The sequence below is a fragment of the Flavobacterium sp. AK-301 genome (assembly GCF_058310215.1).
In genome coordinates, this window is sequence record NZ_JBZEES010000002.1 from 403,701 (window position 1) to 519,043 (window position 115,343).

Genomic DNA, 115,343 nt, shown 5'->3' on the forward strand with positions numbered 1-115,343 from the left:
TATAAAAAACGAATGTAGACTATAATCTATAAACTAACAAAGAAGAAACCTCTTTTTTTTAAATTATTTTATAGAATGTATAGAAGCAAACTATCTTATTTTTTATCAAATACATCTTAGATCCTCATTTCTAATAACTTATTAAAATTTTTGAAATAAATAATCTTTATTAATACTGAAATAAAATAGTAAAGTAATTTTAGATCGAAATCTGCTACTCAGATTCTATTATTTTTAGTATATTGATTACTTTAATTTAAATCCAATTTATGAAAAAAATTATTCTTACAGATAAGGCTCCTGCGCCTATAGGACCTTATAATCAGGCTATTTTAGTAAATGATACCTTATATACTTCCGGTCAAATCGCATTAAATCCTGCTACGGGAGAATTAGTCACAGACACTATTGAAAAAGAAACCAAACAGGTTATGGAAAATATGAAAGCGGTACTTGATGCTGCTGAAATGTCTTTTTCTGATGTTGTAAAAACAACAATATTCATTAGTGACATGAATGACTTTGCTAAAATAAACACAGCGTATGGTGCTTATTTTAATGAAAAAACCGCTCCTGCAAGAGAAACGGTTCAGGTGGCTTGTCTGCCTAAAAATGTAAATGTTGAAATATCTATGATAGCGGTAAAATAGCTTTCAGTAATAATTCTGCAGTTGCAGGGTTTGTTGCTAATGGTACGTTATGTACATCGCAAACCCGGATTAGCATATTAATATCAACTTCGTGCGCATGATTTGCCAAAGGGTCTTTAAAAAATAAAACCATTTGTGTTTTGCCTTCGGCAACTCTTGCGGCGATTTGTGCATCTCCGCCCAATGGTCCGGAAAGCATTTTCTGTACTTTAAATCCGGCATTTTCAGCTTTTAAGCCTGTTGTACCGGTAGCTATCAACTGGATATTGCTGGCTATCAGATCCTCTTTATGTTTGTTTAAAAACTGAACCATGTCAGCTTTCATTCCATCATGAGCAATTATAGCTATTTCCATATGTTTTTTAATGATTAATTTTATGATATTCAATCAGACCATCAATTGGTCGTCTTAAAACATTTCCTAAAGTTAATCCATTTTTTTTGAATATTACATCAAGTTCTTCTTTTAAATAAAAAGCGATAGAGCCTACAAAATGAACGGGTACTTCGCGGCAGTTATCGTATTGTGTAATATAATTATCTACGAAAATCTGCATATTCTCCAAAATCATTTTTTGACAAAACTCATGTTCTTTATGCTGAATCAGGAATTTTGCAAAAGTGGCTAAGTAAGCATTTGGATTTGGTTCTTTATACAGACTGTGTTTAATAACATCTGCATCCAGATCATGTACTTTTTCAAAATTATTTGCCAGATCTTTTGGCATTTTTCCGAAATAATAAGCTCTTATCAGTTGTTTGCCAAACTGGTTACCGCTACAATCATCCATTGCCATATAGCCTAAAGATTGTACTTTTTGATGTAATAATTCTCCATCAAAGAAGCTACAGTTCGATCCTGTTCCTAATATGGATACAATAGCGGGCTCATTATGTAAATTGGTTGCATATACTGCTGCATAGGTATCTTCTCTTACAAGAACCTTTGCGTTTGGAAAAAATTCTTCAAATATAGCTGCAAGAGCATTTTTCATTCTGTCTGTTCCGCATCCTGCACCATAAAAATATAAATGAGAAACATTTTTTCTGTTTTGCAGAATATCAAAACGGTCATTAAGTCTTGAGACCACTTCGTCTTTTTCTAATACTTCAGGGTTGAGACCCAACGTCTGGGATGTAAATAATTTATTACCATTTTCATCTAATGCGATCCAGTCTGCTTTTGTAGAACCGCTATCAACAAGTAAAACCATAAATTTAAAATAAACCCCGCTATTTTTCAATAACGGGGGAGTTATAAATAGATATTATATTATAAACGAGCGATATGAACAGACAGATCGATCAGTTTGCTTGAATAACCATATTCATTATCATACCAAGAGATAATTTTGAAGAAAGTAGAATTTAAACCGATTCCTGCTTTTGCATCTACAATACTTGTTCTTGGATCAGAGATGAAATCCTGAGAAACGACGTCATCTTCTGTATATCCTAAGATCCCTTTTAAAGAGGTTTCTGATTCTTTTTTAAGAACGCTCATAATTTCTGCATATGAAGTTTCTTTAGCCAATTTTACTGTCAAATCCACTGCGGATACATCAGCAGTCGGAACACGCATTGACATACCGGTTAATTTTCCGTTTAATTCCGGAATAACTTTACCCACCGCTTTTGCAGCTCCTGTACTTGCAGGAATAATGTTTAACAAAGCGGCTCTGCCTCCTCTAAAATCTTTTTTAGACGGACCATCTACCGTTAACTGAGTTGCTGTAGTAGCATGAACTGTTGTCATTAAGCCTTCAACAATACCAAAGTTATCATTGATTACTTTTACAAGAGGTGCTAAACAGTTCGTTGTACAAGAAGCATTAGAAACGATAGTATCATTAGCAGTTGCTTTTTCATGGTTTACTCCCATTACAAACATTGGTGCGTCTGCGGATGGTGCAGAAATAACTACTTTTTTTGCTCCTCCGTTAATATGTGCCTGTGCTTTTTCTAATGTTGTGAAGATTCCTGTACATTCTGCTACAACATCTACATTTACTTCATTCCATTTTAAAGCGGAAGGATCTTTTTCTGCTGTTACTCTGATCTCTTTATCATTTACAAAAAGCTTTCCGTCTTTTACTTCTACTTTTCCTGCAAATCTTCCGTGTACTGAATCATATTTTAATAAATATGCTAAATGATCTACATTCAACAAATCATTAATCGCAACTACTTCAACATTATCTCTGTTAAAAGACTCTCTGAAAACAATTCTTCCAATTCTTCCGAAACCGTTTATTCCAATTTTTACTTTTGACATCTTTTTACTTAATTTAATTTTACTATTCTGTTAATCATTCTACTCTTAAGTAGCCATTATTTCTGACACCCTCAATAATTCTCTATCAATTTCCGAATGCCCTTTTATTGCCTGTTCTAATGGAGTTAAACACATCTTGTCATTTAGTAATCCAACCATAAAACCGGATTTACCTTCTAACAGGGATTCAACTGCTTTTACACCAAAACGACTGGCAAGCACTCTGTCAAAACAAGAAGGTGCACCACCTCTTTGCATATGTCCTAAGACAGATACTCTGACATCATATTCCGGTAAATTTGCTTCTACATAATCTTTTAATTCGAAAACATTTTTACCTATTTTATCTCCTTCAGCGATTACAACAATACTGGATGACTTACCTGAAGCTTTACTTTTCTTGAGAGATTCCAGTAATCTTTCCAGACCCAGATCTTCTTCCGGTATCAATATCTCCTCTGCACCTGCTCCAATACCTGCATTTAAGGCAATATGCCCGGCATCTCTTCCCATTACTTCCACAAAGAATAAACGGTTGTGTGAACTCGCTGTGTCTCTGATCTTATCTATTGCTTCTACTACGGTGTTTAAAGCGGTATCATATCCTAAAGTATGACTGGTCCCAAAAATATCATTATCTATCGTTCCGGGGATTCCCATTATAGGGAAATCAAATTCTTTATTAAAAGTCAAAGCACCGGTAAAACTACCGTCTCCGCCAATAACCACTAAAGCATCTACTCCGGCATTTCTTAAGTATTTATGGGCTGTTTTTCTTCCTTCGGGAGTAATAAAATCTTTTGATCGGGCTGATTTTAAGACTGTACCGCCTTTGTTTACAATATTATTTACAGTACGAGGTCCCATTTCTTTAAAATCTCCTTCTATCATCCCCTGATACCCTCTATAAATACCAACACATTCTATATTATGATAAGCACATGTTCTTACTACAGATCGAATAGCAGCATTCATTCCGGGGGCATCACCTCCTGATGTTAAGACTCCAATTTTTTTTATTGTATCAGACATTATTTCATGTTTTGTTATGTAAATTTAATCAATATCTACCTCTTTTAACCCTATTTCTGCGATATTTTGATAAATGAAATCGATTTCAATCGATTTCGTTAATAAGTTTTTTTGGGTTTAAAGTTTAAGGTTGGCGGAACCAGATAAAAAGATTTAATAATCAAAAGATTTCTTTACGCTCTGGAAAATCGATTATAGGATATAATGAGTGCTATTGAAAAATTCTAAGATAGTAAGATATAATGATTGAAAGATTTATTTGTATACAAAAAATAAGATATATTCTATGTTTTTTTATTTCTTGGTTTAGAACAATTAACAGGGGGATCCAAACGATTGAAATACCTACAAGGTCAAAAAAAACCTTGTAGGATAAAAACCTTAGTCGCTCCGCTAACTTTCAAGCTTTCGACATTGAACTTTCGACTTATTAATATCTTAATCTTCTATTGCAGGAACATTTTCTATATTATGCTTCGGGTTATTACGAGAAGAACTGTTCCCTGAATTTCTCTTCTCAATCATTTTGATAAATTCAGGAGGTAAATCTGAATCTGGAAGATCATTAGTTGTATCCGTTTTAGATTTCTCTTCTTTTTCTTTTTTCGCTGCCTTATTTAATATCTTTCTAATTAATTCTTTGAAAGTATCAAAATCCGTCTGATATGAAACACCTATACCTTGAGTATAACCAATCCCTTCTCCAATGTAACTAATATCATTTTCTTTATTAAAGACTCTCGCATTTAAACTTCTGTCTTCATTTAATCGAAGTAATATCTCAACGTCTCCTACAACAACGGATTCTTCTGCTCCCCCAACCGGAACTCCCAGTTTACCATTTATTGCTATATTATCATTTAGTTGTGTAGAAATATTAACTCCAACCCTTCCGTCTGTTTCATTCCCTGGTGTTCTGGTTCCCTGAGCATAAGTTACTCCTACTTTAAATTTACCGTCTTTATCTGAGAAAATATCATCAAACAAACTACTTGCTGTTTCAAACAAACTACCGGTTAAAGCACTTGATCCCGCATTGTCTCCACCCAGGAAACTACCGGAAGCCAATAAATAAAATGCCTGCGTCTGTCTAGTGTCTTTATTATCCAGTTTATATTGTATCTCTGATTTTATAACAGAACTTACTCCCGGGAATTCGATATTAAAATCAGAATCCGGATTGCTCAGATTACCGGTCAGGTTAATAACCACTTCAACGGGGGTTTTTCTGTTAAATGTAGGATTATCTAATAAAACTGCCGGATTTGCTTCTGTTTTATAAACTGCCTGAATATTTAATACGGCTCGAAGCGGATCACCTTCCCAATTGATATAACCACCGTTTTTCACAGCAAAACGTTTGTCTATCAAACCTCCAAATTTAAAATTATAAAATCCTTCATAGGCTTGGAAATTACCATACATCTGAAATTTTCCGGCACTATTAATATTCAGTAATATAGTACCAAATCCTTTCCCTATAATACCATGTCCTGTATTTTTGTCGATCTGAATCTCTACCTCTGCATCCGGTGTAATATCCAGGTTGAACTCCAGTTCCAGTCCGCCATAATCTTTTTCTTCCTGTACAATGCCTTTTTGCAGATTATATTTTTCTTTTGGCGACAGAAAATGAATATAAGAACTATTCCCTACGGCTTCAGAATTATTTATAGGTATTTTTAAACTGGTCCCTTTTTCAGATTTTGCATTTACTTTAATTACCAGTGCCTTTGTTGGTCCTTTTAATGTTGCATTCCCTTTTATATAGGCAATACCATAATAAGCGGCATCATCGGAATCTTTAGTATCCAGAACTAACAATCTTGAAGAGCTAATCCCCAGATCTAATTCCCAGTTACTAAAATTCTTATGTTTAATACTTCCCGTTAGTTTCCCTTCTGTTTTATATTTTGTATCGATCATTGTAATATTCCTGAACAACAACTGATTATTGGTCAGATCAATTGTTGCATTTTTCTCAAAATCATAATCAATATTCAAATATGGAATTTTCATCCCTGCCTGATTTAAATAAATCCTTCCGTTGATCTCCGGTTTCTTGACATTTCCTTCAAAACTGATTCTGCCGGTTGCCAGTCCGCGAAGATCAGAAATTATACTTCCTCCTAACGGAGCAAATGCAGCGAGTTTAAACTCATCAAACTTAATGTCCAGCGCTAACAAAGTTTGCCTGTCTACAACCTCTAAATTTCCTCTGGCAGAGAAGGATTCAAAATTGTCATTTACCAGATAGGTATTAATATTGAACTTTCTTAATGATTCTTCTCCTTTAATTTCTAATTTCAAATCTCCTAAAAGAACCTTATTAATCATCAGTTCATTAATTTCTATAGATGAAGTAGGCTGATAGACATTCTTATTCTGTTTGAAATTAATATTTCCGTTCAGTTTACCATCAATATGCAAACTGTCTATTGAAGGTGTAATTTTAGCAACATCTACGTCTCTAAACGAAAGGTTCAGATCCTTATAAGTCGAATCTTTCATCATCCCGAATAATTCAACATTCTGATTATCATGAGACATTATGATCTTATCAATTTCAATATCTGTTAAGGATTTATTGAAGACAATCTTATTTCCGTCATCTTCTTTTTCATTTAGGAACCAAATATGATTCTTAAAATTGATCTCTGATTTCAGGAATCCTACAACTGATTTTTTATCTTCATTAATGGTGTGAAATAAATTCAGATCATAATGGTCATCATTCTTATTTCCTCCGTTAAACTCTGATCTGATAAATAGCGTATCATTTTCGGTTACATTAATTAAGCTAAAATCAGATATTTTATAACGTTTTGTTCTAACACTGTCCATTTCGACATAAGCGTTATATAGCGGATTTTTATTGTCAATTTTTATATTGATATTACTGAAATAATTCTGAAAAGCTTCAATATTCGGTGAACTGAAGTCAAATTTAAAATCTCCTTTATCAGCATTAACATATCCTCTGATAAAGGTGTTATTTCCTAATGATATTTCCGGAAAGAAAATTTCAATTATTTTATTGTAGATTGTAAAATTAAATTTCAGAAACTGTCCCGGAAGCACTTTATACGGAGAATAGTTTGTGTATAAACTACCTAATGCATTCTCAAATAATTTAGGTAACTGTTCATATTTATACTTCCCTATAATTTTTCCTTCGATAATATCAGGTGAATTAATGGATATTGTTCTTACTTTATTTTCATCAAAATCAGATTCAATAGTAAAATCATCAAAATAATAATGATAATTGTTTTTTTGATAGGATGTTTTACTAATATTAAAAGTACCATGAAGATCTTCAAAAGTATTTCCTACCATATTTATTTTCAGATCTCCTTTAAAAATAGAGACAGAATCTTTTTCTACAAGATTTAATTTATGCAGATCGGCATAATCAATTTGAAGATGAAAATCATATTTTCTCTCTCTCTGGGTCAAATCCAGTAAACCGTTAAACGACATTTTTAAATTAGCATCATTCATATTTACCAGCCCTTCAAAATATGGCTTTTTTAGTTTACCGTCTATAATAATATTTTCATATACATAACCTTTATAGACTATGCTTTCAACAGTTCCTTTTATAATAGAGTTCACATGTTTTTCATCAAAACCTTTTCCGTCAACATCCACATTCAGATTAACCAGCCCTAAATCTTTCTGATCCAGTAAATGCCCTGCTTCAAAGTTATTTACTGTAATATTTCCTTTATAAGTAGCATCTTCAATGTTATTGATATTAGTCATTACCATGTCTGTGGTCATTTCTCCTATTTCGGAATTCATTGCTAAATTCGCATCAATAGTCGACTTTGTCATTTCGATTGTGCCCACAATATCAAACTGTCCCAGTTTTTCCAATATAGCAGGGAGTTTTTCACCCAGAACTCTTGGCAGCAGTATTTTTATAGTATTATAATTTGAGGACAGATGATCCAAATCTCCTTTTATATAAAAAGACTGATCTTCTGATCCGAATAAGTTTTTAAAGTTTAACTGCCCTTTAATAATAGAATTATTAGTATCGGTCAGATCCAGATCATTCAATAACAGATTGTTCAGAGTTCCTGTTACATGTGTATTGATCGTTAATTGCTGCTTTTTACCAAATTCATTATAAAAATAATTTAGATCTGTAGTAGATACAGAAGCGGTATCCAATTTTATATCTACGTTTACTTTATCAGTAAAATTAGCCAGATCGCCCTCTTTAAATGTTAATGCTATATCACCTGCTAATACTGAATTAGTGGTTATGACATCTAGTTCTTTCAGCAGAATACTTTCTTTTGTAAGGTTAAATTTTGTTTTAAAATTTTCAATGAAAATACCTCTGTGATCTAAAAGGGATAGTTTCTGTATATCTGCTCCGATATCGCTTCCTACAATGCTAAAACCTTTAAGGTCTGAATTCATTTTCTTTAAATCCAATGCTTTTGGATTAGCTGCATTTTCATTAATCAGAGAAAAATGACTGTTCGTCACATAGATATGTTTTGCTTTTAAAATAAATGGATCTTTAGAAGGCGGTTTTCCGGAATCGAACAGTTCTATAAACTTATTAATATTCGCTTCATCTTCTCCTTTATAAGTTTTCAGATTAAAAAACAATCCGTCTATTCGTAATGTTCCAAAAACAAGTTTCCCGGTAGCAAAACTCTGTATTCTGCGCAGCGTTAATAAATCAGGTATATTAGTCTTTATTCTGTTAACATAGATAAGAGTATCTTTATGATGATCTTTTATCAGTACTTTTTTTAGTTTTATACCTCCAAAAACGGATATGGCGACCTGATCAATGTTCAGGTCTGTTTTCAGACTCTCATTAAGTTTTTCAGTAACATAATGTGCTATTGCAGTTTGTACCGGAGGTAAGGTCAGGGCTATACCTGAGAGTAGCAAAAGCAGGATAAATCCTATTATTGTACGAAATAGTATTTTTTTAAATTTTTTGATACTCCTAATTGTTTTAAATTTGTCAAATATAATTCAAAATCTTTGCCCTTCTATGGGAAACTCATCAGTTTTTTTATTAGCTATCGAATCTTCATGTGATGATACTGCTGCTGCTGTACTTCACAATGACAAAATACTGTCAAATGTGGTAGCAAATCAGAGTATTCATAACGAATTCGGCGGTGTTGTTCCGGAATTAGCTTCGAGAGCACACCAGCAAAATATTGTCCCTGTTGTCGAAATGGCCTTACGTAAGGCAAATATCGAAAAAAAACAGTTAACTGCCATAGCTTTTACACAAGGACCCGGATTAATGGGATCTTTACTTGTGGGAAGCTCATTTGCCAAGTCATTAGCATTAGCACTGAACATTCCTCTACTGGCTGTTAATCATATGCAGGCTCATATATTAGCGCATTTTATAGATGAAGAAGGATTCGATAAACCGGAATTTCCTTTTCTGGCACTGACAATAAGCGGCGGGCACACTCAGATAGTTAAAGTTAATACTTTTTTTGATATGGACATCATTGGTCAAACAACAGACGATGCTGTTGGCGAAGCCTTTGATAAAAGTGCCAAAATACTGGGTCTTCCCTATCCCGGTGGTCCTCTAATCGATAAACATGCTCAGTTGGGTAACCCAAAGGCATATACTTTTACGAAACCGAGGGTTCCGGGACTTGATTTCAGCTTTAGCGGACTGAAAACAGCTATTTTATATTTTGTTCAGAAACAAACGACACTAAATCCAAAGTTTGTAGAAGAGAACTTAAATGATATATGTGCTTCTATACAATATACAATCGTTTCTATATTAATGGATAAATTAAAATTAGCGATAAAAGAAACAGGAATTACTCAAATCGCTATTGGTGGTGGTGTTTCTGCTAATTCGGGGATTCGCACAACACTCAAGGAAGCTGAAAAAAAATACGGCTGGAAAACATTTATTCCTAAATTTGAATATACAACGGATAATGCTGCTATGATAGGGATTGTGGGCTATCAGAAATATTTACATAATGATTTTGATGCTGCTTCTGTAATTTCAAAAGCACGGATTGAATTTTAATTCATGAATCTATTAAGATATATCTTATGACAATGGTAACAATACTAATAAACTTTTAAACATTAAAAATCAAACTTACAATATTATGCAGTTATTTTATAATCCGGATCTCAACGCTGATCTTAATGAATTTTCTTTTGACAAGGAAGAAAGTAAACATATTGTAAAGGTACTGCGTAAAAAAGACGGGGATGTACTTTATGTAACGAATGGCTCTGGTGAATTATTCACTACAGAAGTTATGGTTGCTTCAGATCGAAAATGTACTGTAAAGATCACAAACAGAGAACAAAAACCCCCTGCGCCTTATTATCTGCATTTAGCAGTGGCTCCAACAAAAATGAACGATCGTTTTGAATGGTTTCTGGAAAAAGCAACGGAAATGGGAATACAGGAAATAACACCGATTATCTGCGACCATTCAGAACGAAAGATTATCAAGACGGATCGTTTTGATAAAATAATTCAGTCAGCAATGAAACAGTCTTTGCAATGTTATCTCCCAAAACTGAACCAACCGGTAACATTCACTGAATTCACAGCAACTCCCCGGGAAGGGATTCTATGTATAGCACATTGTGAGGATACAAATAAAAAAACCTTAAAAAATATTCTGCAGCCAAAGCAACACATTACAATACTGATCGGTCCGGAAGGCGATTTCTCAGGAAAAGAGATACAAAAGGCGCTGAGCAACAATTATATTCCGATATCACTTGGACATACCCGTTTGCGCACTGAAACAGCTGCGGTTGTAGCGGTTCACAGCATTGTTTTTGTTAATGAAAAATAGTTAAATTCAGAACTTTACTTATGAAAAAAATAATCCTGATTCTACTCTCCTGCTATTCTGTTACGATGATTTCACAGGAAATTGCTCTGGTAAAATATAATGGTGGCGGTGACTGGTACGGCAACCCTACTTCTCTACCTAACCTGATCCGGTTCTGTAATCAGAATATCAATACTAAAATAGCCCCTAAACCGGCAACAGTAGAACCGGGAAGCCCAGATTTGTTCTCCTATCCTTTTGTACATTTAACGGGACATGGAAATGTGTTCTTTAATGATTATGATGTTAAGAACTTACATAATTACCTGGTTTCGGGTGGTTTTCTACATATTGATGATAATTACGGTATTGATCAGTATATCCGAAAAGAAATGAAAAAGGTATTCCCAAATAATGATTTTGTTGAGCTTCCTGCTTCTCATCCTATTTTTCAGGGACCTTACTCCTTTCCTGCCGGTTTACCTAAAATTCACGAACATGATAATAAACGCCCGCAGGCATTTGGTATTATCATAGAAGGCAGGTTGGTTTGTTTGTATACGTATGAATGTGACCTGGGTGACGGATGGGAAGATGAAGAGGTTCATAACGACCCAAAAGAAATTAGAGAAAAGGCACTGAAAATGGGTGCCAATATTATAAACTACGTGTTTAACCATTGATTGAATCTGATGCAGACACAACTCAGCCATCAACAAACCTCGTTTGAAAAACATACTTTTCCAATCATACTGGTCTGTGACAGTATCTATTTTCAGGATAATATAGGTTCCATTTTCAGAATTGGAGAAGCCTTTGGTGTTGAAAAGATCTTATTTCTGGGCAATCCCGTTCAGTTCAATTATCGAAAAATAAACCGAACTTCCAGAAATACTCATAAATTAATCCCGTATCAGATATTTGAAAAACAAAAAGAGCTAATCACGCATTTACAGCAAAACAATCTGCATTGCATTGCGTTGGAAATTACAGATGAAAGTAAAAATATCAAAAAAGTACAACTTCCTAAAGAACAGAAAATAGCACTTATCATCGGCAGTGAAATCAACGGGATCAGCTCTGAATTTCTCCATATTGCAGATCAAACAGTACATATCACAATGTATGGTGCTAACAGCAGTATGAATGTAGTGCAGGCTACAAGTATTGCGCTTTATGAAATAACAAATCTCCTTAGTTAGTTGATAGTTGATAATGGATAGTTGATAGTTTTAGATGGCGGTTATTAGTTAGTTATAATGAATAATTTTTTGGTTTAAGGTTTAAAGTTAGCTCCGCTGGTTAACGGAACTACAAATAACATTTTACATCTCACAAACTATCAATTAATTTGGTATAAGATATTTTCTATACCCTCTTTTTACTTTACCAAAGCATTTCGTTTCCACACAACCCAATTATCAACTAAAAACTATCAACTATCCATTATCAACTATCAACTAAACGTGAGTAGCTGTATTTGCTATATAACAGATAAACAGCGATTTATTTTTTTTAACATTTTGTATAATAAATTTTTTTATCTAAAATAATTGTTATAAAATTGTTACATATTTAACCAATCCATTTTTTTAACAAACTTAACTTATTTATTTATGAAAAAAATCACTCTTTTCATGATGATTGCTGTTGCTCTTGCATCATGCAACAAAGATGAAACAACAACAACAGCTGAGGCTGTAGATTTGGCAACCCCTACTGCAAGAAAATGTGCAACAATGACTGTTCTTGAGGAACAATTAAGAACAGATCCTTCTTTAGCTTCAAGAATGCAGGCTATTGAAACCGCTTCTGAAAGCGCTATTCAGAACAAACGCCTTGTGAACGGTGTTATTGAGATCCCTGTAGTATTTAATATCCTTTACAGAACAGCTGCTGAAAACATCTCATTAGCTCAAATCCAATCACAGATTGATGTTCTTAATGAGGATTATAATGCTACTAACTCTGATTACGGTCTGGTTCCTGCTTTATTCTCCGGTTTAAAAGCAAATATCGGAATCCGATTTGTACTGGATGCAGTAAATCGTAAACAAACAAATAAAACTTCCTGGTCTACTAATGATGCTATTAAGAAAACGGTTCAGGGAGGTCTAAACCCTACTACTCCTACTACTAAACTGAATATCTGGGTTGGTACGCTTTCAGGAGGTGTATTGGGCTATGCTCAGTTCCCTGGAGGTAGTTCTGCTACGGATGGTGTTGTATTATTAAACACAGGAACGGGAAGAACAGGAACAGCAGCTGCTCCTTTCAACAAAGGAAGAACCGCAACACATGAAGTGGGTCACTGGCTAAACCTAAGACACATTTGGGGTGATGCTACCTGTGGTAATGATCAGGTTGCTGATACACCATTACACAACACTGCAAATTACGGAGTGCCTGCTTATCCTCATTACAGTACCTGTACAGGAACTCCTGTGGAAATGACCATGAATTACATGGATTATGTGGATGATGCGGGAATGTATATGTTCTCTGTGGGACAAAAAGACAGAATGCTTGCTACTTTTGTTTCAGGAGGCGGAAGATATTCTTTTGCTCAGTAAACCTATATTAAAATAATTCAGAAAAATGAAATCAGATGGAATTCTGTGATCAATTTGAATTATTTTTAGATACAAAATATGAAAAGGGATTGTCCAATTTATTTGGGCGGTCCCTTTTTGAATTACCATTCATCAGAAAGAGTTTGATCAATAAGCCTGTATTTCAAAAATACGGTGCAGATATAAAAATCTATTTTTAAAGCATACTATTGTACAATAGTCAGTTTTTTTATTATCTTTCGAAAAGCTGTATATTTAATTTAAATCTAAACCGGATATCGTATGTTCAGTTCAAAAGTAATTTCCAACGGAATAATAAGAGCCATTATTACCTTACTTGCTATAAGTTTGATTATCTATTTTCTTTATGAGATAAAATCTTTATTTATCTATTTGTTCATTGCTCTGGTGGTTACTCTGATTGCTAACCCTTTTGTGAAGTTCTTTAACAGCAAGTGCAAATTTCCCAGAACTATAGCTATTATTGTTACACTGGTTCTTATATTACTGATACTGGTTGGTTTCATTATGATGTTTGTGCCACTGATTATTACTCAGGCAGAGAACCTGTCTTTACTGAATACTGTTGCTCTGGAAAAAAATATTATGAATCTGTTAGACCAGATCAACAACTATTTTTCAGGACATAATATTAATGCTGAAAACCTACTGATGGATTCAAAAATCAGTTCTAAACTAAATTTTAATTTTGTTCCGGTATTCCTGAATGCACTTTTAAATACATTAAGTGATGTGGGTGTCGGAATTGGAGCTGTTCTGTTCAGTACTTTTTTCTTTTTAAAGGATAAAGAAATGTTTATCCGAAATTTTAAAAGGATATTACCGGATGAACATGAGGAAAAAATATTAATTTCTATAGAAAAAACCAATCATCTGCTGAGTCGTTACTTTATTGGACTTATTATACAATTAACAATCCTGTTTCTACTGTATCTGGTCATACTGCTTATTTTTGGCGTTGAAAATGCTTTTATTATTGCTTTCTTATCAGCGATTCTGAATATTATCCCGTATATCGGTCCTTTAATTGCCAGCGTACTGGTATGTGTTCTGACGATGCTTGGAAATATTGGAGCAGAATCACAGGCAGATATGATCTATACTGCTCTATATGTATTAATCGGATATTGTATTGTACAACTAATCGATAATAATATCAGTTCACCTATCATATTTTCAAACAGTATCAACTCCCACCCGCTAGAAATCTTTTTTGTTATTCTGATTAGTGGATATATTACAGGGATACTGGGAATGATTTTGGCTATTCCTATCTATACTGCTTTTAAAGTAGTCGCCAAGGAATTCTTTCCAAAAAATACTATAATAAAAATTCTAACTAAAAATATATAATTTTGTTTTCTTCTCTTTTAAAACCTGAAATACAACAATTTATCAATGATAATACGGAAAAAGAAACTTCAAAGTTAGCGTTACAAAAAAACCCTTTTCCGGACAGTAACTGGATTGACATTATTAATCAGATCACAGCAAGAAATAAGGCGAAAAACAAACTACCTACCTGGTTCTCTGCTAACAATATTATTTATCCGGGAAAAATTTCTGTAGAACAAACCTCTTCGGAACAAACGGCTGTTTATAAAGCGGATCTAATCGAAGGAGAATCGCTAATTGATCTTACCGGTGGTTTTGGGGTAGATGATTATTATTTTTCAAAAAAAGTAAAGCATCTGGTACATTGTGAGATTAATAAAGAACTTTCGGCTATTGTACAGCACAACTTCAAACAACTGAAAGTCAATAATGTTGAATGTCTTACAGGTGACAGTACAGCCCTGCTGAAAGAACTGAACCGCTGTTGGGACTGGATTTATATTGATCCTTCAAGAAGAAATGACCATAAAGGCAAAGTATTCATGCTGAAAGACTGCCTGCCCAATGTTCCGAAACTACTGGAATTCTATTTTAAATATACTTCCAATATTTTAATAAAAACTGCCCCAATATTAGATATCAGTTCAGGTATTGGTGAATTACAGTATGTAAAAAGTATCCACATTGTTGCAGTCAATAATGAAGTAAAGGAACTGTTATGGGAATTGTCAAAAGGATATAATGAAGACTACAGTATTAAAACAATTAATATTACAAAGGAAGGGATAGAAACGTTCAATGCTACTCCTGCTGTTCTTACAAATGTAAGTTATAGTCTTCCAAAAAAATATCTGTATGAACCGAATAGCGCCATTATGAAATCAGGTGCTTTTGATGCTGTTGGAGTCTATTATAAAGTGGATAAATTACACCGGCACTCACATCTTTATACTACGGATGAACCAGTCGATTTTCCCGGAAGGATATTTGAAATCTGTCAGGTTATTCCGTATCAGAAAAAAGAAATAAAAACGTTCTTAGAAGGGAAAAAAGCTAATATTACTACCCGGAATTTTCCGGACAGCGTTGAAAATATTCGGAAAAAATGGAAAATAAAAGATGGTGGGGATCACTATTGTTTTTTTACAACAGACCTGAATTCTGCCAAAATAATACTAATTTGCACAAAATTAAAATAATGAAATATGTATTGCTTACCGTCTTTTTATCGCTACATTTTGCAGAATTCTCACAGGCTTCCTATGATTATAAAGTAAATGTTAATGATTCTCTGGGAAGTTTAAAGGAAACAGCACAATACCATGATGCGAATTAATTATAGTGGCGGAGCTGTAGATTATATCTTAAAAAAAGAATTAAAATCTGAAGTAATCGACGAAACTTTTGAACCGGAACGCTATTTTATTAATTTCTTTAAATGTATTGAATAATAATAAACACTTTTCGGAAATCCTTTATTTCTGAAAAGTCCTAAATATAATAAGTATGAAACCAGACTGGATTGAATTATTACAAAGTGAAAAAACAAAACCTTATTTTCCTAAATTGCAAAAATTTGTAAAGGAAGCCTATAAAAACAGTACTGTTTATCCACCAAAAGCAGAGATCTATAACGCATTTGCCTTAACAGGCTATCAGGAAACTAATGTTGTTATCCTGGGGCAAGACCCTTATCACGGACCACACCAAGCCCATGGATTAAGTTTTTCTGTTGTTTCTCCTGAAGCAAAATTTCCACCTTCTTTACGAAATATGTTCAAAGAATTGGAAGCGGATTTAGGTATAAAAAGAACAAATCTGAACTTAACGGACTGGGCGGAACAAGGTGTATTAATGCTGAATACAGTTTTAACGGTTCAGGCAGCCAGCGCAGGTTCACATCGTGATCAGGGATGGGAAGAGTTTACAAATCATATTATCAATTTGTTAAATCAAAAAAATGAGCCCGTTGTGTTTTTACTCTGGGGTGCTTATGCAAAGAAAAAAGTGACCTTAATTACTAATCCGATTCATAAGATTATTACCGGAGTGCACCCAAGTCCACTTTCTGCGCATGCGGGATTCTTTGGCAGTAAACCTTACAGTAAAATTAACACCTATCTGGAAGAAGCCGGAAAAAAAACAATTCAGTGGTAAACTTAAAAAAGGTTCGTAGGCTTGTTTAAGGAGCAAAGTTGCAGAGGTAAAAAGATATAGAAGCAATTAAAATTATATTTTTCCTGCTGAAATTAAAAAATATATCCTTAAAAGAAAATTTCTTTTAAGGATATATTTTATTCATAATATTATAATGCAAAAGAATAAGAAAAACAAAATATAGTTTAACTCTCCAATCCTAAAATCTATCCATAACACTACTACAGATCAATAGGCCATTATTTTTATTCCTTTTGAAAACCTTGATCCACCAGGTCGAGATATTCCAAACTCAAAAGATGTACCGTGTGGTAATCCAAAACTAGAAGCTGGTTTTTTAAAAATCATTCGAATTTCATCTCCTTTATTAAAACTTTTTACAGCAGCAGGAACTACTACAGTACTGGTATATGCCCCTACGCCTATCGAAAATGTTAAAAATCTTGAAGCAGCAAAATCTATCCATTTATCTGTAGAAACTTCTTTATATTGTATAATAATATTTACAGCTACTCCAAATTTGTCAAAATCTGCTGAATATGTTGTAGGTATAGTTGCTCCGGCCTGATAATTAACAAAACCGCTAACTTCATATACGCCACCCTCTTTTAGAACAAAACCACTTATAATACCCGGCAACTCATAGTTATAACTTACTATATTATTTGTCATAATATCCGAATTCTTCCATTCTACAAGACGCACATTCCCTTTATTAAAATCCGTTGCTTCAGTACCGTTTGGCTGATATTTTTGAGCTACAACTGACTGAGCAAATAATGCTTTTGAAGGAATCCTAAGAGTTGCTCCTATTTTTCCGACTTCATCTATAACAAGAACTTTTGAATCTGGTATTCCCAAAGGTGCATCCTCTAAAATCATGTTCCCTTTAACATGTAAGGTAGCCTGAGGATCAATTGTGTTTATTCCTGTTTTTTGTGCATAAACAGAAATTACATACAATGGTAGTAGAAAAATTATTTTTTTTAATAGTGATATTGAATACATCAAATTTAGATTTTAATAAAATAAAAATATTTTTTATTTCGGAATGCAAAAAAAGAAAAAAAAAACAGTTCATGAATAAAAAAATAGAGTCATTAAGAGGCGTCTTTGTTTTTTTTATTTAAAAACACTTCAAAAACATTTATTTTGTATTATAATTATCTATTTTACAGATTAATACGCTATTATTTTCATCCCTTTTGAAAACACTGCCCCACCGGGTCTTGATACTCCGAAAACTGAAGCTGTAGCGTGTGGTAATCCAAAATCAGAAGTAGGTCTTTTAAAAATCATTCGAATCGCATCCCCTTTATTAAATCTCCTTATAGAAGGAGGAACAATTATAGAGGCAGCAGTTCTTCCCACAGTTGAACCATTAAATAAAAATCTTGAAGTAGCAAAATCTTTCCAGACATCTGTAGAAGCTTCAAGATATTGTATAGTAACATTTACACCTACTGCACTTTCCTCTCTGATTCTAGTATATGTTAATGACTGTGTTGCTCCGGGTACATAATTTATATAACCACTAACCTCATATACACCCTCTTCTTTAAATATAAAAGTATATGATGTCGTATTAAAATTTACAATATTGTTGGTTATAATATCTTCTACACCCCATTCTACAATACGCGGATTTCCTTTATTAAAATCTGTTGCTTCAGCAGAATTTTCGGCATATTCTTGGTCCTTTTCTGACTGAATAAAAAGTATTTTTGCAGGTATACTGGGAGCTGTCCCTATTTTACCGGCATTATTTACTACAAGAACTTTTGATTCTGATGTTTCCAGAGGTGTATTCTTTATAATCATATCGCCTTCAACATGTAAAGTAGCCTGAGGGTCTTTTGTATTTATTCCTGTTTTTTGTGCATGTACAAAAACTACAGATAATAATAATGATGGTAAAATTATTTTTGTTAATAGGGGTATTGGATTCATAATTATAAATTTATAATGTGAAATAAATTACTTTTTTACTTAAAAATACAGTTTATAAGAATTGTTATATAGGTAGAAAAAAGAGGTTGTAGAAACTTTGCGATATTATATAATAACAGTATAGTATTATAAGACTTACTATACCTAGAGAAATTAACATTGATTGAGTTCTTTTTGGACTAATAATTAATACATCCGCTAGCTTCATACACCTTCCTTCTTCTTTATTACCTCAAAAAACACCTTATATGTGTAAATTATAGTGCAAAAAAACGAAATAAACAACAAATAAACAAATAAAAATAGAGTCATAAGGAGTCGGTAGTATCTGTAAATGACTATTTTAGAGCATATTATGATTTTAATGTTATATATTATATGTTATAAAATGTAAATTTTAAAAAATACTGTAGCAAAAAAAGTATTCTATTAATAATTTTGTTATAATTATATTCAATAGTCAACAAAAAATATTAAAAAATCTATTCGCACTCCCATTTAAAATTAGAAATGGAATCATTGATTGCTCCTTTCAGATTATAATGCCACCATTCTGAATTAATAGCTCTGAAATTATGTTTTTGCATTATTTCTTTCAATATTTCTCTGTATGCTAAAATATCTTCTGGAAAATCTTTGTAATTATGGTGCCCTTCGGGTCCAAAAAAATCAAACGAAGTTCCCATATCCAGTTCATTTCCCACATCATCGACTAAAGTTAAATCAACTGCTCCTCCTCTATTGTGTATAGAACCTCTCATGGGACTTGCTACATAATTAGTCCGTGGTAGTATTTCCCACATTTTTTTTTGAATATCTAAAGGTCTGTAGCAATCAAAAATTTTAATTCTATAGCTCAGAAGCATAAAATCTTCATTGGCTTTAAGCAATGCTCTTACTGTTTTAGCTCTCAAATAACATTCAGGACAATCATAAAATTTCGTTTTAAAAAAATTATCTTCTGTTGCATATTTCAGATCAAAAAGAAAATCTTTACTGAATGCACTTAGTTTTACAAAAACAGTATCATTATAGTCAGCTATATTAAGTAATGTTTCTTCTTCCAGCGCTATTTCTTCTTTTACATACGGAATAACGGGTTCTTCTTCTTCTTCTTCTTCTGTTTCAATCTCTTCAACAGGTATTTCCTGAGATTCTTCTACTTCTTTTTTGCAGGAGAAAATGGTTAATACTATAACTAAAATAATAATGGGTAATCTAAAATTCATAAACAGTTTTGTCAATAGGTATAAAGATACCTTTTTTGTAAAATATTTTTTGTTAAACAGAAAGCAAAAGACACTATTAGTCGGCAAAAATAACTTATAAAAACAAAAATACTAATTAGAGGCAGGCACTTTTAAAAATAATAGTAAATAAGACTATTAATAAACTCTATTTATTTTTATAAGTCTCGAGTATAAAGTTCAGTCTTGACTCTAACATTTTATATTCTTTTTTTAATTTTTCGGACATAATACTGGTACGATCTCCACGCAACGATTTTCGTATATAGTCTAAAGAGAAACCATAACGCTCTTTTAATGCTTTAAGTATCTCTCTGTTGTATTTATCTCTTTTCTCTATAATTTTTGTCATCTCCTGATTATCTATAAACTGTTTTAAAATAACTAAATAGTTTTAATATATTCAATTTTTGTATCACTAAATGATTCACAAAGAAAGTAAATATTTCCACGTCTTCAAAATAAAGATACTGAAATTTACTATTTTAAAATGATTATTATTTTAAAATATTGATAATCAATTGATTATATAAAAAGCTCTTTAATGTTTTATTACATTAAAGAGCTTAGAAATATTACTTTTAAAGTTTATGAATATTTATATAAAAGAATTAAAATTAAAATTAAAATTAATTCTGTCTCGTTTTTAAATTCTTTTTTATTATTTATTTTTATAATTCTCTAAAACAGCAGTTAATTTAGCTTCTAATAATTCATAATCAGTTTTTAGTTTTTCAGCCATAATACTTTTACGATTTCCTGATAATGACTTTCGTATATAATCCAGTGAAAAACCATAGTACTCTTTTAAAGCATTAAGAATTTCTTTATTATAAATTTTTTTTTTTTCTATTGTATTATTATCCATTCATTTAAATAATTAAATTATATAGCGCTTTTTATAATATCGCTGAACCTGTTACAATTATACATAATATCCTAAAAATAAACAATAGTATTCAGAAAAACATTAAAAAAACACGAAAGATCGTATCAAATACTCTTGATAATGTAATCAGTAGTATTTGATACGTTTTTAATTTCAGAATTTCATTCTCTGAATTCTGACAGCATTAAAAATAGCTAGTAAAGCAACTCCTACATCTGCAAAAACAGCTTCCCACATTGTTGCAATTCCTCCTGCTCCCAGAACCAATACAACTATTTTTACTACAAATGCAAGAATAATATTCTGCCATACAATCTGTTTTGTCTTCTTTCCAATATTTATTGCTGTGAATATCTTAGAAGGCTGATCATTCTGAATTACAATATCAGCTGTTTCAATTGTAGCATCACTTCCTAGTCCTCCCATAGCAATTCCGGCATCAGCTAACGCAATTACAGGAGCATCATTCACTCCATCTCCTACAAAGGCTAGTTTTAATCCTTTCTGCTTCAGATATTCTACTTTTTCTACTTTATTTTCAGGCAACAAATCACCATAAGCTTCATCTATATTCAACTGTTTTGCAACAGCGGTTACAACAGCTTGTTTATCGCCGGAAAGCATCACTGTTTTTATATTTAACAAATGAAGTTTTTTAATAGCTTCTTCAGCATCTTCTTTTATTTCATCGGCTATCAGAAAATATCCTATATACTTATTGTTCAGAGCTGTTATTATAATGGTAAATGGAATTTTTTCAATTTCTCTATCATAATCAATTTCTAGTTTTTTCATTAATTTGATATTTCCTACAGCAATCAAGTTTCCATCCACTTTTCCTGTTAGTCCGTGACCTGCAATTTCTTTTACATCAGTTATGACCACGGTTTTTTCAGTTCCTTTTGCATATTCGATAATTGCAGTTCCTACAGGGTGTGTGGATTTTGTTTCCAGAGCGGCTGTATATTTTATCATATCTTCTTCAGCAATATCTACAGCAACCACCTTCTGGACCTTAAATACTCCTTTTGTCAGTGTGCCGGTCTTGTCCATTACAACAGTTCGGACAGATGCCATAATATCCAGAAAAGTAGCTCCTTTAAACAAAATACCGTTTTTACTAGCAGCTCCTATCCCTCCAAAATATCCTAACGGAATAGAAATCACTAAAGCACAAGGACAGGAAATTACCAGAAAGACCAGAGCTCGGTACAACCAGTCTCTAAACAAATACTCTTCTACTATGAAATAAGGAACTAAACACAGTAATACAGCTAATACTACTACTATTGGAGTATAAATTGCTGCAAATCGGGTAATGAACTGCTGTGTTTTAGATTTACGACTGGTCGCTTCCTGTACCATTTCTAAAATTTTTGACAATTTACTATCTGTGTAATAACTAGTTACCTCGACATCAACAACAGACTGAAGATTAATCATTCCCGCCAATACGGTTTCTCCTTTTCGTTTAGTATCCGGTTTACTTTCCCCTGTTAAAGCTGCTGTATTAAAACTTCCGGATTCAGATAATAAAATGCCATCCAGAGCGATCTTTTCACCGGCTTTTGCCTGAATAATTTCTCCAGGGTTAACTGTTTCTGCTTTTACAGTTTGGATCATATTATTTCGAAGTACACTTACTGTATCCGGACGAACATCCAAAAGAGCTTTGATATTTCGTCTGGAACGATTTACAGCGGCTTCCTGAACTAGTTCTCCTACAGTATAGAACAACATAACAGCAACCCCTTCAGGATATTCTTTAATCAGAAAAGCACCTACTGTTGCAATCGACATCAGTAAAAATTCATTAAAGACCTGTCCTTTAATTATACTTTTTAAAGCCTGAAGAATTACAGGCCCTCCTACTAACAGAAAAGATACCAGATACCAGATAAATCGTATTGTTCCCTGAAAAAAGGATGTATCGAACTGATCGAACAGAATTCCTGCTATGAATAACACAAAACTTAGTGTAACAGGAAACCATTCTTTATAATTTTGAAAAAAAGTCTGTTGAGAGCCTTCCCCACAATGACCTGAATGACAATGTTCTGACATATTTTTTTAGTTAATAATTGATAATATATAAATCAATGCTCATGACCGCCACCACCTTCGCTTTTTAACAAATGACTCTGGATATAATAAGCACCTTTTAAAACTATTCTTGCATGATCGTCTATTTTCTGTAATGGTGTTACCTGAACATAGCCTAACTGAGAGGTACCGCTTTTTACTTCTACTCTCTGAAAATGATAATTTTCAGCTTTAGTTGTTTTACTATCATCATCATGTTCATCCTCTAAGATAAAGATAAATTCTCTTCCATCTGCTTTTATTACAGCTTCAATTGGCAATGCCTGTACCTGGCTGGCTCCTATATCAATCAGAGCATTTACATACATGCCCGGAATCAGTATTTGTTTTTCATTAATTATATCTGCATGAACAGCAACTGATTTTGTTTCATTTTCAAATGCTTTTCCAACGCTGAATACTTTTCCTTCTATAGCAGAATTTCCTTGGTTAGTCAGAATAAACTGGATTTTTTGTCCTGTCTTTACCCTCTGAAGATCTTTTTCATATACTAACAGATCAACATGCATTTTTGAATTATCCACAATATTAAAAATAGGTTTTCCCACGTCGGCATTAGTCCCTATTTTAATTGTAATTCCTGTAATATAACCGGATATAGGAGCTATTATCGGAATAGTAGATGATATTGTTTCTGATCCACTCAAATTTAAGGTATTCAATTGTTTTTGTAAAGAATTAAAACGAGCTTTTTCAATTTCATAATCTGATTTTGTTTTCTGATAAATCTTTTTAGAATTAACATTCTCATCACTTAGTGTCTTTTGTCGATCATATTCCAGTGTAAGATATTCCAGATTACTTTTTGAGGTCAAGTATGCTTCATGTAAGCGGGTAAATTCTAAACTTTCAATAGTTGCCAGAACCTGTCCTTTTTTGACATACTGCCCTTCAATTACCTGAATTGTTTTTACTACTCCGGGCATATGTACTGAAACATCTGCCTGATTCTGTGGTGGCAACTTTGTATATCCGTTCGTATTAATCACTTCACTCAAATTTTTCATAGAAAAGGTACCTACTGTAATCCCTGCTGCTTTATACTGAATATCATTTAAAGCGACCTCTTTGTGTGCGGCTGTATCTTCAGTCGTTTCTGTAATTGTATTCTCATTCTCTGTGTGGTCATGATCCTTTTCTGCTAAAGGACGAAAAACAAAATAGGATATAATAATAATTCCTATTACTGCTATACTGCTATATATAAGATTGTTTTTTTTCATTTTTGATTATTGAATTAAAGATTCAGTAAATACTGTAAATTAATAATGGTTTGATTAAAATTATTCAGTGCTATAATATAATTTGTCTGAACACTGATTGCTGTTTCTAAGCTCTGTATATATTCCACATAGGAAATACTGCCATTATAATACCCTCTACTTGCATTATCTGTAATACTCTGAGCATTAGGTAAAGCAATGGTTTCATAATACTGGATAAGTTTTTCATAAGTATCTAACTGCTCCGTCTGCTGATTATAGTTTCCTTTTAATTGTGATTGCAAGAACTCTACATTTTTTTGTTCTCTTTCTATAGAAATTTTTGATGCTTTTATTCTAGAAACAGTACTTCCTGCAAATATAGGAATAGACATTCCTGCTGTAAACGCGTGAAATTTGGGTTTGCTGTCATAATAGACGGTTTCTCCATTCACTTCCTGATCTCCCACCATAGACTCAATAGAATAGCCTATTTTAAAATCAGGTAATAATATCGAGCGTTCTACCTTTTTATTGGTTTCTGCTATTGCTACCTGTTGTGAAGCCAGTTTCAGAGAAATATTCTGTTTAATACGACTACTGTCTGCCAGAATTATTTTTGGTAAAGCCACAAAGGAAGTATCACTGATAACAAAATCATCTTTTGCTGCCATCAGTATTTTCAGTTTTGACTGTTCTACAAAAAGTAAAGCATCATTTTGTCTCACCTGCTGCATTAATTCCTGTTGTTTTACAACTGCTGTGGTCTGCTCTAACAAATTTGTCTCTCCTGTTTTATATTTTAGTGTAGCTGCTCTTACAAACTGTTCCATCATCTTATTCTGCTTTTGTAATAGTTTATTCAGCTGCTGATAATATAATATTGCATTCCAGGATTGTCTGATATTATAGGTTGTCTCCTGTCTGATAAATTCTAACTGCAGATTACTATTCGTACTGTTCTCATTCAAAAGCTTTCTTTTCGCACTAAATAAAAAAGGACTAAAACTTTGAGAAACACTAAAACTTTTATCATTTTTGGCTATTGAATTATTTTGTCCAAACTTACCTTCAAAATCAGTCTTTGGCATTTCAAAAGCAGTACTTCTTAACTGAGACTGTACTCTAGTGTCTAAAATACCTGCCTGAATCTGCTGATTATTTTTTAATCCCAGTTCAATTGCCTGAGGCAACGTTAATATTGGTTTTTCCTGTGCCTGAACAGAAACGGATAATGATAAAAATAAAACAACAGATACAATCGGTTTTACAAGTTTACCTGAACCCTTAATTCCTTTTTCAAAATAATAATACAATATAGGTAAAACAATCAGAGTTAATAGTGTAGCTGTAATCAGTCCTCCAATAACTACGGTTGCTAACGGTTTCTGTACCTCTGCTCCTGCTGTTGTACTCAGTGCCATTGGCAAAAAGCCTAACGAAGCTACTGCTGCTGTCATAATAACAGGTCTTAATCTAACCTGCGTACCTATTCTGATACGTTCCATAATATCTTCCATACCCTCTTTTTTTAACTGATTAAAATAACCAATAAGTACAATCCCATTCAATACGGCAACTCCAAACAGCGCAATAAACCCTACTCCGGCAGAAATACTGAAAGGCATACTTCTCACCCACAGTGCAAACACTCCTCCAATAGCCGATAACGGAATTGCAGTAAAGATCAATAAGGATTGTTTTACTGATTTAAAAGTGAAATACAACAGAATAAAAATCATCAATAAAGCAACAGGAACTGCTACTGCTAAACGATCACTGGCTTCTTTCAGATTTTCAAACTGTCCTCCATAAGTTATATAGTAACCTACCGGTAATTTTAATTTTTGGTCTAATCTCTGCTGGATCTTTTCCACTACAGTTTTAATATCCGCACCCCGTACATTAAATCCAACTACAATACGGCGTTTTCCGTCTTCTCTGCTAATCTGCATCGGACCATCTTCATAATCAATATCAGCCACCTGTTCTAACGGAATCTGACTTCCTGAAGGTAAGGTAATGAAAAGCGATTTCAGATCACCTATATCTCTACGACTGTCTTTTGCAAGACGTAAAACAATATCAAAACGTTTTTCTCCTTCATACACCACACCTGCTGCTTCTCCTGCAAAACCAACTCGAATCACCCGATTCAAATCACCTACATTCAACCCGTATAATGCTAATTTATCTTTGTTATAACGTACTGTTATCTGTGGTAATCCCGTAATTCTTTCTGCCTTTGCATCCGTAACACCTTCAATATTAGAAATTAGTTTTAAAACCTCTTCCCCTTTACTTGCCAATACTTCGATATCTTCTCCAAAAATTTTAACAGCAACATCACTTCTAACTCCGGTCATCAATTCATTAAAACGCATCTGAATAGGTTGTGAAAACTCAGTAGTAGCACCCGGAATCTCCTCTAATGCTTCCTCCATCTTCATCATCAGTTCCTCTTTTGTTTTTGCCGAAGTCCATTCTTTTTTATCTTTTAAAATAATGATCATATCTGCTGCTTCAATAGGCATCGGATCTGTTGGGATCTCAGCACTACCTATTTTTGAAACGATCATTTTGATCTCCGGAAACTTTGCTTTTAATATCTGCTCCGCCCTGGTCGTTGTTTCAATTTCCTGTGACAATGAGCTTCCCGATGATATAATTAAATGGGTCGCTATATCCCCTTCATCCAGCGTTGGAATAAACTCTCCTCCAAGACGATTAAAAGTAAACAGAGCTACCACAAATAAGGCTACTGCTATTCCCAGTACTGCAACTTTTACAGTTAATGCTTTCTCTAATATCGGTGCATAAATACGGTGTAGACCATTTATGATCTTATCGCTAAAATTAAGTTTATGTCCGGTCTGTTTTTTAAGTACTAAAGAACTCATCATAGGAACATAAGTCAGTGAAAGTAAAAAGGCTCCTAAAATGGCAAAAGAAACCGTTTGTGCCATTGGTCCGAACATTTTTCCTTCAATCCCGACCAGAGCTAATATCGGCAGATATACGATCAGAATTATGATCTCGCCAAAAGCAGCACTAGTTCTGATCTTTGAAGAAGCAGTATATACCTCTTCATTCATTTCATCAGTTGTTAACTTTCCTTTTTTGCCCGTCTGGAGTCGATGAATAATTGCTTCCACTATAATGACAGCCCCATCGACAATCAAACCAAAATCGATTGCTCCCAGACTCATCAGATTTCCACTTACACCAAACAACTTCATCATACTGATAGCAAACAACAATGATAACGGAATAACAGAAGCAACAACTAGTCCCGCTCTCCAGTTTCCTAATAATAATACCAAAATAAAGATAACAATCAGCGCCCCCTCTATCAGATTCTTCTGCACTGTACCTATTGCTCTGTCCACAAGTGCCGTTCTGTCCATAAACGATTCAATAGAAACACCTTCAGGAAGAGTCTTTTTAATCTGTTCCATTTTAGACTTTACACGAGTCACTACATCCGCACTATTCGCTCCTTTTAACATCATCACCATACCACTTACCTCTTCGCCTTTTCCATCCTTAGTTACTGCACCATAGCGGATACTGCTGCCTAACTGAACGGTTGCCACATCTCGTATTAAAATCGGAATCCCGTTTTGATTCTTAATGACTATTTTTCCAATATCTTCAAGACTCTCTACCATACCAATACCGCGTATAAAATAAGCATAGGGTTTTTTATCTATAAAAGCACCCCCTGTATTTTCATTATTCAGTTCCAGCGCTGCAAAAATCTCTGCAATAGTAGTATTCATACTGTTCAGTTTATTAGGCTCAACAGCAATTTCATATTGTTTCAGATCTCCTCCCAGAGTATTTACTTCTGCAACCCCCGGCGTTCCTATCAATTGAGGACGTATAATCCAGTCCTGGATTGTACGCAGGTCCATAGCATTAAACTTATCCTCAAAACCTTCTTTAGGATAAACAACATACTGATAAATCTCTCCTAATCCGGTACTTACGGGTGCCAGTTCAGGTCTTCCGACTCCTTTTGGCAACTGACTTTCTGCTTCTTTTAATCGTTCAGAGATCTGAGCTCTTGCCCAGTACAGATCCACATCTTCCTCAAACACAACCGTTATTACACTAAGCCCAAAACGACTTATGGAACGTAATTCTACAATATTGGGAATCGGTTTTACTGCCAGCTCTATCGGGTAAGTAATAAACTTTTCTACTTCGGGAGTAGCTAATGTTGGCGAAGAAGTAATAATCTGCACCTGATTGTTCGTTATATCAGGTAAAGCATCAATAGGCAGATTAGAAAGTGAATAACTTCCCACGGCTATTAAGGCAACTGTAAATAAGCCGATAATAAACTTATTATTAATACTAAAATGAATGACTTTATTTAACATATTTAAAAACTATAGAATGAATAAAAATTTAGAATACACAAAGTCTTTTTATCCAAAGTTTATATACCTATCTGAAACTAAAATAGTTCAGACGATTTTTAAAACAATAATCGGCATGTGTTTCTTTTGGTAAAACTATGCTACAAATAAAAAGGAAACTTGTATAAACCGGCTGTCTTTTGATCAGGTAAACCAAAAAACATTTTGAAACTTTTACAGTATAAAACAAGCCCTACTATTTGTAGAGACTATTTCATACATAATGTTTCTCCTCTCTGATTCGGATCAGAATTAGGAATTCAGACTATAATTGTGGTGGTTGCCAGATACTGGCAAAAAAATGAGAAGAAAATACAAACTGATATTCCATTATTTTACTTTCTATAACCGCAATAGGCTTTTCAATATCAAAACTATTTAATGCTGAAAAGTTAAAAATTTGGCTACCACAGCAGTTACAAATACAAAAAGGAGTACAACTATCAATATGTTGAGAATGATCCTGCTGTTTCAATATAAGCTCTGTAGAACTATCCATATTTTCAGCATCTGCACAAGGAATGCAGGCCAAAGACAGTATATAAACAGATAATATAATTAAAAACCATTTCATAAAGGCAAAAATATAGAAAAGGAATGGGAATTGATAATTTTTAAGATTTTTTTCTTAAAAAAAATACTTTTTTATTTTATTACCGGCATGCGTTCTAACTAAAACTAATATCTCTTTATAAAAAATCCTAATCCGACTCTATAAAATTTTAGGATATAAAAAAACCTCACAGACTATAACCTGTGAGGAATTACTAATATATTTATATTTTATTATTTTACCGGCATATACACATTCTGACCATTTCCTAACATGGTTGCAGGAAGTTTTCCATCCCATTTCTCAATCCACATCTGTTGCAATAATAATGGAGATATTGTTTGTTGCTTTAAGCGGTAGGTTTCTGCCTCTGCTTTTGCCATAGTAAGCATAGAAGATGCGTTACCTTCTGATTCTGCAATCTTAATCTTTGCTTCTGCTTCTGCCTGTTTTACTTTATTTTCTGCCATTAACGCCTGCTGAACAGCATTGTTCTTCGCTTCAATTGCTATTTTAAATGTTTCAGGATAGACCAAATTAGAAGTAAACTGTTGCATGACAAAACCTTCTTTCAAAAGCTGATCATCTAATATTCTTCTCACTTTTATTTCAAATTCTTCTCTGTTACTGATCAGAGCTTCTGCTGAATATTGATTAGTTGCTAATCTAAAAGCATCATATACTGCTGTTTTTAAGAAACCTTCTTCAATCTGAGGTAAACTTTTTCTGTATTTAGCAAAAATAATAGGCACTTTTTCTCTCTGAACAGAATAGTTAATAATAGGAGATACACTAAATTCTGAACCATCTTTAGAATTAACAATAAAAGACTCATCCCCGGAATATTCTTTGTGTTGAATAAATGTCGGAAACTCGTAAATCTTGGTTGAATAAGTATTATAAAACACCCATCCCGTAACCTCTGTAACGTCATTTACCCCTTTATCTGTTCCATACATATTTACTTTTACACCTACATGTCCCGCATCAATCCTACTGCACCCTACCGGCTGAAGAATTAATACAAGAACTAAAATAACAATACTTACAATAATTTTTACAGTTTTACTTTCTTTACTTACTATGCTCATTTTTTTATATAAATTATATTACCTGAGCAAGATACTTTATTTTTAATTATATTCTACTGTCTATATATTTTTATATATCCTTTTAATTAACTCTACAAAAAACAACAGGATGCTTAAAATATATTTCTGTTGACAACTGAAGACAGCTGTTATTTTTTATTAATTGTAAATTTAATATCATATTCCAGCTTATCAACAAAGGCCAATAACCTGTTTAATGATATAGTCTGCTTTTCATTCAGCCATTCTGATACTATTTTTTCAGGAATTCCTAAACTCTCTGAAAATTCTTTTTCAGTAAGACCTGATTTTTCAAGTAAATCATTCAAAATTATTTTTCCAAAACGTTTATCGACTACTTTCCCCATTCTTTACCTTTAATTTTTAAATTATGAAATTATTTCAATAGCATCCTCTTAACCCTGTTTTTAAATCTTATTGTGATTAACTTTATAAACACTTTACGCATCAAATAAATCTATCTTTTTTATTTATTTGTATTTTATATACTTTTTAATCTTTAATCTAGCACTATCATTAGAGTAAATATATTATGTTATTTTTAGTTAAAAAATAAGTTTTTATCATTATTTTTACAAATATAATTGTATTATAGCATTTATTCATTCTCTAAAAAATAAATCATCTTACATAAAAATAATTTATTCTATTTTAAGTTTGGTATATTTGTTTTGATAAAATTTAAAATATGAGAGTAAAAAAAGACGTTGTAAGAAAATCTCGTTTAGAGAAAGGATATTCACAGGAATATATAGCAGCTATTCTAAATATTTCTCAATCTAAATATTCAAGATTGGAAGCAGGGGAAACACCTTTTAATATGTCTGAACTAAGTGAACTGATTGACATATTAGATCTCAATCCGTTAGAAGCTCTGGATTTTACAGAAAAACAACAAGTCTTTATAAATTCTTCTTATTCCGGTAATATTAACTCTACTATCAGCGGAATGGATATAGATGCTTTAAGAAGAATAATTCGGGAAGAATTAAAAAACTTCAAAAAATAAAACTTCATCCGATTTTATATTAAAAAAGGCTCTTTTAATTATTGTTATTAATTTCAGAATAGAATTATACTTTTTGCTTCATCTTAAAATATCTGAAAGTTGATTAAACTCTTCCTCATTCTGTTTCTATTAATAACTTATAATTTAAAAGATATTTTTTATGCTTACGTTTTAACGTAAGCTATCTTTTTGATTTTTTATATCATTTCAAAACGAAATAATTCTCTAAAAACAAAAAAACCTTACTGTTTCCAGTAAGGTTTTTTTTGTGAAGGCAGAAGGATTCGAACCTTCGACCGCCTGCTTAGAAGGCAGGTGCTCTATCCAGCTGAGCTATGCCTCCATTTTGGTCGGGGTGGCAGGATTCGAACCTGCGACCTCCTGGTCCCAAACCAGGCGCGATAACCGGGCTACGCTACACCCCGAATTGCAAAAAAAGCGGAGAGACAGGGATTCGAACCCTGGCGACGGTTACCCGTCGACAGATTAGCAATCTGCTCCATTACCACTCTGGCACCTCTCCTAAAACTTGTAAGAACTTATCTTGTTTTGCGGTTGCAAATGTAGCTTTTACTTCCATTACTTACAACTCTTTTTGCCTTTATTTTTTATTTTTATCTACAATATTTTTAAAGACATTAAAAATCAAGCTCATAGGAATAAAAATAATTTGTTCTTTAGTTTAAAAGTTCAAAGTTTAAAGCTTTAAAACAGACTAAAATGCCACCCTACCTTTCAGACACCCCTCCTGTAGAGGGAAAGCCGTATTATCATTATTACTAATAATATTTTACCTCTCACAAAAATTTTCAATTAATAATTATCAACTGTAATTTTATTTAATATCTTAGTAAAAATGGTTAAATTCGCAACTTCAACAAACAATCAACTTCATATTATGAACAAAAAAATTGTAATCGTTTCTGCTGCAAGGACTCCTATTGGTAGTTTTATGGGAGCATTATCAACAGTACCTGCTACCCAATTAGGTGCAATAGCAATAAAAGGCGCTTTAAATAAAATCAATTTAGATCTAAAACTAATAGATGAAGTACTGATGGGAAATGTTGTACAGGCAGGTGAAGGACAAGCTCCTGCCCGTCAAGCAGCATTGTTAGCCGGACTTTCTACTGATGTTGTGTGTACTACTATCAATAAAGTATGTGCTTCGGGTATGAAAGCAGTAATGCAAGGTGCTCAAGCCATCCTTAGTGGCGATGCAGAAATTGTTGTTGCCGGAGGTATGGAGAATATGAGCATGATTCCTCATTATATCCATTTAAGAAACGGATATAAATTTGGTACTGCCTCTATGATCGACGGAATGCAGAAAGATGGATTGACTGATGCTTATGACAATAATGCAATGGGAGTTTGTGCTGACTTATGCGCTTCTGAATATAAAATATCCAGAGAAGAGCAGGATACTTTTGCCATAACCTCTTATGAACGTTCTGCCAAAGCCTGGGAAGCCGGAAAATTTGATAATGAAATCGTTCCTGTTCCTGTACCTCAGAGAAAAGGTGATCCAATCATAGTTACTAAAGATGAAGAATTTACCAACGTAAAACTAGACAAAATTCCTTCTCTCAATCCTGCTTTTACAAAAGATGGAACGGTAACAGCTGCCAATGCTTCTACCATCAATGATGGAGCTGCTGCAGTAATCTTAATGACAGAAGAAAAAGCAAAAGCTTTAGGATTAACTCCTATTGCTTACATCAAAGGATATGCAGATGCTGCTCAGGAACCAAAATGGTTTACTACAACTCCTGCAAAAGCAATACCAAAAGCACTGGAAAAAGCCGGAATATCTATTAAAGATGTTGACTTCTTTGAATTTAACGAAGCTTTTGCTGTAGTAGGTATTGTAAACTCCAGAATACTGGGATTAAACCCTGATAAAGTTAATGTTAATGGTGGAGCTGTAGCATTAGGACATCCTCTGGGATGTTCCGGTGTAAGAATCATTATCACTTTGATGAATGTTTTAGAACAAAACAAAGGAAAGATTGGAGCAGCGGCTATTTGTAATGGTGGTGGTGGCGCTTCTGCAATTGTAATCGAAAAAATTTAATTCTTGAGTGATAAATAAATAAACAACCATCAGGTTATTGACAAAGAATAACTTTTTAAATAACCTGATATACTTGTATCTTTAAAAAATAAATAATGTTTGGAATTTGTAATCTGGCCATAATCCCTTTGAGAATAGAACCTAATGATAGAAGCGAACTAACTTCGCAAGTATTATTTGGCGAACATTTTAAAATAATTGAACAGAGCCAACAATGGTGTAAAATTCAATTATCTTTTGATGGCTATGAGGGATGGATCGATATTAAACAGTTTCAGTTTATTACTGAAGCAGAATACAATCAACTGTCCTCTGATCTGAATGTTTTAAACTCTGATTTGATAGAATACATTACATCTCCAGACAATTTACTAATACCGATTCCTTTAGGAGCTTCACTTACTTTTCTAAATCACAGTAGTATAAACACTGCTAATTATGAATTTGAAGGACTAAAAATAACAGGAATAAAACCTAAACCCAATCTGATTAATACTGCTTTTATGTATTTAAATTCTCCTTATTTGTGGGGAGGAAAAACACCTTTTGGAATAGATTGTTCCGGTTTTACTCAAATGGTCTATAAATTAAATGGCTATAAACTATTAAGAGATGCTTCAGCTCAGGCTACTCAGGGAGAAGCCTTAAGTTTTATTGAAGAGAGTGAACCTGGTGATCTGGCTTTTTTTGACAATGAAGAAGGAGAAATTATACATGTAGGAATGATAATGGATAATAATTATATTATCCACGCTCACGGTAAGGTAAGAATTGACCGGCTGGATCATCTTGGTATCTGTAATGTCGATAACGGAAGGCACACTCATAAATTAAGAGTGATAAAAAAAATTATTTGAGTTTAACTATAAAGTACTAAGATATACTCTAAGCCCACAAAGGTTTTGTTAAAACTAAGATTAAAAACTCTTTATCTTTAAACCTTTGTAACTCTAAACATTAATTATTATTATTATACTAAAATAAAAGTAAAGATGTAACTTCCTCAAAATTATTTTTGGGTACTATATCATGACTAATTAATTACTCCTTTTTAATATTTAGACCTTAATTTTATTAAAATAAATCTTGAAGCCCTTTTTTTAACTAAATTTAAGATAAGCAACTCTATCTGACTCCTTTTTAATTTGTTTGTTTTTTAATTTTTTAATTTATTTGTCCTGGCAAAAAAGACAAAGAGCTACTAATCATGAACAATACCCTTATTATAAAAAATAAAATATTTATTTTAATATTTAGCCTGTATTATATATCATCCTTTTCACAAACCAAAATTTCAGATAATATTATTACTACTCATACTCTAAATGTTAATGCTTTATTAGAGCTGGAAAGTAGTAACAAAGGGCTTTTAATACCTAGAGTAAATCTAATAGCAACTAACAAATCAGAACCTTTAAGCGCTCATATCGCAGGTATGATCGTTTACAATACGGCTGTATCAGGTGCAGCTCCTTATAATACAACACCGGGCTTTTATTATAATGACGGAACAACATGGACAAAAATAGAATCAGAAGGAAAAAACTGGAATAATACAGGGAATATAAATACTCCTGCAAGCACTTCTCCGATCGGTACTGATGCTAACAACCATTTTATAGGTACAAAAGATAATAATGATCTTGTTTTAGCAACCAATAATCTGGAACGTATGCGTATTACTCCAACAGGAAATATAGGTCTGGGAACACTTGATCCAACAAATAAATTACACATAAAAGGTACAAATCCGTTAAAACTGGAAGGGTTAGAACAAGCTACAGAAGACGAAAAAGGGCTTGTTATCGGAACAGACGGAATAGTTAAACGATCAAAAACCTATACTAACCACACTCCATTTTATGCAAAATTAAAAAAAACGCAATATAATCCCAACTATACTCAGCTAACCTATATTGTTTATGGTAAACCGGAACTAACTTCTCCCATCTATAGTTATGATGATACAAAAGGTCATATAACTTTTAATGAACCGGGAATCTATTCAGTAGCCCTACAAGTAACATATAATGCCTCTTCCATTGATCACCGATACATACTAGCAATCGAAGGTATTACCCTACCATCAAAATATTATGGAGAAATAAAACATATATCCAATACTGCAGATAGTTATATAGGTCAATTAATAACATATACTGCTATAGTCAAGATTGAACAGCAAAAAGAAACAATTTCTCTATATCTCTACAGCGGTGGTACTTATTTTACACTATATAAAAGCGATAATATAGCTAATAATATTATCATCAATAAACTATAAACCTCTTACCTGATTCCGAAATACACTATAACAAAATTGTTTTTTAATTATTAAACATAGTAAATCATGATAAAACTTACGTTTTTAAAAATCACTATTATTTTAAACTTCTGTTACACAATATCTACTGCGCAAACCAAAATTTCAGACAACAGTACTCCACATACTTTAAATAATAATGCTCTATTAGAATTAGAAAGTAATACTAAAGGGCTTCTAATATCCAGAGTAAACTTGATTGCAACAGATCAATCGGATCCGCTAAAATCCCATACCATAGGTATGATCGTTTATAATACTGCTGTATCCGGTACAGCTCCTTACAATGTAATGCCCGGATTTTATTATAATGATGGAACAAAATGGATAAAAACAGAAACAGAAGGGAAAAACTGGAATACTACAGGAAATACAAATAGATCTGCTAGTACTTCTCCCATTGGTACTGCTGCTAATAACCATTTTATAGGTACAAAAGACAATAACGATTTTGTTTTAGCAACCAATAATCTGGAACGCATGCGTATTGCTTCAGATGGAAATACAGGTATAGGAACGCTTACTCCAACAAATAAATTACATATAAAAGATATAAATCCTTTAAAACTAGAAGGATTGCAGGAAGCTACAGGTGAAGAAAAAACACTTGTAGCCGGAACAGACGGAGTAGTTAAAATATCAAAAACATCTGCTTATTCTCTATTTCATGCAAAATTAAAAGCAGATCAAACAAAAGGAGCTTCTATAACGACTCTTATTTATAATACTCCCATAGTAACCTCCTCTATTTATTCCTATAATGCTACCACAGGTTACATAACGTTTAATGAAGCAGGAAACTATTTAATAACATTACAAGTTGGCTATACGGGTTTAACTGCCAATAGGAAAACACAATTATTATTAGGCATACAAGGCACAGAAATAATCGATGATAAAGGAAATCTTAAATATTACGGAAGAGCAAGTAATGATATTCAACTCGATGCTACAAGTGATTCTTTTTTAATGACCTATTCCACTGTAGTACTGGTCAAAAAAAATCAAAAATTAAAAATGATTTCCGGTGGTGGTAGTCATACTGTTAAAAAAGATGATTCAGGAGGTACAGGTTCAGGGAACGTTACCAATGTTACTATTAATAAAATATAAAATACATTATAAATCAGTAGTAAGTACTTTTTTACTACTGATTTTTTTATCCTGAAAATAGCCTCTTATATTGAGTTTCCCCATATATATTTCAGAACAATACAATCATCAACATAAAAACCTGAATAATACATTATTATCCAGGTTTTTATAATTCTTTTTTAATATGAAGCCTTATTGTTTTGCTTTCAGCGCATCATATTTAGCATCCCCCTTAGTGGCTCCTGAAGCGTTAATACCATTTAATCTTGGACGGGAACACTGCTCCAGTAAAGTTTTCTTAACCTGACCTTTTTTAGTCACCATAATCACATAGTAACTGTTGATATAGTTATTAGATTTACTATTTCTCGTAAAGAAAAAGCTCCTCAGAGTTGTTGAATATATCTTAAAAAACCTAGTTATTTTTAAATAATAAAAAAATGACTACTTCTGACTACTTTTTTATTTGGCTAACTTCTTTTATTTGAATTCTTTTGCAGTCCAAAAAAATCAACATAACCAACAATGATTAAAACCTCTTATTCAAAAATTGCTATATTAAGTATTATAATAAGTTTATATTATACATCGTCTATTGCACAAACCAAAATTTCAGATAACAATACTGCACGCACTCTAAATAATAATGCCGTATTAGAACTGGAAAGCAACACTAAAGGTCTTTTAATACCAAGAATAAACCTAATAGCAACCAATAAACCGGAACCATTGAACGTTCATACCGCAGGTATACTTATTTATAATATGGCTACATCAGGAACAGTTCCTTATGATGTAACTCCCGGTTTTTATTATAATGACGGAACTAAATGGATAAAAATAGAATCCGAAGGAAAAAACTGGAATAATACAGGAAATATAAACACTCCTGCAAGTACTTCTCCAATAGGTACTATTGCTAACAATCATTTTATAGGTACAAAAGATAATAACGATCTTGTTTTAACAACCAATAATCTGGAACGCATGCGCATTACTTCAAATGGAAATACAGGTATGGGAACACTAACCCCAACGAACAAACTACATATAAAAGATGTAAACCCTTTAAAACTGGAAGGATTACAAGAAGCTAACGGTGAAGAAAAATCACTTGTAGCCGGAACAGACGGAGTGGTTAAAATATCGAAAACATCTGCCTATTCTCTATTTCATGCAAAATTAAAAGAAAATCAAGAGAAAAAAACTCAGTTAATTACCCTTATTTATGATACTCCTATAGTGACTTCGGCTATTTATTCCTATGATGCTATCACAGGTCATATAACGTTTAATGAAGCAGGAAACTATTTAATAACATTACAAGCTGGCTATACAGGTTTAACTGCCAATACGGAAACACAATTATTATTAGGCATACAAGGCACAGAAATAATCGATGATAAAGGAAATCTGAAATATTACGGAAGAGCATCTAACTATGTTAAACATGAATTTACAAGTGATTCTTTTTTAATGACCTATTCCACTGTAGTACTGGTCAAAAAAAATCAAAAATTAAAAATGGTTTCCGGTGGTGGTAGTCATACTGTTAAAAAAGATGATTCAGGAAGTACAGGTTCAGGGAATGTTACTAATGTTACTATTAATAAAATATAATTAATTCTATTTCCCAAATAATTTTAAAAAACTGTTTATTGAGATTTTAAATATATTAGAGAAACAATCAATTAATATAAAAAAGCCTAAATATTATTTAGGCTTTTTTATTTTCAAAGAAAAACTTATTGTTTCGCTTTCAAAGCATCATATTTAGCATCCATATTAAGTGCTCCGTAAACGTTTAATAATGTATTAGAAACATCTGTATTACCAGTGTCTAAATTGTATGCTTTTTCAAGATAAGGTAAAGCGGTTTTATATACATTTTCTCTTTCTTTTTTCAGAACTTCATAACGCTGATTGTCTTTTGCACTATTTCCTAAAGCATTCATTTCATCAACGATTTTTTTCTCACCGTCAAGGTGTAAGATCGCTAAGTTAAGATAAGCCACTAAATACTCTGCATCAATCTCAATTGCTTTTTTATAATAATCAACAGCTTTATCTTTATTTCCAGCCTGTGCACTAATAACACCTAAATTAAAATATAAAGTTTTATCATTTGGATTCTTTAATAAAACCTCTTTGATCAGTGCTTCATATTTATCCATCTGTTTTTCTTCCAGATATAAATTAGCTTCTGTCATTAATAAGTTAACGTCACCCGGATTTGCTTTTCTAGCTTCAACAATCGCTGCTTTTGCTTTTTCTTTATCTCCTTTTTGGTTATAGATCAAAGCAATATTTTTGATGATCTCTGCTTTTTTAGATTCCTCAACAGCAACACCTGCATCTGTATAAGAACCACCCTTAATCATCAGATCACGGGTGTTTTTGTTATTACCAAAATTCTCTACTTCACCGGTAGCTTTGTTTCTTGCTGTATACGTTTTACTTTTTCCGGTAAATCCCAGTTTAGATAACTCTTCATAATATTGAATTGCAGTATCATACTCCTGACCGTTTACGGCACTGGAAGCTGCATAATATAAATAAATAGTGTCTTTTTTATTCAGAGCATAAGCATTAAATAATTTTGCTGCCGCTTCTTTATAATTTTTAGACTCATTATCAGCAATTGCACTATTCACTAAACCACTTCTAACCTGTGTTAATGATGCTTCTGCCTGCTTTGAATACTTGTTTTTCCCTGATTTTTTTTCTATTTCGATCAATTCCTGATACGCTTTAGCTGCATCCTGTAAATTTTTACCGGCTTCCACTTTTTTATTTGCCAAATCAAGATACGTATTTCCTTTTAAGAAATAAAACTGTGCTTTCTGAGCGTCATCAGCATTCGCTATTAAAGCTTCTGCTTGTTGTAAGGTTGTTTTAGCCTGAGCAGAATTTCCACTCTTTAAAGCTTTCTCCGCAGCTTTTAACTCTTCTTTCTGAGCAAAAGAACTTACTGAAATAAAAGCTAATGATGCTAGTATTAGATATTTACTTTTCATGTTTAAATTAAATTTATAGTGTTCCTGTTTATTCCTGAGTTTCTTCTGTATCTGTATCAGGAGTATCTTCTACTCCATCTTCTGAAAATTCAGCAGTATCAACATCAATATCTGGGTTTTCATCCTCTTCCTCACGAATTACTTTTGTAACCGCAGCAATAGAATCATTTCCTTTAATATTGATTAGTCGAACTCCCTGAGTAGCTCTACCCATAACTCTTAAATCAGAAACAGCCATTCTGATCGTAAGTCCTGATTTATTAATAATCATCAAATCATCACTATCTGTTACACCATTGATGGAGATCAGTTGTCCTGTTTTATCTGTGATATTCAGTGTTTTTACCCCTTTACCACCTCTGTTCGTAATTCTGTAATCGTCCAGACTGGAACGTTTACCATAACCATTCTCAGAAACAACAAGAATTTCACTGCTCATATCGTTTACAGAAACCATTCCGATCACTTCATCTTTATCATTACCTAAAGTAATACCACGAACTCCTGAAGCACTACGTCCCATTGGTCTTGTTTTACCTTCTTCAAAACGAACCAGTTTACCGGATTTAACAGCAATTAAAATCTGGCTGTCACCATTCGTTAATTTTGCTTCTAGTAATTCATCATCTTCTTTAATCGTAATCGCGTTAATACCATTTAATCTTGGACGGGAATACTGCTCCAGTAAAGTTTTCTTAACCTGACCTTTTTTAGTCGCCATAATCACATAGTGACTGTTGATATAGTCTTCGTCTTTCAGATCCTGAGTACAGATAAATGCTTTTACTTTATCATCATTCTCAATATTAATCAGATTTTGAATAGCTCTTCCTTTACTTGTTTTAGTTCCTTCAGGAATTTCATAAACACGCATCCAGAAACATTTTCCTTTCTGAGTAAAGAACATCATATACTGGTGATTTGTAGCCACAAATAAATGCTCTAAGAAATCCTGATCTCTTGTAGCCACTCCTTTTTGTCCTACTCCTCCTCTGTTCTGTGTTTTATATTCAGAAAGAGGTGTTCTCTTAACATAACCGGCATGTGAAATAGTAATAACTACATTCTCATCTGCAATTAAATCTTCAATACTTACATCGCCTCCTGCATATTCAATTGTAGAACGACGGTCATCACCATATTTCTCTCTGATCTCAACAAGCTCTTCCTTAATAAGATCCATACGCAATTCTTTGCTTGCTAATAATTCTTTTAAGCGCGTAATTAATTTCATTAATTCTTCATACTCTGCTCTCAGTTTATCCTGCTCCAAACCGGTTAACTGTCTTAAACGCATTTCAACAATAGCACGAGCCTGAAGATCGGAAAGTTTGAATCTTTCTATTAATTTCTCACGAGCTTCTTCTGTATTGCTTGAAGCACGAATAAGAGCAATTACTTCATCTATATTATCAGAAGCAATGATTAATCCTTCTAATATATGCGCTCTTTCTTCTGCTTTACGTAATTCGAACTGTGTTCTTCTAATCACAACATCGTGACGGTGTTCTACGAAATAATGGATCAAATCTTTCAGATTCAGCATTTCTGGTCTTCCGTTCACTAATGCAATATTATTCACACTGAAAGAAGATTGTAGTTGTGTGAATTTATATAATGTATTTAGAACAATATTAGGAACCGCTTCACGCTTTAAGATATAAACGATACGCATACCGTTTCTATCCGATTCATCTCTAATATTTGCAATACCTTCTATTTTCTTATCATTTACCAGATCAGCTGTTTTTTTAATCATTTCAGCTTTATTCACCTGATATGGGATTTCAGTAACTATAATACACTCTCTCCCTTCAATTTCTTCAAAATTGACCTTAGCACGTATTACAACTCTTCCTCTTCCTGTCTTAAATGCTTCACGAACTCCGTCATATCCATAAATAGTACCTCCTGTTGGAAAATCAGGGGCTTTAATATGGTTCATAAGTTCATCTATCTCAATATCATTATTATCAATATATGCTAATGTCCCATCTATAACCTCTGTTAAGTTATGAGGTGGCATATTAGTAGCCATACCTACTGCAATCCCTGATGCACCGTTTATAAGTAAATTAGGTACTCTGGTAGGCATTACCTTAGGTTCATAAAGGGTATCGTCAAAGTTTAACTGAAAATCTACTGTTTCTTTTTCAAGGTCTGCCAAAATGTCTTCTGATATCTTACGCATTCTCGCTTCTGTATAACGCATTGCAGCAGGACTATCTCCATCTACAGAACCAAAGTTACCCTGGCCATCAACTAAAAGATATCTCAAACTCCATTCCTGAGCCATACGAACCATAGCGTCATATACGGAAGTATCTCCATGCGGGTGGTACTTACCTAAAACTTCCCCGACAATTCTTGCTGATTTCTTGTGAGCTTTATTAGCAAAAACTCCTAATTCATACATACCATATAGTACTCTTCGATGCACTGGTTTCAAGCCATCTCTAACATCAGGAAGCGCTCTTGATACAATAACCGACATCGAATAATCGATGTAGGATGATTTCATTTCGTCCTCAATGTTAATAGGAATTAACTTTTCTCCTTCAGACATAAGTATTTATTATTAAAAATTAGTTTAACTTCAAAACGTGCCAATTTACGTATTTATAAGTTTTTTCATCCTATAAATACTGAATAATTTAAAAGATTTATTAACAATCTTAAATGTTAATAAATGAAAAAAATAAATGCTATTAAATTTTTATTTTCAGATAATTTTTTGTCATTTAGCTGACAGCACTAAACTCGAGGAATAGTTTTTGCTTTCATATTGTTATTATTAGTAAATTTATAGTACCAAACTTATTATTATGGATGATAATTTTTCACCAAGAGTAAAAGATGTTATAACCTACAGCAAAGAAGAAGCATTACGCTTAGGCCATGACTTTATTGGCACAGAACATTTGATGTTAGGTATATTGAGAGACGGAAACGGGAAAGCTATTGATATATTAAACAACTTATCGGTTGATTTAGAATATCTTAGAAGAAAAGTGGAAATATTAAGTCCTGCTAACCCAAGTATCGAGCGTAGTAATGAAAAGAAAAATCTTCATTTGACACGCCAAGCCGAAAGGGCTTTGAAAACTACTTTTCTAGAAGCCAAAGTATTTCAGAGCAGCTCTATAAATACTGCTCATCTATTACTTTGCATTCTCAGAAATGATAATGATCCAACTACAAAATTGTTGAATAAACTAAAAATCGACTATGATCTAGTCAAAGAACAATTTCTAAATATGATGACAAACGAAGAAGATTACAACACTGACGACCTTCCGAGAGCAGAATCATTCAGTGACGATCCAGGACAGGACGACGCTTTAAAAGAGGGATCTTTCAATACTCCTCCTAACAAAGCCAACAAAAAATCTAAAACTCCGGTACTGGACAATTTCGGTAGAGATCTTACTGAAATGGCCGAAGAAGGAAAATTAGATCCTGTAGTTGGCAGAGAAAAAGAAATTGAAAGAGTTTCTCAGATCTTAAGCCGTAGAAAAAAGAATAATCCTCTTTTGATAGGTGAACCCGGTGTAGGTAAATCTGCTATCGCAGAAGGTCTTGCACTGAGAATTATCCAGAAAAAAGTTTCACGTATTCTGTTCAATAAAAGAGTGGTAACGCTTGATCTAGCCAGTTTAGTTGCCGGTACAAAATACCGTGGGCAGTTTGAAGAACGAATGAAAGCAGTTATGAATGAATTAGAAAAGAATGATGATATTATTCTTTTTATTGATGAAATTCATACTATTGTAGGTGCAGGCGGAGCTACCGGCTCTCTTGATGCTTCTAATATGTTCAAACCTGCTCTTGCAAGAGGTGAAATCCAATGTATTGGTGCCACTACTCTTGACGAATACCGTCAGTATATTGAGAAAGACGGTGCTTTAGAAAGACGTTTTCAAAAAGTAATTGTTGAACCTACATCAGTAGAAGAAACAATTACAATACTAAACAATATAAAGAACAAATATGAAGATCATCACAATGTAACTTATACTCATGAAGCAATCGAAGCCTGTGTGAAGTTAACAAACAGATATATGTCTGATCGTTTCCTTCCGGATAAAGCTATTGATGCACTGGATGAAGCAGGTTCAAGAGTTCATATTACTAATATTAACGTTCCTAAACAAATATTAGAATTAGAAAGACAACTGGAAGAAGTTCGAGAGGACAAAAACACCGTTGTTAAAAAACAAAAATATGAAGAAGCTGCTAAGCTCCGTGATGATGAAAAACGTCTTGAAAAAGATCTGGCTATTGCACAGGAACAATGGGAAGAAGATTCAAAGAATAACCGTATTGAGGTAACAGAAGATAATGTTGCCGATGTGGTTTCAATGATGACCGGAATCCCTGTGAATCGTATTGCTCAAACAGAAAGCAATAAATTAGCAAAACTATCCGATCTTATTCAAGATAAAGTAATCGGACAAGATGAAGCAGTATTAAAGATTGCGCGCTCTATACAGAGAAACAGAGCTGGTCTGAAAGACCCGAACAAACCGATTGGTTCCTTCATTTTCTTAGGACAGACCGGTGTTGGTAAAACACAACTGGCTAAAGTTCTGGCTAAAGAATTGTTTGATTCTGAAGATGCGCTGATCCGTATTGACATGAGTGAATATATGGAGAAATTTGCTATCTCCAGATTAGTCGGAGCACCTCCGGGATATGTTGGTTACGAAGAAGGTGGACAACTTACTGAAAAAGTGAGAAGAAAACCTTATGCCGTTGTATTACTTGATGAGATTGAGAAAGCACACCCTGATGTGTTCAATATGATGTTACAGGTATTAGACGACGGGTTCTTAACAGACAGTTTAGGACGTAAAATAGACTTTAGAAATACCATTATCATAATGACTTCTAACGTTGGTGCACGCCAGTTGAAAGACTTTGGTCAGGGTGTTGGATTTGGAACATCTGCCAAAGTGGCACAAGCTGACGAACATTCTAAAGGAGTTATTGAAAATGCATTGAAAAAAGCCTTTGCTCCTGAATTTTTAAACAGAATTGATGATGTAATTGTATTCAATCCTTTAGAGAAAGAGCATATCAATGTAATTATTGACATTGAGTTAAATAAATTATATGCCCGTGTTAAAGATTTGGGATATGAATTAAAACTATCTGATAAAGCAAAAAGTTTTATTGCCGAAAAAGGTTTTGATAAACAATTTGGAGCCAGACCTCTAAAAAGAGCAATCCAGAAATATGTTGAAGACGCTTTAGCAGAAAAGATTATTACATCAAAAATTATAGAAGGTGATGAGATCTTTATGGATCTCGACGATGCTTCACAAGAATTGACAGTGGATATTAAAAAAATAGAAAAACCAACCAATGAAAAACCTACTAATTAGTAGGTTTTTTTTATAGTATTTACAAAGAAATCTTTTGTTCTCATAAGTTCCTGAAGAATAATTGTCAGTTTCAGAAAAAGTAGTACTTTCGGAGATTGTTTCAATCAAACATAATCATATGTCACAAGATAAAGTCATTGTAGGAAGTGAAGAATGGTGCTCGTTTCCATCATTAGGAATTCCAACAATTAAAGCAAGAGTTGATTCAGGAGCAAAAACTTCTGCATTGCATGCTATCAACATCGCTCCATTTATTAAAGATGGTGAGAACTGGGTAAAATTTGACATTAATCCTATTCAGAATAATGTAAAAACTGTTATTCATTGTGAATCTCCTTTAGTAGATAAAAGGATTGTTAAAAGCTCAAGTGGCTTCAGAGAACAGCGTTATGTTATTAAAGTTGAAGTAGAAATAGGAGGTAGTCACTGGCCTATTGAGATCACACTGACAAACAGAGATTCAATGGGATTCAGAATGTTACTGGGACGCGAAGCAATGAGTGGCAGAGTTATGGTTGATCCGGAAAGAGAATACTTATTAGGACAGCCTTCTATTGAAAAATTAAAAGAATACTACGATAAAACAATACCTAATAAATCTGGTTTACGAATTGGTGTTTTAGCTAGTAATCCTGAACTATACAGCAATAAAAGAATTATTGAGGCAGGTGAAATGAGAGGTCATGAAATGCATTTTCTGAATCTGAAATACTGCTATATGAAATTAGATGCTAATAATCCGGAAATTCATTACCGGGGTGGTCGCGTTTTAGATAATTTTGATGCTGTTATCCCACGTATCCGACCAAGTATGACCTTTTACGGATGTGCCCTGACCAGACAATTTGAGGCTTTAAAAGTATTTTGTCTAAATTCATCTTCTGCAATCAGTCAATCAAGAGATAAATTATACTCTTTACAGTTACTTTTAAACAGTGGTGTAGATATTCCGACTACGGGATTTGCCAACTCTCCGTTAGATACTAATGATCTTATCAAAATGGTGGGTGGTTCTCCCCTAATTGTAAAATTATTAGAAGGTACTCAAGGAAAAGGTGTTGTTCTTGCAGAAACAAAAAAAGCAGCAGAAAGTGTCATCAATGCTTTTAAAAGTTTAAATGCCAATATATTAGTACAGGAATTCATTAAAGAAGCAAATGGAAAGGATATCCGTTGTTTTGTAATTGACGGGAAAGTTGTTGCTGCCATTCAGCGTGAAGCATTACCAGGTGAATTTAGAGCTAATATCCATTTAGGAGGAACCGCTTCTGTAATCAAAGTTACTCCTGAAGAGAAACGGATTGCAATCAGAGCGGCAAAAGCAATGAATTTAAAAGTAGCAGGAGTCGATATTATTCGCTCTTCAAAAGGACCACTTCTGTTAGAAGTAAACTCCTCTCCCGGTCTTGAAGGTATAGAAGGAGCAACAAATAAAGATATTGCGGGCGAAATGATCAAAGCCATTGAAAAGAATTTTAAATGGAAAATATAGAAAATATCTTATAACCTTCAAATCCTACCTGAAAGATGAATCCTTATCTAGATATAATGTTACGAAGTATTTCCGTTTATCTTTTTATGGTTATCGCGTTGCGTATTTTTGGAAAAAAAGAACTTTCACAGCTTAATACTGCTGATGTTATATTAATATTACTAATTAGTAATTCTGTTCAGAATGCAATGGTGGGCAGTGATACCAGTCTTTGGGGAGGTTTAATGGCAGCCAGTGTTCTGTTTCTTGCTAATTATATTCTAAAGAAGCTGATGTTCAGATATAAAAGACTTGGAGATTTTATACAGAACAAACCGGAAATACTAATCCATAATGGAAAAATAGAATTTCAAACGGTAGCAAAACTGGGGATTACATCAGATGAACTAGTAGAAGCAATGCGTGAACATGGAATTGAATACTATAAGGATGTTAAACTGGCTATGTTAGAAATAGACGGTAATATCAGTATCATTTCAGGTGAACAAAACCTAAAACACACACAATATAAACGCAGACATAATAGGAAATCTCTTAGCGGAAGTTCTAATTAATTAAGATTATAAGTCAGAAACTGGCTAACACTTTCTCAAAATCAGATATTTTGCGAAGCAGGGCGTTTTCTATTATAAGAATGAATCAAATTATTATTCAAAAAAACAAGAGGTTGCCTAAAAATTAGACAACCTCTTATTTATAATTCTTTTTACAGCTCATTTTTATAATCTAATGATCTAAAAATCAAACTATCGAATAATCGAAAAAAGATTACTCTGCTACTGCTACTTCTTCATCTACCTGAAAACCGCTTAAAAAAGCAATTGTTTTCTTGATATCATAATGCAATATTCTGTCTTCTTTTACAAAAGGAACATCTTCTCTGTACGCTTTTAAAAACGTTTCAATAAATTCACTGGACTGTAAAGGTCTTCTGAACTCAATTGCCTGAGAAGCATTCATTAATTCAATTGCCAGAATAGTTTCTAAGTTATCAATAATTTTTAATGCCTTTGTTGCAGCATTTGCTCCCATACTTACATGATCTTCCTGTCCGTTTGAAGAAACAATAGAATCAATGCTTGCAGGAGTTGCCAGTTGTTTGTTCTGACTTGCTATACTTGCTGCAGTATACTGCGGAATCATAAAGCCTGAATTCAGTCCCGGATTATCTACTAAGAAAGCAGGAAGGTTTCTTAAACCTGAAATTAACTGATAAGTTCTTCTTTCAGAGATACTTCCTAATTCTGCAATAGCAATAGCTAAAAAGTCTAATGAAATTGCTAAAGGTTGTCCATGGAAGTTTCCTCCGGAAATGATTTGATCTGCCTCAATAAAGATATTTGGGTTATCTGTAACAGAATTGATCTCTGTTTTAAATACTTTTTTAACATAATCTATTGCATCTTTTGATGCTCCGTGTACTTGTGGCATACAACGGAAAGAATAAGGATCCTGCACATGCTCTTTTGGTTGTGCTATAATCTCACTTCCTTCTAAAAAGGAAGATATCCTTTGCGCTGTTACAATCTGTCCCTTATGAGGTCTTATATAATGGATAAGATCGTTGAATGGTTCAATACGACCATCAAAAGCTTCTAACGAAATTGTTCCTATTAAATCTGCCAGATAGGAGTATTTAGCAGCTTTCATTAATATATAAGTTCCAAAAGCACTCATGAACTGGGTACCATTCAGTAAAGCCAGCCCTTCTTTTGATTTTAGAATAATTTTTTTCCATCCAAAATGAGACAATACTTCCCCTGAATATAGTTTTTTACCTTTGAAATAAACCTCTCCTTCTCCGATTAATGGCAACGATAAATGTGCTAATGGTGCTAAATCACCTGATGCTCCCAGAGATCCTTGTGAATATACCACAGGAAGAATATCATTGTTATAAAAATCAATCAGACGTTCTACTGTTTCTAATTGTACTCCTGAATGTCCATAACTTAAAGATTGTATTTTAAGTAATAACATTATTTTTACAATTTCCTGAGGTACTTCCTCTCCTGTTCCGCAGGAATGGGACTTCACTAAATTCTCTTGTAATTGAGATAAATTCTCATTAGAGATTTTTACGTTACACAAAGAACCAAAACCGGTATTGATACCATAAATCGGTTCTTTATGGGACTGCATTTTATTATCCAGATAAGTTCTGCATTTTTCTATACTGACCTTTGCTTCTTCTGATAATGCCAAAGTTTTATTGTAAAGAAGGATTTCCTCTAAGGATTCAATCGAAAGGATTTCGGCGCAGATATAATGTGTGTTTTCCATATTTGTTTTTATAATTGAGTTCCCAAAATTCAGCAAACCTTTTCTAAAAAGCAAAGTTTATTAACAATATTTAATAATTAAATTATTTTCTGACCTTAAAATCTCTAACTTTGAGAGAAACTAACCCTATGTACAAAATGAAAAAAACTTTTAGCTTACTGACCCTTATCCTTTTAGCTTCTTGCAGTAAAACCCCTGATTATGCTATATTATCCGGGAAAATAGATAATTCCGATGGTGGACAAATTACTGTAAGAGGAGAATCTTTTGAAAAAGAAATTAATCTTAATCCTGATGGTACTTTTGCTGATACATTATTAATTAAATACAATGGAAGTTATTCTATTGGAAATAAAAATAATTCCGGTGAAATTTATCTGGCAAAAGGAAATGATATTAAAATTACAACAAGTAATGATGAATTCTATAATACAATCACTTTTACCGGAAAAGGTGCTTCTGAAAACACATATATCAAAGAAAAGAGTAAACTAACCCAGGAACTTACAGGTAAAACTCCTGAGTTTTATTCTTTAAACGAAAAAGCTTTTCTGGCTAAAGTAGAAGAAGTAAAAAAAGCTCAATTAGCATTACTGGAAAAGACAACGTTTGATACTCCCGATTTCAAGAACAATGAGCTTAAAAACATTGATTATGCTGTATTACTAAGTTATGTTAACTATCCTACTTATCATCAGCATTTTGCTCAGAATCCGGATTTTAAAGCCTCTCCAACCTTTCCTAAATTTGATGAAAAAACAAATTTAGACAATGATGCCGATTTCCTGTTTTCTAATGCTTATAAACAAATTGTTTCCTCTAAGTTTTATGAAAAAGCAGATGCTGATAAAAAATCCGAAACAGACCAGTTTGCTGATTTGGCTTTACCATATGTGAAAAACCTAAAAAGTCAGAACATTAAAAATGCTTTAGTAAAAAGTTTATCTTATGAAATTTCTCCTTCTAATGAGAATTCAGAAAAATTATATACTGAATTAACTGCACTTTCAACAAACAATAAGTTCAAAGAAGATCTTACTGTTAAATTCAATAAAATCAAAAACTTAGTAAAAGGAAAACCCTCTCCTTCATTTGATTATGAGAACTTTAATGGTGAAAAAACGAATCTGGAAAGCCTGAAAGGAAAATATGTTTATATTGATGTATGGGCTACCTGGTGTGGACCTTGTAAACAAGAAATACCCTTTTTACAGGAAATAGAAACGCTTTATGAAGGAAAAAACATTCATTTTGTAAGTATATCTATTGACAGAGAAAAAGATAATGAAAAATGGCGCTCAATGGTTAGCGACATGAAACTGGGAGGCATTCAGTTATTTGCCGATAAAGATTGGAAATCACAATTTGTGACAGATTATGCAATTGATGGTATTCCAAGATTTATACTTTTAGACCCTCAGGGTAACATTGTTTCTGCAGATGCTCCAAGACCTTCAGATAAAGCCCTTTTAATTCAGCTTTTTAATAATCTGAAAATATAAATTCCAGATAAAAGAGAAAGAATCAAGAGAAAAGATGATAGTATTGAGTATTGAGAAAAACTGCTCTAAAAGATTCTTAGATTTTACAGACTAAACCAAAAAGAGGAACTTCTTTAATTAAAAGAAGTTCCTCTTGATTCTTGATATGGTTTCTTGACTTTGCAGGTGTGATTAAAGGCTCCTGACCTTTGTAATATACTATCAATTTTAAAGTATAACGTCAGTCAGAGACTAACAAACACTTTAGCAAAATCAGAGATTTTTCGAAGCAGGAAACTCCTCTTTTTCTTGGCTCTTGATTCTTTCTTCTTGGTTCTATTCTGATATACTCAAATACGCCTTCCCTATCCCTTTAATACTGTCTAAAGCTGTAAAAGCCTGATAACCGGTATCTGAAACCGTTACATCTGCTGTTAGTCCATGAAGATAAACCCCCAGAATAGCCGCATCTACCGCTTTATAGGATTGTGCTAGTAAACTGGTGATTATACCGGACAGAACGTCTCCACTTCCTGCAGTTGCCAGAGCCTGATTTCCAGAACTGTTAACATACATATTCTCTTTATCTGTAATAAGAGTATATGCTCCTTTTACAACCACTATAATCTCATATTTTTTAGCAAACTCTCTGATTTTATCAATTTTATCAAAATCATTCTCCCAAGCTCCAATCAGTCTTTCCAATTCCTTCGGATGTGGTGTAAGTATAGTGTCTTTTGGTAAAAGAGAAAACCATTCTTTATTTTCAGCAAGAATATTTAATCCGTCTGCATCAATCAATAAAGGTGTCGTAGTATTCTTTAAAAAAGTATGAAAAGCTGCCTGAGTATCTTTATGTTTTCCTAATCCCATACCAATAGCTATTGCCTGTGGTTTGATATCATAATCAATATCTGAAATATGAGTTACATTTTCATCTGCAATCACCATTGTTTCTATAGCTGATGTCTGCACAATATCATAACCGCATTTAGGAATATAAGCAGTAACTAAACCACAACCTGCTTTTAATGCTGCTCTGGACGAAAGCACAGGAGCTCCCATTTTTCCATAACTTCCTCCAATAATTAAAGTATGTCCCTGAATCCCCTTATGTGTAAATTTATCAATCCCTTTATAACGTTTCAAAATTTCCTTTTTATCTATCAGATAATGATTCGTAGGTTCTTTTTCTATAAATTCCGTATCAAGACCTATATCCAGAATTACAACCTCTTTTACAAAATCAGAAGTTTCAGGTAAATAGAATGATAATTTAGGTAACTGGAAAGTCAGTACAAGATCTGCACTGATTACCGCTTCTCTGTTAGAGATACTTTTATCTAAAAACAGACCTGACGGGATATCTACTGCAATCGTATACGCTTTTGATGCATTAATATGTTTGAACAGACTAATGACCCATTCTTCCGGCATCCTAGACAATCCACTGCCAAAAACAGCATCAATAATAATATCTCTGGATTTTAATTCCGGAAAAGCGGCAACAGCTGTTTCTGCAGAAATAGTTGTTGTTGAAACTCCTGCCTCATTTAGTCTTTCAAGATTAACAATAAAATCATCTGAATATTTTTCTTTTAAAGCAACTATAATTACATTGACTTTATATCCTTTTTGTTTTAACAGTCTTGCAAGAACCAGCCCGTCTCCCCCATTATTTCCAACACCGCAAAACACTTGAAAAGTTGCTTTTGATTCTTGAAAAGCATTCTCTATCCAATGATAGGCAAATGTTGCCGCACGCTCCATTAAATGGGTTGAAGTAATATTCTGTTTCTTTATTGTAAACGCATCCGCATCCCTGCTATTCTGAGTAAAAAAAATTTTCATAATAATTAAATCCGTTAAGTTTTATATTTCTATAAAAGTATAATACTTTTTTGACTTAATACTTAAAATATTTTGAACCGATACGTCAGGCTAAATTCTAACAGAGGATAATAATAATTATTTTAATAATAAAATATATAACATAGATAAAAATATATTTAAAAAATAATAGTATTGCTTTGTTTTTAATTAACAATATTTATAATAAAAATAAATTTTTATATTCAAATCTACACTGAACTTACTGTAAAATAAACAGTTACAAAAATTATATTGAAATTAAATACAAATAATGTTAAAATAAAAATAGAATAAAAACGGAATAAATATAAAAATATAAAAATAATTCGTATATTGTTACAGTATAATCAAAAAGCACATTGCTTTATATTAAATTATTATGAAAAAATCATTAAATGTTATTTTGCTGTCTTCAGCATTTAACGGATTAACGCAAAGAGCCTGGTTAGCACTTCAGGAATTAGGACATTCTATCAGTGTTGTGGTGTTTACAACACCAGACGAAGTAACAGCTGCCATTCAGGAAGCTCAGCCTGATATTGTTATCTGTCCTTTTTTAAAAGATAAGGTTCCGGAAGTTCTCTGGCAAAATCAAGAAATACCTGTTGTTATTATCCATCCCGGTATTATGGGAGACAGAGGAGCTTCTGCTCTGGACTGGACCATCATGAATAAACTGGATGTTTGGGGGGTTACTGCTTTACAGGCAGTTGAAGAAATGGATGCCGGACCAATCTGGGCAAGTCACGAATTTAAAGTTCCGAAACCAATACGAAAATCAGCTCTTTATAACAGTCTTGTCAGTGATGCCGCTATGCTATGTATCTTTGAAACTGTTGAAAAATTTATATCTGGTCATAAACCAACTCCTTTAGATTATAATAATCCGAAAATTAAAGGACAGCTTCAACCTAATATGAAGCAGATAAACCGTCATTTTGAATGGACTATGCCGGCAAAAGATATTCTGAATATCATCAATACAGCAGATGGTGTTCCAGGGGTTCTGACTGAAATAGAGGGTGAACCATTTCATGTTTTTGATGCTTTTCTGTGCGAACAGCAGGGAGAACCGGGAAAACTAATGGCTCGTTCTGAAGATGCTGTTCTGATAGGAACAGGAGATAAAAGTTTATGGATAGGATCATTAAAACGACCTGTAAAAGGTCAGACCACATTTAAATGTCCTTCTGTTCAAGTATTAAAAGAAAAAGCAGCAAACTTAAAAGACCTGACCGTTTCTTTAAATCAACGTATTTTATCAGAAAACGAATACAGTACCATTCATTATACTCAGAAAGGTTCCGTCGGAGAACTTACTTTTGAATTTTATAATGGAGCAATGAGTACAGAACAATGTACCCGAATGTGTGAAGCATTACGTTTTGCAAAATCTCAGGATACTTCTGTACTGGTAATTAAAGGAGGCTGGAATGCTTTTTCAAACGGTATTCATTTAAATACAATCGAAGCAGCAGAAAATCCGGGAGAAGAAGCATGGCTGAACATACAAGCTATTGACGATGTCTGTTTAGAAATCTTGGAAGCAAAACAATGGGTAATTGCAGGAGTAACAGGTAGTTCCGGCGCAGGAGGCGTTATGCTGGCTTTAACTGCCGATCAAGTTCTTGTCAGAGATGGTATTGTGCTGAACCCTCATTATGCCACTATGGGATTATATGGTTCTGAATACTGGACCTATACTCTCCCAAAACGTATTGGCGAAAAAGAAGCATTACGTTTAACAACAGAATGTTTACCTATAAGTACTGATGAAGCCTTAAATTTAGGCCTTATAGAAGGAATTGGTCCTCGAGAGCCGGAACAATTTTTAGTTTGGTTATCTGAGCAGGCACAACAAGCTGTAAAACAGAATCGAAAAAAGAATGAAAAATCTTATGATGCTGAAAAAGCACAAAAATGCAGAGAAAATGAATTAAAAGAAATGAAAGAAGACCTGCTAAATGACCGACAAGGTTTCTCTCAGAAAAGACAGAATTTTGTGTTCAAAAAACCTACTTGTAAAACACCTGAAAGACTTATTGCCGAATGGACAAGAGAAAAAAATATGATCTGATTTTTGATCCTAAAACTTTTAATTGTTCAACTGATTTAAAATAAAAATCAGCAATATAATTTGAATATGTTTACATTTATCTCCTCACAGATATTTTAAGTCTGTGAGGAGATTTTAAATTTTGCCCTTACCTCCTTTCAAACTATACTTTTTTCTTGCTTTTATAAAATACTAAAAAAGAAATGTTTAAAGTTAACTTAGCGACTGAAAAGAATTAATTATACTTTTTTTTAATATAAAACATGAAAAACTTTTGGTTTAATAGAAAAAAGACTATATTTGAGATTCTTAATAATCAATTAACCGAAATTGTACAACAGTAATATTACATATTATTCTCAGATGATAACCAATACTTTGGTTATGTCTTTTGTTGTTATAATTTCAACTACAATTATTACTACCCCATTGGGGTATACTTTTTACATATAATCCTCTTGTGTTATTATTTTTTTTAAAATAATAACTTTCATGTTGCTTAAAGCACCATAACCAAAACTGTATTAATTTTTTAAGTTATTTTATAATGAACATCATAAAATTTGGTGGCTCTTCGGTTGCCAACCCTGAAAATATAAGAAAAGTAATCTCTATTGTAAAAAAGAAATCAGAAAAAGAATCTGTAATCGTAGTTCTGTCTGCCCTTGGTGGAATTACAGATTTATTGTTGCTTGCCGGAAATCAGGCAGCTTCAAAAGATGAAGCATACAGAGTTAGTCTGGAAACTATCAACAACCGTCATTTAGAAGCTGTAAAAGAATTAATCCCCATAACGCAACAAAGTAGTATACTAAGTTCTGTAAAAAGAACTTTAAACGAATTGGAAACACTACTGGAAGGTTGTTTTTTATTAGGTGAACTATCAGACCGTACAAAAGACGCAATACTTAGTTATGGTGAATCACTTTCTTCTTTTATAGTGTCTGAAGTACTAAAACTAGAATATCCTAAAACAATTTGTAAAAACAGTAAATCTCTGATTAAAACCAATAATCTGTTTGGAAAAGCAGTTGTTAATTTTGAAATCACTAATAACCTGATACAGTATTTTTTTGATAAAAATCAATCTAAAATAACAATCGTACCCGGATTTGTTGCCTCTTCCGAAGATGGACACATTACAACGCTGGGGCGTGGTGGCTCTGATTATACTGCAGCTATCATTGCAGCAGCATTAGACGTATCTTCTTTAGAAATATGGACAGATGTTAATGGTATGTTTACCGCTAACCCAAAACTAGTAAGACAAGCGCAGTCTATTCCTTTTATATCCTATCATGAAGCAATGGAATTATCTCATTTTGGAGCAAAAGTACTATATCCACCAACTATTCAACCTGTAATCAATAAGGATATTACGATCAGGATAAAAAATACTTTTAATCCGGAAAGTCCGGGAACAGTAATTAGTAATAATTCAAAACAGAATCAATACAAAAATACAGTAAAAGGAATTAGTCATATTGACCATATTGCTTTACTGACTCTTGAAGGATCCGGAATGGTAGGCGTTACCGGATTCTCTAAAAGATTTTTTGAAATTCTATCTAATGAAAATATCAACATTATCTTTATTACGCAGGCTTCATCAGAACATTCTATCTGTATTGGTATTCATGATCTGGACGCCCAAAAAGCAAAGGATATTATTCATCAGGAATTCATGTTTGAAATGCAATCTCGTAAGATCAATTCTGTTACAATAGAAAAAGACCTCTCTATAATTGCTGTTGTAGGTGAAAACATGAAAAATCATAAAGGACTGAGTGGCAAGATATTTAGTACACTAGGAAAAAATAATATCAATGTAAGAGCTATTGCTCAGGGTGCTTCTGAAAGAAATATTTCGGCAGTAATCTCAGATACTGATGTGAAAAAAGCACTAAACTCTTTACATGAACGCTTTTTTGAAGAACAGATCAAACAACTTAATCTGTTTGTTATGGGCGTGGGTAATGTAGGAGAAAAATTTATCGATCAAATACATCAGCAAAAAGAGTTTTTAAATAAAAATCTTAAACTGAATATTCGAATCATTGCACTATCTAATTCAAAGAAAATGATCTTTGATGAAGAAGGAATCAGCCTGACCGGATGGGAAGAAAAATTAAAAGAAGGACAAAACAGTAGTATCAATACTTTTATGGGAAAAATAAAAGAACTGAATTTACGTAACAGCATTTTTGTAGATATTACTGCAAATGACCATGTTGCACAAAGTTACTCTCATTATTTAGAACAGAATATAGCAGTAGTAACCTGTAATAAAATAGCATGTTCCTCTCCTTTTGATGTTTACAAAAATCTGAAACATATTTCAAGAGAAAATAATGTACCGTTCTTATTTGAAACCAATGTCGGAGCTGGTCTGCCTATAATTGATACATTGAAAAATCTGATCGCCTCCGGTGACAGAGTCCATAAAATACAAGCTGTGCTTTCAGGAAGTTTAAACTTTATCTTTAATAATTATAATGAGAATAGTTCTTTCTATGATGTTGTACAACAGGCAAAAAAAGAAGGATATACTGAACCTAATCCTAAGATCGATCTGAGCGGTGTTGATGTAATGAGAAAATTACTGATCTTAATCAGAGAAAGTGAATATCTTATGGAAATGGATATGATTAATAATGAATCTTTCCTGCCCGCTGAATGTTTAGACGCTACAACAGTAGATACTTTTTTTGATTCTTTAAAAGTACATGAAGCACATTTTAAAGCTTTATATCAAAAAGCAGTACAACAAGAAACTCGTCTAAAATATGTTGCACAGTTTGAAAACGGAAAAGCTTCTGTAGGATTACAGTTTATTCCTAAAGATCATCCGTTCTACACACTGGAAGGAAAAGATAATATTGTTTTATTCTATACAGACCGTTATAATGAACAGCCATTATTAATTAAAGGTGCTGGTGCTGGTGCTGCAGTAACTGCAGCAGGAATATTTGCAGATGTAATACGAATTGGAAATATATAATTATGGAATCAATAAAAATATTTTGTCCTGCAACAATTGCTAACTTATCCTGTGGTTTTGACGTTCTGGGAGCTTGTTTAGATAATATTGGAGATGAAATGATCGTAAAAAGATCAAATAAGAAAGGGATACGAATTACAGAGATTACAGGCGCTGATCTACCTCTGGAAACAGAAAAAAATGTAGCAGGTGTTGCTGCATTGGCTTTATTAAAAGCAGTAGATACCGATTATGGTTTTGAAATCAGTATTCATAAAAAAATAAGCGCCGGAAGTGGTATTGGCAGTAGTGCTGCCAGTGCTGCCGGAGCTGTTTATGCTGTTAATCACCTGCTTGGGAATCCTTTTTCATTACAAGAACTGGTTTCTTTTGCTATGCAAGGGGAAAAGCTTGCCAGTGGTGCAGCTCATGCTGATAATGTAGCCCCTGCTCTACTAGGTGGATTTACACTTATACGAAGCTATACCCCTTTGGATATTATCAAAATTGATGCTCCTGAAGAGCTATATGCTACTATAATACATCCGAAGATCGAAATAAAAACGGCAGATGCACGATCGGTTTTAAGACAAACCATCACATTACAAAAAGCTGTTATTCAAAGTGGAAATCTGGCAGGTCTGGTTAGTGGATTATACACCAATAATTATGAACTGATTGGTCGTTCCCTACATGATGAAATCGTTGAACCTATTCGCTCTATGTTCATTCCGGGTTATGATGCAATGAAAAAAGCAGCTTTGGAAAATGGCGCTCTGGGATATGGTATTTCCGGTTCTGGTCCTTCTGTTTTTGCTCTGTCAAAAGGAAAAGAAAATGCAGACAATGCTGCACAGGCAATGCATAAAGTATTAGAAACGATAGGTCTTAATCATGAAATTCATGTTTCAAAGATCAATTCGGAAGGAATTAAAATAACAGCATAATTTTTTATGCAAAACAGTACAATAATTATGAAGTATTACAGTATTAACCGCAACGCAGAAAAAGTAAATTTTCAGGAAGCTGTTATCAAAGGAATTGCAGCTGATAAAGGCTTATATTTCCCTGAACATATCCCAGTATTAGATTCAAAATTTATCAATACTATAGAAAACTACAGTAATGAAGCTATCGCTTTTGAAGTTATCAAACCTTTTATTGGGAATGAAATCCCTGAAGAGGAACTAAAAAAAATTATAGCCGAAACACTTTGTTTTGATTTTCCTTTAGTTAAGGTTGAAAAAGATATTTTTTCAGAAGAACTTTTTCATGGTCCTACTCTTGCTTTTAAAGATGTTGGTGCACGGTTTATGTCCCGATGTATCCGTTATTTCAACAAGAATAAAAAGGATCAGAATATAACGGTATTAGTCGCTACTTCCGGTGATACAGGAAGTGCGGTTGCTAATGGGTTTTTAAATGTAGAAGGTGTAAAAGTCGTTATTTTATATCCAAGTAAAAAAGTAAGCTTAATCCAGGAAAAACAGTTAACCACATTGGGACAGAATATAACTGCCCTCGAAGTAACAGGTACTTTTGATGATTGTCAGGCTATGGTAAAAAAAGCCTTTCTTGACGAAGATTTTAAAACACTAAATCTAACGTCTGCCAACTCCATTAATATTGCGCGCTGGTTACCACAAATGTTCTACTTCTTTTTTGCTTATAAGGCGGTAAAAACTAAAGATAAATCAGTTGTAGTCTCTGTTCCGAGCGGTAATTTTGGAAATATATGTGCTGGTATTATGGCAAAAAAAATAGGATTACCTATTAATCATTTTGTAGCATCAACAAATAGTAATGATACGGTTCCCCGTTTTTTAAATACAGGAAAATATGAACCGTTAAGGTCGAAAGAAACAATTTCTAATGCTATGGATGTTGGTGATCCAAGTAATTTTGTACGTATTCAGGAATTATATCAGAAAGATACTGAACAACTTCAGAAAGATTTCTCTTCTTATTCTTTTACGGATGAAGAGACAAAAGAAGCGATGAAACTCCTTTATAAAGAACATAACTATATTGCAGATCCGCATGGAGCTGTAGGATATCTGGGTTTAAAAGAGTTTTTAAAGAATAAAATGGATTATATCGGCGTGTTTTTAGAAACAGCGCATCCTATTAAATTTTTAGATACAGTAGAAGATACTCTGAAAATTAAAATAGAAGTGCCTTCCTCAATTGAAGATATTTTACATAAGGAGAAAAAAAGTACAATCATTGGATCTTACGATGATCTTAAAAAGACTTTATTATAGTGATAGTTGATAGTTGATAGTTGATAGTTGATAGTTGATAGTTGATAGTTGATAGTTGAAAATTACTAAATTATCTTTTCGATCTTTAATTTTTAAATAAAAATACCTGCAACTCTAAAAAAGTTGCAGGTATTTTTTTAATATTAGTAATAGATTGTTTATCTAAAAATCAGGATTATCATTCCAAAAGGAATTCACCGTTTCACTTTTCACATAAAACATCTTACATCTCACAGAAACTATCAACTTTTTAATTGTCTGGCTTTTCTAAAAAATAATACTACACAAGCTAGTGAGATCACAATTCCGATGCATAATCCTATTAATTCGATAGTCGGTGTATGAGTTGTTGTTAACAATCCAACAAATCCTTCCGGAGAAATAATAATATACGTTGTTACCACTACCGTCATAAAAACAGCAGGAATGGTTGCAATCCAGTGGTTTTTCCCTTGTTTTAACAAATACACTGCTGCAACCCATAAAGCTACAGCTGCCAGAGTCTGATTTGCCCAGGCAAAATAACGCCATAGAATCTGAAAATCAATGAATGTCAATGCTATTCCGACAATAAACAACGGAATGGCAATTACAAAACGATTGATAATCGGTCCCTGTTTATAGTTAAATATATCTGCCAGGTTCAGTCTGGCACTTCTAAATGCTGTGTCGCCACTACTAATAGGCGCTGCAACAACTCCCAGAATAGCTAAAATTCCTCCTATTTTTCCCATAAGTGAATTTGAGATTGTATTGACAACAACTGCGGGTGCGCCTACATGTTCAGCCAGACCATTCACCCCTCCAAAGAAACTCATTGCTGCTGCTGCCCAAACTAAAGCTACAAGACCTTCTGTAATCATAGCACCATAGAACACGAAATGCCCCTCATCTTCATTTCTGATACACCGTGCCATCATAGGAGCCTGAGTAGCATGAAAACCACTGATAGCCCCACACGCAATAGAAATAAACAAATAAGGAAAAATAGATTTACCAGTTGGATTTACATTCTGAAAAGTCATTTCCGGAATAGTAAAATCTCCCAGAAAAATCCCGGCAACAATTCCGACTGCCATAATTAATAAAGCAACACCGAATATTGGGTAAATCTTACCGATAACTTTATCAATAGGGAGTATCGTTGCAATAATATAATAAACGATAATAATCCCGATTAGAATGCTGCGATCCAATCCTGTAATTTCTTTTAAAATATCTGCCGGAGTAACAATAAATACAACGCCAACGAGAATTAATAATACTACTGAAAAGACACGCATAAACTGTTTTACACCATTTCCCAGATTATCGCCTGTCATTTCTGATAATGATTGTCCTTTGCTTCTGACAGACATCATTCCAATTAAAAAATCATGTGTCGCTCCGGCAAATATAGAACCGAACACAATCCACATAAAGGCTGCGGGTCCCCACATAGCTCCTGCAATAGCACCAAAAATAGGTCCTGTTCCTGCAATGTTTAAAAACTGAATTAAAAAAGCTTTCCATTTTGGTAACTCAACATAATCAACACCATCTGCCATTTCTTTAACAGGTGTTTTACGTTTTGAATCTGTACCGAATACCTTTTCTACAAATTTACCATAGATAAAGTATCCTGCAATCAACAAAAAAACAGATAATAAAAATGTAATCATAAAATAATATTTTTTTAATACTTAATATTCGTAAATATACATTTTTCAAATAATTTTTATAAAAAAAAACTTAAATAAATAGAATTAATTTAAAGAAGTTATTTTGGCTTTTAAATTTATTAATCATTATAATAATAAAAGCCATGTGATTAAATCCTATCTACATTTAGTATCACCAATCTTTTAATAAAATTGATTCAAAGTGACTCAAGATGACTCTGTTTTTTTTATTATATCTACATTATTTTTAATTATTTCCTGCAGTTTTTCCTAGCTACAATATAATATTGGAATTAAAAAATCTAAATGCACTAGAAATAAAAAAATAATGATAAATAAAATTTTAAAATTTAAATTACTACATAATCTCTTTGGGATTATTTTACTTATAGCCACAAATACGACTGTAAAAGCACAGGCTACGATTGGAGAAGTAATTAAAACACAAAAGTTTTCTGTACTGGAAATCTCTACCAAGAATAAAGTAGGAGGATTACGTCTTCCACAATTAACTACTGTTCAAAGAAATAGTCTTCAACTGACAGACGATCAGGGAAAGCTAACCGATGGAGCAAAAGGTCTGGCTATTTATAATACTGATACAGAATGTATTGAATACTGGAATAAAACCAGATGAATCAGTATATGCATGGGTAATGCCGATATTCATTTTACAGATGAAAAGAATCAGTCGGTAGATCCTACACAGCCTTTTTTTACATCTGAAGGAAGTAGTAGAGGATTGTTCTCTCCTGGAGAATCGATGAAATGTACCGGAATAGCCTCTCCTTATCAGTATGTTGTTATTACCGGATCGGATTTTACCCGAATTACGGTAACAGATACCAATACTGGTACTTTCAGTATTAGTCTGAACCCAAATCCTACAGCAAAAATACGTTCTGCAATTGTACGGGTAACCAATGCCTGTACCGGAGAATATAAAGAATTGCTTTTTACTCAGGATGCGGCAGATATTTGTAAAAATATAGTAGCTGTTCCTCAAATTAAAGTTTTTAATAACGGTACACTTTGCAGCAATGGCGCCGTTTATATGGAAGTTAATAATCCTGATCCTTCTGCCGTTTATATCTGGACACTGAATGATATCTATAAAGGTGAAGGTACTGCTTTTACTGCTGTTGAACCGGGAAATTACAGAGTATATGTAGGAGGAATAAGCTGTAATACTAACGTTTCTGAACTCGTTCAGGTGAAGTCCGGTACAGAAGTAACACCCGTTAATCCTGTCATTTTATCTGCCGTTAATCACGGCGTAATCTGCGGTAGCAGTGGATTCGTTGCGCTTACCGCTTTTAATGTTCCGACAAATGCAAAACTGATCTGGTTTAAAGACGGTGTAGTAACCGCCAAAACCGGAAATCCAATCCATCTTGCTGCCGGTGATATCGGGAGTTGGTTTGCCGTTATTGAAACCGGTAATTGTCAATCTTTACCCAGTAGTGCTATAGTTATTAGTAAGAACACGCAGAGCGCTCCTCTGGTACAGCCGGTTATTGAAATAAATGGAAAACCACTAGCAGTGGTATCTAATTTCTGTATTAACGGACGTTTGGAATTCGTATTAAAAAATTATAAGGATTATACTATAGGAGTAACCGTAAAATGGTATAATGAGTTAAAATTACTAGGAGAAGGAGAACGTCTTTCTGTAATTACACCTTCAGGTGATGATTTTGTACTGCGTTGTGTAGTTTCCGATAATGCAGGTTCTCTTTGTTCAGCAGAACTGTCTGCCTCAAAAACATTTTCCGGAACTGCTCCGGGTAAACCCGTGATTGTTTCAAAGCCAGCTTTGATTTGTGGTGGTAATGTAGCTCAGTTAACCGCTTCCGTTTCCGAAAGTGGAACCTTTACTTTTCAATGGTATAAAGACGGTGTGCTTTTACCGGGAGAAGTAGCGCAGACACTTTCAGCAGCTCAGACCGGATCCTATGAGGTCGAGGTGATCGACACTTCCGGTTGTATAAGTGCTTTATCGTCTCCTTTATCGATCGGTTTATCGGATTTTTCGGTAGTAACATGGCAGTCCGTTCATACTACTGCTGAAACGGGTCAGACTAAAGTTTTTCAGGTAAAGGGAACTTTTGCACCTACAGAATATAACTGGACTGTGGATAATGGTGCTGTTATCCTGAACGGACAGGGAACAAATACAGTCAGCATTGTATTTCCAGGAACAAATGCGGCTGTAAAAGTGAAGGTAGTCGCAGTTAATTCCTGTGGAAAAAGTGTTGTTTTGGAAAAGGAAGTAATTGTTGCTCCCGCCTGTACCCCTATAACCATTCGCGAGATTAATATTATGCCTAAAGGAAATACAATAGTAGGAAAAACAATAACAATGTCAGTAATTGCCGAAGGATCAGCTCCTGTATACCAATGGAAACATAACGGAATAGCAATAGCAGGAGCAACTGCTGCTGTTTATATTATTAATGCGAAGACCACTGATAGCGGAGAGTATACCTGTGAGGTCAGTAATGCCTGTACTAAACCAGCGATATCAGCTACAGCAGGAAGTATTGCCGTTATGGATACGACAGTTATTGGTGACGGATCTGGTAGTTTAGCAGGAGAGGTTTGTTTTGATACTGCTTTTTCAGATGGAGGATTGGAATGTGGATCGTTAGATTCCCGTAAAGCGAATAAAGCTGATTTTACTAAAACGTATATTTATACTTTTACCAATAAAGGAACAAATACTACCAATCTGAATTTTGTAATTGATGATCCGAACGGGGCAGTAAAAAAGTATACAGTTCAGGATAATATTCCGGTAACTTTGACTGATGGAGGTAAATATACCGTTACACTGCAATATGATGAGGCATTACTTACTAAAGCTATGCCGGTTCCCGTATCAATAAAAATTTATGCTTTTTACAAAACCGGAACGGTACAAAATAAAGCAAAACTACAAATTACAATTAAGGACTGTAATTGTTGTGGAGCTTTTGTAGCTCCCGGGGAATGGAAAAACTTTATGTGTCATAATCTGGGTGCAGATCAAAGTGCAGATCCTTTTAAACCTTCAAAAAAATTGGAAGGAAATCATTATCAATGGGGACGTAAAGAACCGGCAGCTACACCTAGTAGTCCTACCGGACCTATTTCAGGCTGGAATACAATAGAAGCTACTACAGATTCGTGGAGTAAGGAAAATGATCCCTGTCCAACAGGATATCGTGTTCCTACAGAAGCCCAATGGAAAGGAGTTATTGATATAACACTTAACCCCAGAGTTGTAGTAGGTACCTGGATAGCTAATGAAGGAGGTATGAAATTTGGAAATGGTCTCTTTTTACCCTATCATAATCATCGAAACTATAATAATGGTCAGATTGTGACTGATGGTACGTCAGCTCTTTATTGGTATAGTAATTCTTTAAAGGGAAGACTTACTTTTACTAATTCGTCAATAAGTGTTGGTATTTCTGGTGATGCTAATTGGGGCTTTTTTATTCGTTGTATTTCAGAATAATTAGTGAATTATTTGTTGTTGTTTTGACCACAACTAGGGTACACATAGTAAAAAGGCTATCCTGTTTTAGGATAGCCTTTTTTAAGATTGTATGTAGTCTGTAAACGTTTTTAAAGTTTATTTTTTTTAATAAATGTATCTATTTATCAATAGTAAACAACAAAACCGATTATTAGCTGAAATATCTTTGTCTCTTCCTTTTTTTTTAGATAAATTAGCTCTTTTAATTAAACCAATAACACACAATGAAAAATACTGCACTTACGCATATTCACGAAGCACTGGGGGCTAAAATAGTTCCGTTTGCCGGATACAATATGCCTGTTCAATACGAAGGAGTCAATGTAGAACACGAAACTGTTAGAAACGGTATCGGTGTTTTTGATGTATCTCATATGGGTGAATTCTTTCTTAAAGGAGAAAATGCTCTGGCTTTAATCCAGAAAGTAACCACAAATGATGCTTCAAAGATTGCGATTGGAAAAGCACAATATACTTGTATGCCAAATTATGAAGGTGGTATTGTAGATGATCTTATCATTTATAAAATAACTGAAACAGAATATATGTTAGTTGTAAATGCTTCTAATATTGAAAAAGACTGGAACTGGATTTCTAAACACAATGATCTGAAAGTTGAAATGGAAAACCGTTCTGATGAATATTCATTATTTGCCATTCAGGGTCCCAAAGCAGCAGAAGCAATGCAACCACTTACTTCAATAGATCTTTCCAATATGCCTTACTTCTCTTTTCAGACTGGTAAGTTTGCCGGAAAAGATAATGTTATTATTTCAGCAACCGGATATACTGGCTCTGGTGGTTTTGAGATCTATTTTAAAAATGAGGATGCTGAAGATATCTGGAATGCCATATTTAAAGCAGGTGAAGCTTATGGAATTAAACCAATCGGTTTAGCTGCTCGTGATACTTTACGTCTGGAAATGGGATTCTGTTTATACGGAAATGATATTAACGATACCACTTCGCCTATAGAAGCCGGATTAGGATGGATCACTAAATTTGATAAAGATTTCATCAATGCAGAAGCAATCAAACTTCAGAAGGAAAACGGAGTAGCTAAAAAACTAATTGCTTTTGAACTGACAGAAAGAGGTATTCCGCGTCATGATTATGAAATTGTGGATAAAGATGGAAACCAGATTGGTGTTGTCACTTCCGGAACGATGTCGCCTTCTTTAAATAAAGGTATCGGTTTAGGGTATGTCGCAACTCCTTTTAGTAAAATTGACTCTGATATTTTTATTCAGATTAGAAAAAATGCAATTCCTGCTAAAATAGTAAAACTACCTTTCTATAAAAATTAAATTCAAGAGCTCTAGTTTAAATTTAAACTAGAGCTCTTGAAATAAAAGACTTTAAAAGGATTCTATGAAGAAACTTTACTTATTCCTGCTTTTTTCTTCTTCTTCACTATTTAGCCAAAATGGTTATAAAACCTGCGAAGTACTTTCAAAAATAAATATACTCATTACTAATGAGCATTTTAAACCTAAACCGATAGATGACAGTTTATCGGTTTATGTTTTTGATACCTTTATAGATGCTCTGGATCCAGAAAGAAATATCTTTCTGAAATCAGAATATGATACTTTATCAAAGTATAAATTATTACTTGACAATTATATCTTAAATGATGACTGTTCTTTTTTCGATAATTTTGTAACTATTTACAAAACAGCTCTTTTAAGAAACAAAAAAATTATAGAAAATCTGGAACAGGAAAAGTTCGATTATTCTCATACTAAAGATACTATTCAATTTACAAGAGAACAATTATCTTTCTATCTAAAAAACAGCAATATAGAAAGAATATGGCGCAAAAGAATTCGCTATGATATTCTGGAAGATATGTCAAAAATGAATCCAAAATATAGTTCTCTGAAAAACCAATTCGATCATTTTGAAAAAATTTCAAGAGATAAAATATTTGAAATGCATCTTTGCAAAATAAACAGCATTCTTGAAAATGAAGGAATGGAGAAAAAACTCCAGAATAGTTTTTACAACATCTACTGTTCTTATTTTGATCCTCATACCTCCTATTTCTCTTCTGATGAGAAATCTTCTTTTTTCTCTTCTCTTTCTACAGACAATTACTCTGTTGGTCTTTATGTCAGCCTGAATGAAAATGAGGAGATCATTATTGACGAAATTGTTCCGGGAAGTCCTGCCGCCGCTACTAAAAAAGTAGATAAAGGAGATCAGCTGATCAAAGTAGCCAATAATTTTGGTGATTCATACTGGGTATCCTGCGTATCAATGAAAACAATTGCTGATCTTGTATTTTCTGACAACTATAAAGAGATTGAACTTACATTAAGAAAAAAGAATGGTACCATTTATACCATAAATGTCAAAAAACAAATTATGAAAGCAGAAGAACATTCTGTTTACAGCTTTATTATTGAAAAAGAATCTCGGATAGGTTATATAAAAATCCCAAGTTTTTACAGTGACTTTGATGGAAATAATATAAAGGGGGTTTCTGATGATGTGGCAAAAGAGGTTGCCAAATTAAAAAAAGATAAAATAGAAGGTCTTATTATCGATTTACAGTCCAATGGAGGTGGTTCAATGGATGAAGCTATAAAACTATCCAGTATGTTCATCGATATCGGTCCATTATCTATTTTAGTAGATAACCGAAATAAAAAAGCAATATTAAGGGATTATAGTCGAGGAACTATCTATAATGGTCCTTTGGTCATTATGATTGATGGATTTACTGCTTCTGCAAGTGAGTTTTTCACAGCAGTGATGAAAGATTACAATAGAGCTATAATTGTTGGTAATACTTCTTTAGGTAAAGCCACAATGCAGACTATTCTACCTCTCGAAGAAAATGATGATCAGAATTTTGTAAAGGTCACCATTGAGAAATTTTATAGAATCACAGGAAAAAGTCATCAAAAAGAAGGTATTAAACCTCATATCACTTTTCCAAGTCTGTTCAACGACATTATCAGTCGTGAAAATAGCTATAAAACGGCTTTGAATAATGATGAAATAACTGTGAAAACTAGATTTTCAAAGTATTCTAATACAATTCAAAATATGGCTATTCAGAGAAGTGAAGAACGAAACGGCAAGGATAAACTATTTAAAGAAATAAGTAAGATTAATACAGAAATAAATAGTTTTTACAATACGCCAAAATCTCCTCTTCTTATAAATCTGAAAAATGTGTTCCGCTACACGCACAGCTCTGATCAATTATGGAAGGAAATAAATAAACTTAGTGAGAAAGAAAACACTTTAACGATACTGAATAACTCAGCCGACCAAAAAGCGTTTCAAAATGAAAAAACTTTTGATAAAGATATAAATCAGTACAAAATAAAAAGTCTGAAAACCAATCCTTATCTGGAAGAAATTGTAAATATCATTAAAGACTATAATGAACTTAAAAGAAATTATTAAAAAATAAGTCTGAATTCTGTTTTAAAAGAGTCAATTTGATTTGATAAAACTATAGAATAACCTTATTTTTGCATTGTTAAAAAATTAATCATGGGAAGAGCGTTTGAATTTAGAAAAGCAAGAAAAATGAAACGTTGGTCAGCAATGGCCAAAACATTTACCAGAATTGGTAAGGATATTGTAATGGCAGTTAAGGAGGGTGGTCCTAATCCGGAAGGAAATTCTAGATTAAGAGCCGTTATTCAAAATGCCAAGGCAGCAAATATGCCAAAGGAAAACGTTGAGCGGGCCATAAAAAAAGCTACTGATAAAGATTCGGCTAACTTTAAAGAAGCATTATTCGAAGGATATGCTCCTCATGGTATTGCCATTTTAATTGAAACAGCATCTGATAACAATAACAGAACGGTAGCCAATATCAGAAGTTATTTTAATAAATGTAACGGAAGTTTAGGAACGCAGGGATCGGTTGAATTCATGTTCGATCATACCTGTAATTTCAGAATACCAAAAAGTGATACGATCGATACAGAAGAGCTGGAACTGGAATTAATCGATTTTGGTGTGGAAGAAATCTTTGAAGAGGAAGACGATATTTTAATCTATGCTCCTTTTGAAAGTTTTGGAACAATTCAAAAAGAATTAGAAAACAGAAATATGGAAATACTTTCTTCTGGTTTTGAAAGAATCCCTCAAGTAACTAAAAAACTAACTGAGGAGGAAGTAGCTGATGTTGAAAAATTATTAGAAAAGATCGAAGAGGACGATGATGTACAAAACGTATATCATACTATGGAAGAATAATTTTTTAGTTGAGAGTTGAGAGTTATTGTGAGAGGTAAAATATAAGATATTATTAGCGACTTTGAGATATTTGACTTTTTCACTATAAATAAAAAAAGCCATCATAAATGATGGCTTTTTTTATTTATAGTGAAAAAACTATTTAATAAATTCTATTTTTTGTGCTTGTTCTAAGTTAACACTGTCAAAGAAACCTTGTTCACTCATCCAGTCATCACTAAATACTTTACTCATGTATCTTGATCCATGATCCGGAAAAATAATAATTACATTACTGTTCTTATTAAATTCTCCTTTTTCGGCATACTGTCTTACAGCTTGTATAGCTGCTCCACTTGTATAACCTACAAACAGACCTTCTTTTTTAGCAATATCTCTGGTAACGTGTGCGCTGTCCTCGTCTGTTACTTTCATAAACTCATCAATAACATCAAAGTCTGTAGCCGTAGGAATAAGGTTTTTGCCTAACCCTTCTATTCTGTAAGGATAAATCTCTTCATTATCAAATTCTTTGGTCTCATGGTATTTTTTCAGTACAGATCCGTAAGCATCTACTCCTAAAACTCGGATATTGGGATTTTTCTCTTTCAGATACTTTGCTGTTCCTGAAATTGTACCTCCTGTTCCACTACAGGCAACTAAATGTGTAATTTGTCCTTTAGTCTGTTCCCATATTTCCGGACCAGTCGATTTGTAATGTGCATCTACATTCAAATCATTAAAATACTGATTGATGTAAATAGAACCTTTAGTTTCTTCGTGTAAACGCTTTGCTACATTATAATAAGAACGAGGATCATCAGCTGAGACATGTGCTGGACAAACATATACTTTTGCCCCCATACTGCGAAGCATATCTATTTTGTCTCTTGACGACTTGGAACTTACTGCCAGAACACAGTCATATCCTTTAATGATACTTACCATTGCAATACTAAATCCGGTATTCCCCGAAGTAGTTTCTATAATGGTATCTCCGGCTTTAATAATTCCCCTTTTTTCAGCTTCTTCAATAATATATAAAGCTATTCTGTCTTTTGTTGAATGCCCTGGATTGAAAGCCTCTACTTTAGCGTAAAAATTCCCTTCAATTCCTTCTGTAATTCTGTTTAATTTAATAAGAGGCGTATCTCCTATTAGCTCCAGTACATTATTGTAGGCTTTTATTTCTTCTTTCATAAAAAACTAAGTTAATCAAGGCCAGCTCTTACAAATTATTATTGACCTTAAACCAATGCAAATTTAATGATAATTATTGAATTACTTTTTAATTCCTTCTAAATCTAATAAAAAACTATACTCTTTAGCCACTTCTTTTAATGCTTCAAATCGTCCGGAAGCCCCGCCATGTCCCGCTTCCATGTTCGTATTTAGGAACAATAATTTTTTATCTGTTTTTGTTTCTCTTAATTTTGCTACCCATTTTGCTGGTTCCCAGTACTGAACCTGAGAATCATGTAAACCTGTGGTTACCAGCATATTTGGATAATTCTGTGCTATAACGTTATCATATGGTGAATAAGACTTCATATAGTCATAATACTGCTTTTCATTCGGATTTCCCCATTCATCGTACTCTCCTGTTGTTAATGGAATACTGTCGTCCAACATCGTTGTTACGACATCAACAAAAGGAACTTGCGCAATAACGCCATGATATAAATCCGGAGCCATATTAATAACAGCCCCCATTAACAATCCTCCTGCTGATCCTCCCTCTGCATATAAATGTGCCGGTGAAGTATATTTCTGACTAATCAGGAATTCAGAACAGTTGATATAATCTGTGAATGTATTTTTTTTCTTTAACAATTTACCATCTTCATACCATTTTCTTCCCATATCTTCTCCTCCTCTGATATGTGCAATGGCATAAATAAAACCTCTGTCCAGTAAACTTAAACAGGAAGAAGAGAAATAAGCATTCATAGTTACACCGTAAGAACCGTAAGCATATAATAATGTCGGATTAGAACCATCTTTTTTGATTCCTTTTCTGTATACCATAGAAACAGGTATTTTTGTACCGTCTTTTGCAGTTGCCCAGACCCGTTCTTCTGTATAATTGTTCTTATCGAATTTTCCACCCAGAACTTGTTGTTCTTTCTTAACTTCTTTCGTTTTCGTTCTCATATTGAAATCGATAATAGAAGCCGGCGTGATCATTGACTGATAGCTGTATCTTAGTATTTCGGTATCAAAATCTACATTTGTGGAAGTATAAGCAGTATAGGTTTCACTTTCAAAAGGCAGATAATACTCTCCTTCTCCGCTCCATGGCATGATTCTGATCTTATTCAGCCCATTGGAACGTTCTTCGACCACTAAATAATTCTTGAATATCTCAATGTCTTCTAACAGGACATTTTCACGATGGGCAATCAGATCTTTCCAATTTTCTTTAGCAGTTGCTGTTTCGGGTGTTTTCATCAATTTAAAATTGGTAGCACCATCTTTATTTGTTGTAATATAAAAATCTGTTCCAAAATGAGAAATAGAATATTCCAGCCCTCTTACTCTTGGCTGAAAAATCTTAAATTCTTCATCTGGAGTACCAGCATTTAAAATTCTGTATTCTGAAGTAAGGGTACTTGTAGAGCCAATCACTAAATATTTTTTAGATTTCTCTTTATAGATAAAGGTATCGAAAGTATCATCTTTTTCATAGAAAACCATTACATCTTTAGCTGTATCTTCCCCTACTTTATGCTTATAAATTTTATCAGATCGTAAAGTAACTTTATCTTTTCTGGTATAAAAGATTGTTTTATTATCGTTTGCCCAGGTAGCACCTCCTGTAGTATTTTCGATCTTATCGGACAGGATTTCTCCTGTTTCAAGATTTTTGATCTTTAAAGTATAAATCCTTCTGCTTATAGTATCAACAGAAAAAGTAGCCATTTTATTATCGGGGCTTATGCTTATTCCGGACAGATTAAAATAGGAATGTCCTTTTGCCAAATCATTACAGTCAAACAAAATTTCTTCTTTTGCTTCTAAATTTCCCTTTTTTCTTGAATAGATCGGATAATCTTTTCCTTTCTCAAAACGAGTGATATAATAATATCCGTTATACAAATATGGAACGGAAGCATCATCCTCCTTAATCCTGCCTTTCATCTCTTCGAACAGTTCTTTCTGAAAAGACTTGGTGTGGGCAGTCATTTTTTCATAATATTCATTTTCCTTATTCAGATAATCAATCACTTCAGGGTTTTCCCTATCGTTTAACCAAAAATAATTATCTGTTCTGGAATCACCGTGTTTAGTAAGGACAACTGGCTTTATCTTCGCAATTGGGGCTTGTATGTTTTCTGACATTTTTTGTTCATTTTTATTGGAACATGAAGATGCAAAAATATAACAAACCGTTGGTATAAAAAGTATTTTCCTCATCTAAATATTTTATTGAATATGATTCTGCAATTTAGTAATTTTGAAAACTAATAATTTTAAAATTTATTAACATGTTTGGAGACATTATGGGAATGATGGGCAAATTAAAGGAGGCTCAAAAAAAAATAGAAGAAACAAAGAAACGTCTGGATACGGTTTATATAGATGAACAAAGCAATGACGGATTACTAAAAGTAACGCTGACTGCAAACAGAGTAATAAAAAACATCACAATTGATGATGGCTTACTATCTGATAAAGAGCAATTAGAAGATTATTTATTACTAGTTATTAACAAAGCTATTGAGAAAGCTTCAAATGTAAATGACGCAGAATTATCTGCTGTGGCAAAAGATGGAATACCTAATATTCCGGGAATGGATATGTTTAAATAGGTTCAGAGACGCAAAGTGGTAAAGGTTCAGAGGTGCAAAGGTTCCGGATATAGAAAATATCTTATATAAAAGATATCTTACAGTTGCTGGTTTTGTGAAACGGTATTCATACATAAAATGCCGTTAACATTAAGCTCTTTGTACCTCTGAACCTTTACTCCTTTGAACCTTAAAAAACCATTCTCTCTAAAGTTTCAAGAACATAACTGTGCATTACTTCTCGGTAATCGAGATGGGTCACAATACGAAGTTTGTTTCTTCCCATAGAACTGATTGCTATGTTTTTTTGTTTTAATTTTTCGATTAACAAACTCTCTTTTATATTCTCTCTGACGGAAAAGATCAGAATATTGGTCTCTACGGGTTCTACTGAAGCTACCCATGACAGTTTTACCAGGATCTCACCTAGTTCCTTCGCTCGCCTATGATCTTCTCTTAAACGAGTAATATTATTCTCCAGAGCGTAGATTCCTGCAGCTGCAAGATAACCTGCTTGACGCATTCCTCCTCCAAATATTTTTCTGACTCTTAAAGCTCTCTGCATTGTTTCTTTGTTTCCCAATAAAACGGAACCTATCGGAGCTCCCAATCCTTTGGACAAACAAACAGATATGGTGTCGAATATTTGTCCATACTGCTTCGGATCTTCTCTTTTAGCTACTAAAGCATTCCATATACGAGCTCCATCCAGATGATATTTCAGATTATTCAGAGTACATACTTCTTTTATTTTCTGTAATTCTTCAATATTATAACAGGCTCCGCCTCCTTTATTAGTGGTGTTTTCTACACATACCAAACTAGTTAACGGACTATGATAAAATTCCGGCGGATTAATGGCTAAAGCAACCTGATCAGCAGTAATCATTCCCCTGTTTCCATCGAGTAAACAACAAGATACACCACTGTTAAAGGAAGCTCCTCCTCCTTCATAATTATACACATGTGCCCATTTATCACAGATCAGCTGTTCGCCGGGTTGTGTATGTAGCTTTATTCCTGTCTGATTTGCCATAGTACCGGAGGGAAAGAATAAAGCGCTTTCCATTCCAAATAAAGAGGCTACTTTGGCTTCTAATTCATTAACAGAGGGATCCTGTTTATAGACATCGTCTCCAACTCTGGCATCCATCATATAGGACAACATTTCCCGCGTGGGCTTTGTAACTGTATCGCTAATTAAATTTATTTCCATAATTTCAAAATGAAAGCTTACTTTTGTTGGTATAAAACTACAATAATTATGACAAATACCGAACAAATTAAAGGTATTATAGAACGTCTTGGTGCGTTGAGGAGGTATCTTTGACGTTGATAAGAAATTAATTGAAATCATTAATGAGGAAGAAAAAACCTTTGCACCAGATTTCTGGAATAATGCTAAAGAAGCGGAAATAATAGTCCGCAACCTACGTTCTAAGAAAAAATGGGTAGAAGATTATGAAAAAGGAACTGCTCTTGTTGATGAACTTCAGATCGGTTATGAATTCTATAAAGAAGGTGAAATTTCTGCAGAAGAATTAGACCAGTTATATGAAACTGCGAACGTACATATAGAGAATATCGAATTCAGAAACATGCTATCTGACGAAGGAGATTCCATGAGCGCTGTTGTTCAGATTACAGCGGGTGCGGGTGGTACTGAAAGTTGTGACTGGGCAGAAATGCTGATGCGCATGTATATCATGTGGGGAGAAAAATCAGGCTATAAGGTCAAAGAACTGAACTTTCAGGGTGGTGAGGTTGCCGGAATTAAAACAGTAACTCTGGAATTTGAAGGAGAATATTCTTTTGGCTACCTGAAAGGAGAAAACGGAGTACATCGCCTAGTACGGATATCTCCTTTTGACAGTAACGGTAAACGTCATACTTCTTTTGCCTCTGTATATGTATATCCGTTAGCTGATGATACTATTGAAATAGAAATTAGCCCTGCTGATATTTCATGGGAAACGATGCGTTCAAGTGGTGCGGGTGGTCAAAATGTAAACAAAGTAGAAACAGCTGTTCGTTTACGCCACCATCCTACCGGTATTATTATTGAAAACTCTGAGACTCGCTCTCAATTAGATAATAAAACAAAAGCTATGCAGTTACTAAAATCACAATTGTTTGAGATTGAATTAAAGAAAAAACAGGCTCTTCGTGATGAAATAGAAGCAAAGAAAATGAAGATTGAATGGGGATCACAAATCCGAAACTATGTAATGCATCCCTATAAATTAGTTAAAGATGTACGAACTCAATATGAAACCAGTGATGTTGAAGCGGTCATGAATGGAGAAATAGATGTGTTCCTGAAAGCATTTCTGATGATGATGGGGCAAAAAGAAGAGAACGAATAAAGGCTTTTCTAATATAAAACCTGCTTTCCGGCAGGTTTTTTTGTGCTTTAAAAGGACTTAAAATCAGAGTAAAACAGCTCTATTTTTTATCCTAAAAAAAGACTTAATCTTACTACTGATCTTTAGCCCAAAAAAGTAATAAATGATTTTTTAAATGCTAAAATCAGGTTATAGATTTTATCTATGTAGGTATTTAATTTTAATACAACTAATTAATAACCAGATTTATAAATACTATAACATAAATTAAAAGATTAATAAAAAAAACTACTCTGCTTTATCTATTAAAAATATATTATTTTTAAATCTGCTCAGAATAAAATGTTAATATAAACGAAACACACAGTATAAAAACACTTCCTTTTTAATCTGAAGTTACAGCCATTCGATTAGTGAAATTCCAATCCCTACAGTTGTCTGTTTATTATTATAATCAATCAGTGTTTCACCATAACCATGAGTACATTGCAAATGTGCTTTCAGGTTCTCGTAGATTGGATATGACCAGTCAAATTCAAGCATCCCTTTACTTCCGGAATTAAATCTCAGGTTATGTCTTCCTGTGAGAGAAAACACATTTTCTTTATGTGTGTAGATCACTGTCACTTCCCCTCTACCTATATAATCTGTAATACGAGGATTTTCATCTTCAGTATCAGATATTCTAAACCACGGTCTCACATAAATACTCCAGTCTCCTTTTTCAAGTCCTGCATGAAGAGTAACTCTGTTCCAGCTTCTGGAAAGAACGCCACCTCTCCCGTTGGACTGATGAGTAAGAGAGAGCCCCAGCATTCTGTTTCGCAACCCGAACACATTAAAGTCAGTTGCAAAGTTTAAAATAACCTCCGGCTCATAATCCATTTCTCTGAAGGGTCTGGACAATTTTTTATTGTATACCTGCCAGCTTGCCTGTTGCGTATAAGCAATCCATAGGTCACCATGTCCCCAGAACAGTCCCTGAAAGGTTTTTACCTTAAAACTAATCTGAAACTTAGCCTCCAGATTATTCAGGTTCACAGGCTCCTCTGTAGAAGCAGTATAGTTCGGATTTTCACTAACCGGATATTCATTAGGATTATTACTCCATCGTACTGGTAAAATATAAATAGATTTATAAGGAGTAATTAGAAAAGTTCCGTTAGTTGAAATTGAATCCAGTTCCCAACGCTCACTTAACGTACGAGGTTGTTTTGAACCGTCGAATAATGAATTTATCTGAGCCTGAACCCCAGTAACACTGAGTATACTCATTAAAAACAACACTTTAAAAATTCCGTTTCTTTTACTTGATCTGTAGTTCATTATAAAAAATATACTTAAGTTAAAAAACAAATACTAAAGTAAAGAATTTTATCGAACTTCTGCTCTTTAAAACAACTGAAGATAAACCTGAAGAAGAATAGAAATATATCCTAAAGAATTCAAGATAGCGCTATTCTATGACAAAAAGTCCTCTTTTACCTTCTGATTCTGAAACAGCGCTATCTCTAAAGCAGTTCCTAAAATATACTATCAAAACTGTTTGGGTTATTCCGGCAGTATTACTGAAAAAGCTTTTCTCTTCTATATTATTAACAAATTTTCTCTTTCGAGATTAATTTCTTAATTGTCTAACATTTAATACTACAAAGAAATAAAAAAAAATACTTTATTCAAAATAAATAATTACTAATTTTTTATTATCTGCTTATATTTTAATATTCAATTTAAAAAAATCTGTTTATTAATATAGTACAAATAATCTAATAAGAAAACATACCAAGCTAAAATAAAAATCTCTAATTGATCAAAATAAACTGACCGATCAGAGACTTTACCAAAATAAAAAATAAGGGGCTTAGTAAAAATTATTTACATAAACAAACAGCAATGACCTTATTCAATTTTTCTTCAATTATTTTATATTCTTTTTTTATTTTCCCAGCCATAGCACTATTACGATCACCTCGCAATGATTTTCGAATAAAGTCAGGTGAAACCCCATAACGATCTTGTAATGCTATAAGAACATAAGCGTTATACTTTTCTCTTTTTACTATTGATTTATTCATAATATTATTTTAATAAATTAAACAACTTTACACTATTGATTAGAATTAAAACTAATTACAAAGCAAACAAAGAATAAAAAAAACACCAAATAATTAGAGAGTCATCAGGAGTCATTTGAATTTTTTTAATTACAATTCAATATTTTAACATTTTTAACAACTAAAATAACGCTATATCATATCTTCTATGCTTATTTTAACCTGTATAAATTATTCTAATATGCATAAAAAATAAGGAATTATACATTCTTTATCCAAACATTAATGTTTTGTGGAGAAGATAAAATATTAAATTTTTTCCTTAATCTATATTTTCTACTTTTTACAGATTCTATTGTAGTATTTAGATTTTGAGCAATTTCTTTAGTAGTAAAACCCAGTCTGATCATAGCGCAAAGTTCAAGTTCAGTTGCAATAAGCGGAGAACCACACACTTTTCCGGAAATCCTCTCAACAAAATCAGGGTATAATTCCTGAAATCGAATATAAAAAGAGGTGTCTCCTTTTTTTGCTGATTCTATCACCTCTTCAAGAGTAATCGTATTCATAATAGTTAATGCTGCTAACTGTTTCTGCTGCTCCCGAACTAATTCCGTTTTACTATTAATCTTTTGTTTTTCTATTTTTAATTTTTTATACAGCCTACTCATTACCCATCCAATTCGTAACACAACAAGGATACAAAACAAAATAATAGCTGTTAATCTTACTTTTGTAAAATAAAAACCCTCTTTTTCTCCTTCTACTAACTTTTGTATTGAAAAATTAATGGATTTCTCTTCTTTTTTAATTATACTGTCGTTTACATCAATATATTTAACTAAATACTCTTTTTCATTTTTATCATCTCCTAAAGCTTTATATGCATTTGATATTCCTTTATACATATCTTTCAGTTTGTATAAACTTTTTATCTGCTCTGCTCTTACAATACCTTTTTTATAAACATCTACTGCTTTTATATATTCTTTCTTCTCACAATATAATGCACCTAAATGATTATACGTAAAAACTTTTGACAATGTAAAATTCACCTGATCAGATATCTTCAAAGACTTATTTAGATAATACAAAGCTGAATCGTACTGTTTGAGACGAAGATAATCAAAACCAAGATTTGATGTCGCCATTGCAAGATGCTGGGTTGTAAGAAGATTTTCCTTTTTTACTTTCAGAAATTCATTATAACTCTCTCTGAAATAATAGGTCATTGAATCAGAAGCTATAAGATCCGGACCATAACTCTTCTTATAGTAAATAGCCATATCCATATAAACTCCTCCTCTTCTATCATGTCTTGCGTCTGAATCTTTAATTTTATTAGTAATAAGTAAAGCTCTATTCATTTCTTTTTTTGCCAGATCAAAAAAGCTAAGCCTAATAAGACACATCCCTTTCAGATTAATTGCTTTTGCCTCAAGATCCGGTTGTTTGGTTTTATAAGCTTCCTTTTCTGCTATAACAGCATATTTTAAACCTTCTTTAGTACTACCAAAATTATAGTAATTTATGCCTATCAGTAAATTAGCGTTAATTATGCCTCTTTTATATTTTATCTGCTCAGAATACTTTATAATTTTAAGACCTAAAGCCTGAGTATGTTCTGGAACAGAATTTAAATAGTTTTCTCCAATCTCTAACAGGCTATCTATTTGTCTTTCATTATAGGACTGAGAATAGGTTTTTGTAGCAAAAATAGATACAAAAAATAAAATAAGAAATATATAATTCTTCATAAAATAGTATAATAATAATATGTGTAAATAGGATAGTATTATTTTAAAACCAACAACAACTTTATATTTTAACAATAATCAGACCTAAAATAATATTCTGTGTTAAATTATAAATACATTATGATAAACAGTAAATAGTTTGTTAAAATAATTACTGGAAAAGTATTAAAGTAAGTCAGTAAACAAATTAATTTTAGTCTTAAAAATCAATACCGACGGCAAATTAATTGAAAATTTAAAACACTTCCAAAAAAACAAGGACTCATTAAGAGTCATTTAACAGATTATATAGGAGTCATTTAACATATTTAAAGCTTAAATAGACTAAATACAATCAGTTACGATACGCCTGTTTTATTATTCTATTATTTTAAACAAAAAAAATATAGCTGTTTTTTAACAAAAGGAGTCACTTTAATCGTGCTTTTTTTTAGTATTTAAGGGACTAAATCCTTTAAAATAAATGTCAAAATAGTTTTATTTTACTTTACACATCCTTTATTTTGTCTTATTTTAGCTATTTATTAAGCAAAAAAATCTGATAGAAAATAATTCTTGTAAAATACACTATAAACTTTAAAACAGTAAAAAAAGATTTCTTGATTTAGTCTAATCAAGTTAAAATATCTCAGAAAAGTATTTCTATTGCATACAAAGTTACTGAATATTATTTTAATAATTCGGTACTTTCTAACGTAGCATAGCAATTATCATCCTTTACAACATCTTTCTCAATAGCGACCCAATAACTGATAACTGTTCTCCATAATAAAGAAGTATATAAGGCTTCTTAATCAAGTTAAATCTTAGCCTTACGAATTCCCTCAACTGATATACTTTTAAAGTCGGCAATGGTTCTCATATACTCTATAAGAGCCATAAACTTTACTGCATACAACGTAGAATTCTTTATGGATATATTATTATAAAATAAACGAATAAGTATTTTGTTTTCAGAAGATTCCCATTACAATAGTATCTGTTTTTGCTCCTTTATAAACAGCCAGAGTATAAGATTCTAATGGAAATTTTTCAAGTAATAATTTCCTCCTATCCTATAAAAAAGCCGTACCCTTTCATTAATTCAGTTAATGAAAAAATACGGAATCTTAATTGAAATATATAAGAAAAAAATAGGTTTTATTTTTATAAAAAAACAATTTTATTCTACTAAACTAATTTTAAACTTTTTTTTTAAACTTCTGAATTAAAATGACTTATTAGTAGATTATTTTTAATCTAAAGTTCTATTTTGATAGCTTATATCTATTGAGTGATTTCTATATACTCTTTAAGACAGCGTTATTCCGTCGTATTAAACCCTCTATTTTTAATGCTTCCGGAATAACACGCTATCTCAGCAACAATCTCTTTATAAAGTTATTGATTAAGATGTTTGGAATTCTTATCAATAACTAAGAGATAGCGCTTACTTTTATTATTGTATAAAACTATGCAAATAAATTTCTGTACTTAATAGATCAGTTTATTTTAAAGCCTTTCCCTTTGCTTATATCTTTTTACAACAAAATCAAACTCTTTTAATAAGATCTTATATTCTTCTTTTATTTTTAGAGACATCTCACTTGTACGATCACCTCGTAATGACTTTCTTATAAAATCTGTTGAAAACCCATGATGCTCTGTTAAGGCCTGGAGTACATATATATTATATTTATACCTCTCTTTTTCTCTGTTTGTTACCATAACTTCCTTTTTATTTCTTTATTAAATTTATCATTTACATACCTAAACAGTATCCGAATAGAATACCGACGTGCAAATAAATAAAATATATAAAAAGCCTCAAAAAAAATAAGGAGTCATTAGTAGTCACTTGTATGAAAAATACAAATTACTTACCCATATGTCTATATTTAATGATAAAAAAGACGATTTATTTGCATTAAATAATATTATAAATCGTTTATTATAGCTTTTTCTTGTATTAAATAGAGTCTATTTTTATATAAAAGTAGATTTTTGAATACAATTCGTATACAATATAGCCTAAAGACAGTTATCAATAAATCTTAAAGACAGCGGAGCGATTAATAATATATTTTATTATACTATTAACCCCTTAATATTTTGTTTTTAACTACATATTTTACACAGCTATTCTAAACAATATATTGAAAGTACATCATTTAGAATAGCTATAAATTATAAAAACCTCCTTAAATATATTATTTAAAGAGGTTCTCTATTTATAGATATTTCAATATCCTATGTAGTAAAATTTTCATTTGAGAATAAAAAGGTTCTGTTTTTTTATTCTATATATCTGTACTAATCATTCAATAGTAAATAATTATATAGTTTTTATTATTACCTGAAAATGAAAATATTAATTTTAATAGCTATCTGAATATATTTTTATACAAAAAAAGCGTTCAGTATTATAACTGAACGCTTTTTTAAATTATTGTTTATATTTTTTATATAAAATAGGATATAATATAATAGAATAATGCTGCTATTAATGCAGATACTGGTATGGTTAATACCCATGCCCAGAGTAAACTAATAGTTACTCCCCATCGTACAGCTGAAACTCTTTTTGTAATTCCAACTCCAATAATAGAACCGGTGATGGTGTGTGTTGTAGAAACTGGTATACCAAAATGTTCTGATACATATAAGGTTATTGCTCCTGCAGTCTCAGCACTTACTCCTTCCAATGAAGTAACCTTTGTTATCTTTGAGCCCATTGTCTTTACAATTTTCCATCCTCCGCTCAGCGTCCCTAAGCCTATTGCAAGGAAACTCACGAAAGGAACCCATGCCCAATCATCTACAAAGTGACTGAAACGATCTGCTGTTTCTAATGAAGTATAAGCTATATCATTGATCTTTAAATGATAATAAATAACAGCTGCTCCAATAATCCCCATCACTTTCTGTGCGTCATTTGCTCCATGTCCTAAACTGAACATAGCAGAAGAAACCAACTGTAGTCTTTTAAACCATCTGTCTGCTCTGTATGGATTTGCCTTTCGACATATATTCAATATTAGTATGGTAATGAGGTATGCTACAATCATACCTATTAAAGGAGCCAGAAAGATAAACAGAATAATAGGGATAACTTTAATATAATTAATTACATCTACTCCGTTTGAAGAGAAAGCTCCGGCATTTGCTAAAGCTGCTCCCATAAAACCACCGATTAAAGTATGTGATGATGATGATGGTATTCCTAATTTCCAGGTTAGCAGGTTCCATACAATTGCGGCTATCAATCCTGCAAGAATAACTTCTAATGTTATGAAATCTTCATTAACTGTTTTTGCAATAGTATTACCGATTTTAAACTCTCCTATCCAATACCTTGAAATAAAATAGGCTAAGAAATTAAAAAAAGCTGCCCACAATACTGCCTGAAAAGGAGTTAATACTTTTGTAGCAACGATAGTCGCAATAGAGTTTGCTGCATCGTGAAAACCGTTTATATAATCAAAAATTAATGCTAAAACAATAATTATGATAAGTAGAGTCAAATCCATATATATAATTTTCGAATGAATCGAAATCGATTACGAGTGTTTCACTGTAATGGATTCGATGATATTTGCTGCACTTTTACATTTATCTGCTGCAGTTTCTAAAGCAGATAACACTTCTTTGTATTTCATAATGTTCTTTGCATCTTTTTCATTTTCAAAAAGATCTGCAACGGCTTTATCATATACATTATCTGACTTGTTCTCTAATTTATTAATTCGAGCACAAGCATTCGTAATCAGTTTTACATTCTTGATGTTTTTTAATTCTTTAACCGCTACTTCTAGATTCTGACAGGCTTCAAGATTGATCTCTGTCAGCTTACGTATCGATTTTGTAATCTTATCTACCTGATACAAACGCATTCTGCTGGCAGCACCATGAACAAAATCAACAACATCATCTATAGACATTGCAAGAGAATAAATATCTTCTCTGTCAAAAGGAGTTATAAAGTTTCTGCTTAACTCTAAAGTTAGCTGATGCGTTATTTCTTCTGCTTTTTGTTCTAACTCTTCTATAAGTAAGAATAATTTTTCTCTTTCTGCCAATGGAGCATTTACAGCGATGTGTAAGGTTTCTGATAGTTTAACCAAGTTTTTGGTTGCTTTTTCAAAAAGAGGAAAGAATTTTTTATCTTTCGGGACTAAGAACTGTAATATATTATTCAGTGACATATTATATGTTTTATTGAGGCAAATGTAGTCTTTCAATGTTAAGATAACATTAAATTAAAATGAATAACCTGTTATCTATCTCTTTTTTTATCTTTATTTTCGGTACTTCATTATAAATTATATGAATATTGATTATTTCAATCGTTTTCGTATTTTAGCACGCCTGAATACTATTAAACAGTAATAGAGCAAAGGTTTTAAATAATTTAATGATTTAAGGTTCAGAGCTTTTCTAATAATTAAATACAGTTTAATTAAAAACAACTAGTACAATTTATGGATATCAACTTCAATATTAACGAAGATCACAACAAACTTTTGCTTTCTGATTTAAAACAACGTCTTGTAAAAGTAAAACAAGGTGGTGGTGAAAAACGAATAGAAAAACTACATACTGAAGGTAAAATGACAGCACGTGAACGTATTGATTATCTATTAGACTCTAAAAGCAAAAGTATAGAGATTGGTGCTTTTGCCGGTGAAGGGATGTATCAGGAACATGGGGGTTGCCCTTCTGGTGGTGTTATTATAAAAATAGGATATATAAAAGGAAAACAATGTATTGTGGTTGCAAATGATGCTACTGTCAAAGCTGGTGCATGGTTCCCTATTACCGGTAAAAAAAATCTGAGAGCACAGGAAATTGCTATTGAAAATAAACTTCCTATTATTTATTTGGTCGATAGTGCCGGAGTTTATCTTCCTCTGCAGGATGAAATTTTTCCGGATAAGGAACACTTTGGACGTATTTTTAGAAATAATGCCATAATGAGCAGTATGGGTATTACTCAGATCGCAGCGGTTATGGGAAGTTGTGTTGCAGGAGGAGCTTACTTACCAATAATGAGTGATGAAGCTCTTATTGTAGATAAAACCGGAAGTATTTTTCTGGCAGGCAGCTATCTGGTAAAAGCTGCTATTGGAGAAACGATTGATAATGAAACACTGGGTGGTGCAACAACACATTGTGAAATTTCGGGAGTAACGGATTATAAAGCAAAGGATGATAAAGATGCTTTGGATAAAATCAAAAACATTATAGATAAGATTGGTGATTATGATAAGGCTGGTTATAATCGAACAGAACCAAAAAAACCGACTTTGAAAGAAGAAGATATCTATGGTATTCTTCCAAAATCTCGTTCAGAACAATATGATATGATGGAAATCATCAGTCGTTTAGTGGATAACAGCGAATTTGAACAATATAAGGAAGGTTACGGACAAACCATTATTACCGGATATGGAAGAATTGACGGCTGGGCGGTTGGTATTGTTGCTAATCAGCGTAAAGTAGTTAAAACGAAAAAAGGAGAAATGCAGTTTGGTGGTGTTATTTATTCTGATAGTGCAGATAAGGCAACCCGTTTTATAGCCAACTGTAATCAAAAAAAGATTCCTTTGGTCTTTTTACAGGATGTTACGGGATTTATGGTAGGAAGTAAAAGTGAACATGGCGGAATTATTAAGGATGGTGCAAAAATGGTAAATGCGGTCAGCAATTCTGTAGTTCCAAAATTTACTGTAGTTGTTGGTAATTCTTATGGTGCCGGTAATTATGCCATGTGTGGTAAAGCTTATGATCCGAGACTGATCTTTGCCTGGCCAAGTGCTGAACTTGCTGTTATGGGTGGTGCACAGGCAGCTAAAGTATTACTACAGATAGAAACTGCTTCTCTGAAAAAGAATGGTGAAACCATCACTTCTGAAAAAGAAGCTGAATTATTTAACAAAATAAAGTCTCGTTATGATGAGCAGGTTTCTCCTTATTATGCTGCTTCCCGATTATGGACTGATGCTGTAATTGACCCTCTGGATACCAGAACATGGATATCTATGGGTATTGAAGCGGCAAACCACGCTCCTATCGAAAAACAATTTAATCTGGGAGTTATCCAGGTATAAATCTAATATTGTAAACTATATATATCGTAAATATTAAATTTCAAACCCTAACCATAACTAACTTCTTATCAATAGAATGAAAAAAAATATTTTAACTGCTTTCATACTTTTCTCTTTTTTAAAAATAAATGCTCAGTTATTAAATGAAAAGGAAATCTTTACAAGAGCAGATACTCTTCGTGGTGCCCTAAGACCGGAGCGGACCAGTTTTGATGTACTTCGATATGACATAAATATAAAGGTCGACCCAAACGACCGCTTTATTGCGGGTTATAATGATATTACTTTTAAAGTAATGGAAAATACAAAAAAGATTCAACTGGATCTTTTTGAAAATATGCAAATCGACTCTATTCTTTATAATAATGTAAAACTGAGTTATAACAGAGAGTTCAACGCTGTTTTTATTTCTTTCAGTGAACCACTTGTAAAAGGAAAAGAAGAAAAAATACGATTTTATTATTCCGGTCATCCTATTGTTGCTAAAAATGCTCCATGGGATGGCGGTTTTGTGTTTAGCAAAGATACTGCGGGTAAAGACTGGATTGCTGTTGCTGTACAGGGAACCGGAGCCAGTTTATGGATTCCTGTAAAAGATCATCAGGGAGATGAACCGGATAATGGCGTAACCATAAAAGTAGCTGTTCCTAACGGATTAATGAATGTTTCCAACGGGAGATTTAAAGGCAGTAAAGACCTGAAAAATGGAACTACAAGATGGGACTGGGAAGTAAAAAACCCTATTAATGCTTATAACATCACTCTTAATATTGCTGATTATGTTCATTTTGGCGAAAATTACAAAGGGCTGGATCTTGATTATTATGTGTTAAAAGAAAATCTGGAAAAAGCAAAAGTACATTTTGAAGAAGTAAAACCAATGATGGACTGCTTTCAGAGTAAATTCGGGAAATATCCTTTTGGTGAAGACGGATATAAAATGGTTGAAACTCCTTATCTGGGAATGGAACACCAATCTGCGGTTGGTTACGGCAATAAATACAAAAAAGGATATTTAGGGAAAGACAGATCTGATACCGGTGTCGGATTATTATTCGATTTTATAACTATACATGAATCTGGACACGAATGGTTTGGGAACAGTCTTACTGCAAGAGATATTGCTGATATGTGGATACATGAGGCGTTTACAACTTATACGGAAACTGTTTTTATAGAATGTCAGTTTGGTTATGATAAAGCTCTGGCTTATATTAACGGACATAAAAAAATGGTCAGAAATGACCGTCCCATTATTGGCGTTTATAATGTCAATAAAGAAGGTTCAGCCGATATGTATTATAAAGGTGCTTTATTACTGAACACTTTAAGAAACGTAATTAATGATGACAAAAAATGGTGGAAACTTTTACTAGACTATTCAGAAACGTATCGTCATCAGATCATAGATACAGAAACGGTAATTCATTTTTTTAATGAAAAAACAGGAATGAATCTTACTCCTATATTTAATCAGTATTTAAAATATAAGGATATCCCGGTTCTGGAACTGCGCCAGAAGAAAAAGAAACTGGAATACCGTTGGAAAACGGATATAGCTTATTTCCAGATGCCTGTAGATATAATTTATAATAAACAAGAAATACGATTAGAGCCTACTAATAGCTGGAAGATTATCGATTTTAATATGAAATCATTAAATGGTGTGTCAGTAAGACAGGATAAATTCTATATTGATGTAAATAAATAGAAGTGAGATATTAGTATTGAGAATTGAGAAAGTTTCCATACTGATATAAACAAAATAAGAACCCTTAGACTTGTTTCCAGGGGTTCTTTCATTTAATAAAAATGCAATATTGTAAATCTGGTCAGGAAACCTCTTGAATCTTTCTTCTTGATTCTTGGCTCTTTAAATTTAGGCTCCCATCCCTCCGTCAACTCTGTTAAAGGTTCCTGTGATAAATTTACTGTCGTCTGAAGCCAGAAACAGAACCATCGCGGATATTTCTTCCGGCTGAGCATATCTTCCAAGAGGAATTGTTTTTTCTAAATTTGCTTTTGCAGCCTCTGCTGCTCCGGGAGCAAAACCCTCTTCCAGTGAACGCATCATTCGATTATCTACTGGTGACGGATTAACGGTATTAACACGTATTTTTCTTGGTGCTGCTTCTGCTGCAGCTACTTTCATAAGTCCCATTGCAGCGTGTTTACTAGCTGTATAAGCAGTTGTTCCGGCTCCTCCGTGTAAACCGGCTATAGAGGAACTGATTACAACACTTCCTCCGTCATTCATCTGAGGAAGTACATATTTCATACCTAACCATACTCCTTTTATATTTACCCCCATTACTTTATCAAAAATATCTTCCGGGTATTCTGTCATTGGTTTTACTACTCCTTCAATTCCTGCATTATTGAAAAACACATCTACTTTACCAAATTTATCAACTGTTTTCTTTGCATAATTTTCTACCTCATTCGACTTTGTAACATCTGCCACACAATAAGCAACATGATCTGATTTCAATTCTGTTACTGCTTTTTTAAGGTCTTCCTCACTTCTGTCTACCAACATAATTTTTGCACCTTCTTCTAAAAATAATTTTGCTGTCGTTTTGCCGATACTACCTGCCCCTCCAGTAATAATAACGACTTTTTTATCTAATTTTTTCATGGTTATATAATTTTGAGTTATTAACTTTCTATAAAATTAGACAATTGTATATCGTTAGAAAAAAGATTCAATTTAAATGTTTGTTAAAAAACAAGGGATAAATTCTTATAAAATTTATCCCTTATAATATTAAAATATTTCTTATTTTATAGTAATTCTAATGTTCTTTTTCGCTGTAATTTTCCTGATCTCGTTTCCTCAAATTTTGAAACAAAAAATATCTCTTTTGGTTTTTCATATTTATCCAGATGATCAAATACAGAATCTTCAATAATATGTTTCTCTCCTTCAACTATTAAAATCAACTTTTCTCCAAGTGTGCTATCCTCTTTACCGGCAATAAAGAAACGACCTTTAATGCTTCCTGTTAGTTTTTCCTCGATTACTTCCGGAATCCATTTAATTCCGCCACTATTGATAACATTATCAATACGTCCCAGCCAGATAAACTCATTTTCAGACACCTGTTTTACCAAATCGTTAGTCACCACTTTTTCCTTTATTACTTTAGGAGCGGTAATTACTAAACAGCCCCGATCATCCTGAGAAATCGTAATATGAGGTAATATTTTAAATGCTTCTTCTCCTACTCTTTTTGCTGCAATGTGCGTTATGGTCTCCGTCATGCCATAAGTTTCATAAACTTCTATTGGTAACTTTACTAATTCTGCTTCTAATTCTGCATTTACCTTTGCACCACCTATGATTAGTTTTTTTACTTTATCCAGCCTCTTCAATGAATGCTGAGCCTGTACAGGTACCATCGCAGCAAAATCATAAATAGTTTCATTATGATCTAAAGGATTTGCATAAGGAGCTACTAAATCCATATCCAGTCCAAGAATAAACCCCCTAACCAGCATCATTTTTCCAGCAATAAATTTAGTAGGCAGACAATGCAACACCTTATCTTCCGGAGCTAAATCAAAAAAATCACCTGTTGCTAAAGCTGAATTAATCATTGCTTGTTTATCTACTTGTATTAGTTTAGGCTTACCGGTAGTTCCTGAAGTATTCATTTCTATATAAGGTCTCTTATCAAACCAGTCCAGAATAAACATCCCTACTGATTTTTCATACTCTTCTCCTTCTTTTATAAGAAATGGGGCTACTCTGCATAAATCTTCTCTTGTGAGTTGAAAACCGTTCATTTTAAAACGGTTATGAACGTTTTGATATGTTAGATTACTCATATATTTTATTTATTTAAATCATTAAATTTCTATTTTCCCTGTCAGTTTTTCTTTCCAGTTATTCCATTTATACTTCTTACCAAAAATAAATAAAAGAATTGGAAAAAGAATGAATACAGGTGCTATAACATCTAAACCAATACTCGGATCTGAAGTATCTTTTAATATAGAATTAGTCTGAAAAACGGTCCAGTCTGATGTTACTAGTAAAGCTGCTACCAGATTATTAGCTGCGTGGAATCCAAGACTTAATTCCAGTCCGTCATCCATTAATGTCAGTATTCCCAGAAACAATCCCGTCCCTATATAATACACCAGTATAATATATCCCATTTTCTGTACTTCAGGATTTGCAATATGCAGAGATCCGAAAATCACAGAGGTCAATAATAATGGTACCCATTTATTTTTAGTCAGGAGGCCCAGACCCTGCATCAGATAGCCTCTGAAAAAATACTCCTCTGCACTGGTCTGCACAGGAATAAACAATAGGGATATAACTGCTAAAATAGCAAACGGAATCGGTTTAAAATTAAAAATAAAATTTTCCGGATTCATATAATAGTCTATCAAAATAGTAGCTGCCACTATAGTAGCCCAAAGCCCAAAAGAGAAAAAGATACGATTCCAGTCTACTTTTTTACGAGAAGTTGTAACCTCAAGAAAAGTTTGTTTATGAATTCCTCTTACAACAATCACCAGTCCGAAAATAACAAAGACAAAACTAAACAACATAAAAAATAACGTCAGATTACTGTCCAGATAGACCATCATATCATCCTGATTAGCCGGAAAAGCGGTATTGGTTGTGAAAGATTTATATAACATTGCTGCAAACCACGGTAGTTGGCCAATTGAAGAAAGAACAACAATGATTACTGATCCTGCTATATATTTCCAAAATTCGTTATTGGGTTTAAATGCTTGAGATAAAAACATGATAATAGTATAAATTTATGTTATTTTGGCTCTTATTTAAAAATAAGCCTGATTTGTCAGGTCTAAAATAACTGAATTATTTCTTACTAATTGCTTACTTTGTAAAAACATTTTAAAAATTTTATTATAATGATAAAAATATACCATAATCCACGTTGTGGAAAATCCAGAGAAGGATTAGAAATAGTTGAAAAAAGCGGACAATCATTCGAAATTGTCAAGTATCTGGAAGATCCTTTAACCATATCTAACCTGAAAGACATTCTGTCAAAACTAAAAATAAAACCTATTGAGCTGGTTCGTCAAAAAGAAAGTATCTGGATCGAAAACTATAAAGGTAAAAATCTTACGGATGATCAGACCATTACTGCCATGGTGGAAAATCCCAAACTGATCGAAAGACCAATTGTTATCAACGGAGATAAAGCTGTTATTGGAAGACCTCCAGAACGTATTAAATCTATATTATAAATAACAAACCCTAATTCAACGTTTTTTTTAACCTTCATAATTAAACCAAAACTGCTTTTCACAGTCTAACAGAGATAAACTAAACTAAACTCATTAATGGAAAAATTAAAATTTGTAATAACTATGTTATTACTCACAACTTTTCTTTCAAATTTTGCTCAACAGGTAGCACCTGATAAAAAAATTAGATTAACAGGTAAAGTGATTGAAAAAACATCAAAACTACCTTTAGAATATGCTACTGTTACCATTGAAAACAGTACTACAAAAAAAGTAGTTACAGGAGGTATAACGGATGATAAAGGAAAATTCTCCATTGATGTTCCTGTTGGTAATTACAACATTAAAATTGAGTTTATTTCATTTAAAACACTTGAAATTAAAAAGGATCTCCAGGAAAACACTGATCTGGGAACTGTTGCAATTGAAGATGATGCAGAACAACTGGATGAGGTTTCCATTGTTATGGAAAAATCCACTGTTGAAATAAAACTAGATAAAAAAGTATACAATATAGGTCAGGATATGATGGTCAAAGGAGGAACAATAAGTGATGTATTGGATAATGTTCCTTCCGTTTCTGTAGATGTGGAAGGAAATGTAAGTATGAGAGGAAATGATGATGTCAAAATTCTGATCGACGGAAAACCATCCGGAATGGCAGGAATTAATATTGCTGAAGCATTACGTTTATTACCTGCTGATGCAGTGGACAAAATAGAAGTGATTACCAATCCATCTGCCCGCTATGATGCTGAGGGTGGTGGTGGTATTTTAAATATTATCCTTAAAAAAGGAAAAGCGCAGGGAATAAACGGAACTTTTACTGCAACTACGGGAGACCCTGCTAATCACGGAGTGTCAGGAAATGTAAACTTCAGAGGAGAGAATTTTAACCTGTTCACTACTACGGGATATAATTACAGAAAAGGTCCTGGAAATTCAACAAATAATTCGGAATACTTCGATACAGATGGAAATACAACCGGTTTTGTAGATCAAAAAAGTAATAATGAGCGATTAAGAAAAAGTTTTAATACCAATTTTGGAATGGAATGGTTCCTGACCAAATCTACTACTTGGACGAATACTTTTTCATATAGAAAAAGCGATGGAGACAACCCGGAGAATGTAACTTTTCAGAATTTTGATGCTAATCGTGATTATCTGTTTACTCGTACTCGTAATAATATTTCATCCAGTGAAAGTGAAAATGTCGAATTTTCCAGTAATCTGACGCACCAGTTCAAAAAAGAAGGACATAAATTAACGGCAGATGTTTCTTTTTCAAGAAATGATGATACGGATGATGTATTTATATCAGATCGTATCTTAAAAGCAGAAGGTGCTACTTCTTTTGAAAAAAATCTTACGGATCAGTTACAGAGAAATAATCTTATACAGATAGATTATGTACTTCCTATAGGGGAAAAAAGCCAGTTTGAAGCAGGATATCGTGGGAATTTTAATGAACTGACAACAAATTATCAGGCTACTATTAAAGCGAATGAAGGAGATCCTTTTGTAAATGATCCTCGTTATAGTAATATCTTGGAATATAAAGAAAAAGTAAATGCTTTTTATACTCAGTTTGGATCAAAGATTAATAAATTCTCTTATTTACTTGGATTAAGATGGGAGGATTCTAATATAGACATCAACCTTATTACAAATAAAGAATACAATAACAAGAAATATAATGATTTCTTCCCGAGTGTGTTTTTTGCTTATGAATTTAATGAATCCAGCAGTGCTTCTGTAAGCTACAGCCGAAGAGTATCAAGACCTCGCTCCCGATTTATTAATCCTTTTATGTCCAATTCGAGTAATATTAACCGTTTTCAGGGAAATCCGGATCTGAATCCTTCTTTTACAGATGCTTATGATATAGGCTATTTACAACGCTGGGATCAGGTAACTCTTAATACTTCTATGTATCTGAACAGAACGACTGATGCTTTTCAATTTGTACGAAGAGAATCCGGTGAGATCATAGATGGTGCTGCTGTTGTAATCAGTAGTCCTATTAACTTAGCTACGCAATACCGATTTGGTTTTGAATTCACTGTTTCTTATAATCCTTATAAATGGTGGAAACTGAACGGAAACTTCAATTTTTTCAGAAATCAGACTGAAGGAGATTATACTTATACCGATTCACTAACGGGTAAAGAGGTATATCAAAACTTTGATAATACAGCCTACAGCTGGTTCAGTCGTATTAGTTCAAAAGTAAATCTTCCTTACGGAATTGATTGGCAAACTAATGCTATGTATATGGCTCCTCAGAAATCTGCACAAGGGAAAAGTAAAGGTATGATTGGTGTGAACCTTGCTCTGAGTAAAGATGTACTGAAAGATAAAGGTACAATTGCACTGAGTGTAAATGACCTGTTCAATTCAAGAAAAAGAATTATGGACAATTATTTACCTACAGTAACATCACACAGCGAAATGCAATGGAGAGAAAGACAGATTACTCTTTCTTTTACTTATAGATTCAATAAAAAGAAATCTGAAAGAGAGAAACAGCAGCCTTCGAAAGAATCTGACAATGATTCAGAAAACTATATGGAATAACAACATAAAAAAAGGGAACTAAATTTAGTTCCCTTTTTTTTATAATCCCTGTTCTTGGGATTCTCTTCTTTTCTGTCTTCTTTCTTTTATTAACTCAATGATAGCACCGCCTGCCCAATATTGTGCAAACCCTACCAAAAAGAATAGCAACCAAAATCCCATTGTCAATATAGCTGCGAAGACTAAGAAGCCTAAATACTGTTGAAATTCAAACATAGTTTCCGGAATTTTATCAATTCAACCCCAAAGGTAAGGCTATTATTTTTTTTAACCTATTAAATCTCAAAATTTCCTTAAAATAGTCTGTTCGCATTTTTTAAAACTTTAATTTATGCTTAAATTTGAAAGAGGTGAAAAGTGAAATGTTTTTTGTGAAAAGTGAAAAAGTGAGACTAGGTACAAAGGTTCAAAGTCTGTCCGAAAGATCAATATCTTTGAGACTTTAAACCTTAAACTTTTAGACCAAAAACTAATAACCATAAATAATTATACAAAATGGAATTCAGAATAGAAAAAGACACTATGGGAGAAGTAAAAGTACCTGCTGATAAATACTGGGGTGCACAAACGGAACGTTCCAGAAACAATTTTAAGATTGGACCTTCTGCTTCTATGCCAAAAGAAATTATTGAAGGGTTTGCTTACCTGAAAAAAGCAGCTGCTTATGCGAATCATGATCTGGGCGTACTGTCTGTAGAAAAACGAGATGCTATTGCGCAGGTATGTGATGAAATCTTAGCAGGAAAACTGAATGATCAGTTTCCGCTAGTGATTTGGCAAACCGGCTCCGGTACACAGAGTAATATGAATGTTAATGAAGTGGTTGCTAACAGAGCTCAGGTATTAGCGGGTGGAAAAATTGGCGAAGGAGAGCCTATTTTAAAGGCAAATGATGATGTTAACAAATCACAGTCCTCAAACGACACCTACCCTACCGGAATGCATATTGCTGCTTATAAAATGATCGTAGAAACCACTATTCCGGGAGTAAAACGATTAAGAGATGCACTGAAAGCAAAATCAGATGCCTTTAAAAATGTGGTAAAAATTGGTCGTACTCATTTAATGGATGCTACACCATTAACATTAGGACAGGAATTCTCCGGTTATGTGTCTCAGTTGGATCACGGTCTGAGAGCCTTAAATAATACATTGAACCATTTATCTGAGTTGGCTCTTGGAGGTACCGCAGTAGGTACCGGTATTAACACTCCAAAAGGATATGATGTAAAAGTAGCGGAATATATTGCGAAATTTACAGGAATCCCTTTTATCACTGCCGAAAACAAGTTTGAAGCTCTTGCTGCACATGATGCTTTTGTAGAAACACATGGTGCTTTAAAACAACTGGCAGTGTCTCTGAATAAAATAGCAAATGATATCCGAATGATGGCTTCGGGACCACGTTCTGCAATTGGAGAAATCCTGATTCCAGAAAATGAACCGGGATCTTCTATCATGCCCGGAAAAGTGAACCCTACACAATGTGAGGCTCTAACTATGGTTTGCGCACAGGTAATGGGTAATGATGTTGCCATCACTATTGGTGGTACACAGGGACATTATGAGCTGAATGTATTTAAACCTTTAATGGCTGCTAATTTCCTTCAGTCAGCTCATCTGATTGGTGATGCCTGCGTTTCTTTCAGTGAACATTGTGCGGAAGGAATTGAACCAAATTATCCTAGAATTAAGGAATTAGTAAACAGCTCTTTAATGCTTGTTACTGCTTTAAATACTAAAATAGGATATTATAAAGCTGCCGAAATTGCTAATACAGCACATAAAAACGGAACTACTTTAAAAGAAGAGGCGGTACGATTAGGCTATGTAACACCGGAAGAATTTGATCAATGGGTAAAACCGGAAGATATGGTTGGTTCTCTTAAATAAAAAACCTTCTACTTATTTTATAAAACAAACCCCGTTAAATAAAACTTTAGCGGGGTTTTTTATGATTTGAAAATTAAGCTTGCTCTATATCTGTCTTTTAAATTAAGAATTATTTTAAGTCGCTACGCCATTGGAAGAAATTAAGCATCTGCCAACTGTTCTTTTCTTTTTTTATCCTTATAGATTTTATCTACGATCATAGCAATAGCACCGTCTCCTGTTACATTACAGGCAGTACCAAAACTGTCCATTGCAATATAAAGAGCAATCATTAATCCTAATGCATTCTGATCAAAATTAAGCATTGAAGCTAATATTCCTAATGCTGCCATTATAGCTCCTCCGGGAACTCCGGGAGCAGCAATCATAGTTATACCCAGCATAAATATAAAGCCAATAAACTGCTCCGTATCAATAGGCAATCCGTTTAGTATCATTACAGCCATTGCGCAGGCTGTAATTTTTAAAGTACTTCCGGAAAGATGTATTGTAGCGCATAACGGAATAACAAAACCAGCAATATCCTCATCTACATCATTCTTTAAGGTCTGTTCTAAAGTTACTGGAATGGTTGCTGCTGATGATTGTGTTCCTAATGCTGTCATATAAGCCGTCAACATATTTTTAAGACTTGTAAACGGATTTTTCTTCGCTATAGCACCGGCAACAATAAACTGAATAAGAAGTAAAATAACTGTTAGAATAAAAATAAACACAATTATTTTAATAAATACGGATAAAATAGCACCTACTTTTCCTGATAATGTAATATCTAAAAATATCCCGAAAATATAAATTGGTAAAAAGGGAATAACAACATTATTAATAACTTTATTAATAATTTCCTTAAACTCCTCCATTGATTTTTTTATTGTATTTCCTTCTATAAAGGCAATTCCAAGCCCAAATATAAAAGCAAACAATAAAGAAGCCATAACATCCATTAATGGAGGCATCTCTAATGAAAAATAAGGTAGTAATTTAATTGATTCTATATCCAAATCCGGCATCGTATCTGTTGAACTTAATAACACAGGATATACCAGTTCACAACTGAAAAATGTAAAAAAACCGGAAAATAAAGTAAAGACGTAAGCCAAAACAGAAGTAATCAGTAATAATCTGCCTGCATTTCTTCCCAAATCAGCAATACCCGGTACAATTAACCCAATAATAATTAAAGGAATAATAAAGCCTAAAAAATTACTGAATAATCCATTGATTGTTATAAAGATCCTGGATAATCCATCCGGAAATATAAATCCTGCTCCTATACCTAAAATTATAGCGATTACTATTTTTCCAAGTAATCCGATTTTAATGTTTTTCATATAATTCTTATCTTATATAAGTGGTTTTTTTCTTTTAGAATAAAAAGCGAATATAACCATTATTTAAAAAACATTAACAAATATCTGTTTTTTAATCTGAGTATTCTATAATTCAATATGATTTTTACTGTGTTATTAGAAATAAAATATCTTTTTATGTTTATACAATAGTTCTATACTAATAAAACACAAGGGTAATACAGCAAGAAAACCCTGATTCCACAAAGGTTTTTGTTTTAAATTTATATCTAAATTCAGTTACAAATCCTATAATTTTTTAATTTATATACCCTTGATTCATCATATAAAAAATCTAATATTTTTAACTTAAAAATAGCTTATTAAATTAATTTTTAACTTAAAAATATTAAAAATAAACTATTATTTTGTGTTTATTATTTTTAATATAGTTAAAACTAAAAAATTTAATATCATTTTATCATTTTATTGAGTTAAAAAATAAAGATATGGCAAAACAATACTATATGATTCTATTCGCCTCTATATGACCCCTTCTTTTTTTTGCTTTTTTTATGTTTTTGTCTTTTTTTACAAATCCAACAAATCCAACAAACTCATTTTTAATAACTCTAAAACAACTTATCATGAACCAAAAAAATAAAAAAAGCAGTACTAGTTATAAATTAATTTTTATTACTATCATAGTATTAATAAGCTTTATTAGTTTTAGTCAGTCAAAAATTAAAGATGCAACGATAAACAGTGCCGCTACTCCGGAAAAAAGTGCGATTCTAGAATTAGAAAGTACAAATAAAGGTTTTTTACCCCCACGAATGACTACGTCTCAACGAAATAAAATTGCTAAACCAATACCTCCGGGGCTCACAATTTACAATATTTCAAAAAACTGTATGGAATGGTATAATAACTCTGTTTGGTACAATAGCTGCGGAGATAATCTAAAATTTTACTGTTCATCAGCTGTTTTAACACCTAGCACTCTTATAAGTGGACTAACTTATAAAGGCACAATTACTATAGCTTATACAACAGGAGAAGGTATGGCTTATAACGCTGCTTCAATTGCTTCCACAGGAGTTACCGGGCTTACTGCAACATTAACAGCAGGCACTCTTGCCGAAGGAGCGGGTAATATTACTTACAATATTACGGGTATCCCAGATGATGAGGGCACAGCCAGTTTTGAAATAAGTCTTGGTAATATAATATGTACAATAAGTTATACCGTAATACTTGATCAGTTAAGAATAGGTGGTTATGGAGCTCTTAATGTTTCAGATACAAGGCTATTTTCAAATATGCAGGCTAAAATTATAAATCTTGTAAACTTAGGTATCAAAACTCCAATGCCAGCCATTAAATCTTTCAATCCTAACTCATCGGGAATCTCTTTAAGGACAGAATATGAAATACTAAATGTTTCCTATAAGGAATTAACATCAACCCAAGTTCAAAATATAGCAGATTATGTAAATTTAGGAGGAGTACTTTATGTCTGGTGCGATTCTAATATGCATACTAATTTATGGCAGATATTTGGAGGAAAGGGGGCTATAACAACGGGATCTAATATAATAAGAACAAATAGAGATCCAATGAACACCAGTAGTATTGGCTTCCTTCCCGATAAAACAACACTTAGGGGAACCGGTACGGCTGCACTTATACCTAATACAGCTCCTGGGGGATCGAGAATTTTTGCTATAACATCAGAAGGCAATATAGGAGGAGTAATTATGGGGGGATATGATGGCAGAGTTGTCTTTATTTGGGATGAAGGGATCAATAGAACACTTTCAGCAGGTAATAAAATTACAACTCTCACAGATATTTTTACTATGAATATCTGGGTTTATTTAATTAATAAAGCCAACACAATAAAGATTCATGACTGAATAATAGTATTTGAGGCTATCAAAAAGTACTGATAGTCTCTTTTATGTACTAGAATAGGGTTAGAACCATTTTTTTCTTTTAAAATAATAGACCATTCCAATAGTAATAATAAGCATAATTCCGATCACAAAAAAATAACCGTTTTCATGATGTAATTCAGGCATATTATCAAAATTCATCCCATAAACCCCTACAATAAAAGTTAACGGAATAAAAATGGAGGCAACAATCGTTAGCGTTTTCATGATCTCATTCATACGGTGGCTCTGTGCTGAGAAGAAAAAACTGGAAGCACTATCCAATGTATTCATATCATAATCAATTTGATCTAATAATTCCAGACTCTTTTGATGTAATCGGGAAAAAAAAGCAAAATTAGAAGCAACAATACTTTTAAAATCTTTATTACTATGAATACTTTTAATATTAAACAAAGCATCTCTTAAAGGAATAATTGCTCTTTTCAGAAAATTCAAATCATCTCTCAGTTTTTCTATATCTTCTAATATTTTGAGTTTTTCATCAGTTTTGGCTAATAATAATATTACTTCAATTTTATCTTCAATAGTTTCTATTGTAATAAAAAAATTTTCCATTACTGCCTCAAGCAGTAAAAACAAAAGATAATCGCTCTTCTTTTTTCTGACGATTCCCGCATGTGTACGAATCCGTTCTCTAATATGTGTGAAAAAATCACCTCTCTTTTCCTGAAAGGATACCAGCACATCTTCCATTAGTAAAAAACTGATCTGCTCTACCTTAATGGTTCCTTCTCCCTGCTGCTCGTCCGGTAATATGGATTTAATACTAAAAAACAGCATTCTATCTAGTTCTTCCATTCGGGTTCTACGGGTAGTATTCAGTATATCGCCCACAACATAACTTTCTGTCTTAAAAAAGTCTCCAACCTTTTGAACCACTGCTACATCATTCAGACCATGGATATTCAGCCATTTTACTTTATCAGGAATACTGATTTTTTCCAGGATTTCATTCAGATGAATATTCGGATATTCCTTAAAATCATCGTTATCATAGACAAATAACTGCATTTCCGTTGGATTATCTTTATAAATCCCCGTATATTCGTAGTTGCTAGGCTGAACTCTTTTAACCTTTCTGTATTTAATCTTTCTCAAATCAGTATTATTTTAATATAAATATAATAGTTTATAAATTTACAATCTTATTTTTTACAAAAAACACTATGAAAAAATTAATCATAAACATTAAAGAACTTATTCAGATACGTGAAACTTCTATTTCTAAACTGTCCGGAAAAGAAATGAGTACATTACCTACTCTGAAAAATGCTTATCTCTATATTATCAACGATATTATTTCAGATTACGGATCAATGGAAAGCTTACCTCAGCTTGAAACGGATGAAATAATTGATGCTTCAGGAAAATCTATTTTACCTACATGGTGTGACAGCCATACTCATATTGTTTATGCCGGAAACCGCGAACAGGAATTTGTAGACAGAATCAATGGTCTTAGTTATGAAGAGATTGCAAACCGTGGCGGTGGAATTTTAAATTCAGCAAAAAAACTACAATCCGTTTCTGAAGAACAGTTATACAACGAATCAAAAGAAAGATTAGAAGAAGTAATGGCACAGGGAACTGGTGCTGTAGAAATAAAATCTGGTTACGGATTAACGGTTGAAGCGGAATTGAAAATACTTCGTGTTATTAAAAAACTAAAAGAAAACTATCCTATTGCTATAAAAGCAACCTTTTTAGGAGCTCATGCTTTCCCTTTGGAATATAAAGAGAATCATAAAGGTTATATTGATCTAATCATTAATGAAATGATGCCTGCAATTGCTAAAGAGCAATTAGCGGATTATATTGATGCTTTCTGCGAAACGGGTTACTTTTCTGTGGAAGAAACAGAACGAATTATGGAAGCCGGTAAACAATATAATATGATCTCAAAAATCCATGTGAATCAATTTACGACCATAGGTGGTATTCAGGCTTGTGTAAAACACGGAGCACTTTCTGTAGATCATCTGGAGATAGTAAATGATGAGGATATTGAAGCTTTGAAAGGCAGCATTACTATGCCGGTTGCTTTACCATCTTGTTCTTACTTCATCAGTATTCCTTATACTCCTGCACGTCAAATGATTACAGCTGGTCTTCCATTAGCTCTGGCATCGGATTTTAATCCGGGAACGACACCAAGCGGAAATATGAATTTTGTTGTGGCTACTGCTTGTATTAAAATGAAAATGACTCCCGAAGAAGCAATTAATGCAGCAACTATTAACGGTGCTTATGCAATGGGATTATCCGATACACATGGAAGTATAACCCGAGGTAAAAAAGCAAATATCATCATTACAAAAGAGATCCCTTCTTACTATGTTATTCCCTACGCCTTTGGTACCAGCCCTATCGATCGTGTAATGATAGAAGGACAATTTATTTAATAATCCGGTATTGAGATTTTAGTATTGAGAAAAAGAAGCTGTCTATTTTAGACAGCTTCTTTAGTTTAGTAGCTATTAAAATCGAAAGTTTAAGGTTTAAAGTTGCAAAGGCTCAAAGCGGTTTTTGTAAGAGTGCTTGCTCTGAACCTTTGGAACTTTTTCCCTTTGCTACAAAAAACTATCAATTATCAACTAAATTAGTCTATAAACTTCTGTCCTTCTCAATACTAAATACTAAATACTAAAATCTCAATAATAATCGCTGTATAATTGTAGACTTTCCGCAAATTGTGGTGTAGAGTCTACATTATCTCATACTATTTTCTAAAAACAATAAGTTTCTGTTTTACAAATACTTATATCAAAATATGAAAATATATTGTGTAATGGCACATTTATTTCTCTACATATACAAAAGCTTAAAATCCGTTTTTTTAATAAACACAATAATAACGGTTATAATTTGCTTTATAATAAAAAAATTAAGAGATTTACTTATATATACAAACACACTTATCGAAATGAATTTGAATTTATTATTTTTTGGAAAAATAAAACAGCAAGTACCCCTTTTATTCTTACTGTTAGTGCTTATAATGAGTGTGGGGTGTAATAAATCAAATAAGGATGATGAATATTTGGGACTTCCCCTTCCTGTTATGACTATGAAAAAAGATTCTGCTGTAACTACCTTTCAATATTTAGGTGCTGTAGAAGGAATCTCAAATGTTGAGATCCGTCCGCAGGTAGAAGGAATTCTGGATAATATTTATGTAGACGAAGGAGAATATATTGAAGCCAACAAGCCTTTGTTCAGAATCAATGAGCTTCCTTATATGGAACAACTGAAAAATGCAAAAGCAAATGTTGAACTGGAAAATGCAAAACTAAAAAATGCACAAACCGAAATAGACAAGCTGGCTCCTTTAGTGGAAAACGAAGTAATTGCCGATGTACAGCTAAAAACAGCAAAATCAAATTATGAAATTGCAAAAGCCTCTTTACTAAAATCAAAAGCACAGGAAGCTACTGCTAAAATCAATTTAGGATTTACGGTAATCAAAGCGCCTGTAAGCGGTTATATTGGGCGTATTCCGAAACGTATCGGAAACTTAGTTTCTAAATCCGATTCACAGCCTATGACTGTTCTTTCAGATATTCATCAAGTATATGTTTATTTTTCTATGAGTGAATCCGATTATTTATTCTATGAAAAAATGAAAACCGATTCTACAGCAAGAAAATTAAACCCGGAGGTAAAACTGATCCTCGCAGATGGTGCAGTTTATAACCATACCGGAGTAATTGATGCTAATGCCGGACAGATTGACCGTACTACTGGTTCTATTACGCTTCGTGCTAAGTTTGACAATCCGAATAATCTGTTAAGAACCGGAAATACAGGAAAAATAATTCTTGAACAAATCCATCCTGATGTAATTCTGTTACCGCAAGTAGCCACAACAGTTATACAGGATAAAATATTTGTTTTTGTTCTTAAAAATGATAATACGGCGGAAAGAAGAGAAATTAAAATTATGGGGAAATCAGGGACTAACTACATTGTCAGTAATGAAAATCTGAAACCTTTAGAACGTGTTGTTACTGCCGGTCTTGATAAACTAACGGAAGGAACAAAAGTTAACCCTATGAAACAGGGACAAAGATTAAATAACTAATATTTTTTGCTTTATTACCTCATATTGCTATGTTTAAAAATTTTCTAGAAAGACCCGTACTCGCTTCTGTTGTATCCATGTTATTATTAATAGCCGGGATCATTGGAATCATCAAATTACCTGTTACTCGTTTCCCCGATATTGCTCCTCCCAGTGTAAGCGTGAGTGTATCTTATCCCGGAGGAAATGCAGAAACAGTTGCTAAATCTGTTTTATTACCACTTGAAGAAGCCATTAATGGTGTGGAAAATATGTCTTATATACGTTCTACTGCTAATAATTCCGGCTCCGGAACAATTTCTGTCTTCTTCAAGCCCGGAACGGATCCGGATATTGCTGCTGTAAACGTACAAAATAGTATTTCTACAGCAACAAGCCAAATCCCGTCCGAAGTAAACGATGAAGGGATTACTGTAGTAAAAAGTCAAAGTGGAAACATTATGACTATTAATCTTTATACTGATGATCCTAAATCTCCTTATGATGAAACTTTTTTACAGGCTTATGCCCGTATTAATATTATTCGTGAATTATTGCGTGTAGAAGGAGTTGCCAAAGCGTCGTTAGTGGGAACCAGAGAATACTCCATGAGAATCTGGTTAAATCCTGAAAAACTAGCTCTTTACGGATTAGTACCTCAAGATGTTATTTCACAGATTAAAGATCAGAACTTTGAAGCGGCTCCCGGTAAATTTGGAGAAAACTCAGAAGAAGTTTTTGAAGCGGTTTTAAAACACAAAGGTAGATTTAGTGAACCGGATGAATATGAAAATATTGTAATTAAGGCTAATAATGATGGTTCTATATTATATTTAAAAGATATTGCCCGAATCGAATTTGGAGCCTCTAATTATGGAAGTGATAACAAAGTTAACGGTAAAGCAGGTATTACTATTAATATTTCACAAACCAATAACTCTAATGCAAAAGTTATTGACGAAAAAATAAGAACAATATTAGATAAAACTTCAAAATATTTTCCAGAGGGGATTAAGTACAAAATTTCTTATAGCGTCAGAGATCAAATAGATAATTCTATCAATCAAGTAATACACACTTTATTTGAGGCGTTTATTCTCGTATTTATTGTAGTATTTTTATTCTTACAAAATTTAAGATCTACTTTTATTCCGGCAATTGCAATTCCGGTGTCTCTGATAGGAACTTTCTTTTTCCTTAATATGATGGGCTTTTCTATCAATGTTCTAACCATGTTTGCTCTTGTTCTCGCTATTGGTATTGTAGTCGATGATGCGATTGTTGTGGTTGAAGCGATTCATCACAAAATGACACACTACAATATGAGCGCCAGAAAAGCAACTCTTTCTGCGATGAAAGAGATTACAGGTGCTATTATTTCGATTACTATTGTAATGGCAGCTGTATTTGTTCCGGTAGGATTTATGGATGGTCCTGTAGGTGTTTTTTACAAACAGTTTGCTTATACACTGGTATTTGCTATTCTGATATCCGCTCTGAATGCATTAACATTAAGTCCTGTGCTTTGTATCCTGCTTTTAAGAAAAAAAGAGGATAAACCAAAGAATAAACAGTTAGAACAGTTAGAAAATAAACGTAAAGTTCGTGTAATGAAAGTCGTTAAACGAAACTCTTTCAATAAGTTCAATACTGGATTTGATCGTTTTACAAATAAATATTTAAATATTATCCAATGGATTTTAAACAAAAGAAAGCAAACTGTCGGGGCTTTAATAATCTTGTTTATTATTACAGCTTATCTGTTCAACAATACGCCAAAGGCTTTTATTCCAACAGAGGATGATAGTTTCTTAACCTATTCTTTGGCAATGCCTCCCGGTTCATCTTTGAGCAGAACTATAGCTACTTCAAAAAAAGCAGATTCAGTTTTTCAGCGTTACCCTGCTATATTAAGTGTAAACAGTATATCTGGATATAATGTAGTAGACGGAACAAGTAGCCCTTCTTTTGCAATGGGATATATTAATCTAAAAGAGCATAAGGAAAGAGGGAAAATAAAAAATATAAATGATATAATAAAAGATTTAAAAAATGAATTATCTGTAATTACAGAAGGTAATATTCAAGTATTTACACGACCTACAGTGCAGGGTTTTGGTGACTTTAACGGACTGGAACTAGTATTACAGGATCGTTTTGGGGATAATTTCAGTGAATTTAGTGAAGTAGCTAATGCTTTTATTATAGAATTAAATAAGGATCCTGCAATTACAGATGCTTTTACTTCTTTTAAAGCTAACTTTCCACAATATGAACTAACCATCGACTATAAAAAAGCGAAAAATTTGGGTGTCAGTATTCGTGAGACGATGAGGACTATTCAGTCTTATTACGGGCGTGTAAAATCAGGAGATTTTAATCGATTTGGAAGACAATACAGAGTATATATGCAGTCTGATGTCGAATTTAGAAAAGAGCCTAAATCTCTTAACTCTATTTTTGTAAAAAGTGCTGATAATAAAATGGTTCCTGTCAATACGTTTGTTTCTATAAAACAGATATACGGACCGGAAATTGTAACTCGATATAACCTTTTTAATGCTATTACTATCAAAGCAACTCCAAGTGCGGGTTATAGTTCCGGTGATGCAATGAATGCAATAGAAAAAGTAGCAGCAAAGAAACTACCGGCTAATTACAGCTTTGAATGGACCGGAATGAGTAAAGAAGAAAAACAATCCGGCAATGAAGTTATTCTTATCTTTATGCTAAGTATTATATTTATCTACTTCTTGTTAGCCGCCCAATACGAAAGTTATGTATTACCTCTGGCGGTATTATTGTCCATTCCATGTGGTCTGTTAGGTGTTTTTGTTGCTATTAATCTAGCGGGTATCAATAACAATATCTATGTTCAGGTGAGTATTATCATGCTAATCGGTCTGCTCGCTAAAAATGCGATCTTAATGGTCGAATTTGCCATACAGAAAAGAAAACAAGGAATGTCTGTTACAGAAGCAGCTTTAGAGGCAGCCGGACAAAGAATCCGACCTATTATTATGACCTCTCTTGCTTTTATTGCCGGATTAATTCCGCTTATGTTTACAACAGGTCCATCTGCACAGGGAAATAAATCTGTAAGTATCGGAGCTGCCGGAGGAATGATCTTTGGTGTTTGTCTGGGAGTATTCGTAATCCCTTTATTATATGTATTATTCCAAATACTGCATGATAAAATGAAAACAGATGCCTTTACAGAAGAAGAAGATACTGAAATTTTAGATTAATAAAAAAGATATTTATATGCGTTCCATAACCCTATATACTTCCGTTATTATAATTGTACTGCTGACTATGGTCAGTTGTAAAATAGGAGAGAATTATACTCGTCCCAATTTGAATCTGCCAGAAGATTTTCGTCAGAATAAAAATACCTACTCAGACAGCACAGTCTTGGCTTCCATCAGTTGGAGAAACTTTTTTGACGATTCTATTCTAGTTGGACTGATTGACACCGCTTTAGTAAATAATATTGATCTACAGCAGGCAGTAAAAAATATGGAAGTGGCTTCACAGGTTTTTAAACAATCTAAAACAAACTTCTACCCTACTCTTACGGGAACACCGGGACAGTATTCAAAAGAACTGCACTCAGATAACTGGTATTCCAACCCGTCATCAAAATATTATGATGGAGCAACTCCACCAGACAGAATGTATGTCAATAAAGTACAACATGCATTATCATTGAGTTCAAGTTGGGAAATTGACCTTTGGGGAAAATTCAGAAGAGAAAAAGAAGCTTCATACGCAGAATTCTTAAAAAGCAGTGAATTCAGAAAAGCGGTACAGACTGCTTTAATCTCAGATATAGCAAATGCTTATTATAATCTGTTGATGCTGGATGCACAGTTAAAAGTAGCAAAAACCAATTTAGCTTTAAATGATAGTACACTAACAATCATCAAACTACAATACAGTGCCGGACAGGTCACTTCTCTTGCTATACAACAAACAGAGGCACAGAAATTAAATGCAGCCTCATTAGTCCCGCAATTAGAAAAAAACGTAAACGTACAGGAAAACAGAATCAATCTGCTGTTAGGCAGATACCCTCAAAAGATCAGCCTCAACAAAAAACTATTTGAAACTGATCCGAAAAAGGTTTATTCAACGGGAGTACCTTTTGAACTGATCAAGAACAGACCGGACATTGCTGCTTCGGAATATGGATTGATCGCTGCTAATGCCCGTGTAGGAATCGCACAGGCTATGCGATACCCTTCTTTAAATATTGGAGCAACTCTGGGACTTGATGCAATGAACCTCAGCAATCTCTTTAATACCAGTTCCGGTTACGGCTTATTAGGAGGATCATTATTACAGCCCATTTTTAATAACAGAAAACTAAAAACAAATTATAAAGTTGCGGTTGCTAAAAAAGAAATGGCTGAACTGGACTTTAAGAAAAATGTACTCATAGCTGCTGGAGAAGTTTCAAACAGTTTAGTAACCATAGAAAAACTTGAAGAGGAATATGAAATAGCTCAGGAACGTATTCTGGTTTCTAAAAAAGGAGTACGAAACGCTTCTCTTCTTTTCAGAAATGGTATGGCAACTTATCTTGAAGTAATATCAGCACAAAGTAATGCTCTGGCAGTAGAATTAAATCTGGTCTCAATAAAAATGCAGATGCTCAATGCTAATGTAGAACTATACAGGGTAATGGGAGGCGGATGGCAATAAGGGAATCTTCCTAAAAGAAAACCCTAAATGTCAAAATCAGAAGTAATTGAAATTACTTCTGATTTTTCATTTGAGTAGTTTTAAATATTTTAAGCTTTTCTCTGTATTTTATGTACAGAAAAATTTACACAAAAAAATTTTCATACCACTTCTAATAACCAATTTACAAAATTGATGCAAAGTCGTATTTTGCCTATAACTATATTTACTAAAACCCGTTGTTTAGGGTTCTTTAATCTAAATACCATAAAGTTTTTTAATTGAGGAGCGTTGGATTTACCATGCTCAAATAAAAGAATAATTTCTTTCTTGAATTCTTCACTGCAACAACACCTTTTTTAAATTTTATTTTAATATAATTTCATATAGAATAATGTGGTTTATCTGTCAACCTATATCAGGAGTATACGAAAGAATAGAAATTATTTTTTTATAGTGCAAATAAAATCAATATCTGTATGACAGAATATGAAAAACTGAATTTAGTATAGTGAAAAAATACATTTATAAATCATTGAAAAACAATATATTATGATGCAATTATAAGTAATGACTACTAATGACAACTTGTCTTTTTTTTTATTTCATTTGTTTATCTTTCTTTTGTAAGCCAAAAATACTACTATTCAATTTATATTAAATATTAAATATTAAATATTATTTATAAAAGTAAATTTTAAATAATATATAAATAATACTCCACTTACTACTCCTACCTATACATAGATAAAATAAGTAGTCTGCTATCTAATATTTGAAATATATCGAATAGTAACACAACTTGGAGAAAAATAAGAAATATTTAAAAATTAACACTAATGAAAAAAATAATTATAACTACTATTTTAGCGCTTACAGGAATTATCTCAAATTCGCAGACAGGTATAGGTACTTTTTCTCCGGATTTATCTTCACAATTAGAAATTTTCTCTAACGATAAAGGTCTATTACTTCCTAAAGTTACTTTAAAAGGAGAAAACGATCAAACTTCTATTTCTGGAGGTAAAGCAGCTACAGCTCTTTTGGTTTACAATACAGGTCTAGACCCCAATTTTCCTACTATAGGATTTATGTATTGGAATGGTTCAAAATGGAGGTTGCTAACAGATGGTACTACAGCAAAACCTGAAATAAAGAGAGGATTGGTTAGCAAAAGTGCTATACTTACTCCAAATTCATATACTTCGGGAGTAGATTATAATGGTGTTTTAGAAGTTACATATAATGATGGTAATGGAGGTTATTATTCAGAAGGAGAAACATATCAATTCAATGGACTTTCTTTTACACTACAACCGGGACAAGCTCTTGGTACGGGTAAACTTATTTATATGGTTACAGGCAAACCTAACGTAACCAGTCCCAATCCAATAAAAAATGTTCCAATACGTTTTTTAAATGATACTTTAGGATATACAGATATTGGAGGATCTGATGTTACGATGGCGATTCAATACGCTTTATATAGAAGTACCCCTTGGATTGAATCCGGTTCTACAGCGGAGACTACAGGTCCTAATAATGGATATGGAGGCACTAAACTAACCTGGCGTAAAAATGATGATACGATGATACAAAGTATAGAATTACAAGAAACAGGAGCCTATGTTTTTTCTTTCCGTCTATATGGTCCAGTTATGGGAACCGGCCCTGCTTCTGCCCCCTATTACATAAGTGCATTAAAGCAAACGGGAAAAGTACCTGCTGATCGGCCTACTGATATCTTATTAGATATAGCAGAAATGACGCTGACTAGAGCATCTAACATGTACAGTAATTATACGTATTCTATAAATTTAACTGTTTTTGGACTGGCAGGTGACAAAATTTATTTTAAGATAGCTGGAGCTAGAGGAGGAGCGTTGGCTTGGAGCTTATCAAATGGTACTGATAATCTTAGTTATAATAATGCGGCAAACAAGACATCAATGATTTTTTGGAAACTATAATTAATTTGCAAAGCTTACCTTAGTTGAGAAGTCACAGAAACGGATTTACCTGGGCGGAAATCAAAAACTAAAAATTTATGGAATGTTGCGTTGCTCTTTGGAAAAACGAATAGAAAAAAATCATGTATTTTTTACTTCAGAAGAGGAAATAATAGCAGAAAAATACAGACCTTGTATAAAAAAGAAATATAAAAATGGACTTATTTAATCCTGAAAAAGAACTTAATATCCTTCCTAATGATGGTATTGCAGATTATCACGGAAGGATACTGAAACAGGAAAAAGCCCAATATTATTTTGAGAAACTCCTCAATACTATTGTGTGGAAAAATGATGAAGCAATTGTCTTTGGTAAGCTTATTATTACCAAACGAAAAGTAGCTTGGTATGGTAATAAGAAGTATTCCTATACCTACTCCAATACTACTAAACAGGCACTAATCTGGACAAAGGAATTACTAGAATTAAAAAAAATCGTAGAAGAAATCACAGGAGCAACTTATAATTCCTGCCTTTTAAACCTCTATCATAACGGAGAAGAAGGAATGACCTGGCATAGTGATGATGAAAAAGAACTAGGTACTGATGCTACTATTGCATCACTAAGTTTAGGGGCTGAAAGAAAATTTTCTTTTAAACATAAAATCACAAAACAAACCGTTTCTGTATTACTGGAACAAGGCAGTTTATTAGTAATGAGAGGTGCTACCCAGACCAACTGGCTGCATACATTGCCTAAAACAAAAAAAGTCTTTAAATCAAGAATAAACCTTACTTTCAGAACGATTATTTCAGAGTAAAATGTTAAAAGTAAGAAAAGCACTTTTTACCAATAACATTTTACATTTCATATTTTACGTCTTATCTTTAGAACAAAATACCCAAAATAACTTATATTTTTCAGAATGAATACCAAAACAAAGAAAGAGGATGAAAAGGACTTATTATCACGAAAATTAGCTCTGTTACTCAGAACCGGCAAAATGCTGATTGAGAATCTGGCAGACAGTAGCCGTATTGACAGAAATATGCGAAGAGCGGTTTTGTTTATGGGAATTCCTGAAAATCGATTTCATATGCATATTAGTTATACCACACTAATGATTAACATCAGTAAAGGGCACAACTCTACGACTCGTTTTCAGAAATGTTCACACCATGGTGCCAATATGAGTATGCTTGCTGACTTAAGTACACTTACCTGGAAAGCATTAGAAGACAACTATACTTTAGAGAAATATGAAGCAGAATTAAACCGAATAGAAAAAACACCAAAAATCTATCCTCGTTGGCTGGTTATTCTGTTTGTTGGTCTTGCCTGCGGTTCTTTCTGTAAACTTTTTGGATGTGACTGGTTTGCTTTTCTGTTTACAAGTATAGCTTCATCTATAGCCGTTTTTACCCGGCAGGAATTACATAAACGGCATGTAAATATGTATCTGAACGTGGCAGTTTCTGCCTTTATAGCCGTCCTTATTGCAGGTTTCAGTTCATTATTCCCTATTAGCACCACCCCTCACCATCCTATTTTCGCCTCTGTTCTTTTTTTAATTCCCGGTCTTCCTATAATTAATAGTTTAAAGGATATGATCGACGGGTTCTCTATTGTTGGACTTACAAGAGCTTTGATTGTTTTTATGACTATCGGATCAATCTCTTTCGGATTAATATTTGCGATAAAACTACTTCAGCTTCATGAATATACTGCCATATTAATTCCGGAAAGCAATTTTATTGAAATCGGTTTAGCGGGCGCTATGGCAGCAGGTGGTTTTGCTGTTTTATTTAATGTCCCGATACGAACTCTTTTTTATTGCTTTTTAGGAGGCTTATTGGCTATTATTACGCGTAATATTCTTCACTACGAATTTAACGTAGGATTACCTATTAGCTCTTTTTTTGGTGCCGTTCTGGTCAGTATTACATCCGTTTATCTGGCACATCGATTAAAAATACCTGAAAATGTAATTGCTATTCCTTCCATAATCCCAATGATACCAGGGGTTTTAATGTATAAAACTATTATAGGAATTCTTAATCTGGATGCTGCTAAGGGAGTAGAACAGATACAACCGTTCTTTCAAATGATCGAATCAGCAACAATCGCCGGACTTACCGTTCTCTCTATTGCTTTGGGAATTGCCATTCCAAGTGTAATTGGTAAAAAATATTTCTCCAGATCTGTAGAACAACGAATGAGTAAAGCGATACAAAAAGTGTAAAGGTAATTGATAGTTTTTTTAGGTGTAAAATGTTTTTTGTAAAAAGTAAGATGTAAGGCTTTGAACCGGTTATTTGTTTAAAGTTCTAAACATAGCGACTGCAAACTAAATACCAAGTAATACGACTGACTACTAGAAACTAAATTCTTTATATCTTTCTTCTTGTCTCTTTTTTCTTTTTTCTTTCTTCTGATTTATCTTGTGTTTATTTCAGATCTCACAAAACTATCAATTATCAACTGTAAACTATATTGTGACTTCCCGCACCATTTCTCTGTATTCTGTTGGATTAACCCCTTTTTGTTTTCTGAAAAATTTATTTAGATGACTTTCATCAGTAAAACCCATTTCCTCACAGATCTCTTTCATTCGCATATCACTATGCAGTAACCTATTTTCTATTAATTTTGTTTTATAATTAGAAATATACTGTTGCATGGTTTCATGTGTATGTTTTTTGAAATAACGTCCAAGATAGTTTTCGGAAACACCAAAATGTTTACTTACTGCTCCTGCTCTTATTTTTTCCGGTTGATAAATATTACTTTGTATATACTGCAATATCTCCAGTGCTTTCTGTTCCGTACTTTCATCCACTTTTTCCGGTAAAGATCCAGCTACATTACGTGCTATAATCAGAATTAGTGTATTGATAAGCTGCCGAATCAGTTCTTTATTATACAGGTCTCGATTGATATATTCCCGGATAATCGCTTCAATTATTGCTCTTGCTAGTAATCTGTCCGACACGTTATATAAGATACAACCCGGTTGATGATTTGCATTCTGAATAATAAATTCCAGTTGCTGTACTCCTATGGACTGAAAACTTTTATTCTGAATATAAATATTATTAAACCGGATCAACAAAAATTCAGTTGTTGTTTCCACTTCAAAAGTATGGCAATCATTAGGTACTAATAAAAACAGATTACCGCTTTTATAATTTGTTTTATTATTATTAACACATTGTTTACCGGTTCCCGATACAATATATACCAACTGGAAAAAATTAAATACCCGTTCTCTGATTGGGCATTCATCTACTTTTTCATAAATGATCTCAAAAGGCTCATATAAACTTTCTACTTTCATAACACAAAAGTACAACATAATAGAAAATATATACAACAAAAAGACACAATTATGAGTCTAATTTTACAAAATAATTTAAATATCAATTCAATTATGAAAGCAATAGTATTAAAAAAATTTGGTGGAACAGAAAATTTTGAAACAATAGAAATTCCAAAACCAGTCATTAAGAATAATGAAGTCCTGATAGAAACAAAAGCAATCAGTATTAATCCGGTAGATGTAAAAACACGCTCAGGAGATATACCGGTAAACAATCCAAAGGAAAACAATCCTCTTATTTTAGGTTGGGATATTTCCGGAATAGTAACAGAGACCGGAAAAGATGTAAAAGATTTTAAAATCGGTGATGCTGTATTTGGAATGGTCAATTTTCCAGGACATGGTAAAGCCTATGCCGAATATGTAGCTGCACCGGCTTCTCATCTGGCACTAAAACCGACTAATATCTCACATGAAGTAGCTGCTGCAACTACTCTTGTTGCTCTTACTGCCTGGCAAGCTTTTACAAAAAATGGAAAATTAAGAACCGGAGATAAAGTACTTATCCACGCAGCTGCCGGTGGTGTAGGACATATTGCTGTACAAATAGCAAAACATTTAGGTGCTTATGTTATTGGTACCTCCTCTGCAGCAAATAAAGACTTTTTAATCGGACTTGGAACCGATGAACATATCGATTATAAAACACAGGACTTTGAAAAAATAGTCAGTAATATGGATTTTATATTGGAAACTATCGGCGGAGAGAATTTTGAACGCTCTTTAGAAGTAGTAAAACCAACCGGAACCATTATCCATCTGCTTTCTGGATTAACAGAAGAGCATAAACAAAAAGCAATTAATAAAGGAGTTCAAAATTGTATCTATATGATAGTAGAATCCAATGGAGAAAATATGAAAACAATTGCTGATTTGTTAGAGAAAGAGATCATTAAACCTCATATTTCTAAAACTTACCCTTTTGCAGAGATGGATAAAGCGCATCAACATATTGAAACCGGAAGAACAATTGGTAAAATAGTAGTAACCGTTTAAAAGAAATCATTTTTATATATAAATAAAGCCCTGTTATAACAGGGCTTTATTTATATATAACACTATGTTAAGGAGTTTATAAGTTAACTTTTTCTAATTGTCCAACCTTTTCCCAGTTAGAATCGGCTTTTAAAGCAACAGTAATATATATATCTTTATTATTTGTCTTAAAAACAGTTCCTCCATTTAATTCAGTATTAATCTCTTTTGGTGTTAAATTATACATAGCTCCAGTAATTGGATCAATAACCAAGCCTATTATACCTCCTACTACTATATTTCCAAGATACCAACTATTAAATTTTTTAGTCAAATTCGTTTCATAGGTTTGATACCCTTCTAATTTAATCATTACATGATGTTCTCTTTTTCTTTCTAGTTTTATCTCTAAAGGGGTTTTTCCAATTTCTATTTTATCAATAAAAATTGATGCTTCTGACGGATTACTTGTAAAATTTACTTTTTGCTTTGAACCTGAAATAATAGTTGCGCAACTTGAAAATAAAAGCCCAATAATCAGACTTTTTAAAACAATCATTTTTTTCATTTATAGTAGTATTTAAGAATTAATTTAATCATATTTTTTATAAGTCGGCAAAAATAATAAATTATAAACAAAAAACTACAAAAATTATAATTCTTTAAAAAAAAAGACTAATTATTAAGAATAAATTATTTAACGAGACAGAAAATAGAAAATTAGATTTTATTATATATATAAAAACCTCTGAAAAGCAATTACTTTTCAGAGGTTTTAAATAACATTATAAGTTAAAACCAGCTGTTTAAACTAATCTTAAATCCTTTATTATCTTAAAGTAAAACTTGTTTTTGAAACCAACTCTTTATTGTCAAAAACATTTACAAAATAAGTTCCTTTTTCAAAATTTTCAGTTGTTGTTAAAAACTCACATACATCTGTCGTTTTGTTCTGGTATTTTACAAGAGAAGTAAAACTATAAGTTAAATTTTCTTCTCCGAAACTAACCGTTTTCTTTTCTCCTAAAACATTGTTTTTAGCATCAATAATTTGAACGTAATAGGTTTTATCCCCTGATTTTGCAATTTTATTCTCTGCAATAGTAAAACAAACTTTTAGTTTATTCGCTCTGCTTGCTTTTTCAGTAATAATCTGCTTACCGGATGAACGTTCCTTGATTGCCTCTCCCTTTAAATTTAAAACAGAAAGTGTTGAAGCGATTTCAACTGTTTTAGATAAATTCTGATTCTGTGTAACTAAAGTATCATTGTATCTTTTTGCTGCGCCTAATTCTACTATTGTACTGTCACGCTCTGTTGTTAACTGCTGATTTTGTTGTTTTAATACATCATTTTCAGCAATTAAAGATTTCATTTTGCCCTCAAGCGCTCTTACTTGATCTTTATACTTAGATAAAGAAACTACATCCCCTTTTGATTTTTCCAAATCGGCAATTAACTTTTCTACTTTATCCCTTTCTGCAACTAATTCCTCAGAAAGTGCTGTTTTTTCAGCAATCGCAACATCATATGTCGCTTTTAATTTCTGTAAATCGCTCATTACTGACTCTTTCTCTGAGGTCAGTTTTTTTTCAACAACTGTTGAGTCATTACTCATTTTGTACATGTAAACTAAACTCCCCACTAATAATATAGCTAAAACAGCTATAATTGCCTTTAAACTTGAGTTACTTTTTTGTCCTTCTGAATGATTGTCCATACCTGTTTTAGAATTTTTGATAAAATTAAAATATTTTACTGAATAACGTTCTTAATAACGTAAATTTATACAATTATATTATTTTTGACAAGAATAAAAAAAATATGGAGAAAATTATTCGTTTTACAATTTCCGATCTGGCAAAAATTACCAGTTACCGCAATGGTGAAATTAAATTTGGAGAAAGAATACAAACCGTACCACAAGATCAGGATCTGACTGAGTTCTTATCTATTACAGAAGCTAAATATATCCTTTTTGGAATCCCCGAAGATATTGGTGTTCGTGCAAACTTTGGAAGATCCGGCGCTTCAACAGCTTGGGAAAGCGCTCTGAAGAGTATTGCAAATATTCAGAATAATAAATTCTGTAAGGGCAGTCAACTACTTATTCTGGGACAGGTCAATGTTGCTGAAGAAATGAAACTGGCAGCAACGCTGAATTGTGAAGAAAAAGAAGATCGAAAAAAACTCTTTAAAATTGTTGAAGATATAGAT

At 33.0% G+C, this 115,343-nt stretch carries 88 protein-coding genes and 3 tRNA genes (1 of these 91 only partly in view); 48 read left to right on the forward strand and 43 right to left on the reverse strand.

What is annotated here, in order from left to right; genetic code table 11:
- Window positions 1-269 precede the first annotated feature (269 nt).
- Complete coding sequence (locus AC4FQX_RS05305; RefSeq protein ID WP_491166635.1) at window positions 270-650, forward strand: RidA family protein; 381 nt, start codon at window positions 270-272, stop codon at window positions 648-650.
- Here AC4FQX_RS05305 and AC4FQX_RS05310 read toward each other — a convergent pair.
- The 5 genes from AC4FQX_RS05310 to AC4FQX_RS05330 form a co-directional block, all read right to left on the reverse strand.
- Entirely contained in the window at window positions 631-1,005 is a 375-nt protein-coding gene (locus AC4FQX_RS05310; RefSeq protein ID WP_491166636.1) for a methylglyoxal synthase, read from the reverse strand. The genes AC4FQX_RS05305 and AC4FQX_RS05310 overlap by 20 nt on opposite strands.
- Window positions 1,006-1,012: 7 nt before the next feature.
- Window positions 1,013-1,864: an N-acetylglucosamine kinase gene (locus tag AC4FQX_RS05315; RefSeq protein ID WP_491166637.1), complete on the reverse strand. Its 852-nt coding sequence runs from the start codon at window positions 1,862-1,864 to the stop codon at window positions 1,013-1,015.
- Between the two features lie 59 nt (window positions 1,865-1,923).
- Window positions 1,924-2,925, reverse strand: coding sequence for a type I glyceraldehyde-3-phosphate dehydrogenase (gene gap / locus AC4FQX_RS05320; RefSeq protein WP_491166638.1), 1,002 nt, complete (start codon window positions 2,923-2,925; stop codon window positions 1,924-1,926).
- A 45-nt stretch (window positions 2,926-2,970) separates the two neighbouring features.
- The gene (gene pfkA / locus AC4FQX_RS05325; RefSeq protein WP_491166639.1) at window positions 2,971-3,957 is read right to left on the reverse strand and encodes a 6-phosphofructokinase; all 987 of its coding nucleotides are present in this window, start codon (window positions 3,955-3,957) and stop codon (window positions 2,971-2,973) included.
- A 438-nt stretch (window positions 3,958-4,395) separates the two neighbouring features.
- Complete coding sequence (locus AC4FQX_RS05330) at window positions 4,396-8,880, reverse strand: translocation/assembly module TamB domain-containing protein (RefSeq protein WP_491166640.1); 4,485 nt, start codon at window positions 8,878-8,880, stop codon at window positions 4,396-4,398.
- Between the two features lie 106 nt (window positions 8,881-8,986).
- Between AC4FQX_RS05330 and tsaD the strand changes: the two genes are divergently transcribed.
- The 10 genes from tsaD to AC4FQX_RS05380 all read left to right on the forward strand — a co-directional run bounded on the left by tsaD (window position 8,987) and on the right by AC4FQX_RS05380 (window position 16,867).
- The gene (tsaD, locus tag AC4FQX_RS05335) at window positions 8,987-10,009 is read left to right on the forward strand and encodes a tRNA (adenosine(37)-N6)-threonylcarbamoyltransferase complex transferase subunit TsaD (protein ID WP_491166641.1); all 1,023 of its coding nucleotides are present in this window, start codon (window positions 8,987-8,989) and stop codon (window positions 10,007-10,009) included.
- 85 nt (window positions 10,010-10,094) lie between these two features.
- Complete coding sequence (locus AC4FQX_RS05340) at window positions 10,095-10,802, forward strand: 16S rRNA (uracil(1498)-N(3))-methyltransferase (protein WP_491166642.1); 708 nt, start codon at window positions 10,095-10,097, stop codon at window positions 10,800-10,802.
- 20 nt (window positions 10,803-10,822) lie between these two features.
- Entirely contained in the window at window positions 10,823-11,464 is a 642-nt protein-coding gene (locus AC4FQX_RS05345) for a DUF4159 domain-containing protein (protein WP_491166643.1), read from the forward strand.
- Window positions 11,465-11,473: 9 nt separating this feature from the next.
- Window positions 11,474-11,983, forward strand: a complete 510-nt coding sequence (locus AC4FQX_RS05350) for a TrmH family RNA methyltransferase (protein ID WP_491166644.1) — start codon at window positions 11,474-11,476, stop codon at window positions 11,981-11,983.
- 414 nt (window positions 11,984-12,397) lie between these two features.
- Window positions 12,398-13,354 carry a zinc metalloprotease gene (locus tag AC4FQX_RS05355; protein WP_491166645.1) on the forward strand — a complete coding sequence of 319 codons (957 nt, stop codon included), beginning with the start codon at window positions 12,398-12,400 and terminating at the stop codon, window positions 13,352-13,354.
- Between the two features lie 282 nt (window positions 13,355-13,636).
- A complete protein-coding gene (locus AC4FQX_RS05360) occupies window positions 13,637-14,728 on the forward strand; it encodes an AI-2E family transporter (protein ID WP_491166646.1) in 1,092 nt (363 codons plus the stop codon).
- 2 nt (window positions 14,729-14,730) lie between these two features.
- Window positions 14,731-15,909, forward strand: a complete 1,179-nt coding sequence (locus AC4FQX_RS05365) for a THUMP-like domain-containing protein (RefSeq protein ID WP_491166647.1) — start codon at window positions 14,731-14,733, stop codon at window positions 15,907-15,909.
- Complete coding sequence (locus AC4FQX_RS05370; RefSeq protein WP_491166648.1) at window positions 15,909-16,046, forward strand: hypothetical protein; 138 nt, start codon at window positions 15,909-15,911, stop codon at window positions 16,044-16,046. The genes AC4FQX_RS05365 and AC4FQX_RS05370 overlap by 1 nt, the downstream gene beginning before the upstream one ends.
- A complete protein-coding gene (locus AC4FQX_RS05375; RefSeq protein ID WP_491166649.1) occupies window positions 16,033-16,161 on the forward strand; it encodes a hypothetical protein in 129 nt (42 codons plus the stop codon). The genes AC4FQX_RS05370 and AC4FQX_RS05375 overlap by 14 nt, the downstream gene beginning before the upstream one ends.
- 55 nt (window positions 16,162-16,216) lie before the next feature.
- Complete coding sequence (locus tag AC4FQX_RS05380) at window positions 16,217-16,867, forward strand: uracil-DNA glycosylase (RefSeq protein ID WP_491166650.1); 651 nt, start codon at window positions 16,217-16,219, stop codon at window positions 16,865-16,867.
- A gap of 228 nt (window positions 16,868-17,095) precedes the next feature.
- On the opposite strand, the gene AC4FQX_RS05385 is transcribed toward AC4FQX_RS05380, so the two are convergent.
- From AC4FQX_RS05385 to AC4FQX_RS05435, 11 genes are all read right to left on the reverse strand, one after another.
- Entirely contained in the window at window positions 17,096-17,875 is a 780-nt protein-coding gene (locus tag AC4FQX_RS05385; protein ID WP_491166651.1) for a hypothetical protein, read from the reverse strand.
- 171 nt (window positions 17,876-18,046) lie between these two features.
- Window positions 18,047-18,817, reverse strand: coding sequence for a hypothetical protein (locus AC4FQX_RS05390; RefSeq protein WP_491166652.1), 771 nt, complete (start codon window positions 18,815-18,817; stop codon window positions 18,047-18,049).
- Window positions 18,818-19,299: 482 nt separating this feature from the next.
- On the reverse strand, window positions 19,300-20,046 hold the full coding sequence (locus AC4FQX_RS05395) for a M15 family metallopeptidase (RefSeq protein WP_491166653.1): 747 nt from the start codon (window positions 20,044-20,046) through the stop codon (window positions 19,300-19,302).
- A gap of 166 nt (window positions 20,047-20,212) precedes the next feature.
- Window positions 20,213-20,416, reverse strand: coding sequence for a hypothetical protein (locus AC4FQX_RS05400; protein WP_491166654.1), 204 nt, complete (start codon window positions 20,414-20,416; stop codon window positions 20,213-20,215).
- A 309-nt stretch (window positions 20,417-20,725) separates the two neighbouring features.
- Entirely contained in the window at window positions 20,726-20,932 is a 207-nt protein-coding gene (locus AC4FQX_RS05405; RefSeq protein ID WP_491166655.1) for a hypothetical protein, read from the reverse strand.
- Between the two features lie 174 nt (window positions 20,933-21,106).
- Window positions 21,107-23,017 (reverse strand): heavy metal translocating P-type ATPase, encoded by a 1,911-nt coding sequence (locus AC4FQX_RS05410; RefSeq protein WP_491166656.1) that lies wholly within the window; start codon window positions 23,015-23,017, stop codon window positions 21,107-21,109.
- Window positions 23,018-23,049: 32 nt separating this feature from the next.
- Window positions 23,050-24,279: an efflux RND transporter periplasmic adaptor subunit gene (locus AC4FQX_RS05415; RefSeq protein WP_491166657.1), complete on the reverse strand. Its 1,230-nt coding sequence runs from the start codon at window positions 24,277-24,279 to the stop codon at window positions 23,050-23,052.
- 14 nt (window positions 24,280-24,293) lie between these two features.
- Window positions 24,294-28,646, reverse strand: coding sequence for a CusA/CzcA family heavy metal efflux RND transporter (locus AC4FQX_RS05420; protein ID WP_491166658.1), 4,353 nt, complete (start codon window positions 28,644-28,646; stop codon window positions 24,294-24,296).
- A 304-nt stretch (window positions 28,647-28,950) separates the two neighbouring features.
- Window positions 28,951-29,259, reverse strand: a complete 309-nt coding sequence (locus AC4FQX_RS05425) for a DUF6660 family protein (RefSeq protein ID WP_491166659.1) — start codon at window positions 29,257-29,259, stop codon at window positions 28,951-28,953.
- A gap of 212 nt (window positions 29,260-29,471) precedes the next feature.
- Window positions 29,472-30,329, reverse strand: coding sequence for a prohibitin family protein (locus AC4FQX_RS05430; RefSeq protein ID WP_491166660.1), 858 nt, complete (start codon window positions 30,327-30,329; stop codon window positions 29,472-29,474).
- A 149-nt stretch (window positions 30,330-30,478) separates the two neighbouring features.
- Entirely contained in the window at window positions 30,479-30,697 is a 219-nt protein-coding gene (locus AC4FQX_RS05435; protein WP_491166661.1) for a helix-turn-helix transcriptional regulator, read from the reverse strand.
- Window positions 30,698-31,038: 341 nt separating this feature from the next.
- Between AC4FQX_RS05435 and AC4FQX_RS05440 the strand changes: the two genes are divergently transcribed.
- Window positions 31,039-31,359 carry a helix-turn-helix domain-containing protein gene (locus AC4FQX_RS05440; RefSeq protein WP_491166662.1) on the forward strand — a complete coding sequence of 107 codons (321 nt, stop codon included), beginning with the start codon at window positions 31,039-31,041 and terminating at the stop codon, window positions 31,357-31,359.
- Between the two features lie 269 nt (window positions 31,360-31,628).
- Here the strand turns inward: AC4FQX_RS05440 and AC4FQX_RS05445 are convergent.
- The 3 genes from AC4FQX_RS05445 to AC4FQX_RS05455 form a co-directional block, all read right to left on the reverse strand.
- Window positions 31,629-31,702 (reverse strand) — tRNA-Arg (locus AC4FQX_RS05445).
- A 4-nt stretch (window positions 31,703-31,706) separates the two neighbouring features.
- Window positions 31,707-31,784, reverse strand: a tRNA-Pro gene (locus AC4FQX_RS05450).
- Window positions 31,785-31,798: 14 nt separating this feature from the next.
- Window positions 31,799-31,882 (reverse strand) — tRNA-Ser (locus tag AC4FQX_RS05455).
- A 375-nt stretch (window positions 31,883-32,257) separates the two neighbouring features.
- Here AC4FQX_RS05455 and AC4FQX_RS05460 point away from each other — a divergent pair.
- The 4 genes from AC4FQX_RS05460 to AC4FQX_RS05475 all read left to right on the forward strand — a co-directional run bounded on the left by AC4FQX_RS05460 (window position 32,258) and on the right by AC4FQX_RS05475 (window position 36,872).
- On the forward strand, window positions 32,258-33,436 hold the full coding sequence (locus tag AC4FQX_RS05460) for an acetyl-CoA C-acyltransferase (RefSeq protein ID WP_491166663.1): 1,179 nt from the start codon (window positions 32,258-32,260) through the stop codon (window positions 33,434-33,436).
- 95 nt (window positions 33,437-33,531) lie between these two features.
- The gene (locus AC4FQX_RS05465) at window positions 33,532-34,293 is read left to right on the forward strand and encodes a C40 family peptidase (protein ID WP_491166664.1); all 762 of its coding nucleotides are present in this window, start codon (window positions 33,532-33,534) and stop codon (window positions 34,291-34,293) included.
- Window positions 34,294-34,643: 350 nt separating this feature from the next.
- Window positions 34,644-35,720, forward strand: coding sequence for a phage tail-like protein (locus AC4FQX_RS05470; RefSeq protein WP_491166665.1), 1,077 nt, complete (start codon window positions 34,644-34,646; stop codon window positions 35,718-35,720).
- Window positions 35,721-35,786: 66 nt separating this feature from the next.
- Window positions 35,787-36,872 carry a phage tail-like protein gene (locus tag AC4FQX_RS05475; protein ID WP_491166666.1) on the forward strand — a complete coding sequence of 362 codons (1,086 nt, stop codon included), beginning with the start codon at window positions 35,787-35,789 and terminating at the stop codon, window positions 36,870-36,872.
- Window positions 36,873-37,046: 174 nt separating this feature from the next.
- Here the strand turns inward: AC4FQX_RS05475 and AC4FQX_RS05480 are convergent, their stop codons facing one another.
- A complete protein-coding gene (locus AC4FQX_RS05480) occupies window positions 37,047-37,178 on the reverse strand; it encodes a hypothetical protein (RefSeq protein ID WP_491166667.1) in 132 nt (43 codons plus the stop codon).
- A 201-nt stretch (window positions 37,179-37,379) separates the two neighbouring features.
- Here AC4FQX_RS05480 and AC4FQX_RS05485 point away from each other — a divergent pair, with 201 nt between their 5' ends.
- Window positions 37,380-38,474, forward strand: coding sequence for a phage tail-like protein (locus tag AC4FQX_RS05485; protein WP_491166668.1), 1,095 nt, complete (start codon window positions 37,380-37,382; stop codon window positions 38,472-38,474).
- 125 nt (window positions 38,475-38,599) lie between these two features.
- On the opposite strand, the gene AC4FQX_RS05490 is transcribed toward AC4FQX_RS05485, so the two are convergent.
- On the reverse strand, window positions 38,600-39,871 hold the full coding sequence (locus AC4FQX_RS05490) for a tetratricopeptide repeat protein (RefSeq protein WP_491166669.1): 1,272 nt from the start codon (window positions 39,869-39,871) through the stop codon (window positions 38,600-38,602).
- 28 nt (window positions 39,872-39,899) lie between these two features.
- Window positions 39,900-42,437 (reverse strand): DNA gyrase subunit A, encoded by a 2,538-nt coding sequence (gene gyrA, locus AC4FQX_RS05495; protein WP_491166670.1) that lies wholly within the window; start codon window positions 42,435-42,437, stop codon window positions 39,900-39,902.
- Window positions 42,438-42,696: 259 nt separating this feature from the next.
- On the opposite strand from gyrA, the gene AC4FQX_RS05500 reads away from it, so the two are divergent.
- The 3 genes from AC4FQX_RS05500 (at window position 42,697) to AC4FQX_RS05510 (ending at window position 47,304) form a co-directional block, all read left to right on the forward strand.
- Window positions 42,697-45,258, forward strand: a complete 2,562-nt coding sequence (locus AC4FQX_RS05500; RefSeq protein ID WP_491166671.1) for an ATP-dependent Clp protease ATP-binding subunit — start codon at window positions 42,697-42,699, stop codon at window positions 45,256-45,258.
- A gap of 118 nt (window positions 45,259-45,376) precedes the next feature.
- Window positions 45,377-46,750 (forward strand): 30S ribosomal protein S6--L-glutamate ligase, encoded by a 1,374-nt coding sequence (gene rimK / locus AC4FQX_RS05505; protein ID WP_491166672.1) that lies wholly within the window; start codon window positions 45,377-45,379, stop codon window positions 46,748-46,750.
- Window positions 46,751-46,785: 35 nt separating this feature from the next.
- The gene (locus AC4FQX_RS05510; RefSeq protein WP_491166673.1) at window positions 46,786-47,304 is read left to right on the forward strand and encodes a DUF421 domain-containing protein; all 519 of its coding nucleotides are present in this window, start codon (window positions 46,786-46,788) and stop codon (window positions 47,302-47,304) included.
- A gap of 214 nt (window positions 47,305-47,518) precedes the next feature.
- Here AC4FQX_RS05510 and hutH read toward each other — a convergent pair whose 3' ends face one another.
- Window positions 47,519-49,033, reverse strand: a complete 1,515-nt coding sequence (hutH, locus tag AC4FQX_RS05515) for a histidine ammonia-lyase (RefSeq protein ID WP_491166674.1) — start codon at window positions 49,031-49,033, stop codon at window positions 47,519-47,521.
- A 137-nt stretch (window positions 49,034-49,170) separates the two neighbouring features.
- Between hutH and AC4FQX_RS05520 the strand changes: the two genes are divergently transcribed.
- Complete coding sequence (locus AC4FQX_RS05520; protein WP_491166675.1) at window positions 49,171-50,535, forward strand: TlpA family protein disulfide reductase; 1,365 nt, start codon at window positions 49,171-49,173, stop codon at window positions 50,533-50,535.
- Between the two features lie 315 nt (window positions 50,536-50,850).
- Here AC4FQX_RS05520 and AC4FQX_RS05525 read toward each other — a convergent pair whose 3' ends face one another.
- Window positions 50,851-52,365, reverse strand: coding sequence for an NAD(P)H-hydrate dehydratase (locus tag AC4FQX_RS05525; RefSeq protein ID WP_491166676.1), 1,515 nt, complete (start codon window positions 52,363-52,365; stop codon window positions 50,851-50,853).
- Window positions 52,366-52,765: 400 nt separating this feature from the next.
- Here AC4FQX_RS05525 and AC4FQX_RS05530 point away from each other — a divergent pair, with 400 nt between their 5' ends.
- From AC4FQX_RS05530 to thrC, 4 genes are all read left to right on the forward strand, one after another.
- Window positions 52,766-54,463, forward strand: a complete 1,698-nt coding sequence (locus AC4FQX_RS05530) for an enoyl-CoA hydratase-related protein (RefSeq protein WP_491166677.1) — start codon at window positions 52,766-52,768, stop codon at window positions 54,461-54,463.
- Between the two features lie 526 nt (window positions 54,464-54,989).
- Window positions 54,990-57,443, forward strand: a complete 2,454-nt coding sequence (thrA, locus tag AC4FQX_RS05535) for a bifunctional aspartate kinase/homoserine dehydrogenase I (protein WP_491166678.1) — start codon at window positions 54,990-54,992, stop codon at window positions 57,441-57,443.
- Window positions 57,444-57,445: 2 nt separating this feature from the next.
- The gene (locus AC4FQX_RS05540; RefSeq protein WP_491166679.1) at window positions 57,446-58,369 is read left to right on the forward strand and encodes a homoserine kinase; all 924 of its coding nucleotides are present in this window, start codon (window positions 57,446-57,448) and stop codon (window positions 58,367-58,369) included.
- Window positions 58,370-58,396: 27 nt separating this feature from the next.
- Window positions 58,397-59,686 (forward strand): threonine synthase, encoded by a 1,290-nt coding sequence (thrC, locus tag AC4FQX_RS05545; RefSeq protein ID WP_491166680.1) that lies wholly within the window; start codon window positions 58,397-58,399, stop codon window positions 59,684-59,686.
- 242 nt (window positions 59,687-59,928) lie between these two features.
- Here the strand turns inward: thrC and AC4FQX_RS05550 are convergent, their stop codons facing one another.
- A complete protein-coding gene (locus AC4FQX_RS05550) occupies window positions 59,929-61,347 on the reverse strand; it encodes a carbon starvation CstA family protein (protein ID WP_491166681.1) in 1,419 nt (472 codons plus the stop codon).
- 328 nt (window positions 61,348-61,675) lie between these two features.
- Between AC4FQX_RS05550 and AC4FQX_RS05555 the strand changes: the two genes are divergently transcribed.
- The 5 genes from AC4FQX_RS05555 to AC4FQX_RS05575 all read left to right on the forward strand — a co-directional run bounded on the left by AC4FQX_RS05555 (window position 61,676) and on the right by AC4FQX_RS05575 (window position 69,097).
- A complete protein-coding gene (locus tag AC4FQX_RS05555; RefSeq protein WP_491166682.1) occupies window positions 61,676-61,984 on the forward strand; it encodes a phage tail-like protein in 309 nt (102 codons plus the stop codon).
- A gap of 12 nt (window positions 61,985-61,996) precedes the next feature.
- Window positions 61,997-64,849, forward strand: coding sequence for a hypothetical protein (locus tag AC4FQX_RS05560; RefSeq protein ID WP_491166683.1), 2,853 nt, complete (start codon window positions 61,997-61,999; stop codon window positions 64,847-64,849).
- A gap of 245 nt (window positions 64,850-65,094) precedes the next feature.
- On the forward strand, window positions 65,095-66,177 hold the full coding sequence (gene gcvT, locus AC4FQX_RS05565) for a glycine cleavage system aminomethyltransferase GcvT (protein WP_491166684.1): 1,083 nt from the start codon (window positions 65,095-65,097) through the stop codon (window positions 66,175-66,177).
- A 64-nt stretch (window positions 66,178-66,241) separates the two neighbouring features.
- Window positions 66,242-68,293 (forward strand): S41 family peptidase, encoded by a 2,052-nt coding sequence (locus tag AC4FQX_RS05570; RefSeq protein WP_491166685.1) that lies wholly within the window; start codon window positions 66,242-66,244, stop codon window positions 68,291-68,293.
- Between the two features lie 90 nt (window positions 68,294-68,383).
- On the forward strand, window positions 68,384-69,097 hold the full coding sequence (locus AC4FQX_RS05575; RefSeq protein ID WP_491166686.1) for a YebC/PmpR family DNA-binding transcriptional regulator: 714 nt from the start codon (window positions 68,384-68,386) through the stop codon (window positions 69,095-69,097).
- A 138-nt stretch (window positions 69,098-69,235) separates the two neighbouring features.
- Here the strand turns inward: AC4FQX_RS05575 and capA are convergent, their stop codons facing one another.
- Together capA and AC4FQX_RS05585 are read right to left on the reverse strand one after the other, a co-directional pair.
- Complete coding sequence (gene capA, locus AC4FQX_RS05580; RefSeq protein ID WP_491166687.1) at window positions 69,236-70,276, reverse strand: cysteate synthase; 1,041 nt, start codon at window positions 70,274-70,276, stop codon at window positions 69,236-69,238.
- Window positions 70,277-70,357: 81 nt separating this feature from the next.
- Window positions 70,358-72,418, reverse strand: coding sequence for a S9 family peptidase (locus AC4FQX_RS05585; RefSeq protein ID WP_491166688.1), 2,061 nt, complete (start codon window positions 72,416-72,418; stop codon window positions 70,358-70,360).
- Between the two features lie 146 nt (window positions 72,419-72,564).
- Between AC4FQX_RS05585 and AC4FQX_RS05590 the strand changes: the two genes are divergently transcribed.
- Window positions 72,565-72,888: a YbaB/EbfC family nucleoid-associated protein gene (locus AC4FQX_RS05590; RefSeq protein WP_491166689.1), complete on the forward strand. Its 324-nt coding sequence runs from the start codon at window positions 72,565-72,567 to the stop codon at window positions 72,886-72,888.
- Window positions 72,889-73,057: 169 nt separating this feature from the next.
- Here the strand turns inward: AC4FQX_RS05590 and AC4FQX_RS05595 are convergent, their stop codons facing one another.
- Window positions 73,058-74,083, reverse strand: a complete 1,026-nt coding sequence (locus AC4FQX_RS05595; RefSeq protein ID WP_491166690.1) for a threonine aldolase family protein — start codon at window positions 74,081-74,083, stop codon at window positions 73,058-73,060.
- A 48-nt stretch (window positions 74,084-74,131) separates the two neighbouring features.
- Here AC4FQX_RS05595 and prfB point away from each other — a divergent pair.
- Window positions 74,132-75,233 (forward strand): peptide chain release factor 2 gene (gene prfB, locus AC4FQX_RS05600; protein ID WP_491166691.1). Its coding sequence is split into 2 segments (ribosomal slippage): window positions 74,132-74,194 and window positions 74,196-75,233, totalling 1,101 coding nucleotides; the frame shifts between segments, so codons are not numbered across the junction.
- A gap of 375 nt (window positions 75,234-75,608) precedes the next feature.
- On the opposite strand, the gene AC4FQX_RS05605 is transcribed toward prfB, so the two are convergent.
- From AC4FQX_RS05605 to AC4FQX_RS05630, 6 genes are all read right to left on the reverse strand, one after another.
- On the reverse strand, window positions 75,609-76,487 hold the full coding sequence (locus AC4FQX_RS05605) for a phospholipase A (protein WP_491166692.1): 879 nt from the start codon (window positions 76,485-76,487) through the stop codon (window positions 75,609-75,611).
- Window positions 76,488-77,083: 596 nt separating this feature from the next.
- On the reverse strand, window positions 77,084-77,287 hold the full coding sequence (locus AC4FQX_RS05610) for a hypothetical protein (RefSeq protein ID WP_491166693.1): 204 nt from the start codon (window positions 77,285-77,287) through the stop codon (window positions 77,084-77,086).
- A 239-nt stretch (window positions 77,288-77,526) separates the two neighbouring features.
- Entirely contained in the window at window positions 77,527-79,023 is a 1,497-nt protein-coding gene (locus AC4FQX_RS05615; RefSeq protein WP_491166694.1) for a tetratricopeptide repeat protein, read from the reverse strand.
- A gap of 1,491 nt (window positions 79,024-80,514) precedes the next feature.
- Window positions 80,515-80,730: a hypothetical protein gene (locus AC4FQX_RS05620; protein WP_491166695.1), complete on the reverse strand. Its 216-nt coding sequence runs from the start codon at window positions 80,728-80,730 to the stop codon at window positions 80,515-80,517.
- 734 nt (window positions 80,731-81,464) lie between these two features.
- The gene (locus AC4FQX_RS05625; protein WP_491166696.1) at window positions 81,465-82,532 is read right to left on the reverse strand and encodes an inorganic phosphate transporter; all 1,068 of its coding nucleotides are present in this window, start codon (window positions 82,530-82,532) and stop codon (window positions 81,465-81,467) included.
- Window positions 82,533-82,562: 30 nt separating this feature from the next.
- Entirely contained in the window at window positions 82,563-83,207 is a 645-nt protein-coding gene (locus AC4FQX_RS05630; RefSeq protein WP_491166697.1) for a DUF47 domain-containing protein, read from the reverse strand.
- Between the two features lie 276 nt (window positions 83,208-83,483).
- Between AC4FQX_RS05630 and AC4FQX_RS05635 the strand changes: the two genes are divergently transcribed.
- The gene (locus tag AC4FQX_RS05635; protein WP_491166698.1) at window positions 83,484-85,112 is read left to right on the forward strand and encodes an acyl-CoA carboxylase subunit beta; all 1,629 of its coding nucleotides are present in this window, start codon (window positions 83,484-83,486) and stop codon (window positions 85,110-85,112) included.
- 76 nt (window positions 85,113-85,188) lie between these two features.
- Window positions 85,189-86,823, forward strand: a complete 1,635-nt coding sequence (locus tag AC4FQX_RS05640; RefSeq protein ID WP_491166699.1) for a M1 family metallopeptidase — start codon at window positions 85,189-85,191, stop codon at window positions 86,821-86,823.
- 168 nt (window positions 86,824-86,991) lie between these two features.
- Here AC4FQX_RS05640 and AC4FQX_RS05645 read toward each other — a convergent pair whose 3' ends face one another.
- The 3 genes from AC4FQX_RS05645 to AC4FQX_RS05655 all read right to left on the reverse strand — a co-directional run bounded on the left by AC4FQX_RS05645 (window position 86,992) and on the right by AC4FQX_RS05655 (window position 89,882).
- A complete protein-coding gene (locus AC4FQX_RS05645) occupies window positions 86,992-87,750 on the reverse strand; it encodes an SDR family NAD(P)-dependent oxidoreductase (RefSeq protein ID WP_491166700.1) in 759 nt (252 codons plus the stop codon).
- Window positions 87,751-87,896: 146 nt separating this feature from the next.
- A complete protein-coding gene (locus AC4FQX_RS05650; RefSeq protein ID WP_491166701.1) occupies window positions 87,897-88,943 on the reverse strand; it encodes an AMP-binding protein in 1,047 nt (348 codons plus the stop codon).
- Window positions 88,944-88,964: 21 nt separating this feature from the next.
- Entirely contained in the window at window positions 88,965-89,882 is a 918-nt protein-coding gene (locus tag AC4FQX_RS05655) for a CPBP family intramembrane glutamic endopeptidase (protein ID WP_491166702.1), read from the reverse strand.
- Between the two features lie 129 nt (window positions 89,883-90,011).
- Here AC4FQX_RS05655 and arsC point away from each other — a divergent pair, with 129 nt between their 5' ends.
- Window positions 90,012-90,353 carry an arsenate reductase (glutaredoxin) gene (gene arsC, locus AC4FQX_RS05660; RefSeq protein ID WP_491166703.1) on the forward strand — a complete coding sequence of 114 codons (342 nt, stop codon included), beginning with the start codon at window positions 90,012-90,014 and terminating at the stop codon, window positions 90,351-90,353.
- A 96-nt stretch (window positions 90,354-90,449) separates the two neighbouring features.
- The gene (locus AC4FQX_RS05665) at window positions 90,450-92,933 is read left to right on the forward strand and encodes a TonB-dependent receptor (RefSeq protein WP_491166704.1); all 2,484 of its coding nucleotides are present in this window, start codon (window positions 90,450-90,452) and stop codon (window positions 92,931-92,933) included.
- 39 nt (window positions 92,934-92,972) lie between these two features.
- Here AC4FQX_RS05665 and AC4FQX_RS05670 read toward each other — a convergent pair whose 3' ends face one another.
- Window positions 92,973-93,149 (reverse strand): hypothetical protein, encoded by a 177-nt coding sequence (locus tag AC4FQX_RS05670; protein WP_491166705.1) that lies wholly within the window; start codon window positions 93,147-93,149, stop codon window positions 92,973-92,975.
- A 279-nt stretch (window positions 93,150-93,428) separates the two neighbouring features.
- On the opposite strand from AC4FQX_RS05670, the gene fumC reads away from it, so the two are divergent.
- A complete protein-coding gene (gene fumC, locus AC4FQX_RS05675) occupies window positions 93,429-94,826 on the forward strand; it encodes a class II fumarate hydratase (RefSeq protein ID WP_491166706.1) in 1,398 nt (465 codons plus the stop codon).
- 140 nt (window positions 94,827-94,966) lie between these two features.
- Here fumC and AC4FQX_RS05680 read toward each other — a convergent pair whose 3' ends face one another.
- The gene (locus AC4FQX_RS05680) at window positions 94,967-96,157 is read right to left on the reverse strand and encodes a dicarboxylate/amino acid:cation symporter (protein WP_491166707.1); all 1,191 of its coding nucleotides are present in this window, start codon (window positions 96,155-96,157) and stop codon (window positions 94,967-94,969) included.
- 605 nt (window positions 96,158-96,762) lie between these two features.
- Between AC4FQX_RS05680 and AC4FQX_RS05685 the strand changes: the two genes are divergently transcribed.
- Window positions 96,763-98,034 carry a phage tail-like protein gene (locus AC4FQX_RS05685; protein WP_491166708.1) on the forward strand — a complete coding sequence of 424 codons (1,272 nt, stop codon included), beginning with the start codon at window positions 96,763-96,765 and terminating at the stop codon, window positions 98,032-98,034.
- A gap of 60 nt (window positions 98,035-98,094) precedes the next feature.
- Here the strand turns inward: AC4FQX_RS05685 and corA are convergent, their stop codons facing one another.
- Window positions 98,095-99,174, reverse strand: a complete 1,080-nt coding sequence (gene corA / locus AC4FQX_RS05690; RefSeq protein WP_491166709.1) for a magnesium/cobalt transporter CorA — start codon at window positions 99,172-99,174, stop codon at window positions 98,095-98,097.
- 68 nt (window positions 99,175-99,242) lie between these two features.
- On the opposite strand from corA, the gene hutI reads away from it, so the two are divergent.
- The 8 genes from hutI (at window position 99,243) to AC4FQX_RS05730 (ending at window position 111,014) form a co-directional block, all read left to right on the forward strand.
- Window positions 99,243-100,478 (forward strand): imidazolonepropionase, encoded by a 1,236-nt coding sequence (gene hutI, locus AC4FQX_RS05695; protein WP_491166710.1) that lies wholly within the window; start codon window positions 99,243-99,245, stop codon window positions 100,476-100,478.
- 521 nt (window positions 100,479-100,999) lie between these two features.
- Window positions 101,000-102,157: an efflux RND transporter periplasmic adaptor subunit gene (locus tag AC4FQX_RS05700; protein WP_491166711.1), complete on the forward strand. Its 1,158-nt coding sequence runs from the start codon at window positions 101,000-101,002 to the stop codon at window positions 102,155-102,157.
- Between the two features lie 29 nt (window positions 102,158-102,186).
- Window positions 102,187-105,384 (forward strand): efflux RND transporter permease subunit, encoded by a 3,198-nt coding sequence (locus tag AC4FQX_RS05705; protein WP_491166712.1) that lies wholly within the window; start codon window positions 102,187-102,189, stop codon window positions 105,382-105,384.
- Window positions 105,385-105,400: 16 nt separating this feature from the next.
- Entirely contained in the window at window positions 105,401-106,843 is a 1,443-nt protein-coding gene (locus tag AC4FQX_RS05710; RefSeq protein ID WP_491166713.1) for an efflux transporter outer membrane subunit, read from the forward strand.
- Between the two features lie 818 nt (window positions 106,844-107,661).
- Complete coding sequence (locus tag AC4FQX_RS05715) at window positions 107,662-108,792, forward strand: phage tail-like protein (RefSeq protein WP_491166714.1); 1,131 nt, start codon at window positions 107,662-107,664, stop codon at window positions 108,790-108,792.
- 49 nt (window positions 108,793-108,841) lie between these two features.
- Window positions 108,842-109,000, forward strand: coding sequence for an Ada metal-binding domain-containing protein (locus tag AC4FQX_RS05720; protein ID WP_491166753.1), 159 nt, complete (start codon window positions 108,842-108,844; stop codon window positions 108,998-109,000).
- A complete protein-coding gene (locus AC4FQX_RS05725) occupies window positions 108,987-109,592 on the forward strand; it encodes an alpha-ketoglutarate-dependent dioxygenase AlkB family protein (protein ID WP_491166715.1) in 606 nt (201 codons plus the stop codon). Before AC4FQX_RS05720 ends, AC4FQX_RS05725 begins: the two co-directional genes overlap by 14 nt.
- 105 nt (window positions 109,593-109,697) lie before the next feature.
- Window positions 109,698-111,014: a threonine/serine exporter family protein gene (locus AC4FQX_RS05730; protein WP_491166716.1), complete on the forward strand. Its 1,317-nt coding sequence runs from the start codon at window positions 109,698-109,700 to the stop codon at window positions 111,012-111,014.
- A 246-nt stretch (window positions 111,015-111,260) separates the two neighbouring features.
- Here AC4FQX_RS05730 and AC4FQX_RS05735 read toward each other — a convergent pair whose 3' ends face one another.
- Window positions 111,261-112,109: an AraC family transcriptional regulator gene (locus AC4FQX_RS05735; protein WP_491166717.1), complete on the reverse strand. Its 849-nt coding sequence runs from the start codon at window positions 112,107-112,109 to the stop codon at window positions 111,261-111,263.
- A 93-nt stretch (window positions 112,110-112,202) separates the two neighbouring features.
- Between AC4FQX_RS05735 and AC4FQX_RS05740 the strand changes: the two genes are divergently transcribed.
- Window positions 112,203-113,147 (forward strand): NADP-dependent oxidoreductase, encoded by a 945-nt coding sequence (locus AC4FQX_RS05740; RefSeq protein ID WP_491166754.1) that lies wholly within the window; start codon window positions 112,203-112,205, stop codon window positions 113,145-113,147.
- 76 nt (window positions 113,148-113,223) lie between these two features.
- Here AC4FQX_RS05740 and AC4FQX_RS05745 read toward each other — a convergent pair whose 3' ends face one another.
- On the reverse strand, window positions 113,224-113,694 hold the full coding sequence (locus AC4FQX_RS05745) for a PEGA domain-containing protein (RefSeq protein WP_491166718.1): 471 nt from the start codon (window positions 113,692-113,694) through the stop codon (window positions 113,224-113,226).
- Window positions 113,695-113,955: 261 nt separating this feature from the next.
- Entirely contained in the window at window positions 113,956-114,846 is an 891-nt protein-coding gene (locus AC4FQX_RS05750) for a DUF8428 domain-containing protein (protein ID WP_491166719.1), read from the reverse strand.
- A gap of 104 nt (window positions 114,847-114,950) precedes the next feature.
- On the opposite strand from AC4FQX_RS05750, the gene AC4FQX_RS05755 reads away from it, so the two are divergent.
- On the forward strand, window positions 114,951-115,343 hold the beginning of the coding sequence (locus tag AC4FQX_RS05755; protein WP_491166720.1) for a formimidoylglutamase. It continues 648 nt past the right edge of the window; the window shows 393 of its 1,041 coding nt (coding positions 1-393); its start codon is at window positions 114,951-114,953; its stop codon lies off the right edge, out of view.

Excerpts from the sequence above, each read along its gene's own strand:
- AC4FQX_RS05305 (WP_491166635.1), top strand. The coding sequence starts at position 270 with ATGAAAAAAATTATTCTTACAGATAAGGCTCCTGCGCCTATAGGACCT.
- AC4FQX_RS05310 (WP_491166636.1), bottom strand. The coding sequence starts at position 1,005 with ATGGAAATAGCTATAATTGCTCATGATGGAATGAAAGCTGACATGGTT.
- AC4FQX_RS05315 (WP_491166637.1), bottom strand. The coding sequence starts at position 1,864 with ATGGTTTTACTTGTTGATAGCGGTTCTACAAAAGCAGACTGGATCGCA.
- gap (WP_491166638.1), bottom strand. The coding sequence starts at position 2,925 with ATGTCAAAAGTAAAAATTGGAATAAACGGTTTCGGAAGAATTGGAAGA.
- pfkA (WP_491166639.1), bottom strand. The coding sequence starts at position 3,957 with ATGTCTGATACAATAAAAAAAATTGGAGTCTTAACATCAGGAGGTGAT.
- tsaD (WP_491166641.1), top strand. The coding sequence starts at position 8,987 with ATGGGAAACTCATCAGTTTTTTTATTAGCTATCGAATCTTCATGTGAT.
- AC4FQX_RS05340 (WP_491166642.1), top strand. The coding sequence starts at position 10,095 with ATGCAGTTATTTTATAATCCGGATCTCAACGCTGATCTTAATGAATTT.
- AC4FQX_RS05345 (WP_491166643.1), top strand. The coding sequence starts at position 10,823 with ATGAAAAAAATAATCCTGATTCTACTCTCCTGCTATTCTGTTACGATG.
- AC4FQX_RS05350 (WP_491166644.1), top strand. The coding sequence starts at position 11,474 with ATGCAGACACAACTCAGCCATCAACAAACCTCGTTTGAAAAACATACT.
- AC4FQX_RS05355 (WP_491166645.1), top strand. The coding sequence starts at position 12,398 with ATGAAAAAAATCACTCTTTTCATGATGATTGCTGTTGCTCTTGCATCA.
- AC4FQX_RS05360 (WP_491166646.1), top strand. The coding sequence starts at position 13,637 with ATGTTCAGTTCAAAAGTAATTTCCAACGGAATAATAAGAGCCATTATT.
- AC4FQX_RS05370 (WP_491166648.1), top strand. The coding sequence starts at position 15,909 with ATGAAATATGTATTGCTTACCGTCTTTTTATCGCTACATTTTGCAGAA.
- AC4FQX_RS05375 (WP_491166649.1), top strand. The coding sequence starts at position 16,033 with ATGATGCGAATTAATTATAGTGGCGGAGCTGTAGATTATATCTTAAAA.
- AC4FQX_RS05380 (WP_491166650.1), top strand. The coding sequence starts at position 16,217 with ATGAAACCAGACTGGATTGAATTATTACAAAGTGAAAAAACAAAACCT.
- AC4FQX_RS05385 (WP_491166651.1), bottom strand. The coding sequence starts at position 17,875 with ATGTATTCAATATCACTATTAAAAAAAATAATTTTTCTACTACCATTG.
- AC4FQX_RS05390 (WP_491166652.1), bottom strand. The coding sequence starts at position 18,817 with ATGAATCCAATACCCCTATTAACAAAAATAATTTTACCATCATTATTA.
- AC4FQX_RS05395 (WP_491166653.1), bottom strand. The coding sequence starts at position 20,046 with ATGAATTTTAGATTACCCATTATTATTTTAGTTATAGTATTAACCATT.
- AC4FQX_RS05400 (WP_491166654.1), bottom strand. The coding sequence starts at position 20,416 with ATGACAAAAATTATAGAGAAAAGAGATAAATACAACAGAGAGATACTT.
- AC4FQX_RS05405 (WP_491166655.1), bottom strand. The coding sequence starts at position 20,932 with ATGGATAATAATACAATAGAAAAAAAAAAAATTTATAATAAAGAAATT.
- AC4FQX_RS05410 (WP_491166656.1), bottom strand. The coding sequence starts at position 23,017 with ATGTCAGAACATTGTCATTCAGGTCATTGTGGGGAAGGCTCTCAACAG.
- AC4FQX_RS05415 (WP_491166657.1), bottom strand. The coding sequence starts at position 24,279 with ATGAAAAAAAACAATCTTATATATAGCAGTATAGCAGTAATAGGAATT.
- AC4FQX_RS05420 (WP_491166658.1), bottom strand. The coding sequence starts at position 28,646 with ATGTTAAATAAAGTCATTCATTTTAGTATTAATAATAAGTTTATTATC.
- AC4FQX_RS05425 (WP_491166659.1), bottom strand. The coding sequence starts at position 29,259 with ATGAAATGGTTTTTAATTATATTATCTGTTTATATACTGTCTTTGGCC.
- AC4FQX_RS05430 (WP_491166660.1), bottom strand. The coding sequence starts at position 30,329 with ATGAGCATAGTAAGTAAAGAAAGTAAAACTGTAAAAATTATTGTAAGT.
- AC4FQX_RS05435 (WP_491166661.1), bottom strand. The coding sequence starts at position 30,697 with ATGGGGAAAGTAGTCGATAAACGTTTTGGAAAAATAATTTTGAATGAT.
- AC4FQX_RS05440 (WP_491166662.1), top strand. The coding sequence starts at position 31,039 with ATGAGAGTAAAAAAAGACGTTGTAAGAAAATCTCGTTTAGAGAAAGGA.
- AC4FQX_RS05460 (WP_491166663.1), top strand. The coding sequence starts at position 32,258 with ATGAACAAAAAAATTGTAATCGTTTCTGCTGCAAGGACTCCTATTGGT.
- AC4FQX_RS05465 (WP_491166664.1), top strand. The coding sequence starts at position 33,532 with ATGTTTGGAATTTGTAATCTGGCCATAATCCCTTTGAGAATAGAACCT.
- AC4FQX_RS05470 (WP_491166665.1), top strand. The coding sequence starts at position 34,644 with ATGAACAATACCCTTATTATAAAAAATAAAATATTTATTTTAATATTT.
- AC4FQX_RS05475 (WP_491166666.1), top strand. The coding sequence starts at position 35,787 with ATGATAAAACTTACGTTTTTAAAAATCACTATTATTTTAAACTTCTGT.
- AC4FQX_RS05480 (WP_491166667.1), bottom strand. The coding sequence starts at position 37,178 with ATGGTGACTAAAAAAGGTCAGGTTAAGAAAACTTTACTGGAGCAGTGT.
- AC4FQX_RS05485 (WP_491166668.1), top strand. The coding sequence starts at position 37,380 with ATGATTAAAACCTCTTATTCAAAAATTGCTATATTAAGTATTATAATA.
- AC4FQX_RS05490 (WP_491166669.1), bottom strand. The coding sequence starts at position 39,871 with ATGAAAAGTAAATATCTAATACTAGCATCATTAGCTTTTATTTCAGTA.
- gyrA (WP_491166670.1), bottom strand. The coding sequence starts at position 42,437 with ATGTCTGAAGGAGAAAAGTTAATTCCTATTAACATTGAGGACGAAATG.
- AC4FQX_RS05500 (WP_491166671.1), top strand. The coding sequence starts at position 42,697 with ATGGATGATAATTTTTCACCAAGAGTAAAAGATGTTATAACCTACAGC.
- rimK (WP_491166672.1), top strand. The coding sequence starts at position 45,377 with ATGTCACAAGATAAAGTCATTGTAGGAAGTGAAGAATGGTGCTCGTTT.
- AC4FQX_RS05510 (WP_491166673.1), top strand. The coding sequence starts at position 46,786 with ATGAATCCTTATCTAGATATAATGTTACGAAGTATTTCCGTTTATCTT.
- hutH (WP_491166674.1), bottom strand. The coding sequence starts at position 49,033 with ATGGAAAACACACATTATATCTGCGCCGAAATCCTTTCGATTGAATCC.
- AC4FQX_RS05520 (WP_491166675.1), top strand. The coding sequence starts at position 49,171 with ATGAAAAAAACTTTTAGCTTACTGACCCTTATCCTTTTAGCTTCTTGC.
- AC4FQX_RS05525 (WP_491166676.1), bottom strand. The coding sequence starts at position 52,365 with ATGAAAATTTTTTTTACTCAGAATAGCAGGGATGCGGATGCGTTTACA.
- AC4FQX_RS05530 (WP_491166677.1), top strand. The coding sequence starts at position 52,766 with ATGAAAAAATCATTAAATGTTATTTTGCTGTCTTCAGCATTTAACGGA.
- thrA (WP_491166678.1), top strand. The coding sequence starts at position 54,990 with ATGAACATCATAAAATTTGGTGGCTCTTCGGTTGCCAACCCTGAAAAT.
- AC4FQX_RS05540 (WP_491166679.1), top strand. The coding sequence starts at position 57,446 with ATGGAATCAATAAAAATATTTTGTCCTGCAACAATTGCTAACTTATCC.
- thrC (WP_491166680.1), top strand. The coding sequence starts at position 58,397 with ATGAAGTATTACAGTATTAACCGCAACGCAGAAAAAGTAAATTTTCAG.
- AC4FQX_RS05550 (WP_491166681.1), bottom strand. The coding sequence starts at position 61,347 with ATGATTACATTTTTATTATCTGTTTTTTTGTTGATTGCAGGATACTTT.
- AC4FQX_RS05555 (WP_491166682.1), top strand. The coding sequence starts at position 61,676 with ATGATAAATAAAATTTTAAAATTTAAATTACTACATAATCTCTTTGGG.
- AC4FQX_RS05560 (WP_491166683.1), top strand. The coding sequence starts at position 61,997 with ATGGGTAATGCCGATATTCATTTTACAGATGAAAAGAATCAGTCGGTA.
- gcvT (WP_491166684.1), top strand. The coding sequence starts at position 65,095 with ATGAAAAATACTGCACTTACGCATATTCACGAAGCACTGGGGGCTAAA.
- AC4FQX_RS05570 (WP_491166685.1), top strand. The coding sequence starts at position 66,242 with ATGAAGAAACTTTACTTATTCCTGCTTTTTTCTTCTTCTTCACTATTT.
- AC4FQX_RS05575 (WP_491166686.1), top strand. The coding sequence starts at position 68,384 with ATGGGAAGAGCGTTTGAATTTAGAAAAGCAAGAAAAATGAAACGTTGG.
- capA (WP_491166687.1), bottom strand. The coding sequence starts at position 70,276 with ATGAAAGAAGAAATAAAAGCCTACAATAATGTACTGGAGCTAATAGGA.
- AC4FQX_RS05585 (WP_491166688.1), bottom strand. The coding sequence starts at position 72,418 with ATGTCAGAAAACATACAAGCCCCAATTGCGAAGATAAAGCCAGTTGTC.
- AC4FQX_RS05590 (WP_491166689.1), top strand. The coding sequence starts at position 72,565 with ATGTTTGGAGACATTATGGGAATGATGGGCAAATTAAAGGAGGCTCAA.
- AC4FQX_RS05595 (WP_491166690.1), bottom strand. The coding sequence starts at position 74,083 with ATGGAAATAAATTTAATTAGCGATACAGTTACAAAGCCCACGCGGGAA.
- AC4FQX_RS05605 (WP_491166692.1), bottom strand. The coding sequence starts at position 76,487 with ATGAGTATACTCAGTGTTACTGGGGTTCAGGCTCAGATAAATTCATTA.
- AC4FQX_RS05610 (WP_491166693.1), bottom strand. The coding sequence starts at position 77,287 with ATGAATAAATCAATAGTAAAAAGAGAAAAGTATAACGCTTATGTTCTT.
- AC4FQX_RS05615 (WP_491166694.1), bottom strand. The coding sequence starts at position 79,023 with ATGAAGAATTATATATTTCTTATTTTATTTTTTGTATCTATTTTTGCT.
- AC4FQX_RS05620 (WP_491166695.1), bottom strand. The coding sequence starts at position 80,730 with ATGGTAACAAACAGAGAAAAAGAGAGGTATAAATATAATATATATGTA.
- AC4FQX_RS05625 (WP_491166696.1), bottom strand. The coding sequence starts at position 82,532 with ATGGATTTGACTCTACTTATCATAATTATTGTTTTAGCATTAATTTTT.
- AC4FQX_RS05630 (WP_491166697.1), bottom strand. The coding sequence starts at position 83,207 with ATGTCACTGAATAATATATTACAGTTCTTAGTCCCGAAAGATAAAAAA.
- AC4FQX_RS05635 (WP_491166698.1), top strand. The coding sequence starts at position 83,484 with ATGGATATCAACTTCAATATTAACGAAGATCACAACAAACTTTTGCTT.
- AC4FQX_RS05640 (WP_491166699.1), top strand. The coding sequence starts at position 85,189 with ATGAAAAAAAATATTTTAACTGCTTTCATACTTTTCTCTTTTTTAAAA.
- AC4FQX_RS05645 (WP_491166700.1), bottom strand. The coding sequence starts at position 87,750 with ATGAAAAAATTAGATAAAAAAGTCGTTATTATTACTGGAGGGGCAGGT.
- AC4FQX_RS05650 (WP_491166701.1), bottom strand. The coding sequence starts at position 88,943 with ATGAGTAATCTAACATATCAAAACGTTCATAACCGTTTTAAAATGAAC.
- AC4FQX_RS05655 (WP_491166702.1), bottom strand. The coding sequence starts at position 89,882 with ATGTTTTTATCTCAAGCATTTAAACCCAATAACGAATTTTGGAAATAT.
- arsC (WP_491166703.1), top strand. The coding sequence starts at position 90,012 with ATGATAAAAATATACCATAATCCACGTTGTGGAAAATCCAGAGAAGGA.
- AC4FQX_RS05665 (WP_491166704.1), top strand. The coding sequence starts at position 90,450 with ATGGAAAAATTAAAATTTGTAATAACTATGTTATTACTCACAACTTTT.
- AC4FQX_RS05670 (WP_491166705.1), bottom strand. The coding sequence starts at position 93,149 with ATGTTTGAATTTCAACAGTATTTAGGCTTCTTAGTCTTCGCAGCTATA.
- fumC (WP_491166706.1), top strand. The coding sequence starts at position 93,429 with ATGGAATTCAGAATAGAAAAAGACACTATGGGAGAAGTAAAAGTACCT.
- AC4FQX_RS05680 (WP_491166707.1), bottom strand. The coding sequence starts at position 96,157 with ATGAAAAACATTAAAATCGGATTACTTGGAAAAATAGTAATCGCTATA.
- AC4FQX_RS05685 (WP_491166708.1), top strand. The coding sequence starts at position 96,763 with ATGAACCAAAAAAATAAAAAAAGCAGTACTAGTTATAAATTAATTTTT.
- hutI (WP_491166710.1), top strand. The coding sequence starts at position 99,243 with ATGAAAAAATTAATCATAAACATTAAAGAACTTATTCAGATACGTGAA.
- AC4FQX_RS05700 (WP_491166711.1), top strand. The coding sequence starts at position 101,000 with ATGAATTTGAATTTATTATTTTTTGGAAAAATAAAACAGCAAGTACCC.
- AC4FQX_RS05705 (WP_491166712.1), top strand. The coding sequence starts at position 102,187 with ATGTTTAAAAATTTTCTAGAAAGACCCGTACTCGCTTCTGTTGTATCC.
- AC4FQX_RS05710 (WP_491166713.1), top strand. The coding sequence starts at position 105,401 with ATGCGTTCCATAACCCTATATACTTCCGTTATTATAATTGTACTGCTG.
- AC4FQX_RS05715 (WP_491166714.1), top strand. The coding sequence starts at position 107,662 with ATGAAAAAAATAATTATAACTACTATTTTAGCGCTTACAGGAATTATC.
- AC4FQX_RS05725 (WP_491166715.1), top strand. The coding sequence starts at position 108,987 with ATGGACTTATTTAATCCTGAAAAAGAACTTAATATCCTTCCTAATGAT.
- AC4FQX_RS05730 (WP_491166716.1), top strand. The coding sequence starts at position 109,698 with ATGAATACCAAAACAAAGAAAGAGGATGAAAAGGACTTATTATCACGA.
- AC4FQX_RS05735 (WP_491166717.1), bottom strand. The coding sequence starts at position 112,109 with ATGAAAGTAGAAAGTTTATATGAGCCTTTTGAGATCATTTATGAAAAA.
- AC4FQX_RS05740 (WP_491166754.1), top strand. The coding sequence starts at position 112,203 with ATGAAAGCAATAGTATTAAAAAAATTTGGTGGAACAGAAAATTTTGAA.
- AC4FQX_RS05745 (WP_491166718.1), bottom strand. The coding sequence starts at position 113,694 with ATGAAAAAAATGATTGTTTTAAAAAGTCTGATTATTGGGCTTTTATTT.
- AC4FQX_RS05750 (WP_491166719.1), bottom strand. The coding sequence starts at position 114,846 with ATGGACAATCATTCAGAAGGACAAAAAAGTAACTCAAGTTTAAAGGCA.